General features: G+C 66.5%; 119 protein-coding genes (2 of these 119 running past the window's edge). 74 read left to right on the top strand and 45 right to left on the bottom strand.

What is annotated here, in order from left to right; all coding sequences use genetic code 11:
- Positions 1 to 122, top strand: the 3' end of a protein-coding gene (locus AB0I14_RS24020; protein WP_358026868.1) for a cation:dicarboxylase symporter family transporter. It extends 1,240 nt beyond the left edge of the window; the window shows 122 of its 1,362 coding nt (coding positions 1,241-1,362); its start codon lies beyond the left edge, outside the window; the stop codon is at positions 120 to 122.
- 129 nt (positions 123 to 251) lie between these two features.
- The gene (locus tag AB0I14_RS24015) at positions 252 to 566 is read left to right on the top strand and encodes a hypothetical protein (protein ID WP_358026866.1); all 315 of its coding nucleotides are present in this window, start codon (positions 252 to 254) and stop codon (positions 564 to 566) included.
- A gap of 3 nt (positions 567 to 569) precedes the next feature.
- Here AB0I14_RS24015 and AB0I14_RS24010 read toward each other — a convergent pair whose 3' ends face one another.
- The gene (locus AB0I14_RS24010; protein WP_358026863.1) at positions 570 to 881 is read right to left on the bottom strand and encodes a hypothetical protein; all 312 of its coding nucleotides are present in this window, start codon (positions 879 to 881) and stop codon (positions 570 to 572) included.
- A 108-nt stretch (positions 882 to 989) separates the two neighbouring features.
- Between AB0I14_RS24010 and AB0I14_RS24005 the strand changes: the two genes are divergently transcribed.
- Entirely contained in the window at positions 990 to 2,612 is a 1,623-nt protein-coding gene (locus tag AB0I14_RS24005; protein ID WP_358026860.1) for a fatty acid--CoA ligase, read from the top strand.
- A gap of 12 nt (positions 2,613 to 2,624) precedes the next feature.
- Here AB0I14_RS24005 and AB0I14_RS24000 read toward each other — a convergent pair whose 3' ends face one another.
- Positions 2,625 to 3,455, bottom strand: coding sequence for an alpha/beta hydrolase (locus tag AB0I14_RS24000; protein WP_358026857.1), 831 nt, complete (start codon positions 3,453 to 3,455; stop codon positions 2,625 to 2,627).
- A 62-nt stretch (positions 3,456 to 3,517) separates the two neighbouring features.
- Here AB0I14_RS24000 and AB0I14_RS23995 point away from each other — a divergent pair, with 62 nt between their 5' ends.
- On the top strand, positions 3,518 to 4,123 hold the full coding sequence (locus AB0I14_RS23995; RefSeq protein ID WP_358026854.1) for a TetR/AcrR family transcriptional regulator: 606 nt from the start codon (positions 3,518 to 3,520) through the stop codon (positions 4,121 to 4,123).
- A 58-nt stretch (positions 4,124 to 4,181) separates the two neighbouring features.
- Here the strand turns inward: AB0I14_RS23995 and AB0I14_RS23990 are convergent, their stop codons facing one another.
- Positions 4,182 to 5,363: a helix-turn-helix domain-containing protein gene (locus AB0I14_RS23990; RefSeq protein ID WP_358026852.1), complete on the bottom strand. Its 1,182-nt coding sequence runs from the start codon at positions 5,361 to 5,363 to the stop codon at positions 4,182 to 4,184.
- Between the two features lie 187 nt (positions 5,364 to 5,550).
- On the opposite strand from AB0I14_RS23990, the gene AB0I14_RS23985 reads away from it, so the two are divergent.
- The 5 genes from AB0I14_RS23985 to AB0I14_RS23965 are packed head-to-tail and all read left to right on the top strand — an operon-like array spanning position 5,551 to position 11,987.
- Positions 5,551 to 6,636: a phosphotransferase gene (locus AB0I14_RS23985; protein WP_358026849.1), complete on the top strand. Its 1,086-nt coding sequence runs from the start codon at positions 5,551 to 5,553 to the stop codon at positions 6,634 to 6,636.
- Positions 6,633 to 7,979: an aspartate aminotransferase family protein gene (locus AB0I14_RS23980; RefSeq protein ID WP_358026846.1), complete on the top strand. Its 1,347-nt coding sequence runs from the start codon at positions 6,633 to 6,635 to the stop codon at positions 7,977 to 7,979. Before AB0I14_RS23985 ends, AB0I14_RS23980 begins: the two co-directional genes overlap by 4 nt.
- A gap of 8 nt (positions 7,980 to 7,987) precedes the next feature.
- Positions 7,988 to 9,094, top strand: coding sequence for a Zn-dependent alcohol dehydrogenase (locus AB0I14_RS23975; protein WP_358026843.1), 1,107 nt, complete (start codon positions 7,988 to 7,990; stop codon positions 9,092 to 9,094).
- Positions 9,095 to 9,128: 34 nt separating this feature from the next.
- Complete coding sequence (locus tag AB0I14_RS23970) at positions 9,129 to 10,571, top strand: APC family permease (RefSeq protein ID WP_358026841.1); 1,443 nt, start codon at positions 9,129 to 9,131, stop codon at positions 10,569 to 10,571.
- 36 nt (positions 10,572 to 10,607) lie between these two features.
- Positions 10,608 to 11,987, top strand: coding sequence for an NAD-dependent succinate-semialdehyde dehydrogenase (locus AB0I14_RS23965; RefSeq protein WP_358026838.1), 1,380 nt, complete (start codon positions 10,608 to 10,610; stop codon positions 11,985 to 11,987).
- 123 nt (positions 11,988 to 12,110) lie between these two features.
- On the opposite strand, the gene AB0I14_RS23960 is transcribed toward AB0I14_RS23965, so the two are convergent.
- Both AB0I14_RS23960 and AB0I14_RS23955 read right to left on the bottom strand, forming a co-directional pair.
- Positions 12,111 to 13,301: a lipid-transfer protein gene (locus AB0I14_RS23960; RefSeq protein ID WP_358026836.1), complete on the bottom strand. Its 1,191-nt coding sequence runs from the start codon at positions 13,299 to 13,301 to the stop codon at positions 12,111 to 12,113.
- Between the two features lie 15 nt (positions 13,302 to 13,316).
- Positions 13,317 to 13,700 carry a hypothetical protein gene (locus AB0I14_RS23955; RefSeq protein WP_358026834.1) on the bottom strand — a complete coding sequence of 128 codons (384 nt, stop codon included), beginning with the start codon at positions 13,698 to 13,700 and terminating at the stop codon, positions 13,317 to 13,319.
- Positions 13,701 to 13,775: 75 nt separating this feature from the next.
- Between AB0I14_RS23955 and AB0I14_RS23950 the strand changes: the two genes are divergently transcribed.
- The gene (locus AB0I14_RS23950) at positions 13,776 to 13,916 is read left to right on the top strand and encodes a hypothetical protein (RefSeq protein ID WP_358026831.1); all 141 of its coding nucleotides are present in this window, start codon (positions 13,776 to 13,778) and stop codon (positions 13,914 to 13,916) included.
- A 30-nt stretch (positions 13,917 to 13,946) separates the two neighbouring features.
- On the top strand, positions 13,947 to 14,996 hold the full coding sequence (locus tag AB0I14_RS23945) for a dihydrodipicolinate reductase (protein ID WP_358026828.1): 1,050 nt from the start codon (positions 13,947 to 13,949) through the stop codon (positions 14,994 to 14,996).
- 3 nt (positions 14,997 to 14,999) lie between these two features.
- Here the strand turns inward: AB0I14_RS23945 and AB0I14_RS23940 are convergent, their stop codons facing one another.
- The gene (locus AB0I14_RS23940; RefSeq protein ID WP_358026825.1) at positions 15,000 to 16,055 is read right to left on the bottom strand and encodes a zinc-binding dehydrogenase; all 1,056 of its coding nucleotides are present in this window, start codon (positions 16,053 to 16,055) and stop codon (positions 15,000 to 15,002) included.
- Between the two features lie 64 nt (positions 16,056 to 16,119).
- Between AB0I14_RS23940 and AB0I14_RS23935 the strand changes: the two genes are divergently transcribed.
- A complete protein-coding gene (locus AB0I14_RS23935; RefSeq protein WP_358026822.1) occupies positions 16,120 to 16,974 on the top strand; it encodes a class II glutamine amidotransferase in 855 nt (284 codons plus the stop codon).
- Between the two features lie 35 nt (positions 16,975 to 17,009).
- On the top strand, positions 17,010 to 17,867 hold the full coding sequence (locus AB0I14_RS23930; protein WP_358026819.1) for a patatin-like phospholipase family protein: 858 nt from the start codon (positions 17,010 to 17,012) through the stop codon (positions 17,865 to 17,867).
- Between the two features lie 15 nt (positions 17,868 to 17,882).
- Here the strand turns inward: AB0I14_RS23930 and AB0I14_RS23925 are convergent, their stop codons facing one another.
- Complete coding sequence (locus tag AB0I14_RS23925; protein WP_358026817.1) at positions 17,883 to 18,857, bottom strand: patatin-like phospholipase family protein; 975 nt, start codon at positions 18,855 to 18,857, stop codon at positions 17,883 to 17,885.
- Between the two features lie 43 nt (positions 18,858 to 18,900).
- Positions 18,901 to 20,532 (bottom strand): SulP family inorganic anion transporter, encoded by a 1,632-nt coding sequence (locus AB0I14_RS23920; protein ID WP_358026815.1) that lies wholly within the window; start codon positions 20,530 to 20,532, stop codon positions 18,901 to 18,903.
- A gap of 29 nt (positions 20,533 to 20,561) precedes the next feature.
- On the opposite strand from AB0I14_RS23920, the gene AB0I14_RS23915 reads away from it, so the two are divergent.
- The gene (locus tag AB0I14_RS23915) at positions 20,562 to 22,268 is read left to right on the top strand and encodes a SulP family inorganic anion transporter (protein WP_358026813.1); all 1,707 of its coding nucleotides are present in this window, start codon (positions 20,562 to 20,564) and stop codon (positions 22,266 to 22,268) included.
- Positions 22,269 to 22,274: 6 nt separating this feature from the next.
- Here the strand turns inward: AB0I14_RS23915 and lpqV are convergent, their stop codons facing one another.
- The gene (gene lpqV, locus AB0I14_RS23910; RefSeq protein WP_358026811.1) at positions 22,275 to 22,733 is read right to left on the bottom strand and encodes a lipoprotein LpqV; all 459 of its coding nucleotides are present in this window, start codon (positions 22,731 to 22,733) and stop codon (positions 22,275 to 22,277) included.
- A gap of 118 nt (positions 22,734 to 22,851) precedes the next feature.
- On the opposite strand from lpqV, the gene AB0I14_RS23905 reads away from it, so the two are divergent.
- On the top strand, positions 22,852 to 23,367 hold the full coding sequence (locus AB0I14_RS23905; RefSeq protein WP_358026809.1) for a cysteine dioxygenase family protein: 516 nt from the start codon (positions 22,852 to 22,854) through the stop codon (positions 23,365 to 23,367).
- A 5-nt stretch (positions 23,368 to 23,372) separates the two neighbouring features.
- Entirely contained in the window at positions 23,373 to 23,741 is a 369-nt protein-coding gene (locus AB0I14_RS23900; RefSeq protein ID WP_358026806.1) for a rhodanese-like domain-containing protein, read from the top strand.
- Between the two features lie 9 nt (positions 23,742 to 23,750).
- Here AB0I14_RS23900 and AB0I14_RS23895 read toward each other — a convergent pair whose 3' ends face one another.
- From AB0I14_RS23895 to AB0I14_RS23885, 3 genes are all read right to left on the bottom strand, one after another.
- Entirely contained in the window at positions 23,751 to 25,385 is a 1,635-nt protein-coding gene (locus AB0I14_RS23895; RefSeq protein WP_358027293.1) for an alpha/beta-hydrolase family protein, read from the bottom strand.
- Positions 25,386 to 25,478: 93 nt separating this feature from the next.
- On the bottom strand, positions 25,479 to 26,255 hold the full coding sequence (locus tag AB0I14_RS23890) for an enoyl-CoA hydratase (RefSeq protein WP_358026804.1): 777 nt from the start codon (positions 26,253 to 26,255) through the stop codon (positions 25,479 to 25,481).
- The gene (locus AB0I14_RS23885; RefSeq protein ID WP_358026802.1) at positions 26,252 to 27,301 is read right to left on the bottom strand and encodes an enoyl-CoA hydratase/isomerase family protein; all 1,050 of its coding nucleotides are present in this window, start codon (positions 27,299 to 27,301) and stop codon (positions 26,252 to 26,254) included. Before AB0I14_RS23885 ends, AB0I14_RS23890 begins: the two co-directional genes overlap by 4 nt.
- A gap of 175 nt (positions 27,302 to 27,476) precedes the next feature.
- Between AB0I14_RS23885 and AB0I14_RS23880 the strand changes: the two genes are divergently transcribed.
- Both AB0I14_RS23880 and AB0I14_RS23875 read left to right on the top strand, forming a co-directional pair.
- The gene (locus tag AB0I14_RS23880) at positions 27,477 to 28,325 is read left to right on the top strand and encodes a Bax inhibitor-1/YccA family protein (protein ID WP_358026800.1); all 849 of its coding nucleotides are present in this window, start codon (positions 27,477 to 27,479) and stop codon (positions 28,323 to 28,325) included.
- A 201-nt stretch (positions 28,326 to 28,526) separates the two neighbouring features.
- Positions 28,527 to 29,408: a hypothetical protein gene (locus AB0I14_RS23875; protein WP_358026797.1), complete on the top strand. Its 882-nt coding sequence runs from the start codon at positions 28,527 to 28,529 to the stop codon at positions 29,406 to 29,408.
- A gap of 73 nt (positions 29,409 to 29,481) precedes the next feature.
- On the opposite strand, the gene AB0I14_RS23870 is transcribed toward AB0I14_RS23875, so the two are convergent.
- Together AB0I14_RS23870 and AB0I14_RS23865 are read right to left on the bottom strand one after the other, a co-directional pair.
- Positions 29,482 to 30,699, bottom strand: a complete 1,218-nt coding sequence (locus AB0I14_RS23870) for an acetyl-CoA C-acetyltransferase (RefSeq protein WP_358026794.1) — start codon at positions 30,697 to 30,699, stop codon at positions 29,482 to 29,484.
- Positions 30,700 to 30,743: 44 nt separating this feature from the next.
- On the bottom strand, positions 30,744 to 31,694 hold the full coding sequence (locus AB0I14_RS23865; protein ID WP_358026792.1) for an SGNH/GDSL hydrolase family protein: 951 nt from the start codon (positions 31,692 to 31,694) through the stop codon (positions 30,744 to 30,746).
- A 193-nt stretch (positions 31,695 to 31,887) separates the two neighbouring features.
- Between AB0I14_RS23865 and AB0I14_RS23860 the strand changes: the two genes are divergently transcribed.
- The 7 genes from AB0I14_RS23860 (at position 31,888) to AB0I14_RS23830 (ending at position 38,374) form a co-directional block, all read left to right on the top strand.
- Positions 31,888 to 32,925, top strand: a complete 1,038-nt coding sequence (locus tag AB0I14_RS23860) for an alpha/beta hydrolase (RefSeq protein ID WP_358026789.1) — start codon at positions 31,888 to 31,890, stop codon at positions 32,923 to 32,925.
- 29 nt (positions 32,926 to 32,954) lie between these two features.
- Positions 32,955 to 34,349: a cystathionine beta-synthase gene (locus tag AB0I14_RS23855; RefSeq protein WP_358026786.1), complete on the top strand. Its 1,395-nt coding sequence runs from the start codon at positions 32,955 to 32,957 to the stop codon at positions 34,347 to 34,349.
- Between the two features lie 80 nt (positions 34,350 to 34,429).
- The gene (locus AB0I14_RS23850; RefSeq protein ID WP_358026783.1) at positions 34,430 to 34,798 is read left to right on the top strand and encodes a CD225/dispanin family protein; all 369 of its coding nucleotides are present in this window, start codon (positions 34,430 to 34,432) and stop codon (positions 34,796 to 34,798) included.
- A gap of 9 nt (positions 34,799 to 34,807) precedes the next feature.
- Entirely contained in the window at positions 34,808 to 35,227 is a 420-nt protein-coding gene (locus AB0I14_RS23845; RefSeq protein ID WP_358026780.1) for a DUF2752 domain-containing protein, read from the top strand.
- Positions 35,228 to 35,410: 183 nt separating this feature from the next.
- On the top strand, positions 35,411 to 36,559 hold the full coding sequence (locus AB0I14_RS23840; protein ID WP_358026778.1) for a hypothetical protein: 1,149 nt from the start codon (positions 35,411 to 35,413) through the stop codon (positions 36,557 to 36,559).
- 140 nt (positions 36,560 to 36,699) lie between these two features.
- Complete coding sequence (locus AB0I14_RS23835) at positions 36,700 to 37,191, top strand: NINE protein (RefSeq protein WP_358026775.1); 492 nt, start codon at positions 36,700 to 36,702, stop codon at positions 37,189 to 37,191.
- 25 nt (positions 37,192 to 37,216) lie between these two features.
- Entirely contained in the window at positions 37,217 to 38,374 is a 1,158-nt protein-coding gene (locus AB0I14_RS23830) for a cystathionine gamma-synthase (RefSeq protein WP_358026772.1), read from the top strand.
- A 9-nt stretch (positions 38,375 to 38,383) separates the two neighbouring features.
- Here AB0I14_RS23830 and AB0I14_RS23825 read toward each other — a convergent pair whose 3' ends face one another.
- From AB0I14_RS23825 to AB0I14_RS23815, 3 genes are all read right to left on the bottom strand, one after another.
- Positions 38,384 to 39,055 carry a GPP34 family phosphoprotein gene (locus tag AB0I14_RS23825; protein WP_358026770.1) on the bottom strand — a complete coding sequence of 224 codons (672 nt, stop codon included), beginning with the start codon at positions 39,053 to 39,055 and terminating at the stop codon, positions 38,384 to 38,386.
- A 35-nt stretch (positions 39,056 to 39,090) separates the two neighbouring features.
- A complete protein-coding gene (gene greA, locus AB0I14_RS23820; RefSeq protein WP_358026767.1) occupies positions 39,091 to 39,585 on the bottom strand; it encodes a transcription elongation factor GreA in 495 nt (164 codons plus the stop codon).
- A 239-nt stretch (positions 39,586 to 39,824) separates the two neighbouring features.
- Positions 39,825 to 40,247, bottom strand: coding sequence for a DUF4307 domain-containing protein (locus AB0I14_RS23815; RefSeq protein WP_358026765.1), 423 nt, complete (start codon positions 40,245 to 40,247; stop codon positions 39,825 to 39,827).
- Positions 40,248 to 40,364: 117 nt separating this feature from the next.
- Here AB0I14_RS23815 and mca point away from each other — a divergent pair, with 117 nt between their 5' ends.
- The 4 genes from mca to AB0I14_RS23795 are packed head-to-tail and all read left to right on the top strand — an operon-like array spanning position 40,365 to position 43,911.
- Positions 40,365 to 41,231 (top strand): mycothiol conjugate amidase Mca, encoded by an 867-nt coding sequence (mca, locus tag AB0I14_RS23810; protein ID WP_358026762.1) that lies wholly within the window; start codon positions 40,365 to 40,367, stop codon positions 41,229 to 41,231.
- On the top strand, positions 41,228 to 41,536 hold the full coding sequence (locus tag AB0I14_RS23805; protein WP_358026759.1) for a hypothetical protein: 309 nt from the start codon (positions 41,228 to 41,230) through the stop codon (positions 41,534 to 41,536). Before mca ends, AB0I14_RS23805 begins: the two co-directional genes overlap by 4 nt.
- The gene (locus AB0I14_RS23800; RefSeq protein ID WP_358026757.1) at positions 41,517 to 43,526 is read left to right on the top strand and encodes a thioredoxin domain-containing protein; all 2,010 of its coding nucleotides are present in this window, start codon (positions 41,517 to 41,519) and stop codon (positions 43,524 to 43,526) included. Before AB0I14_RS23805 ends, AB0I14_RS23800 begins: the two co-directional genes overlap by 20 nt.
- A gap of 10 nt (positions 43,527 to 43,536) precedes the next feature.
- The gene (locus AB0I14_RS23795; RefSeq protein ID WP_358026754.1) at positions 43,537 to 43,911 is read left to right on the top strand and encodes a nuclear transport factor 2 family protein; all 375 of its coding nucleotides are present in this window, start codon (positions 43,537 to 43,539) and stop codon (positions 43,909 to 43,911) included.
- 113 nt (positions 43,912 to 44,024) lie between these two features.
- Here the strand turns inward: AB0I14_RS23795 and AB0I14_RS23790 are convergent, their stop codons facing one another.
- A complete protein-coding gene (locus AB0I14_RS23790) occupies positions 44,025 to 44,768 on the bottom strand; it encodes a hemolysin III family protein (protein WP_358026751.1) in 744 nt (247 codons plus the stop codon).
- A gap of 57 nt (positions 44,769 to 44,825) precedes the next feature.
- Here AB0I14_RS23790 and AB0I14_RS23785 point away from each other — a divergent pair, with 57 nt between their 5' ends.
- The 5 genes from AB0I14_RS23785 to AB0I14_RS23765 all read left to right on the top strand — a co-directional run bounded on the left by AB0I14_RS23785 (position 44,826) and on the right by AB0I14_RS23765 (position 49,778).
- Complete coding sequence (locus AB0I14_RS23785; protein ID WP_358026748.1) at positions 44,826 to 45,617, top strand: (2Z,6E)-farnesyl diphosphate synthase; 792 nt, start codon at positions 44,826 to 44,828, stop codon at positions 45,615 to 45,617.
- Positions 45,618 to 45,637: 20 nt separating this feature from the next.
- On the top strand, positions 45,638 to 47,011 hold the full coding sequence (locus AB0I14_RS23780; protein WP_358026745.1) for a hypothetical protein: 1,374 nt from the start codon (positions 45,638 to 45,640) through the stop codon (positions 47,009 to 47,011).
- 133 nt (positions 47,012 to 47,144) lie between these two features.
- Entirely contained in the window at positions 47,145 to 47,570 is a 426-nt protein-coding gene (locus tag AB0I14_RS23775; protein ID WP_358026743.1) for a hypothetical protein, read from the top strand.
- A 120-nt stretch (positions 47,571 to 47,690) separates the two neighbouring features.
- Positions 47,691 to 48,104, top strand: a complete 414-nt coding sequence (locus AB0I14_RS23770) for a hypothetical protein (protein WP_358026740.1) — start codon at positions 47,691 to 47,693, stop codon at positions 48,102 to 48,104.
- Between the two features lie 213 nt (positions 48,105 to 48,317).
- The gene (locus tag AB0I14_RS23765) at positions 48,318 to 49,778 is read left to right on the top strand and encodes a potassium transporter (protein WP_358026738.1); all 1,461 of its coding nucleotides are present in this window, start codon (positions 48,318 to 48,320) and stop codon (positions 49,776 to 49,778) included.
- On the opposite strand, the gene coaA is transcribed toward AB0I14_RS23765, so the two are convergent.
- Complete coding sequence (gene coaA, locus AB0I14_RS23760; protein WP_358026736.1) at positions 49,775 to 50,713, bottom strand: type I pantothenate kinase; 939 nt, start codon at positions 50,711 to 50,713, stop codon at positions 49,775 to 49,777. The two genes, AB0I14_RS23765 and coaA, sit on opposite strands and share 4 nt — an antisense overlap.
- A 30-nt stretch (positions 50,714 to 50,743) precedes the next feature.
- Here coaA and AB0I14_RS23755 point away from each other — a divergent pair, with 30 nt between their 5' ends.
- The 13 genes from AB0I14_RS23755 to AB0I14_RS23695 all read left to right on the top strand — a co-directional run bounded on the left by AB0I14_RS23755 (position 50,744) and on the right by AB0I14_RS23695 (position 63,237).
- Complete coding sequence (locus tag AB0I14_RS23755) at positions 50,744 to 51,988, top strand: DUF885 domain-containing protein (RefSeq protein WP_358026734.1); 1,245 nt, start codon at positions 50,744 to 50,746, stop codon at positions 51,986 to 51,988.
- Positions 51,989 to 52,211: 223 nt separating this feature from the next.
- Positions 52,212 to 52,622 (top strand): hypothetical protein, encoded by a 411-nt coding sequence (locus AB0I14_RS23750; RefSeq protein ID WP_358026732.1) that lies wholly within the window; start codon positions 52,212 to 52,214, stop codon positions 52,620 to 52,622.
- 304 nt (positions 52,623 to 52,926) lie between these two features.
- Complete coding sequence (locus AB0I14_RS23745; RefSeq protein WP_358026730.1) at positions 52,927 to 53,250, top strand: hypothetical protein; 324 nt, start codon at positions 52,927 to 52,929, stop codon at positions 53,248 to 53,250.
- Positions 53,251 to 53,316: 66 nt separating this feature from the next.
- Positions 53,317 to 53,895, top strand: coding sequence for a hypothetical protein (locus tag AB0I14_RS23740; RefSeq protein ID WP_358026727.1), 579 nt, complete (start codon positions 53,317 to 53,319; stop codon positions 53,893 to 53,895).
- Positions 53,896 to 53,919: 24 nt separating this feature from the next.
- The gene (locus AB0I14_RS23735) at positions 53,920 to 55,383 is read left to right on the top strand and encodes a glycine hydroxymethyltransferase (protein ID WP_358026725.1); all 1,464 of its coding nucleotides are present in this window, start codon (positions 53,920 to 53,922) and stop codon (positions 55,381 to 55,383) included.
- Between the two features lie 78 nt (positions 55,384 to 55,461).
- A complete protein-coding gene (locus AB0I14_RS23730) occupies positions 55,462 to 56,289 on the top strand; it encodes an acyl-ACP desaturase (protein ID WP_358026723.1) in 828 nt (275 codons plus the stop codon).
- A gap of 200 nt (positions 56,290 to 56,489) precedes the next feature.
- On the top strand, positions 56,490 to 57,803 hold the full coding sequence (locus AB0I14_RS23725; protein WP_358026721.1) for a PhoH family protein: 1,314 nt from the start codon (positions 56,490 to 56,492) through the stop codon (positions 57,801 to 57,803).
- Between the two features lie 87 nt (positions 57,804 to 57,890).
- Positions 57,891 to 58,775, top strand: coding sequence for a polysaccharide deacetylase family protein (locus AB0I14_RS23720; protein ID WP_358026718.1), 885 nt, complete (start codon positions 57,891 to 57,893; stop codon positions 58,773 to 58,775).
- Between the two features lie 77 nt (positions 58,776 to 58,852).
- Entirely contained in the window at positions 58,853 to 59,833 is a 981-nt protein-coding gene (locus AB0I14_RS23715) for an NAD(P)H nitroreductase (RefSeq protein WP_358026715.1), read from the top strand.
- A 9-nt stretch (positions 59,834 to 59,842) separates the two neighbouring features.
- Positions 59,843 to 60,289 (top strand): universal stress protein, encoded by a 447-nt coding sequence (locus AB0I14_RS23710; RefSeq protein WP_358026713.1) that lies wholly within the window; start codon positions 59,843 to 59,845, stop codon positions 60,287 to 60,289.
- A gap of 10 nt (positions 60,290 to 60,299) precedes the next feature.
- Positions 60,300 to 60,938, top strand: coding sequence for a two-component system response regulator DevR (devR, locus tag AB0I14_RS23705; RefSeq protein WP_358026710.1), 639 nt, complete (start codon positions 60,300 to 60,302; stop codon positions 60,936 to 60,938).
- Between the two features lie 114 nt (positions 60,939 to 61,052).
- Positions 61,053 to 61,529, top strand: coding sequence for a pyridoxamine 5'-phosphate oxidase family protein (locus tag AB0I14_RS23700; RefSeq protein WP_358027290.1), 477 nt, complete (start codon positions 61,053 to 61,055; stop codon positions 61,527 to 61,529).
- Entirely contained in the window at positions 61,522 to 63,237 is a 1,716-nt protein-coding gene (locus tag AB0I14_RS23695) for a GAF domain-containing protein (RefSeq protein ID WP_358026707.1), read from the top strand. The genes AB0I14_RS23700 and AB0I14_RS23695 overlap by 8 nt, the downstream gene beginning before the upstream one ends.
- 59 nt (positions 63,238 to 63,296) lie before the next feature.
- Here AB0I14_RS23695 and AB0I14_RS23690 read toward each other — a convergent pair whose 3' ends face one another.
- Both AB0I14_RS23690 and glpX read right to left on the bottom strand, forming a co-directional pair.
- Complete coding sequence (locus tag AB0I14_RS23690) at positions 63,297 to 64,718, bottom strand: class II fumarate hydratase (RefSeq protein WP_358026704.1); 1,422 nt, start codon at positions 64,716 to 64,718, stop codon at positions 63,297 to 63,299.
- A gap of 18 nt (positions 64,719 to 64,736) precedes the next feature.
- Positions 64,737 to 65,765, bottom strand: coding sequence for a class II fructose-bisphosphatase (gene glpX / locus AB0I14_RS23685; RefSeq protein WP_358026702.1), 1,029 nt, complete (start codon positions 65,763 to 65,765; stop codon positions 64,737 to 64,739).
- A gap of 55 nt (positions 65,766 to 65,820) precedes the next feature.
- On the opposite strand from glpX, the gene AB0I14_RS23680 reads away from it, so the two are divergent.
- Both AB0I14_RS23680 and AB0I14_RS23675 read left to right on the top strand, forming a co-directional pair.
- On the top strand, positions 65,821 to 66,459 hold the full coding sequence (locus tag AB0I14_RS23680) for a DUF4245 domain-containing protein (protein WP_358026700.1): 639 nt from the start codon (positions 65,821 to 65,823) through the stop codon (positions 66,457 to 66,459).
- A 23-nt stretch (positions 66,460 to 66,482) separates the two neighbouring features.
- Positions 66,483 to 67,283, top strand: coding sequence for a dienelactone hydrolase family protein (locus tag AB0I14_RS23675; RefSeq protein ID WP_358026698.1), 801 nt, complete (start codon positions 66,483 to 66,485; stop codon positions 67,281 to 67,283).
- Here AB0I14_RS23675 and AB0I14_RS23670 read toward each other — a convergent pair.
- The 4 genes from AB0I14_RS23670 to AB0I14_RS23655 all read right to left on the bottom strand — a co-directional run bounded on the left by AB0I14_RS23670 (position 67,261) and on the right by AB0I14_RS23655 (position 71,226).
- Positions 67,261 to 68,460 carry an AI-2E family transporter gene (locus tag AB0I14_RS23670; protein ID WP_358026695.1) on the bottom strand — a complete coding sequence of 400 codons (1,200 nt, stop codon included), beginning with the start codon at positions 68,458 to 68,460 and terminating at the stop codon, positions 67,261 to 67,263. The genes AB0I14_RS23675 and AB0I14_RS23670 overlap by 23 nt on opposite strands.
- Positions 68,461 to 68,525: 65 nt before the next feature.
- The gene (locus tag AB0I14_RS23665) at positions 68,526 to 69,365 is read right to left on the bottom strand and encodes an SDR family NAD(P)-dependent oxidoreductase (protein ID WP_358026693.1); all 840 of its coding nucleotides are present in this window, start codon (positions 69,363 to 69,365) and stop codon (positions 68,526 to 68,528) included.
- The gene (locus AB0I14_RS23660; protein ID WP_358026691.1) at positions 69,362 to 70,150 is read right to left on the bottom strand and encodes an SDR family NAD(P)-dependent oxidoreductase; all 789 of its coding nucleotides are present in this window, start codon (positions 70,148 to 70,150) and stop codon (positions 69,362 to 69,364) included. Before AB0I14_RS23660 ends, AB0I14_RS23665 begins: the two co-directional genes overlap by 4 nt.
- On the bottom strand, positions 70,147 to 71,226 hold the full coding sequence (locus tag AB0I14_RS23655) for an NAD(P)-dependent oxidoreductase (RefSeq protein ID WP_358026688.1): 1,080 nt from the start codon (positions 71,224 to 71,226) through the stop codon (positions 70,147 to 70,149). Before AB0I14_RS23655 ends, AB0I14_RS23660 begins: the two co-directional genes overlap by 4 nt.
- A 398-nt stretch (positions 71,227 to 71,624) precedes the next feature.
- On the opposite strand from AB0I14_RS23655, the gene AB0I14_RS23650 reads away from it, so the two are divergent.
- Positions 71,625 to 71,900 (top strand): hypothetical protein, encoded by a 276-nt coding sequence (locus AB0I14_RS23650; protein WP_358026686.1) that lies wholly within the window; start codon positions 71,625 to 71,627, stop codon positions 71,898 to 71,900.
- 12 nt (positions 71,901 to 71,912) lie between these two features.
- Here AB0I14_RS23650 and AB0I14_RS23645 read toward each other — a convergent pair whose 3' ends face one another.
- Complete coding sequence (locus AB0I14_RS23645; RefSeq protein WP_358026683.1) at positions 71,913 to 73,112, bottom strand: cytochrome P450; 1,200 nt, start codon at positions 73,110 to 73,112, stop codon at positions 71,913 to 71,915.
- A gap of 165 nt (positions 73,113 to 73,277) precedes the next feature.
- Here AB0I14_RS23645 and AB0I14_RS23640 point away from each other — a divergent pair, with 165 nt between their 5' ends.
- Positions 73,278 to 73,832: a TetR family transcriptional regulator gene (locus AB0I14_RS23640; RefSeq protein WP_358026681.1), complete on the top strand. Its 555-nt coding sequence runs from the start codon at positions 73,278 to 73,280 to the stop codon at positions 73,830 to 73,832.
- Here the strand turns inward: AB0I14_RS23640 and AB0I14_RS23635 are convergent.
- From AB0I14_RS23635 to AB0I14_RS23620, 4 genes are all read right to left on the bottom strand, one after another.
- Positions 73,829 to 74,719, bottom strand: a complete 891-nt coding sequence (locus AB0I14_RS23635; protein WP_358026678.1) for a formylglycine-generating enzyme family protein — start codon at positions 74,717 to 74,719, stop codon at positions 73,829 to 73,831. The genes AB0I14_RS23640 and AB0I14_RS23635 overlap by 4 nt on opposite strands.
- Complete coding sequence (locus AB0I14_RS23630; RefSeq protein WP_358026676.1) at positions 74,712 to 75,623, bottom strand: HAD family hydrolase; 912 nt, start codon at positions 75,621 to 75,623, stop codon at positions 74,712 to 74,714. The genes AB0I14_RS23635 and AB0I14_RS23630 overlap by 8 nt, the downstream gene beginning before the upstream one ends.
- 4 nt (positions 75,624 to 75,627) lie before the next feature.
- Complete coding sequence (locus tag AB0I14_RS23625) at positions 75,628 to 77,181, bottom strand: arylsulfatase (RefSeq protein ID WP_358026673.1); 1,554 nt, start codon at positions 77,179 to 77,181, stop codon at positions 75,628 to 75,630.
- A gap of 140 nt (positions 77,182 to 77,321) precedes the next feature.
- Positions 77,322 to 78,872, bottom strand: a complete 1,551-nt coding sequence (locus AB0I14_RS23620) for an arylsulfatase (protein ID WP_358026671.1) — start codon at positions 78,870 to 78,872, stop codon at positions 77,322 to 77,324.
- Between the two features lie 138 nt (positions 78,873 to 79,010).
- Between AB0I14_RS23620 and AB0I14_RS23615 the strand changes: the two genes are divergently transcribed.
- Together AB0I14_RS23615 and AB0I14_RS23610 are read left to right on the top strand one after the other, a co-directional pair.
- A complete protein-coding gene (locus AB0I14_RS23615; RefSeq protein WP_358026669.1) occupies positions 79,011 to 80,102 on the top strand; it encodes a tellurite resistance/C4-dicarboxylate transporter family protein in 1,092 nt (363 codons plus the stop codon).
- Position 80,103: 1 nt separating this feature from the next.
- Positions 80,104 to 80,379 carry a dsRBD fold-containing protein gene (locus tag AB0I14_RS23610; protein ID WP_358026666.1) on the top strand — a complete coding sequence of 92 codons (276 nt, stop codon included), beginning with the start codon at positions 80,104 to 80,106 and terminating at the stop codon, positions 80,377 to 80,379.
- A 1-nt stretch (position 80,380) separates the two neighbouring features.
- Here the strand turns inward: AB0I14_RS23610 and AB0I14_RS23605 are convergent, their stop codons facing one another.
- The 4 genes from AB0I14_RS23605 to AB0I14_RS23590 form a co-directional block, all read right to left on the bottom strand.
- The gene (locus AB0I14_RS23605; RefSeq protein WP_358026663.1) at positions 80,381 to 81,469 is read right to left on the bottom strand and encodes an NAD-dependent epimerase/dehydratase family protein; all 1,089 of its coding nucleotides are present in this window, start codon (positions 81,467 to 81,469) and stop codon (positions 80,381 to 80,383) included.
- Positions 81,470 to 81,532: 63 nt separating this feature from the next.
- A complete protein-coding gene (locus AB0I14_RS23600; RefSeq protein WP_358027288.1) occupies positions 81,533 to 81,751 on the bottom strand; it encodes an exodeoxyribonuclease VII small subunit in 219 nt (72 codons plus the stop codon).
- Between the two features lie 13 nt (positions 81,752 to 81,764).
- Positions 81,765 to 82,994 carry an exodeoxyribonuclease VII large subunit gene (gene xseA / locus AB0I14_RS23595; protein ID WP_358026661.1) on the bottom strand — a complete coding sequence of 410 codons (1,230 nt, stop codon included), beginning with the start codon at positions 82,992 to 82,994 and terminating at the stop codon, positions 81,765 to 81,767.
- Positions 82,991 to 83,572 (bottom strand): lipid droplet-associated protein, encoded by a 582-nt coding sequence (locus tag AB0I14_RS23590; protein WP_358026658.1) that lies wholly within the window; start codon positions 83,570 to 83,572, stop codon positions 82,991 to 82,993. Before AB0I14_RS23590 ends, xseA begins: the two co-directional genes overlap by 4 nt.
- Before the next feature lie 53 nt (positions 83,573 to 83,625).
- On the opposite strand from AB0I14_RS23590, the gene AB0I14_RS23585 reads away from it, so the two are divergent.
- On the top strand, positions 83,626 to 84,639 hold the full coding sequence (locus AB0I14_RS23585) for a 4-hydroxy-3-methylbut-2-enyl diphosphate reductase (protein WP_358026655.1): 1,014 nt from the start codon (positions 83,626 to 83,628) through the stop codon (positions 84,637 to 84,639).
- Between the two features lie 33 nt (positions 84,640 to 84,672).
- Here AB0I14_RS23585 and AB0I14_RS23580 read toward each other — a convergent pair whose 3' ends face one another.
- Complete coding sequence (locus tag AB0I14_RS23580) at positions 84,673 to 85,863, bottom strand: DUF6542 domain-containing protein (RefSeq protein WP_358026652.1); 1,191 nt, start codon at positions 85,861 to 85,863, stop codon at positions 84,673 to 84,675.
- Between the two features lie 84 nt (positions 85,864 to 85,947).
- Here AB0I14_RS23580 and ychF point away from each other — a divergent pair, with 84 nt between their 5' ends.
- Entirely contained in the window at positions 85,948 to 87,021 is a 1,074-nt protein-coding gene (ychF, locus tag AB0I14_RS23575) for a redox-regulated ATPase YchF (protein ID WP_358026649.1), read from the top strand.
- Here ychF and AB0I14_RS23570 read toward each other — a convergent pair.
- The 3 genes from AB0I14_RS23570 to arr form a co-directional block, all read right to left on the bottom strand.
- A complete protein-coding gene (locus tag AB0I14_RS23570; protein WP_358026646.1) occupies positions 87,011 to 87,394 on the bottom strand; it encodes a VOC family protein in 384 nt (127 codons plus the stop codon). The two genes, ychF and AB0I14_RS23570, sit on opposite strands and share 11 nt — an antisense overlap.
- 131 nt (positions 87,395 to 87,525) lie before the next feature.
- The gene (locus AB0I14_RS23565) at positions 87,526 to 87,906 is read right to left on the bottom strand and encodes a nuclear transport factor 2 family protein (protein WP_358026643.1); all 381 of its coding nucleotides are present in this window, start codon (positions 87,904 to 87,906) and stop codon (positions 87,526 to 87,528) included.
- A 39-nt stretch (positions 87,907 to 87,945) separates the two neighbouring features.
- Positions 87,946 to 88,356, bottom strand: a complete 411-nt coding sequence (arr, locus tag AB0I14_RS23560; RefSeq protein WP_358026640.1) for an NAD(+)--rifampin ADP-ribosyltransferase — start codon at positions 88,354 to 88,356, stop codon at positions 87,946 to 87,948.
- Between the two features lie 250 nt (positions 88,357 to 88,606).
- On the opposite strand from arr, the gene AB0I14_RS23555 reads away from it, so the two are divergent.
- The 5 genes from AB0I14_RS23555 (at position 88,607) to AB0I14_RS23535 (ending at position 91,186) form a co-directional block, all read left to right on the top strand.
- Entirely contained in the window at positions 88,607 to 88,966 is a 360-nt protein-coding gene (locus AB0I14_RS23555) for a DUF1801 domain-containing protein (protein WP_358027285.1), read from the top strand.
- Positions 88,967 to 89,013: 47 nt separating this feature from the next.
- A complete protein-coding gene (locus AB0I14_RS23550; protein ID WP_358026637.1) occupies positions 89,014 to 89,412 on the top strand; it encodes a VOC family protein in 399 nt (132 codons plus the stop codon).
- A gap of 123 nt (positions 89,413 to 89,535) precedes the next feature.
- Positions 89,536 to 89,958: a hypothetical protein gene (locus AB0I14_RS23545; RefSeq protein ID WP_358026635.1), complete on the top strand. Its 423-nt coding sequence runs from the start codon at positions 89,536 to 89,538 to the stop codon at positions 89,956 to 89,958.
- Between the two features lie 38 nt (positions 89,959 to 89,996).
- A complete protein-coding gene (locus AB0I14_RS23540) occupies positions 89,997 to 90,743 on the top strand; it encodes a class I SAM-dependent methyltransferase (protein WP_358026632.1) in 747 nt (248 codons plus the stop codon).
- Positions 90,744 to 90,784: 41 nt separating this feature from the next.
- Positions 90,785 to 91,186: a hypothetical protein gene (locus AB0I14_RS23535; protein ID WP_358026629.1), complete on the top strand. Its 402-nt coding sequence runs from the start codon at positions 90,785 to 90,787 to the stop codon at positions 91,184 to 91,186.
- A gap of 7 nt (positions 91,187 to 91,193) precedes the next feature.
- Here the strand turns inward: AB0I14_RS23535 and AB0I14_RS23530 are convergent, their stop codons facing one another.
- The gene (locus tag AB0I14_RS23530) at positions 91,194 to 91,889 is read right to left on the bottom strand and encodes a guanylate cyclase (RefSeq protein ID WP_358026627.1); all 696 of its coding nucleotides are present in this window, start codon (positions 91,887 to 91,889) and stop codon (positions 91,194 to 91,196) included.
- Positions 91,890 to 91,915: 26 nt separating this feature from the next.
- On the opposite strand from AB0I14_RS23530, the gene AB0I14_RS23525 reads away from it, so the two are divergent.
- Positions 91,916 to 92,086, top strand: a complete 171-nt coding sequence (locus AB0I14_RS23525; RefSeq protein WP_358026624.1) for a hypothetical protein — start codon at positions 91,916 to 91,918, stop codon at positions 92,084 to 92,086.
- 15 nt (positions 92,087 to 92,101) lie between these two features.
- Here the strand turns inward: AB0I14_RS23525 and AB0I14_RS23520 are convergent, their stop codons facing one another.
- The gene (locus tag AB0I14_RS23520) at positions 92,102 to 95,044 is read right to left on the bottom strand and encodes an aminotransferase (protein ID WP_358026621.1); all 2,943 of its coding nucleotides are present in this window, start codon (positions 95,042 to 95,044) and stop codon (positions 92,102 to 92,104) included.
- Positions 95,041 to 95,919, bottom strand: a complete 879-nt coding sequence (locus tag AB0I14_RS23515) for an alpha/beta hydrolase (RefSeq protein ID WP_358026618.1) — start codon at positions 95,917 to 95,919, stop codon at positions 95,041 to 95,043. The genes AB0I14_RS23520 and AB0I14_RS23515 overlap by 4 nt, the downstream gene beginning before the upstream one ends.
- A gap of 93 nt (positions 95,920 to 96,012) precedes the next feature.
- Between AB0I14_RS23515 and AB0I14_RS23510 the strand changes: the two genes are divergently transcribed.
- From AB0I14_RS23510 to AB0I14_RS23490, 5 genes are all read left to right on the top strand, one after another.
- A complete protein-coding gene (locus AB0I14_RS23510) occupies positions 96,013 to 96,660 on the top strand; it encodes a TetR/AcrR family transcriptional regulator (protein ID WP_358026615.1) in 648 nt (215 codons plus the stop codon).
- Positions 96,661 to 96,788: 128 nt separating this feature from the next.
- Complete coding sequence (locus tag AB0I14_RS23505; RefSeq protein ID WP_358026612.1) at positions 96,789 to 97,463, top strand: Mce protein; 675 nt, start codon at positions 96,789 to 96,791, stop codon at positions 97,461 to 97,463.
- Positions 97,460 to 98,233: a hypothetical protein gene (locus AB0I14_RS23500; RefSeq protein ID WP_358026609.1), complete on the top strand. Its 774-nt coding sequence runs from the start codon at positions 97,460 to 97,462 to the stop codon at positions 98,231 to 98,233. Before AB0I14_RS23505 ends, AB0I14_RS23500 begins: the two co-directional genes overlap by 4 nt.
- Entirely contained in the window at positions 98,230 to 99,135 is a 906-nt protein-coding gene (locus AB0I14_RS23495; RefSeq protein ID WP_358026607.1) for an alpha/beta fold hydrolase, read from the top strand. The genes AB0I14_RS23500 and AB0I14_RS23495 overlap by 4 nt, the downstream gene beginning before the upstream one ends.
- Before the next feature lie 34 nt (positions 99,136 to 99,169).
- Positions 99,170 to 100,381 carry a WS/DGAT domain-containing protein gene (locus AB0I14_RS23490; RefSeq protein ID WP_358026604.1) on the top strand — a complete coding sequence of 404 codons (1,212 nt, stop codon included), beginning with the start codon at positions 99,170 to 99,172 and terminating at the stop codon, positions 100,379 to 100,381.
- Positions 100,382 to 100,394: 13 nt separating this feature from the next.
- Here the strand turns inward: AB0I14_RS23490 and AB0I14_RS23485 are convergent, their stop codons facing one another.
- On the bottom strand, positions 100,395 to 100,997 hold the full coding sequence (locus AB0I14_RS23485; protein WP_358026601.1) for a TetR/AcrR family transcriptional regulator: 603 nt from the start codon (positions 100,995 to 100,997) through the stop codon (positions 100,395 to 100,397).
- A gap of 24 nt (positions 100,998 to 101,021) precedes the next feature.
- Between AB0I14_RS23485 and AB0I14_RS23480 the strand changes: the two genes are divergently transcribed.
- The 4 genes from AB0I14_RS23480 to AB0I14_RS23465 all read left to right on the top strand — a co-directional run bounded on the left by AB0I14_RS23480 (position 101,022) and on the right by AB0I14_RS23465 (position 104,487).
- Positions 101,022 to 101,786 carry a glucose 1-dehydrogenase gene (locus AB0I14_RS23480; protein WP_358026598.1) on the top strand — a complete coding sequence of 255 codons (765 nt, stop codon included), beginning with the start codon at positions 101,022 to 101,024 and terminating at the stop codon, positions 101,784 to 101,786.
- 22 nt (positions 101,787 to 101,808) lie between these two features.
- A complete protein-coding gene (locus AB0I14_RS23475; protein WP_358026595.1) occupies positions 101,809 to 102,321 on the top strand; it encodes a DoxX family protein in 513 nt (170 codons plus the stop codon).
- Between the two features lie 65 nt (positions 102,322 to 102,386).
- Complete coding sequence (locus AB0I14_RS23470) at positions 102,387 to 104,120, top strand: DUF3556 domain-containing protein (protein ID WP_358026592.1); 1,734 nt, start codon at positions 102,387 to 102,389, stop codon at positions 104,118 to 104,120.
- Positions 104,092 to 104,487: a hypothetical protein gene (locus AB0I14_RS23465; protein WP_358026589.1), complete on the top strand. Its 396-nt coding sequence runs from the start codon at positions 104,092 to 104,094 to the stop codon at positions 104,485 to 104,487. Before AB0I14_RS23470 ends, AB0I14_RS23465 begins: the two co-directional genes overlap by 29 nt.
- 154 nt (positions 104,488 to 104,641) lie before the next feature.
- On the opposite strand, the gene AB0I14_RS23460 is transcribed toward AB0I14_RS23465, so the two are convergent.
- Complete coding sequence (locus tag AB0I14_RS23460; RefSeq protein ID WP_358026587.1) at positions 104,642 to 105,433, bottom strand: FadR/GntR family transcriptional regulator; 792 nt, start codon at positions 105,431 to 105,433, stop codon at positions 104,642 to 104,644.
- Between the two features lie 201 nt (positions 105,434 to 105,634).
- Between AB0I14_RS23460 and AB0I14_RS23455 the strand changes: the two genes are divergently transcribed.
- Genes AB0I14_RS23455 through AB0I14_RS23445 form a run of 3 tightly spaced genes read left to right on the top strand, consistent with a single transcriptional unit; the run spans position 105,635 to position 108,752 of the window.
- On the top strand, positions 105,635 to 106,795 hold the full coding sequence (locus AB0I14_RS23455) for a thiolase family protein (protein WP_358026585.1): 1,161 nt from the start codon (positions 105,635 to 105,637) through the stop codon (positions 106,793 to 106,795).
- Positions 106,792 to 107,598 (top strand): enoyl-CoA hydratase-related protein, encoded by an 807-nt coding sequence (locus tag AB0I14_RS23450; RefSeq protein ID WP_358026582.1) that lies wholly within the window; start codon positions 106,792 to 106,794, stop codon positions 107,596 to 107,598. Before AB0I14_RS23455 ends, AB0I14_RS23450 begins: the two co-directional genes overlap by 4 nt.
- An 11-nt stretch (positions 107,599 to 107,609) precedes the next feature.
- Positions 107,610 to 108,752 (top strand): acyl-CoA dehydrogenase family protein, encoded by a 1,143-nt coding sequence (locus AB0I14_RS23445; protein WP_358026580.1) that lies wholly within the window; start codon positions 107,610 to 107,612, stop codon positions 108,750 to 108,752.
- Positions 108,753 to 108,838: 86 nt separating this feature from the next.
- Here AB0I14_RS23445 and AB0I14_RS23440 read toward each other — a convergent pair whose 3' ends face one another.
- Together AB0I14_RS23440 and AB0I14_RS23435 are read right to left on the bottom strand one after the other, a co-directional pair.
- A complete protein-coding gene (locus tag AB0I14_RS23440; protein ID WP_358026577.1) occupies positions 108,839 to 109,540 on the bottom strand; it encodes a fasciclin domain-containing protein in 702 nt (233 codons plus the stop codon).
- Positions 109,541 to 109,696: 156 nt separating this feature from the next.
- Complete coding sequence (locus AB0I14_RS23435; protein ID WP_358026574.1) at positions 109,697 to 111,049, bottom strand: MFS transporter; 1,353 nt, start codon at positions 111,047 to 111,049, stop codon at positions 109,697 to 109,699.
- A gap of 39 nt (positions 111,050 to 111,088) precedes the next feature.
- Here AB0I14_RS23435 and AB0I14_RS23430 point away from each other — a divergent pair, with 39 nt between their 5' ends.
- Positions 111,089 to 111,453 carry the 5' end (the start) of a helix-turn-helix domain-containing protein gene (locus AB0I14_RS23430; RefSeq protein ID WP_358026572.1) on the top strand. The gene runs 592 nt beyond the window's last position, so only the first 365 of its 957 coding nucleotides appear in the window; its start codon is at positions 111,089 to 111,091; the stop codon falls past the right edge of the window.

Here is a 111,453-nt window from a genome sequence, read left to right as displayed (position 1 = left end):
CATGGACACACACCGTGGACAAGGCGAAGGTCGATGCGGTGCTGCGCGGGGACTACCCGTTCGACGAGCTCACGATGGTCGACGACCACGCCTCGGCGGACGCCCAACCTGCGCGCGTCTAGCCTCGCGACGAAAGGCCCGGCCGGGAAATCCGGCCGGGCCTTTCGCGTTGAACCGGTGCCGAGCCTGGCACGTAACAACTGGCAGGACATCACCGAAAAGGTGTATGCGAGAAGAAAGAAGACACGACCATGCGAGCATCCATCATCATGCTCGCCGCGTCGGGGGCGGCTATAGGCATACTTCTGGCGACCGCAGGTCCGGCATATGCCGACTCCGCGATCGAAACGATCGGGCTGCTGGAGGCCCAGGGATTCCAGGTCAACATCGACCGGGTGGGCAGTGCCCCGCTGGACCAGTGCACGGTCACCAGCGTGCGCAACCCGCAGACTCAGACCAGGCTCATCCGGGTCGAACGGTTCGGCAAGAACGGTAAGTCCGAGTTCGACCTCGTACCCGTGGTGGTGCGACGAACCATCACGGTGTCGCTGGACTGTTCGAAGTGAGCCTCAGCGCTGGCAGTTGAGGGATACCGACACGGTCTGGCTGGTGACCGATGGCACGAGGATGCGATCGCCGCCGAGGCCCGGCCCGACGTAGGGCACCAACTGGCTGACCTGCCGGGGGTTGCGCACGCTGGTGACCGTGCACTGGTCCAGCGGGGCGGTGCCGATCTTGTCGATCGTGACGGTGTAGCCCTCGGACTGCAGCCGGCTGATCGTCTCCTGGGCGGTCTCCTCGGCCGAGGCAATCGCCGTCGACGCGCCCATCACGCCCAACGCAGCCAGTCCGACTGCCGCCAACAGCGACTTCGTGCGCATCGGACTAGTCCTTCCGTCGTGGTCAGTCCATCTTCCCCTACATACATCGTTCGGGGAATTCGAATCGTTCCCGCCGGCGTCGATGAAAGAGCGCATACCATCGCGCCCGTGAAGAGCACGATGCAGAACTGGCCGTTGACGATCACCGCGATCCTGCGGCATGCCTGCGGGGTCAACGGCGACCGGACCGTGACCACCGCATGCGGACAGGGCCGGTACCGAACCGTCAGCTATCGGGAACTGGGCGGGCAGGCGGCGCAGTTGGCCCATGCCCTGCGCGGGCTCGGCGTCGACGGTGACCAGCGCGTCGGCACGTTCATGTGGAACAACACGGAACACCTCGCCGCCTACCTCGCCGTGCCTGCGATGGGCGCGGTGCTGCACACCCTGAACATCCGGCTGTCCCCGGAGCAGATCGCCTACATCGCCAACGAGGCAGCCGACAGCGTGGTGATCGCCGACGTGTCCCTGGTGCCGCTGCTGGCCCCCGTGCTGCCACTGCTGGAGACCGTGCACACCGTGATCGTGGTCGGCGACGGCGATGCCAGCGCCCTGACGGGGAAGACCGTGCTGCGCTGGGACGAGCTGCTGGCCGCGCAGCCCACCGAATTCGACTGGCCCGAGATCGACGAAAACTCCGCGGCGGCAATGTGTTACACCAGCGGCACCACCGGAAACCCGAAAGGCGTGGTCTACAGCCATCGGTCGAGCTACCTGCATGCACTGAGCACCTGCACGGGCAATGCGCTCGATGTCAGCTGCAGTGACACCGTGTTGCCGATCGTGCCGATGTTCCACGCCAATGCGTGGGGGTTGCCGTACGCGGCGCTTATGGCCGGCGCCCACCTGGTGATGCCGGACCGGTTCATGGACGGCGCCTCCCTGATCGACCTGATCGAAACGCGGCGCCCCACGCTGGCCGGTGCGGTGCCGACCATCTGGAACGACGTCATGCACTGCCTGGAAAAGAAGCCGGGACATGACGTTTCGTCGCTGCGGCTGGTGGCCTGTGGTGGTTCGGCCGTGCCGCTGTCCCTGATGCAGACCTTCCAGGAGACCTACGGCGTGTACATCCAGCAGGCCTGGGGGATGACCGAGACCTCGCCGCTGGCGACGGTGGCCAAGCCACTGCCCGGAGTGTCCGAGGAACGGCAGTGGGAGATGCGGGTCAGTCAGGGCAGGTCGATGTGCGGCGTGGAGGTGCGCGTCGTCGACGACGAGGGCGCCGCGCTGCCCAGCGACGGTGCTGCGGTCGGCGAACTGGAGGTGCGCGGCCCGTGGATCACCGGGGCCTACTACCTGGGCCGCGACGCCGAGAAATTCGACACCGGGTGGCTACGCACCGGAGATGTCGGCTCGATCGATCAGCAGGGTTACGTGACGCTGACCGACCGGGCCAAGGACGTCATCAAGTCCGGCGGGGAGTGGATCTCCTCGGTGGAGTTGGAGAACCACCTCATCGCCCACCCGGCGGTGCTGGAGGCGGCCGTGGTCGGGGTGCCCGACGAGCGCTGGCAGGAACGCCCCCTGGCCGTCGTGGTGCTGCACGAGGGCGCCTCAGCGGAACCGGCTGAACTGCGGGAGTTCCTGGCGGACAAGGTGGTTCGCTGGTGGCTGCCCGAGCGGTGGACCTTCGTCGAGCAGGTACCGCGCACCAGCGTCGGCAAGTACGACAAGAAGACCATCCGGGCCCGGCACGCCGACGGCGCCTATGACGTGACCACTCTCTGAGCGCTCGCGGGCTCAGGCGCGCACGGCGATCGTCGAGAGCAGGTCGGCCAGCCGGTCCGGGCAGTCGACCATCGAGAACGTCCGGGCTCCGTCGATGACCTCAAGACGGGCCTGCGGGATGATCCGCGCCAGTCGTTCGCCGTCGCCGAGTTCGAAGAACGCGTCGTCGGCCGACCACGCGATGAGCGTCGGCTTGTCGAATTCCGGCAGCCGCGCGGCCACCCCGGTGGTGACCTCGGTGCACAGGGACAGGGTGAACTGCCGGAGATCCTCGGCGATCGCGGGATTCGACAACGCGGTACGCACCCACTCGCGGGTGAGCGTGTCGATGTCGGAGTGAGCCAGTCCGGCGTACGCCCGCTTGCGCACGGCCGGGATCCGGACCAACTGGGCGGCAGTCCGGAACACGGTCTTGGTCCGGGCGGCGGCGATCAGCGGCTTGAGGATCGGCGGCGGAAAGTGTTCGAACGCATCGCAACTCGTCAAGACCAGCGCACCGATCCGGTCTGGGTGGTGCACCGCGACAAGCTGCGTCACCACGCCGCCGGTGTCATTGCCGACCAGCACGACGTCCTGCAGGTCCAGCGCGGCCAGGGTGTCGGCGACGATCCCGGCCACCCCGCGGATGCTGCGATCGGCGCCGGGGCGCAGCGGCTCGGGATGCGCGCCGAGTGGCCAGGTCGGGACGATGCACCGCAGACCGCGCGCGGCCAGTCGGGCACTGACCTGCCGCCACAACTGACCGCCCATCATGTAGCCGTGGACGAAGACGACCGGCCTGCCGTCAGTTGGTCCGAATTCCTCGAAATGGATGGTTCCGGCGTTAATCTCAATGATCGACATGGATGACTCCCGGCTCGATACACATTTACGAACAGTCTGCCGGTAACTTACCAACAGGGTGTATGGAAAACAAGAGACGTACTCAGGAAGAGCGCTCCGCGGCGACCCGCGAGGCGCTGATCTCGGCCGCCCGGCGGCTGTGGGGTGAACGTGGCTATGCCGAGGTGGGCACGCCCGAGATCGCCACTGCGGCAGGGGTGACCCGTGGCGCGATGTATCACCAATTCGCCGACAAGGCAGCGCTTTTCCTGGCTGTGGTGGAGGTCGTGGAGCAGGACGTGATGGCCCGGCTGGCGACCGAGGTGGCGGCATCGGGGGCGGCCACGCCCGCCGACGCGATCCGGGCGGCGGTCGACGCCTGGCTGGAGGTGTCCGGTGACCCCGAGGTGCGCCAGCTGGTCCTGCTCGACGCGCCGAGCGTGCTCGGCTGGGCCGGCTTCCGCGACGTCGCCCAGCGTTACAGCCTGGGTATGACGGAGCAGCTTCTCGCGGAGGCGATCAAGGCCGGCCAGCTCGCCAAACAGCCGGTGCGGGCGTTGGCGCATGTGCTGATCGGTGCGCTCGACGAGGCCGCTATGGCCATCGCCACCGCCGAGGACCCGAAGAAGGCCCGCCGCGAGATCAGGCAGGTATTGCGCCGCCTGATCGATGCGATGTTGGAGGGCTAGCTACTCCCACAGTTCGCGGGCGAACTGTGGAAGCGCTGGGCGGTTGAGCGCTCGACGATCAGCTCGCTGCCTTCCTGTTGGCGTCGATCATGAACGCGATGGTGACAGTGGCCAGGTCATTCGTCTTCGACAGGTCGAAGCCGGTGAGCTCGGCGAAGGCACGCAATCGCGCGCGCACCGTGTTGCGGTGCCGGTAGGTCCGCTCGGCGATGTTGGCTATGGCGCCGCCGTTCGCAGCGAGGTCGCCGACCGTCTCGGTCAGGCCGTGTCGTTCGCTGGCGCTCAGCGTCGCTAACGGGCCGAAGACCGCGGAGTGGATCGCGTCGGACAGCTCCTGGTTGGCCGCGACGACGGCGTGGAGCCAGTTGTCCTGCAGGCGCGTGACTCCGCTGTCAGGCCGACCCTGGACGGACATCCGGGCCAAGCGGATGGCACGGGCCACCGAGCCGAGCCCGTCGGCGGTCGCTACTGAACAGGTCTGACCGTTCAACGCGGCCAGTTCCTCGACGATGTCGAAGGAGTCGTCCGCGGCATGGATGACCCCCCGGAGTTCCCGGGCCCACCAACCGAAGTAGAAGGACCGGCCGGATGCCTGCAGCCCGGCGCTGCACTCGGCGAGGAGCTCTGGGCGCGGGATCGGGAACGCGCCGACAAGGCAGTGGTATCTGCCCTCGGTGGGCAAGTCCAGCACGCGCGCCGCATCGTCGATCGTGCTCGGCTCCACCTCGCCGTCCGTGAGCAGCTGATCGAATGCAACCGAACGGATTTCGTCGAGGCTCTCCTGGGTGGTCTGGTACCCACGGACGACGTGCTCGGTGTTGAGCTCGACCGCCTCCCACACCATCAGTGACGAGCGTTCGAGGAAGTCGGCCCGCACGTCCGCTCCCACCGCACGGCCCTCGTCGATCAGCGCCTCCCACAACGATTTCAAGTCGATCCGGAACGCATGCAGCACACTCGACAGTGGAATTCCTTGGCGGGCACGAATTTTCCCGAGCTCAAGCGCGGCGGATTCCAGATCGGCCGGTATGTCCTCGCCGGCGAGTCGGGACAGCGCCAACCGCATCGTCCGATCCATGTGATGCCTGAGGTCGGAGCGGCTGACTGGACCGCCGGTGTAGTTGGGCTCGTTCTCGATGGTGCGGGCCACGGTCCGGTCCACGATCTGGTCGAGGTGGACGTCGAGCAGTCGGCGGGCTGTCGTCCTGATCAGCTGCGTGGTGGTGTCCGGCTGCCTCATGGGGTCATTCCCACTCTCTCGTCGGGTGTCTCGTCGCAGCGACCTGAAATGTGCATTCCGCCCAATATACGGGCGAAATGCGCGCACTTTGTGGCATTGACCGCATCGCTTTGACCTCATTGAATGTGTGCTACCCCACAATCACGTGCTGAGCCCGGGCGACACCCGGCCAGCGGAAGGACGATCGATGCCGCAATCGCGAGGTGCACTGCCCGTCACCGATGACTCCTGGGGGTCGACGCTGACAGACCTGCTCGGCGAGGAATACGGACTGTCGATCGTCGACCTGGCATTCCTGGGCGGCGAGGTCGACCGCAACTACCGGGCTACCGCCGACTCGGGCGAGTGCTTTCTGGCAAAGCTGCAGGTCCGCGGCGACAGCCATCGCGAACAGCGCTGGCAGGAAAACATTCTCGTGCACCTGGACGGCCGAGATCCCGGGGTCGCGGTGCCCACGATCGTTTCGCCGAGCTCTGGTGGCCGGCATGTACGACTCGACAACGGACACGAAGTGCTGACCGTCTTCAACTGGGTACACGGCGTCGAATGGGCCAAGGTGGATCGGCATTCGGACGGCCTACTGGCGCAGCTGGGTGCGACGGCCGCGCGTATCACAGCGGCCCTGGACGGGTTTCCGCCGGAAAGCCTTCGGGCCACCCATCACTGGGATATCACCCAGGCCCGCGCTGCGATTTCATCCTGTCTCGCCGATGCTCCGGATCTGGCCGGAATGGATTACGTGCAAACCGTTTTGCGATGGTTCGACGAGGTCGAACCGGCCTTGTCGGCACTGCCGCGGGCCGTGGTGCACAACGACCTCAACGACAACAACGTTCTGGTCGATGAGCAGGGCGACGAGATATCGGGGGTGCTGGACTTCAACGACGCGCTGTACAGCGTGCGTGTCGCCGAGCCGACGATCGCCGGTGCCTACGCGATGCTGCGTCAGGCCGACCCGCTGCGCGCTCTGGGCCGGGTGATCGGCGGATACCACGCGGTGACCTCGCTGACCGACAACGAGCTGGCTGTGGTCTATCCGCTGGCTGCGTCCAGATTGTGTGTGCAAGCCCTGACCTGGACGTCGCGGGCCAATACCAATCCCACCGCATACGGCAGCATGCGGATGCGGTTCACGTTGCCGACCCTGCACCGGGTGCTGGCCATCAGCCCAGAGGAGGCTGCGGCACATATCCGTTCAGTTGCCGAAGAGTTTGCGGCCGCGGTGCCAGGTGTCGACCTTCCCGGCAAGGCGGGGAACGGTAGCCGACCATGAATACCCACCGCACCTTCATGGCCAACGCCTACGACGGCAACGACGAGTCGCTCGAACCCGCCGCCAGAGAGCTTATTCGGCGCCGCTCTGCGGTTCTCGCCCCCAGCTATCGGCTGTTCTACCGGGCACCGGTCAGCGTCGCTCGCGCCGAGGGGGTTTGGCTCTATGACGCCGATGGCCGGCGCTACCTCGACGCCTACAACAACGTTCCGGCAGTCGGTCACAGTAACCCGCACGTACGGCGGCGCGTCGACGAACAGATGCGGGTGCTCAACACCCACACCAGATATCTGACCGAACCGCTGATCGCCTACTCCGAGCGACTGCTTGGGCTGTTCCCGCCCGAGTTGTCGAAGGTCGTCTACACGTGCACCGGCAGCGAGGCCGTCGACCTCGCCCTGCGCATGGCCCGATATCAGTCCGGTGCTCGCGGCGTGATCTGCACCAGCCACGCCTACCACGGCACCACCGCGGCCGCCGCCGAGATATCGCCCAGCCTCGGCCCGAACAACCCCATCGGCACAGACGTCGTCCTGGTCGACGTGCCCGACTCGTACCGCGACGATCCCGCCACCGCCGCGGAGGTGTTCGCCGGCCGGGTCAAAGTGGCCATCGAGACTCTCGGCCAACGGGGTGTGGGCCTGGCCGCGTTGATCGTCGACTCTGTGCTGTCCAGTGACGGAGTGCAGACCGACCCGGCCGGCTGGCTGGCCCCGGCCGCTGATCTCGTCCGCGAAGCCGGCGGAATGTGGATTGCCGACGAGGTCCAGCCAGGTTTCGGCCGGCTGGGCACCGGATGGTGGGGATTCGCCCGGCACGGGCTGACCCCCGATCTTGTGGTCCTCGGCAAACCCATGGGCAACGGCGTGCCCATCGCCGCAGTGGTCGGCACCGAGGCGGCAATGGTCAGATTCGGACGGGATATCCGCTATTTCAACACATTTGGCGGAAACCCGGTCAGTATCGCGGCGGCGAACGCGGTGCTCGACGTGATCGAGAGCGATGACCTGATCACCCGAGCGGGCGTGGTCGGCACCCGACTGCTGACCGGGTTGGAGCAGGTGGCCCAACGGCACCCCGAGATCGGGCACGTCCGCGGCTGCGGTCTCTTCGTGGCCGCGGAGTTCGTCACCGACCCGGAAAGCCGAGAGCCGGATGCCGCCACGGCCTCGTCAGTGGTCAACGAATTGCGGGACCGGGGCATCCTGATCAGCGCATCCGGAAGGTCCGAGAACGTGCTGAAGATCCGTCCCCCCTTGCCATTTGAAGCCGAACACGCCGACTACGTGGTGACGGCAATCGACGAGGTCCTGACGGCCACCGCCAAGAAGAAATCGAACTAGGAGCGAGAATGCGCGCAGTGTTGTTCTCCGGGAACGCCGGAAAAGTCGAGGTAGCCGATGTCGATCTGGCCAAGCCCGGTCCCGGTGAGGTCCGGGTCAAGATCGCCGCGACAGGCGTCTGTCATTCGGATCTGCACATCATCCGTAACGAATGGCCTCTGCCGGTGCCGATGGTGCTCGGCCACGAGGGCAGTGGCGTGGTCACCGAACTGGGTTCCGGCGTGACGGATCTGGAAGTTGGAGACCATGTCGTGCTGTCCTGGGTCGCCCCGTGCTACGAGTGCCGGTACTGCCAATCGGGCCATGAGGCCCGTTGCACCGTCGCGATGAACCTCGTCGCCCCCGGCGGCGTGCTGTACGACGGCAGTTCACGAATCAGCCGGGACGGCGAGACGATCTACCACTACCAGGGCGTCTCTTCGTTCGCCGAAGAGGCGATCGTGCCCGCCAGCGGCGCCATCCGGGTCCGCAAGGATGCCCCGCTCGACATCATCTGCCTGATCGGATGCGCGATCGCCACCGGCGTCGGTGCCGTCACCAACACCGCCAAGGTGGAAGCGGGTGCGACCGTGGCCGTGATCGGTTGTGGCGGAGTCGGTCTGTCGGTCGTGCAGGGTGCGCGCATCGCAGGTGCGGGCCGGATCGTCGCCGTCGACATCCAGCCGGAGAAGACCGCCGTTGCGCTCACCCTCGGCGCCACCGACACGATCGACGCCGCGACCACCGATCCGGTTGCCGCACTTCGCGAACTACTTCCCGACGGTGCCGACTACGTGTTCGACGCGATCGGCAAGATCGCCACCACCGAACAGGCCATCGGCATGCTGGGGCTGGGCGGAGCGGCGGTCGTGGTCGGGCTTCCCGCGGCAGGGGCCAAAGCGTCCTTCGAACCACTGGCGCTGGCCGAGGCCGATCAGCGCATCCTGGGCTCCAACTACGGAAGCGTCCGTCCCGCAATCGACATCCCCAAGCTGGTGGACCGCTACATGGACGGCGAGCTCAAGATCGACGAACTGGTGACCGCCCGTCGTCCGTTGGAGGAGGCCGCCGCGGCCCTCGACGAACTCGCCACCGGCTCCTCGCTGCGCACCCTGCTCATCCCCGGTCAACACTGATCCGCGAGATCGAACACCGAAGGACATCACAGAAATGACCACAGGCTCTCAGTCCGCGTCCGCGGACGCGACGACCGCCCGCGACGGGGCCGGGATATCGCTGCTCAGCCGTAACCTGGGCGTCGGCCCGATCGTTTTCATGGTCGTCGCCGCCGCGGCGCCTCTGGCGGTGGTGGCCGCCAACCTGCCGGTCCTGATCGCGCAGAGTGCCAATGCCGGAGCGCCGTACTACTTCCTGGTGTGCACTGCGCTGCTCGCCGTCTTTTCGGTCGGGTTCACCCTGATGAGTCGCTACGTGCCCAACGCCGGGGCGTTCTACTCCTACATCCAGGCGGGCCTGGGCCGGGTCACCGGAACCGGCGCCGCCGCGGTGGCGATCTGCGCGTACTCGATGATGCTGCTGGGGGTGACCGCGTACTTCGGGGTCGCGGCCCGCAACCTGCTGGGAACCGACATCCCCTGGTGGGTGTTCTCGCTGCTGCTGGTCGCACTGGTGGGGTTGCTCGGGTACCGCGACATCGAGCTGAGCTCGAAGATCCTGCTGATCGCCCTGGCATTGGAGACCGTCGTCGTCATCGTGATGAACATCGGTGTGATCGTGAACAATGGCGGTGCAGGCCAATCCCTTTCGGTTCCGCTGAGCACCCTGGGCGAGGGCGTGCCGGCGCTAGGCGTCATGTTCGCGTTCTACAGTTTCATCGGATTCGAGGCCACCGCGGTGTTCCGGAACGAGGCCCGCGACCCGAATCGCACGATCCCGCGGGCCACCTACATCGCCGTCTTCGTCATCGGTCTGTTCTCGGCCTTCTCGGCGTGGTGTGTGGTTGCCGGGGTCGGAGTCAACGACGTGGTGCAACGTTCGGCAGACGATCCCGAGAACGTCGTGCTCGACCTGATGCACACGGTGGCCGGGCCGATTCTGGGTGACCTGGCCCGGGTCCTGCTCGTCACAAGCTTCTTCGCTTGCGCGTTGTCCTTCCACAACATCGTCACCCGCTACGTGTTTGTGCTGGCTCAGAAGGGGGTGCTGCCGCCGCGGCTCGGCGAGGTCAGCACCAAGCACCACGCGCCGTCGCGTGCCTCTCTGGTGGTCAGCGTCGTGATCGGCGTGTTCGTGATCGCCTCGATCATCGCCCAGCTCGATCCGGTCTCGGTCGTGTTCACGCTGGCCGGTGCGGCCTCGTCCTTGGGCGTGGTGATCCTCATGACGCTGGTCAGCGTCGCAATGCTGGTGTTCTTCCGCCGGGTCGCCACGGGTAAAGGCATCTGGCACACCTTGATCGCGCCGATCATCTCCACCGTCGGGCTGGCGGTGATCCTGCTGCTGGTGGTGACCAACTTCAGTCTGCTCACCGGCACACAGGCCCAGGCCTACGGTGTGATGGGTTTCGTGGTTGCCTCCTTCGTAGTCGGGTCGGTGAGCGCTGTGGTGATCCGCAGTCGTCGTCCCGAGGTATACGCCCAGCTCGACGCCTGATCCCGCCCATCTGCTCTCGAAACCTGGAGTACCGCAATGCCAACCGCGATTCCCTTTCAAGTTGTCAACCCCGCGACCGGAGCGACCGGCGAGCGGCTGCCGTTCATCGATGATGCCGACCTGGCCGGCGTGATCGCCGATGCCCAAGCGGCGCAACGTTCTTGGCGCAGAGTTTCAGTGGCCGAACGGGTCGCCGCGATCCGGCGGGTGGCCCAGCTGCACCGTGATCAGCTCGAGGATCTGGCGCGGACCGCGGTGCGAGAAATGGGCAAGCCGATCAGCCAGGCCCGGGCCGAGGTCGAGTTCAGTGCCGACATCTATGACTACTACGCCGGCGATGCCGAGAAACTCCTCGCCGAGGATACGATCGACCTCCAGTCGGGAACCGGCAGCGCGGTGCTCCGAAAGCACCCCCTCGGCGTGATTCTCGGCATCATGCCGTGGAACTTCCCCTACTACCAGGTGGCACGGTTCGCCGCGCCGAGCCTGGCCGCCGGGAACGCGGTGCTGCTCAAACCGGCACCGCAATGTCCGGAGTCCGCGCTCAAGATCCAGCAGATCTTCGCCGAGGCCGGTTTCCCGGATGCGGTGTTCACCACCATCTTCGCCACCGAAGAGCAGATAGCGGAAGCCATCGCCGATCCGCGAGTTGCCGGGGTCAGCTTCACCGGATCCGAGCGGGCCGGCGCGGTGATCGGCCGACTGGCCGGTGGTGCGGTCAAGAAGTCGGTCCTCGAACTCGGTGGTTCTGACCCATTCCTGGTGTTGGACGTCGCGAAGCTCTCGGCAACCGTGGACGCGGCGGTCGAAGCGCGCCTCGACAACAGCGGGCAATCGTGCAACGGCGCCAAACGGATCATCGTCCTGGATCGGCATTTCGACGATTTCGTCGAGCTCTTCGTCGGCAAGCTGGCCGCGGTGGCGCCCGGCGATCCGATGAGCGAGGAGACGGTCCTGGGCCCGCTGTCCTCGGAGCGGGCGGCGAAGAACCTGGAATCCCAGGTGCGCCGGGCGCTCGACGCGGGCGCCAAGGCCCTGCTGCCGAGTTCCCGCGACGGCGCGTTCCACACCTGCGGCGTGCTGGCCGAGGTCGACGAGAACAACCCGATCCATCACGAGGAGCTGTTCGGGCCCGTCGCGATCGTGTACCGGGCGGCAGATGAGGCGGCGGCCGTGCGCATCGCCAACGACACACCGTTCGGCCTTGGTTCGTACGTGTTCACCGATGACCCGGCCCAGGCCGACCGGGTGGCCGACGCCCTGGACACCGGAATGGTCTATGTCAACGGTGTCGGCCTGGACGCGGTGGAACTGCCATTCGGCGGAACCAAACGCTCCGGTGTCGGGCGTGAGCTTGGATCCCTCGGCATCCGGGAGTTCGTGAACTACAAGCTGGTTCGCGCGGCCACCGGGTAGCGCTGGTTTGTCCGCCGCGCACTGGGTTCCCCACCGAATGTCACGCCAGAGTGACTGCCGCCTTCGACGGCCACTCTGGCGTGACAAAGCGGGCGTGACAAAAGGGGAGCTCGCGGGAAATGGTTACCGCTCGGCGCGCTGGTAGGCCGTCACGACGGCCGCGCCGCCGAGGCCGATGTTGTGCTGCAGGGCCGCGGTGACGCTGTCGACCTGCCGCTTGTCGGCGGTGCCGCGCAACTGCCAGGTCAGCTCGGAGCACTGGGCCAGGCCCGTCGCACCCAGCGGATGGCCCTTGGAGATCAGCCCACCCGACGGGTTGACCACCCAGCGGCCGCCGTAGGTGGTGTCGTTGTTGTCGATCAGCCGCGGTGCCTCGCCTTCACCGCACAGGCCCAGGGCCTCGTACAGCAGCAGCTCGTTGGCGGAGAAGCAATCGTGCAGCTCGATCACCTGGAAGTCCTCGGGCCCGAGACCGGACTGCGCGTAGACCTGTTGGGCGGCTTGCACATTCATGTCGTAGCCGATGACGTTGGCGGCGCTGCCGTCGAAGGTCGAGGCGAAGTCTGTGGTCATCGCCTGCCCGACGATCTCGACGGCCTGCGAGGCCAGCCCGTGCTTGTCGACGAACGCCTCACTGGCCACGATCGCCGCGCCCGACCCGTCGGAGGTGGGGGAGCACTGCAGCTTGGTCAGTGGATCGGAGATCATCTTGGCGGCCAGGATGTCGTCGAGGGTGTACTCGTCCTGGAACTGCGCGTACGGGTTGTTCACCGAATGCTTGTGGTTCTTGTAGCCGATCTTCGCGAAATGCTCGGCGGTGGTGCCGTACTTCTTCATGTGCTCGCGGCCGGCCGCGCCGAACATCCACGGCGCGACGGGGAAGGCGAACTCGTCGATCTCGGCAAGCGCCTTGACGTGCTTGCCCAGCGGGGACTCGCGGTCCTGTGCACCGCCGCCCAGTGAACCGGGCTGCATCTTCTCGAAGCCCAGCGCCATCGTGCAATCGGCCAGCCCACCGCGAATCGCCTGTGCGGCAAGGTATAGCGCTGTCGAACCGGTGGAACAGTTGTTGTTGACGTTGACGATCGGGATGCCCGTCATGCCCAGCTCGTACAGCGCACGCTGGCCGGAGGTGGAATCACCCGAGCAGTACCCGACGTAACCCTGCTGCACCTGGTCGTAGGAGATCCCGGCGTCCTCGAGGGCGTTGGTGCCCGACTCGCGTGCCATGTCCGGGTAGTCCCAGCCTTCGCGACGTCCCGGTTTCTCGAATTTCGTCATCCCCACACCGACGACGAACACTTTGTTAGCCATGCAACGGAACATACTTCATCGCGAAACGGGGTCAACCGTCTTCAACTGGAGTTGGCGCCCCCGCACCACCAGCGCGGCCGCGGCCAGCAGCGAGAACACCCCGAGCTGCCACCAGTCCGCCGGATTGCCGCCGTCGCGGTCGAGGAAGTGATTGACCGCGTGCAGGGTGTTGGCGACCAGGAAACCCGTCAACACCACGGCGATCACGTCGCGCCACCAGAGCGCGAACAGCATCGTCACCGCGATGCCGATCTGGAAGACGCCGGCATCGTGCAGGAAGTGCACGTGGTTGGGCCAGTTGGCCCACTGGGCGAACGACGCCGGGTCGATGCGCATCCACACCCCGGTCACCAGCATGCTCAACGCCGCCACCACCACGACGATCTGAATGAATTTCATCTGCATATCCATCAGACGGCACAGCCCGCCGGGATGTGACAGTCACGTTTGGCCGGGCTGTCTCGTCGAAGGGGCATGACCTCTCTTGCGGACCATTCCCTGCTGCTGACCGTGCCTGCGTTTCTGCCCGCGGTGCTGGTGGTGCTCGTGATCTCGTACGTCGCGCGGCGCGAACGTACTTCCGCTGACGACGACGGTGGTGTAGACCTGAAGTAGAACGTGTTCTAGTTCTGCCGAGGAGGGTCTGTGGCGTTACGCGTCGTGCAGTGGGCAACCGGTGGGGTCGGCGTGGCCGCGATCAAAGGTGTGCTCGAACATCCCGATCTCGAGCTGGTCGGCTGCTGGGTGCATTCGGACGCCAAGAACGGTAAGGACGTCGGCGAGATCATCGGCACCGAACCGCTCGGCGTCACCGCCACCAACAGCGCCGACGAGATCCTGGCGCTGGACGCCGACGCGGTGATCTACTCGCCGCTGATCCCCAACCCCGACGAGGTCGCCGCGCTGCTGCGCTCGGGCAAGAACGTGATCACCCCCGTCGGCTGGCTGTACCCCAGCGAGAAGCAGGCCGCGCCGATGCGGGCCGCCGCGCTGGAAGGCAACGCCACCCTGCACGGCACCGGCATCGCGCCCGGCGGAATCAGCGAGAAGTTCCCGCTGGTGTTCTCCGCGATGGCCACCGGAGTGAACTTCGTTCGGGCCGAGGAATTTTCCGACCTGCGCACCTATGAAGCGCCCGATGTGGTGCGCCACGTCATGGGATTCGGCGGCGCCCCCGACACCGCGCTGAGCGGGCCGATGCAGAAGATGCTCGACGGCGGCTTCATCCAGGCCGTCAAGATGGTCGTCGACCACGTCGGGTTCAAGATCGACCCACGGATCCGGGCCACGCAGGAGATCGCCGTGGCCACCGCACCCATCGACTCGCCGATCGGCGTGATCGAACCCGGCCAGGTGGCAGCTCGTAAGTTCCACTGGGAGGCCCTCGTCGACGACGAGCCGGTCGTCCGGGTCACGGTGAACTGGCTGATGGGTGAGGAAAACCTCGACCCCGCATGGACTTTCGGCCCGGCTGGGCAACGCTACGAGATGGAGGTCCGCGGTAACCCGGACTTCACCGTCATCATCAAGGGTTTCCAGTCCGAGGCAGGGGAGGACGGTCCGGAGTCCGGCGTCGTCGCGACCGCAGCGCACTGCGTCAACTCGGTGCCCGCGGTGTGCGCCGCGGCACCGGGTGTGGTGACCTACCCCGACCTGCCGCTGATCAGCGGGAAGGCCGCGCCAAAGCTGCGGTAAGGCTCAGGGCCGCACCAGGATCCGGATCGGGTTGCCCTCCTGGCGCTCGAGCTTGTCGATGCCGAGCGCCACGTCCTCCAGTGACACGATCTCGCTGATCGAGCGGGACAGGTCGAGTCGGCCCAATGAGACCAGCGTCGCCAACGTGGAGATGTCGACGTTCTGATAGCCCAGGTGACCGAGCACCTGCTTCTGCGTGAGGCCGAACATCGACGTCGGGCCGATCGTCGGCTCCTGGGCGCTCATTCCGACCGCGACCAGCCGGCCGCCGACCGTCAGCTGTCCCAGCGCCTGCTCGAACGTCGACTTGAGCCCGACGGCGTCGAACGCCACATCCAGCCCGCGGCCGCCGGTGACGTCGGCGATCTTCTCACCGAGCCGCTCGTCGCCGGCGTTGAATGCGTAGTCCGCACCGAGTTCCAGGGCGCGATCCAGCACCTCAGGTTTGATGTCGACGGCCACCACCGGCACCGCGCCCACCAGCCTGGCCAACTGCGCGATGTGGGTGCCGACACCGCCGAGACCCCACACCCCGACCGCCTCGCCGATACCGACCTTGCCGGTACGCACCACCGCGCCGTAGGGCGTCGACACCGCGTCGGCCAGGATCGCGGCCTGCTCCAGCGGCACGTTGTCCGGAACGCGCGTCAGCCCGACCGCCTGCGCCAACGTGTACTCGGCCCACGCGCCGTCATAAGCGAAGGCCATCAACCTGATTCGCATGCAATTGGCGATGTCGCCGCGCCCGCAGTTCGGGCATTCCATGCAGGGCCGGCCCGCTGCGACGATGACACGGTCGCCCTCGGCCCAGCCGGTGACGCCGGGGCCCAGGCGGGCGATGGTGCCCGAGGCTTCATGACCCTGCGTGACCACGGGGGCCTGCGCGGGGAACGTGCCGTTGATCAAGCTCAGGTCGGAATGGCAGATCCCGCAGAACGCCACCTTGACCAGAACCTCGCCCGGCCCCGGCTCGGGGATCGGAACATCCTCCACCACAACTCGTTTGGTGTCAGCGTAGAAGCGCTCGGCCCGCATGGTCGGCCCAAGATCGGATGTCATGGCGTTCCCCTCTGCTACCCGGTTACTATCCGCATCATGGCACTTGATCGGGTGGGCTGAGGCCATGTGCCGATTGTTCGGTCTGCACGCCGGCCGCCAGTTGGTGCCTGCGACCTTCTGGTTGCTGGACGCCCCGGACAACCTTGCCGAGCAGAGCCGCCACAACCCCGACGGCACCGGTCTGGGCGTATTCGGCGCCGACGGCACCGCCGTGGTGCACAAGGAGCCCGTGGCGGCGTGGCAGGATTCCGAATTCGCCACCGAGGCACACGATGTCACCGCGACGACCTTCATCGCGCACGTCCGCTATGCGTCGACCGGCTCGTTGGATCCGGTGAACACCCATCCCTTCGTCCAGGATGGCCGGATCTTCGCGCACAACGGCGTGGTCGAAGGTCTCGAAGCCCTGGACGGCCGGATACATGCGCTGGGAGTGACCGGCCTGGTCAAAGGCCAGACCGACTCCGAACGCGTCTTCGCGCTCATCACCGCGGCCGTCCGGGCGCACAACGGTGACGTCGGCGCGGGCATCGTTCACGCCATCGGCTGGTTGGCCGACAACGTGCCGATCTACGCCGTCAACATCCTGCTCAGCACGGCCACCGACATGTGGGCCTTGCGCTACCCGGGCACCCACGAGTTGTATCTGCTCGACCGCAGACACCCGGCGCAGCGGCGCCTGCGCCTGCGCAGCCGCCGGATCCGCGCCGAGTCCGAGCACCTGACCTCGCAGCCGTCGGTGGTGTTCGCCAGCGAGCCGATGGACGGTGAGAACTGGCAGCTCCTCGCCCCCGGTGAGCTCGTGCACGTCGACGCGGATCTGCGGATCGAGCGTCAGCGGGCGTTTCCGGACCCACCGCGCCACCTCCTGCACCGCGACGACCTGTCCGCGCAGGCGGCCGCGTCGCAGCACGCTTGACCCCGACCTTCGGCGCCCTGGCACACTCGACTGTCGTGACTTCCAAACGCGCACTGGTGCTCGCCGGTGGCGGTATCGCAGGCATTGCCTGGGAGACCGGCATCCTGCAGGGCATCGCCGACGAATCTCCCGAAACTGCCGACGCGCTGCTCGCGTCCGACGTGCTGGTGGGCACGTCGGCCGGGTCGACGGTGTCGGCGCAGCTCGGCAACGGGCCGACGCTGCAGGAGCTGTTCGAGCGTCAGATCGGTACCGAATCGGCCGAGCTCGATCCCGGGGTGAGCATCGATACCGTCACCGACCTGTTCGTCAAGGCCATGCTGACACCCAACACCACGAGGGCGCAGAAGCTGCAGCAGATCGGCGCCGTGGCGCTGGACACCGCGACGATCGACCCGGCGGTACGGCGCAAGGTGATCGAAGCGCGCCTGCCCTCGCACGACTGGCCCGACCGGGTGCTGCGGATCTCGGCCATCGACATCGACACCGGCGAACTGGTGACGCTGGACCGGGACTCCGGAGTGTCACTGGTCGACGCGGTCGAAGCCAGTTGCGCCGTTCCCGCCGTCTGGCCCGTCGTGACAGTCGGCGGCCGCCGGTTCATGGACGGCGGCATCGGCAGTGCGGTCAACATGGCGCTGGCCGCAGACTGCGACGCCGCGGTGGCGCTGGTGCCGCAGGGCCGCTCGACGCCGTCGCCGTTCGGTACCGGTGCGGCCGAGGAGGTCGACGGTTTCGCCGGACGGTCTTTGGGAATCTTCGCCGACGACGAGTCCCTGGCCGCCTTCGGCAAGAATCCGCTCGACCCGGACTGCCGGGTGCCCTCGGCCCACGCCGGACGGGCTCAGGGGCGGCGCGTGGCGGCCGAGGTCGCGCAGTTCCTCGCGGGCTAGCGTTTCCGGTGGACGTCAGCCGTCGAGCGCACGGGCCGTCAGTTCCTGCCCAATCGCGATCACCTCGGCGGCACGGTTGAATTCCAGGCTGCGGCACACCGTGCGCGGCACCTCGATCAGCAGGTCGGGAGGGTAGGCCGCCAGGGTGTGCCGGGCCAGCGCGGCCTGCGCGATGTCGATGGTCCGGTACATCACCTCGAAGCTGCCGAGCTTTGGCACACCGGCGGTTTCGGGAAGCTCCGGCAGACCGCCGCCCTGATCAGGGTCTTCATCGGCCTCCGGTGTCGCAGTGCCGAACCGGCTGAGCACCGCGCGGGCGGTGGGCCGATCCAACACGGAACGAACTGATGCGGTGTCCAGTACAGCCGACGTGCTGCGCATCATGCGGTTGAGCCATTCGGTGGTGGGGCGCCGTTCTGGGTCCTCGGGCGCGGCCACGGTACCCGGATCGCTTCCTGAGACGCTGACCGCGATGGTCAGATCCGCGTTGACGGCCGCGATGGGGGCCATCGGCAGTGGGTCGAGGATGCCGCCGTCGCCCAGCAGCCGGCCGTCCAGCACATGTGGCGCTATCACGCCTGGGATCGCGATCGACGCCCGGATCGCCGAGTCCAGCGGGCCGTGCTGCAGCCACACGGACTTGCCGGCGATCAGGTCGGTGGCGACGGCCGTGTAGGGGATCGGCAATTGTTCGATCGTGGCGTCGCCGATGATGTCGCGGACCGCGTCGAGGATCTTCTCTGCCCGCAGGATGCCGGCTGCGCTGATCGACGGATCCAGCAGCCGCAACACCGCGCGCTGGGTCAAAGTCCGTGCCCACTCGGCGAAATCGTCGAGCTTGCCCGCCGCGTGAAGCCCGCCGACCAGCGCACCCATCGATGACCCGGACACCCCGACGACCTCATAACCGCGGTCGCACAGCTCGTTGATCACCCCGATGTGCGCATAGCCGCGGGCGCCGCCACTGCCGAGGGCCAGAGCAACACGCATGGCTCCATTCTGCCGTGCCGCGGGGTGGCGGCGTCATCGACGATCACGACGGGCGATAGCGGCCGCCGCGTTCGACGTCCTGCCACCACGGCCATCGGCTGGCGATGGCCCGCGCGGATTCGGGCATAGCGGCGAACTCGACCCGGACACCGGCCGCGGCGAGATCGGCATCCAGATCGCGCAGGCCGTCCAGAATCGTCGAGCTGACCTCAAGTTGCCGGGACAGGTCCACTACCAACGTTTTGGGTCGCGGATCGGAGGACAGCGCAATGGCCCGCATCATGGTGGTGTTGGCCCGCAGGTTCGCGGTGTAGAGCGCGACCTGGGGTCGCAGCACCAACGGATCCGCCGGCTCGGCCAGCTCGCCCTCAGGTCCGTCGGTGCTGACGCCGTCACGGTTCACGATCTGGACCACGTGCGGCCGATTCGCGTTGTGCAGCACCGAGTACAGAGTCAGCAGCACCCCTACCGCGACTGCGGGCAACAGACCGACTGTGAGCGCGAACGTCATCACGATGACGGCCAGCGCGAACTCCCGGCGGTTGAACCTCCACAACTGCCGCAATGCACCGATCTCCACCAGGCCGAGTACCGGCACCAGCACCATCGCGCCGAGTGTGGCCTCGGGCAGTTTGGACAGCACCGGTGCCAGCAGCAGCGCCACCACGACCGCCAACGAGGCGGTGACGAGCCCTGCCACCTGGCTGCGGGCGCCCGCGCGGGTGTTCACCTGGCTCTGCGAGAAACCGCCCGACGGCGGCAGGGCGTGGAAGAACGCTCCGGCGACAGCCGCCAGGCCCAGCGCGCCGAGCTCCCGGTCCGGGTCGATCTGAGCATCCTCGCGGCGGCGGATGCCGCGAGCCGCCGACACGGTCTCCAGGAACGCCATCATCGCGATGGCCAGCGCACCGGGAAGGAGGTGGCCGGTGTGGGCGAACGTGGGCAGGTCGGGAACCGGAAGACCTTCCGGCACAGCGGGAATGAGCTTGACGCCCATATTCGTCAGGCCGCCGAACGTGCTGCCTGCGATCCCGAACGCCGCGACCACCAGTGGGCCGGGGACTTTCGGGTAGGCCCGGCCGATGAACCACAACAGCCCGATGCTCGCGAGGGAGAGCACCACGGTCATCGCGTTGATGTGGCCGAGTTGTCGCAGTGCCGACGCCAGCACGCGGAAGAAGCCCTCATGATGGGGATCGGATGCCACACCCAGCAGTTTGGGTAGCTGACCTGCCGCGATGGTCAGACCGACGCCGGCCTTGAGTCCGATCAGGGTGGCCTCGTTGATGTTCTCCACCACCGATCCGAGGCGAAGCATCCGTGCGATCAGCAGGATCGCCCCGACGAGCAAGGTCAGGGTGATCAATTCCGCAGGCGCGCCAGATGATCCGGCCAGGACCCCGGCGCCGAGCATCGTCGACGCCGTGAGCGTCGCGACTGTCGAGGTGGTGCTGATGCTGACGCTGCGTGAGCCGCCGATGAACGCATACACCACCATCGGCAGCATGCAGCTGTACAGACCGAACTGCACGGGCATGTTCGCCACGGTTGCGTACGCCATCGCCTGCGGTATGACCACCGCGCCCGCCGCCATACCCGCGAACACGTCGGCGCGTAACCACACGCGCTGATACGGAAGAATTCCCGGTGCGCGCACATTCGCAGTATCGCCCACCGCAGACTCATTCGTGGGAGGGTTGCACCGTGGGAGCGTCAACATTCGCGCGAAAGCTCGGTCGCCCCAAGCCTCGCGATGTCATCTCCGGGCTGGTCACGGGACTGTTCTCCATCCCAGAAGGCATGGCGTACGCCAGTATTGGCGGCTTCAACCCGGTCGCCGGTATCTATGCCGGCGTCGTCCCGGGGATCATCGGGTCACTGTTCGCCCGCACCGTGTTGATGGTGACGACGCTGACCAGCGCCATCGCGCTGACGTCGCGCAGTGTGCTCAAGGAGTCCGGGCTGGATCCGCAGGATCCGGCGAACGTCGCCGCGCTGGCCCTCGTGGTCGGCGTGGTGATGCTGCTGTTCGGTCTGCTGCGGTTCGGCTCGATCATGAACTTCGTCTCCAACGCCGTGATGACAGGCTTCTCCACCGGCATCGCCCTGCAGATCGTGGCCGGCGTCCTCGGCGACGCCACCGGTTACAAACCCCAGAGCGGCAACACCATTGGCAAGTTCATCGACTCGCTGGCACACCTCGGGCTGTGGCATCCCACCGCCGTGGCCGTCGCGCTCGGCACCGTTGCGGTGTGGGCGGTGTTCCACTTCATCAAACCGCTGGAATCGTTTGCCACTTTGATCGCGCTGGTAGTGGTCACCGCGGTGGTGGCCGTAGCCCACATCGACGTCGAAACCGTCGGTGACATCGCCTCGATCGCGAATGCGCTTCCGCCGGTGACGCTTCCGAACTTCGCCGCCATGCCCGAGCTGATCGTCGGCGGCGTGGCGGTCGCCCTCGTTGCGCTGGCCCAGGCCGCCGGAATCTCTGCCGCCGTGCCCAACCCGGACGGCAGCCGCACGAACATGAACGGTGATTTCCTGGCCCAGGGCGCGGCGAACGTGGCCGGCGGAATGTTCGGCGCGCTGCCCGCCGGCGGTTCGCTGTCGCGCACCGGGGTCGCGACCTCGGCGGGCGCCCAGACCCGGTGGGCGGGCATCTTCGCCGGGCTGTGGCTCGCCGCGCTGGTGCTGGTTGCCGGCTCGGCCGCGGAGATCATCCCAATGCCGGTGATCGGCGGGCTGATCCTCGTGATCGGCGCCGAGCTGGTGGTCGGCCGCCTGCCCGACATCAAGCTCGTGCTGCGGGTGGCGCCGCTGTCGGCGGTGGCGATGCTGGTGACGTTCGCGGCCACCACCCAGCTGCCGCTGCACACCGCGATCCTCATCGGCGTGATCACGTCGCTTGTGCTCTACTGCGCCAAGGCGGCCGAGGCCGCGCAACTGATGGCGCTGACCGCCGCCCCGGACGGGGGCTGGCAGCAGGCGCCCGTGCCGGAGCGCTGCGCCAGCAACGACGTCACCGTGCTGCACTACGCCGGGGTCGGGCTGTTCGCCGAAGTGGCCCGCATCGACGAAACCTGGCCGCGGGCGGATGGCACCACCAACGCCGTCGTGGTGCTCAGCCTGCGCTCGCTACCCGATGTGCCCTCATCGGTGACAATCAAGGCGTTGCGCCGGTGGGCCGGCCAGCTGACGGCCAACAACGGCAAGCTGGTCATCTCCGGGGTCAACCCCGGCACCGCGGCAGTGCTGCGGCGGGGCGGGCTCGACGACCTGCTGGGCGACGACGGCATCGTCCCGTCGTCCGACCGGATCTTCGGCGCGCTCGACACCGCGGTCGAGCGTGGTCGCGCCTGGGTGGCCGCCCAGGGCGGTCCGGGGGATTTACCGCAGCGTGATTCGAACTAGCGGCGCCTAGCTGCAGAGCTCGTCTGCCGCAGCCTGCGCCGCGACGATGACCGCGGCCTGACGGCCCGGCTCCAGCTGAGCCCATGCCACGTTGTAGGTGCCAGGCCCGGGCGCCGCCTCGGGTACCTGCAGGCTGGCCAGATACGGCTCGATCTGCGCCTTGAGATCCCCGCCCTTGCCCTCCATCCACACCTTCGCGGCGTGACAGGCCTGGAAATACTCCTCTTCGGTGGACTGGGCGTCGGCGCCGACCGCCGTCGTGACCCCGCCGGGGGACGTGGCGATCTCGCCGGGCTTGACCTTCTCGGTCGGCGATGCGGCGGTCGTGGTGGCCGGCTGGGCCGGCGCCGCGGATTCCCCGGATTGATCCTTACCTGCCTCTGTCGAACATCCGATGAGCAGGCTCAGGCCGGCAGCTGCGGCGGCTCCGGCGGTCAAACGGGTGGTCCACGTGTAACGGCGCATCCCGCCAATCTATGCAACACTGGCGGCCATGACGGAAGGGACCGGATTCCAGGAGTGTTGTCGGGCTTGCTAACGCGCCCGTCTGCCCTGTTCCGCCGTCATTCTTGGAGTTTCTCTGATGCTGTCCACGCTCGCGCCCGTTCCTGCGGTCTCGGCGCCCACCCGGCTGCGATTGCCCGACCTGCTGCACACCACCGACCGCGCTGCCGACGATGTGTTGTCCGGCCGCTACGACCGCTTGCTGCGCGGCTTGCCGAAGGACGACCGGTGGTACACCCGCTTGTCCGGTGACGACGAAGTCGACGTCTGGCTGATCAGCTGGGTGCCCGGCAAGTCGACCGAAATGCACGACCACGGCGGCTCCCTCGGTGCTTTGACCGTGGTGTCCGGTGCGCTGCGCGAAACCCGTTGGGATGGTGAGCTTCTACGGACGCGGCGACTCACCGCCGGCGATCAGGCGGCGTTCCCGCTGGGTTGGGTGCATGACGTGGTGCATGCGCCGGCGGCCGTTTCCGGTCCGACGCTGAGCGTGCACGCCTACTCGCCGCCGCTGACCGCAATGTCCTACTACGAGGTGACGCCGCAGAACACGTTGCGCCGCAACCGCACCGAACTCACCGACGCACCGGAGTGACTGCCATGAGCCGCATCGACACCGTGCTGGAGCAGGCCCGTACCCGGCTGCACCGACTGCCCGCCGAAGATCTTCCCGAGGCCCTGGACGCGGGTGCCGTCCTGGTCGACATCCGCCCGGCCGCCCAGCGTGCCGCCGAGGGTTCGGTGCCCGCAGCGCTGGTCATCGAACGCAACGTCCTGGAGTGGCGCTGCGACCCGACCAGTGACGCGCGGATACCCCAGGCGATCGACGATGACGTCTACTGGGTGATCCTGTGCTCGGAGGGTTACACGTCAAGCCTGGCCGCGGCGGCACTGGTCGACCTCGGTCTGCACCGGTCCACCGACGTCGTCGGCGGCTATCACGCACTGGTCGCCGCCGGTCAGGTGTGACGTTTCGCCTCAGGCGTTTTCGTTGTTGCTCAACATGGGGCGGAGCTTCTCGGTCATCTCCGGCGTCCAACCCGGCGGCTGCAGGATCGCCGCCCATGCGTTGGCGACGTTCTTGACGTACACGTGGCCGTGGCCGTCGGGCACGTCGACCGCCACTGCCATGTCCGCGGACACCTGCAGGAACGTCACCACCGGAATCCATTCCATCCGGGGCGATACGTCGTACCCACGTGGCTCACGCAGCCAATCCGGCTTGGCGAACAACAGATCGGGCGTCCACCATGAGATCGGGTCCGATGCGTGCTGCAGATACACCGCGCGGGGGTGGCCCCACGGCGCGTCGGGCCGGTCCAGATTCTCGGCCTTCGCGCTGAACCGCACGTTCTCGCCGTTGTCGTAGATCGGCAACCACTCCGGCGAACCGGCGTCGCGGTCGCGGGTCAGTGTCGTCCAGATCGTGTTCTTGAACGTCGGGCCCGAGAACAGCGCGCCGTCGGTGCGGGCGACGAGATTGTTCAGCGACAGGAACGGTGCCTCACCGCCGAACGATCCCAGGCTCTCCCCGAACACCACCAGTTTGGGGCGCTTGTTCTCCGGCATCGCCCGAACCAGAGTGTCGACGGCCTCGAACAACGCCTGCCCGGCCTGGCGCGCGTTCTCCTGGTCGACCAGGAACGACAACCAACTCGGCAAGAATGAGTACTGCATCGACACGATTGCGCTGTTGCCGTTGTACATGTACTCCAGGGCCGAGGCCTCGGCCTCGTTGATCCAGCCCGTGCCCGTCGTGGTCGCCACCGCGACCACGGCACGATGCAGGCCGCCGGTGCGCTGTAACTCCCTGGCCGCCAAGGCCGCGGTGGCCTTGATGCCGTCAGCGGAATGCAGACCTGCGTAGGCCCGGATCGGTTCGATCGCGGGCTTACCGCTGAACTGCGAAAGCTGTTGCACAGTAGGGCCGGCCGAGACGAACACCCGGCCCTGATGACCGAGCGACTCCCAATCGGCCAATGACTGCGGACCGCCTGAGCGCAGGATCGACTTCGGGGCGGCGAAGTCAGGATCGCTCTCGTCGTTCACGGCCGCGAACGTCCGGTTGATGGTGTCCATCGCCACCCGGACCACCACACCGTTCAGCAGCGCGATCGACAGCGCAAGCAGCAGCGCCACCGTGATGACGGCCGAAACCCGTGGCGGCAGAAAGCGATCCAGCTTGAGATCCAGGAAATGCACCAGCTTGCGGATCAGCTGACCCAGCTCGACGAACGCGAACAGAACCACGAGTGACAGCACCGCGGTCAGCGGGTGATCCCAGAACTTCAGCCGGGGCACACCCATGAAGTCGCGGACCTCGTCTTGCCAGACGTGGAAGTAGACGATCATCAGGATCTGCCCGACGATGCCGACGACGAGCAAGGCCAGCCAGGCCCACTTGGGGGCCTTCGGGCTGGTTTCCTTGGATCGCATGTAGCGGACCAGCCACACCCCGAAAACGCCGAGGCCGTAGCCGGTTGCGCCGGCGCCGCCGCTGACCAGGCCCTGGAACAGCGGCCCGCGGGGCAGCAGGGACGGTGTCAGCGAGAACCAGACGAACACCAGGCCCACCGCGGTGCCGAAGAACGTGTAGTGGCGTGACCACCACACGGGCTCGGCAACCGGTTCGGCCGCAGGCGTGGACTGAGCTTCGGCGGTATCGGTGGCGGGGGTGGGCGAGTCGGTCTCGGTCACCCGTCGACTTTAGCGATGGGTGAAGTTGGCGGCGCGTTTCTCCGAGAACGCCGCCATGCCTTCCTTCTGGTCCGCGGTGGCGAAGGCCGAGTGGAACAGCCTGCGCTCGTAGAGCAGTCCCTCGGCCAGGGTGGACTCGAAGGCACGGTTGACCGCTTCCTTGGCCATCCGCGAAGCCGACAGCGACATCCCGGCGATCGTTGCCGCCACGGCCAGGGACTCGTCGATCAGCGAATCCGCGGGCACCAGGCGCGACACCAGGCCGGCGCGCTCGGCCTCGACGGCGTCGATGGTGCGGCCGGTCAGGATCAGGTCCATCGCCTTGGCCTTGCCGATCGCCCGGGTCAGCCGCTGGCTGCCGCCCATCCCCGGTAGCACGCCCAGCTTGATCTCGGGCTGGCCGAACTTCGCCGTGTCCGCGGCGATCAGGATGTCGCACATCATCGCCAGCTCGCAGCCGCCACCGAGGGCGTATCCGGCAACCGCGGCGATCGTCGGGGTGCGGGTGGCGGCGAACTTCGACCACAGCTCGAAGAAGTCGGTCGAGTACACGTCGGCGAACGACAGTTCGGCCATCTCTTTGATGTCGGCGCCGGCCGCGAACGCCTTCTCATTGCCGGTGACGATGATCGCGCCGACGCTCGGGTCACGGTCGAGTTCGGCTGCGGCCGTGGTCACTTCGGTCATCACCTGCGTGTTGAGCGCGTTGAGCGCCTTGGGCCGGTTCAGTGTGATGGTGGCGACCCGGTCGGTGCGGGTCACCAGGATCGTCTCGAACTCACTCATTGGTTGTCCTCCTGGAAGGTCAGATCGGGGTCGGCCGGAACGAAGTACGCCTCGACGTCGGCGGGGGTGACCGCTGCGATCGAGGCAGGGGACCACTGCGGGTTGCGGTCCTTGTCGACGAGCTGAGCGCGGATGCCCTCGACGAAGTCATGCGATTTCACCGAGGCGCACGAGGTTCGGTACTCCTGGCGCAGCACGTCCTCCAGTGTCGCCAGCTCGGCCGCCCGGCGCACCGCTTCCAGCGTGACGGACAGGGCGACAGGGGAGCGGGTGGCGATCAAATCGGCCGCGTCGCGGGCAGCCTGCTCGTCACGACCGCGCAGCGCGGCGAGGATGTCGGCCACGGTGTCGCCGGCGTAGCACTCGTCGATCCAGCTGCGCTGTTCGAGTAGCGGGCTGGCGGGCGGCTCCACGGCGTAGGCAGCCAGGGCCTTCTCGACGCCGTCGTTGACGACGGCCTCGGTGAACTCGGCCAGTTGGTCGTGTGGCACATAGTGATCGGCGAAGCCCATGGCGATCGCGTCGGCCCCGGAGAACGGTGCGCCGGTGAGCGCGGCGTGCAGGCCGAGCCCGCCGGGGGCCCGCGAGAGCAGATAGGTGCCGCCGACGTCGGGGATGAAGCCGATGCCGACCTCGGGCATCGCCATCTTGGTGGTATCGGTCGCCACCCGGATGTTGCCGTGGGATGCGACGCCCACGCCACCGCCCATCACGATGCCGTCCATCACCGCCACATAGGGCTTCGGATAACGGCCGATATAGGCGTTGAGCAGGTATTCGTCGTACCAGAACCGGCGAGCGTCGGCGCCACCTGCCTTCGCGCTGTGATAGAGCGCCACCACGTCACCGCCCGCGCACAGGCCACGTTCGCCGGCGCCGGTCAGCAGCACGGTGTGGACGGCGCCGTCCTCCGCCCAGGCGTGCAGCGCCTCGGAGATGCCCGCGACCATGGCGTCATTGAGCGAGTTGATCGCCTTCGGCCGGTTCAGCGTGAGGATGCCGACGCCGTTCCGGACACTTACTAGGACGTCCTCGTTTTCTGTCACGAGTTGCAATCTAGTTCGGCCCCCCAGTTGTGGTGCGCTACGGGTAGGGTTTGCTCCAAGATCAAACCTGGACGTTTCCTGAGAGTCTTCTGGAGTCGACGGGAACCCACCCGGAACATTGATCGTTGAGCTACTAGTTCGTTCTCGAACACATCTCATCAGAGAGGACCCGACGGTGCGCGAAACCAGCAACCCGGTATTCCGCAGCCTGCCCAAGTCGCAGGGCGGATACGCACAATTCGGCACCGGAGCCAGCGGCTTCGGTGCACAGCAGGTGCATGCGCAGCCCTACGCGCAGGAGTACCTGGAGCAGCCGCAGACCGGCGTCTCCCGGCCGCTGACCATCGACGACGTCGTCACCAAGACCGGCATCACGCTGGCCGTCGTGTCGGCCGTCGCGGTCGTGTCCTACTTCCTTGTGGCCGGAAACACGGCCCTGATGATGCCGTTCACCCTCATCGGCGGCCTCGGCGGTCTGGTCATGGTGCTGATCGCCACCTTCGGTCGCAAGCAGGACAACCCGGCCATCGTGCTGACCTATGCGGCGCTGGAGGGCCTGTTCCTCGGCGCAGCGTCGTTCCTGTTCGCCAACCTGGTGTCCAACGGTGGGCCCACCATGATCTTCCAGGCCGTGGTGGCCTCGATCGGTGTGTTCATCGGCATGCTCGTGGTCTACAAGACCGGCGCCATCCGCGTGACGCCCAAGTTCACCCGGATGATCGTCGCTGCGATGTTCGGCGTGCTGGCATTGGTTCTGGTGAACTTCGTGCTCGCGATGTTCGGTGTGGGCGGCGGTGAAGGCCTGGGCCTGCGTTCGGGCGGCGGCCTGTCCATCGCGTTCTCGCTGTTCGTGATCGCCCTGGCCGCGTTCAGCTTCCTCATCGACTTCGACGCGGCCGACCAGATGATCCGCGCCGGTGCTCCGGAGAAGGCCGCATGGGGCATCGCCCTGGGCCTGACCGTCACCCTGGTCTGGCTGTACATCGAGATCCTCCGGTTGCTGTCGTACTTCAACAACGACTAGCAACCCTTCCCCGAGAAAGGCGTCCGCGATTGCGGGCGCCTTTTTCCTTTGGGTTTGGGCGCTCAGGGCGTCGAGCCTGCGCTCAGGGCGTGAAATCGCGCAAATCTGCGCTCGGAGCGCAGACTCGAAGCCCTGTACACAGAGTCGATTTCATCCACAGCAGTGGCTCACCGACGCCTTCGTAAAAGGTGGCCGTCGGAGATGCCTCGCAACGTCGACACCGTGACCATCTTCGACAGTCCGTTCATCGGCTCAGAAGCGTTGCGGGCTGGGCTGATCCGCAAGCACCAGCTGCGCGCCAACTTCCGCGCCGTCCTGCCCGATGTCTATGTGGCCCGGGGCTTCAGCCCGGGGCTGGTTGATCGGGCCAGGGCGGCATGGCTGTGGTCGCACCGCGAGGGAGTGTTGGCGGGTATCACTGCGGCGGCGTTGCACGGGGCGAAATGGGTCGATGATTCCGCACCGATCGAATTGATCTGGGCCAATGCCAGGAGCCCGCGCGGCGTACGGACATCCGCGATGTGCTTGCAGCCGACCGAGATCGGCCAGGTGCACGAGCTTCCCGTGACGACACCGGAGCGGACTGCCTTCGACATCGGCCGAACACCGGGCATCGGTCGTGCGGTGGCGCGGCTCGATTCCCTCGCCAGGGCAACGGGATTGAAGGTTCGCGATGTCGAAGAAGTGGCCGCACGGCATCGCGGAGCCCGCGGACTGCGCCAACTCGAGAGGGCGCTTCCGATGGTCGATGCAGGATCGCAATCTCCGAAGGAAACCTGGCTGCGCCTGCTCCTCATCGACGACGGTCTTCCGCGTCCGCAGACTCAGATCCCGGTGGTAGGGGCCAATGGCTATCCGCTCGCCTACCTCGATATGGGTTGGAGCGAATGGATGGTCGCGGTGGAGTACGACGGGGACCAGTATCGCAGTGATCGCGCGCAGTACGTCAAGGACATCCGCCGGATAGCCGAGCTGGAACGGATGGGCTGGATCATCGTCAGAGTGGTGGCAGAGGACCGGGCGTCCGAGATTCTGCGAAGAGTTCGCACAGCAATCGTCGGCAGGCAGACGACGCTGCGCTGAGTGCAGCGAGTCTGCGTACAGATCGCGAAATCTCGTGAAATCGCGATCTGTACGCAGACTCGGCGAAACCTGATTAGGAGAGGCGCTCCACGACCATGGCCATACCCTGGCCGCCGCCGACGCACATCGACTCGATGCCGAAGGTCTTGTCGTAGGTGGACAGGTTGTTCAGCAGTGTGGCGGTGATGCGGGCACCGGTCATGCCGAACGGGTGGCCCAGCGCGATCGCGCCGCCGGAGACGTTCAGCTTGTCCTCGTCGATGCCGAGCTCACGAGCCGAACCGATCACCTGGACGGCGAAGGCCTCGTTGATCTCGACCAGGTCGATGTCGGAGATCTTCTTGCCGGCCTTGGCGAGCGCCTTCTTGATGGCCTCGATCGGACCCAGGCCCATGATCTCGGGCGACAGCCCGGACACACCGGTGGAAACGATCCGCGCCAGCGGGGTCAGCCCCAGCTCCTTGGCCTTGGTGTCGCTCATGATGACCACTGCGGCGGCGCCGTCGTTCAGCGGACACGCGTTGCCCGCGGTGATGGTGCCGTTGGGCCGGAACACCGGCTTCAGCTGGCTGATCTTCTCGTACGAGGTGCCGGCACGCGGGCCGTCGTCGGTGGACACGACGGTGCCGTCGGGCAGGGTCACCGGGGTGATCTCGCGCTCGAAGAACCCGCTCTTGATGGCCTCCTCGGCGCGGTTCTGCGACCGCACACCCCAGTGGTCCTGGTCCTCGCGGCTGATGCCGGTGTAGGTGGCGACGTTCTCGGCGGTCTGGCCCATGGCGATGTAGACATCGGGGATGAGGCCGTCTTCGCGCGGGTCATGCCACTTGATGTCGCCCTCGGCCTGCGTGATGGTGCGGGCCTGCGCCTCTTCGAAGAGCGAGTTCTTCGAATTGGGGGCGCCGTCGGCGGCACCGACGCCGAAGCGCGAGACCGTCTCGACACCGGCGGAGATGAACACGTCACCCTCGCCGGCCTTGATCGCGTGGAAGGCCATCCGGGTGGTCTGCAGCGACGACGAGCAGTACCGGTTCACGGTGGTGCCGGGCAGGAAGTCGTAGCCGAGCTCGACGGCCACCGCGCGAGCGATGTTGTAGCCGGCCTCACCGGCGGGCTGGGCGCAGCCCATCATCAGGTCGTCGATGTCCCGGGGATCCAGCGACGGCACTTTGTCCAACACGGCCTTGACCATCTGCGCGGCGAGGTCGTCGGGGCGCATGGTGGCCAGCGACCCCTTCACGGCGCGTCCGATCGGCGAGCGGGCGGTGGCAACGATGACGGCTTCAGGCATGACGGCTCCTGCTAATCGAATGGCTTAGAAAACTCAGATTGAAACTAGCCCGCGGGCACCACGATGGGTGCGGGCACCCCGGTTGAGCGGCGCCACAGCCTGCTGACACCGCCCAGCCGGTTCAACAGGGTTCCGGTGTCTGCGGTCACGGATTCCAGTGCGTCGTCGCCGTCCCATTCGCCGAGGACGCTGCACAGCGCGGGTAACAGCTGCGTGGCCGCGAGCGCATAGCCTGCGGCCGACGGATGGAACATGTCTTCGGAGAACAGCAGGTCAGGGGCTTTGTAGAACTCCGGAGCCAACAGATCCGAGAATGGCACCGGCATGCCTCCCGCGGCGCGGACGGCAGCGGCCTGGGCGCGGGCCAGCCGCAGGCCACGCGCGCGGGTGAAGGCGCGCAACGGCTGCGGGATTGCGGTGACCACCCCGAAATCCGGGCAGGTGCCGACCACGACGACGGCTCCCGCCGCCCGCAGCCGGCGCACCGCGTCGCCGAGCCGGCGGGCCGACGGACCGATGCCGTTGGGTTTGGTGATGTCGTTGGCGCCGATCATGATCACGGCGGCATCCGGTGGCGGACCCGCCACGAACATGGCATCGATCTGGCCGGAGAGCCCCTTCGAGGTGGCGCCGACGATCGCCTTGGTGCTCAAGCGGATTCGTTTGCCGAACTGCTCGGCCACGCCGCGCGCGATCAACACCCCGGGCACCTCGTCGGGCACTCGGCAGCCGTATCCGGTGGCCGTGGAGTCGCCGAAGATCATCAGGTGCGTGTCGAACGGGACTCCGCGCTCCCACTTCTCCACCGGCCCGCCGCCGGGGAGATACACGCCGTCGGCGCGAGGAGGAATGTCCCAGGATTTGGGGATGACCTGACGGGCCTTGTCAGCCTGCCCGCTCAACAGATTGCGCGCCCCGATGTAGGCCGAAGCCGTAGATGCCAACGCCGCAGCGGCGAGGGTAATGGTCGACCGACGCGCTATGCGTGTGCCCACGAGATCAGTCTAAGTGGATGCCGCGGGTTATCCGCGTGGCGCATCGCCCGTGGCGGTCACGGTGCTGTATCAAGTCCGGTATCAAATCAGTTTATTTGACTGTTGAACTGTTTACGGATGTCAAGCTAAGTTACCCGGGTTGTCTGAGTGACGAAGCTCACCTAGCACTACAAAGACGTAGGAAGTGGTGACGATGACTGCACCGAGCAAGGTATCCAGGTCTCATCATGCTGGCATAAGCCCAGCTAGAGCCCACCGCGGGCGTAGGTTTCCGGTCAGTGACGGCGCACCCGTCGAGGTGGTCGAGGACGGCCCGAGCCTGGCAGGCCGATTGGCTTCGCTGGCGGCGATGCTGACAATCAAGCCGACCTTGGCAATTGGTAGCCATGTACCGCATCTGCCGTGGCCGTTCGGGCTGGTCAATTTCGCTGCCCGGCTGATCCGCCCGGCGCCCGGAACCATCAAGGCCACCATCGCGCTGCCCAACTGCAACGCGCAGCTGGTGCGCGCCGACGGTGTACTGCCCGCCGACGGGAAGCGCAGCGTGATCCTCTACCTGCACGGCGGCGCTTTCCTGGCCTGCGGGGCCAACACGCACTCGGGGATCGTCACGGCGCTGTCGGAGTATGCCGACAGCCCGGTGCTCGTCGTCGACTACCGGATGGTCCCCAAGCACTCGGTGGGCACCGCGATCGAGGACTGTTACGACGCCTATGAGTGGCTGCGGCTGCTTGGCTACGAGCCGGATCAGATCGTCCTGGCCGGCGACTCGGCGGGCGGCTACCTGTCGCTCGCGCTGGCCGAGCGCCTGGTCGATGAGGGCGAGATGCCTGCCGCGCTCGTGACGATGTCGCCGCTGTTCGAGATCGACAACGAGTCACGGGCCAACCACCCCAACATGCACACCGACGCGATGTTTCCGCCCAGGGCCTTCGACGCCCTCGTCGAGCTCATCGAGCGCGCCGCGGAGCGCAAGGGCGAGGACGTCTACGAGCCCCTCGACCACATCGAGTCCGGTCTGCCCCGCACGCTGATCCACGCGTCGGGCTCGGAGGTTCTGCTCAGCGATGCGCGAAAAGCCGCGCACATGCTGGCCGCTGCCGGGGTTCCCGTCGAGCTCCGGATCTGGCCCGGTCAGATGCATGTCTTCCAGCTCGCGTCGCCGCTGGTGTCCGAAGCGAAGCGCTCATTGCGCCAGATCGGCGAATACATTCGAGAGGCCACCTGGTAAGCGATTCTCGGGCCTGAGACCATTGACGTATGCGCATCGCCAGGCACATCAGTGAGCTCATCGGCAATACCCCGCTGGTACAGCTGAACTCGGTTGTACCCGAAGGCTCAGGAATGGTCTTGGCCAAGATCGAGTACCTGAACCCCGGTGGCAGCTCCAAGGACCGCATCGCCGCCAAGATGATCGACGCCGCCGAGGCCAGCGGCGAGCTCAAGCCCGGTGGCACCATCGTCGAGCCGACGTCCGGCAATACCGGCGTCGGGCTGGCGCTGGTGGCCCAGACGCGCGGCTACAAGTGCATCTTCGTCTGCCCGGACAAGGTCAGCGAGGACAAGCAGAATGTGTTGCGCGCCTATGGCGCCGAGGTCGTGGTGTGCCCGACGGCGGTGCCGCCGGATCACCCGGACAGCTACTACAGCGTCTCCAACCGCCTCGTCGAGGAGATCGACGGCGCCTGGAAGCCCGACCAGTACTCCAACCCGATGGGGCCGGAGAGTCACTACGAGACGACGGGTCCGGAGATCTGGGCCGACACCGACGGCACCGTCACGCACTTCGTGGCGGGCGTCGGCACCGGCGGCACCATCACGGGCACCGGGCGGTACCTGAAAGAGGTGTCCGACGGCAAGGTCCAGGTGATCGGTGCCGATCCGGAGGGCTCGGTGTACTCCGGTGGAACCGGGCGGCCGTACCTGGTGGAAGGCGTCGGCGAGGACTTCTGGCCGTCGGCGTACGACCCCTCGGTTCCCGACGGGATCATCGCCGTCTCCGACGCCGATTCGTTCGACATGACCCGGCGGCTGGCACGCGAAGAGGCGCTGCTGGTCGGTGGATCCTGCGGCATGGCGGTGGTGGCCGCACTCGAGGTGGCCCGCACGGCCGGCCCCGATTCGGTCGTCGTGGTGTTGCTGCCCGACGGCGGACGCGGTTATCTCTCAAAGATTTTCAACGACGCGTGGATGTCGTCGTACGGATTCCTGCGCAACCGGCTCGACGGTTCGATCGAGCAGTCGACTGTCGGCGATGTCCTGCGCGGCAAATCCGGGGCGCTGCCCGACCTGGTGCACACCCACCCGTCGGAGACGGTGCGCGACGCGATCGGCATCCTGCGCGAGTACGGCGTCTCGCAGATGCCGGTGGTCGGCGCCGAACCTCCGGTGATGGCGGGCGAGGTGGCCGGCAGTGTGTCCGAACGGGAACTGCTGTCCGCGGTATTCGAGGGACGGGCGAAGTTGGCCGACGCGGTGGCCGACCACATGAGCCCGCCGTTGCCACTGATCGGTGCGGGGGAGTTGGTCTCCACGGCAGCCAAGACATTGCGTGAGTGCGACGCGGTGATGGTCGTCGAGGAGGGCAAGCCCGTCGGCGTACTCACTCGCCACGATCTGCTCGGGTTCCTGTCCGAGGCCGGTGGGCGACACTAGCGCGCGATCCAGCGTATTCAGCGAATTGCCAGGGTAAGGTTGCCTCGCTTTGTCTAGCAACCTCTTCCAGGAAGGCGTCAATGACTGAATACCCGCCCCCACCTCCCGGTGGCTACCCGCCCCCGCCTCCCGGTGGCTACCCGCCGCCGCCCCAGGGTGGATTTCCCCCACCTGGAGGGCCCCAAGGCGTTCCGCCAGACAACAATCTGGTGTGGGCGATACTTTCGACTGTCTTTTGCTGCCTGCCGCTGGGCATCTACGCCATCGTGAAATCGGTGTCGGTGTCGGGACTCTGGGCGCAGGGCCAGTATCAAGCCGCGCAGCAGGCCGCCGATGACGCCAAGAAGTTCGCCATGTGGGGCGCCATTGCCGGCGTCGTCTTCAGCGTGGTCTGGATCATCTTCCTGGTAGCGACAGGTGCGTTCTCGGCCTCAGTGTCGTCGTACTGATCTCGATCTGTGTCTCAACCCCTCGTTGCACCTCGCCTCGGTGCGCCACTCGCTGTGGCCGCCGTGGCGGGGTGCGCGTGTCTGGCCGTGTGGGTGGGCGATCCAACGACACCCGGTGGATTGCTACCGGCATGTCCCACAAAGCTATTGCTGGGCATCGACTGCCCCGGCTGCGGCAGCCTCAGGATGATCTATTCCGTGCTTCATGGGGATCTTCTTGCAGCGCTGCGGTTTAACGCTGTCGGATTGGTCGCGCTCGGGTTGATGGCGTGGGCCTATCTGGCGTGGACATATGGCCGCATCCGCGGACGGCGGATTACCAGTTGGCAACATCACCGGTGGGCGGCGATGGTGACGCTGGTCGTGACCGTGGTGTGGTTCATCATCCGCAATTTGCCAGTCGAACCGTTCACCGCATTGCGGGTCTGAGTCTTCCGGTTCACCGCCCGCGGTAACGACCTGCCCACTGTGCCCGGCGAATACGCTCGTGTTGCCCTGTCAATGGGGGTTGACGATGCGTAATCTTCCTGTGGAGCAGTCTGTCCATCTAGGTGCTGGCAGAAAGTAGCGTCCGCCTGCGGAGCGCTATCCGAGATGAGGAGAGCTTTCGACGTGACCGATCAACCGCCCCCGCCCGGGAACTACCCGCCGCCGCCGGAGGGTGGCTACCCGCCTCCGCCTCCGCCCCAGCACGGCGGCTTCACACCGCCGCCCCCGCCGCCCGGTGGCAGCTACCCGCCGCCTCCCCCCGGCGGCTATCCACCCCCGCCCCAGCAGGGTGGCTTTCCTCCGCCGCAGCCGCCGCAGGGTGGCGGCTACCCGCCACCTCCCGGTGGCGCCGGTGGCTACCCACCCCCGGGTGGGTATCCGCCTCCCGGTGGCTACCCGGCTCCCGGCGGTTACCCGGCTCCCGGCGGTTACCCGCCGCCCGGTGGCTATCCGCCGCCCGGCTACGGTGCCCCCGGCTACCCGCCTGCGGGCGGAGCCGGATACGGCGACGCACCGTACAGCGTCGGCGACGCCTTCTCGTGGGCCTGGAACAAGTTCCTCAAGCATCCGGCTGAACTGATCGTGCCGGGACTCGTTTTCGGAGCCGCGACCGCTGCCGTCTACGTGATCTTCACGCTGATTGCGTCCGCGGTGGCGCCCGAAACCACCAGCAGCTACCAGTCCTATGACGAGGACTTCAGCTTCACGGCGTCGAGCAACCTCGGGTTTGCCGGCAGCGCAGTGATGCTCGTCGGGGCAATAGTGCTGTTGATCATGGGCGGTTGGATCGCGGCGGCTTACACCGCGGGCCTGCTCGACATCGCCAACGGACAGCCGGTGACGATCGGATCGTTCTTCAAGCCGCGCAACGTCGGCAACGTGATCCTTGCGACCGTGCTCGTCGCCCTGATCGTCTTTGCGGTCGTCCTGGTGCTGTCCCTGCCCATGATGCTGATGCCGGGGCTCGTGTTCTTGAGCTTGCCGTTGGCGTGGATCGCCGAAGTACTTCTCGGCGTGCTGTTCCTGTTCACGACGGTCGCAGCCGTGGATCGCAATCTCAAGGCTGTCGACGCGGTCAAGACGAGCTTCAATCTGGTCAAGCCCAAGTTCGGCACGGTGCTGCTCACGGTGCTCGTGATGCTCGCCATCGGAATCGTCGGGTCGATCCCGTGCGGGCTCGGCCTGATCGTGGCATTCCCGTTGATCCTGCTCATCCAGGTGTACGCCTGGCGGCGGCTCAGCGGTGGTCCGGTTGCACCGCTGACCCCTTAGTAGAACCGACCTCAGCGCCCACGGCGCGTACGGCAGAAATGCCTGCGCCGTGGGCGCTGTGTTCCGTGACATCATTTCAGCTAGCCTGCCGATGCCGAATCCATATCGGAGTCGGTGCATTCGAGAAAGTCGGGGCCGCAATGTCGACACCAAATCAGCCCGGAGACATGTACGGAGTGCCGCCGCAGGCCGTGCCTCCGCAATTCCCGCCTCCGCCGGGAGCCCCGCAGTTCGGCGGTTATCCGCCTCAGGGTCCGCCCGCAGGCTATGCGCCGCAGGGCTTCCCGGCCGGGTACCCGGGGCAGCCGCAGCCTTACGGCGCATATCCTGCCGACCCGTCGGCGCCGTTCGGTCGCGACCCGCAGACCGGGGAGCCGCTGTCTGACAAATCGGCTGTCACCGCCGGTCTGTTGCAGCTGTTTTTCGGCGGCTTCGGTGTCGGACGTTTCTACATCGGCTCCACCAATATCGGCGCGATCCAGCTGGGGCTGACGATCCTCGGCATCCTCACGTCGATTCTGATCGTCGGGATCTTCATCATCATCGGCGTCGGGATCTGGGCGCTGGTGGATGCGGTCATGATGTTCAACCGGTCGGTTCCCGATCAGTACGGACGAAAGCTGCGAAACTGAACGGCCGCGATAGGCTCGTCACGTTATGAGTGAACAGCGCAGGTGGCACGGTCTGGCCACAAAAGCCATCCACGCCGGTTACCGACCCGATCAGGGCACCGGAGCCGTCAACACCCCGATCTACGCAAGTTCGACCTTCGCCCAGGACGGCGTCGGCGGATTACGCGGCGGATTCGAGTACGCCCGTACCGGAAATCCCACTCGGCAGGCTCTGGAATCGGCGCTTGCCGCGGTCGAGGAAGCCGCCTATGGGCGTGCCTTCAGCTCGGGCATGGCCGCCACCGACTGCGCGCTGCGCGCGGTGTTGCGACCCGGCGACCACGTGGTGATTCCCGATGACGCCTACGGCGGTACGTTCCGGCTCATCGACAAGGTGTTCTCGCAGTGGGGGGTCACCCACACCCCGGTCCCGTTGAGTGACCTGGATGCGGTGCGCTCGGCGCTCACCCCGCGGACCCGGCTGATCTGGGTGGAAACGCCCACCAACCCGCTGCTGAGCGTGGCCGACATCCCCGGGATCGTCCAGATCGCGTCGTCCTCGGGCGTCAAGGTGTTGGTGGACAACACGTTTGCCTCGCCGGCGCTGCAGCAGCCGCTGTTGCTGGGTGCCGACATCGTGCTGCACTCGACCACCAAGTACATCGGTGGGCACTCGGATGTGGTGGGCGGCGCGCTGCTGACCAACGACGAGGAACTCGACGCGGCATTCGCATTCCTGCAGAACGGCGCCGGAGCGGTGCCGGGACCCTTCGACGCGTACCTGACCATGCGTGGGCTCAAGACGCTGGTGCTGCGGATGCGTCAGCACAGCGAAAACGCCGCGCTGATAGCCGAATTCCTCGACGGGCACCCCGCTGTCGAGACCGTGCTCTATCCCGGTCTGGTCAGTCATCCCAACCACGATGTGGCGGCGCGGCAGATGTCGGGCTTCGGTGGCATGGTAAGCCTGCAACTACGTGGTGGGCCCCGGGCGGCACGTGAGTTGTGCTCGCGCACTGAGCTTTTCATTCTCGCCGAGTCGCTCGGTGGGGTGGAGTCGTTGATCGAGTACCCAGGGGCCATGACACATGCGTCGACCGCGGGCTCGCAGCTGGAGGTGCCCGACAACCTGGTGCGGCTGTCGGTAGGTATCGAACATGCTGCCGACCTGCTGGCCGACCTGGAGCAGGCGCTCGGGAAGTAGCGCCGGGCGCTAGGCCATCAGGGCCGGACGTAACGCCGACGTCGTCACTGCCAGATTCATCTCGGGCATGGCCGACGCGGCCTCGTCCACCCAGATGCCCGTGGCGATTTCGGTGGACCGCGCATGCACCCAGCGCCAGCCGCGGTTATTGAGGCTCAGTATCGCGCCGAAGCCGTCGACCGCATGCAGTAGGCAGATGATCGCGGCGATCGCGGGCACCGGGTTGTGGCCGTCGAACAGTGCGGCCAACAGCGCCGCTCGCGCCTGGCTGACCCGTTCCCGGTTGGCCAGCGGCCAGCAGTAGACCGTCTTGCCCGGAAAACCCTTGCCGGGCATGCGGACCCGGCGGATCTGCCCGATGCGTTCGAGATGCTGTTCCAGGATGGGCTGGGTGTGCCTGCTCAGCTTGGCCAGCGCGGACTCCGCCGAAAGCGGCCGGCGTTGCAGTAGTTCGAACGCCGGGTCACCGACCGGATCGGCGGGCCACTCGCCGGCCAGCGCGACCAACCGGCCGGCCTCGATGGGTTCGTCCGCCATGGCAGGACGGATCCGGCAGGCGTAGGCCAGGTCCAGTAGTACTGCGGCGCTGAGTACTTTCTCCCTGCGATGGCGGTCAAGCGCGGGCTGCGCGGCTGCGTTGTCCAGCAACAGCAAAAACAGGTCTTCGGCGATTTGCGCCATTTCCCCGACTGTAGTGCTTCCCCCGCGTCGACCCGTCAGGCGTGATAGGGCTCGGCGCTGACCAGGGTGACCTTGACGGTGTTGCCGTTCGGCACGGTATAGGTGCGTGTCTCGCCGACCTTGGCGTCGATCAGTGCACTGCCCAGCGGTGAGTTGGGGGAGTACACCTCGAGCTTGCCGACGCTGATGCCCTCCTGGCGGGTGGCGATCAGGAACGTCTCGGTGTCCTTCTTGTCGTCGTCGTAGTACACCTTGACGACCGAACCGGGCAGCGCGACACCGGACTGCTTGGGTGCCTCACCGACCTTGGCGTTGTTGAGCAGCTCCTGCAGCTGGCGGATGCGGGCCTCCTGCTGGCCCTGCTCCTCGCGGGCGGCATGGTAGCCACCGTTCTCGCGCAGATCGCCCTCTTCGCGGCGGTCGTTGATCTCGGCGGCGATCACCGGCCGGTTGGCGATCAGCTGATCCAGCTCCGCCTTCAACCGGTCGAATGCATCCTGAGTGAGCCAGGTGACCTGTGTGTCGGTCATGTTCTCGTGCTCCTGTCTATCTTGCTCTTGTGGCGCTCGTGCGCCTTCCTCGCGTACGAAGTCCGTCGTTTCCGGGCCGGGGGCATGCGCGTGTATTGCCGCGGGCGTCAGCACCCAACTGAGTGCTAATGCAGCAATACACGGCCCCAGCGAGGAACCGTGTATCGCACAATCGTACCACCGAGCGGCCAACGAATCTTCATGTAATGGCTGTTCGACGTTTGTTGCCAGCCTGAAAATCAGGGCGCTACCAGGTAGGACGGTACGTCCGTCCCGCAACCGTAGACATCGCCCATCACGGGGGGTCGGCTGGATTTCACTTCGCCCGTCACCTGCACCACCCGCTGATCCGAGGGGCCGACCAGGATTTCGCGTCGCCCGGTTTCGCTCCCGTCCATCGAGCGGGCCCGAACGATGCACACCACCGGCTTGGAAGGGTCGGGCCGGGTCACCCCGATCGTCACCGACACGGTCTGGTTGTCGACCAGTTCGTAGGCCGAGAGCTCGCCTTTCACCTCGCCGGTGCCCAACCGCTGGAAGGCCACGATCGCCAGGATCACACCCGCCGCCACGACCAGGCCGACCAGGGCAAACGTGATCCTTCGCCGGGTCCGTCGGGACATTTGGCGGGATCCATATCGGGCGACAGGGCGTTCGATCATCAGAACTGGAACTATAGGGCGAGACAGGTTGGCCACCGACGCCCAGGGAGCGGGTCGGGTGGTTGAGGCTAGGTATCGGGCATAGGTAAGAGGGCGCCGTAGTTAGATGAAAGCGAAATGAGTGAACTGCGGTTGATGGCGGTGCATGCCCACCCGGACGACGAGTCCAGCAAGGGTGCGGCAACCACCGCGCGCTACGCGGCCGAAGGTGTGCGTGTCATGGTCGTGACGCTCACCGGCGGCGAGCGCGGAGACATACTTAATCCGGCGATGGACCTCCCCGAGGTGCACGGCCGGATCACTGAGGTGCGCCGTGACGAGATGGCCAAGGCTGCCGAGATCCTCGGCGTCGAGCATCACTGGCTCGGATTCGTCGACTCGGGCCTACCCGAAGGCGATCCGGTGCCCCCGCTCCCGGACGGCTGTTTCGCGTGTGTGCCGCTCGCCGAGCCGGTCAGCCGCCTGGTCCGGGTGATCCGGGAGTTCCAGCCGCACGTGCTGACCACCTACGACGAGAACGGTGGCTACCCCCACCCCGACCACATCCGCTGCCACGAGGTCTCGGTGGCGGCCTACGAGGCGGCCGCTGACCACCGGCTGTACCCCGAGGCCGGGGCCCCGTGGAACGTCTCGAAGCTGTACTACAACCACGGCTTCGTGCGTCAGCGCATGCAACTGCTGCAGGACGAGTTCGCCAAGAACGGTCGGCAGGGACCCTTCGCCAAATGGCTCGAGCACTGGGACCCGGACCACGACCCGTTCGCCAACCGGGTCACCACCCGTGTTGAATGCTCGGAGTACTTCAGTCAGCGCGACGATGCGCTGCGCGCGCACGCGACCCAGATCGACCCGAAAGGCGATTTCTTCCATGCGCCGATCGAGTGGCAGCAGCGGCTCTGGCCGACTGAGGAGTTCGAGTTGGCGCGGTCGCGTGTCCCGGTGAATCTGCCGGAAGACGACCTCTTCACCGGGATTGAGAAATGATCGACACTTTGACCGCAGTGATCACACTGCTCGCCGACGAGCCGCGAAATACCGGGCCGGAGTTCGGTAAGGCGACCCCGCTCGGCCTGCTGGTCACGGTAGCGCTGCTGATCGGCACCTTCGCGCTGGTGTGGTCGATGAACCGTCACCTGCGCAAGCTGCCCGAATCCTTCGACCGGGAACACCCCGAGCCCGACCAGGCTGCCGACGAGGGCACGGTGGAGAACACCGACACCGAGGACGGCGCGGTGAACAGCGCACCCGATGACCATCAAGGTCCGTCCCGTGAGCCCGGTAGCGGGTAACGCGCTCGGCGGGTCCACCAGCCCGTACCTGCGCCAGCACGCCGACAACCCGGTGCACTGGCGTGAATGGACGCCCGAGGCGCTCGCTGAAGCCGCCTCCCGGGACGTCCCCATCCTGCTGTCCATCGGATATGCGGCCTGCCACTGGTGCCACGTGATGGCGCACGAATCGTTCGAAGATGCCGACGTGGCCGCGGTGCTCAACGACGGATTCGTCTGCATCAAGGTCGACCGCGAGGAGCGTCCGGATCTGGACGCGGTCTACATGAACGCCACCGTCGCGCTCACCGGGCAGGGCGGCTGGCCCATGACCTGCTTCCTGACCCCGGCTGGCCGGCCGTTCTTCTGCGGGACCTACTACCCGAAGCTCGGGTTCCTGCAACTGTTGGATGCCGTCGCCGAAACCTGGCGGGACCGGCGCGACGAGGTCGAGCGCGCCTCCGATCAGATCGCCGACGAACTGCGCTCGATGTCGGCCGGGCTGCCCGGCGGCGGGGCGCCGGTGGGGCCCGAGTTGTGCAATCACGCAGTGGCCGCCGTGCTCAACGACGAAGACGTGTCGCACGGTGGCTTTGGCGGTGCGCCCAAGTTCCCGCCTTCGGCGTTGTTGGAGGGGCTGCTGCGCCACCACGAACGCACGGGTTCGATTGCGGCGTTGGGGGCCGTCGAGCGTACGTGTGCCGCGATGGCCCTTGGCGGCATCTACGACCAGTTGGCCGGGGGATTCGCCCGGTACAGCGTCGACCCGCACTGGGTGGTGCCGCACTTCGAGAAGATGCTCTACGACAACGCGCAACTGTTGCGGGCCTATGCCCACCTGGCGCGGCGTACCGGGGATCCGTTGGCGCGCAGGGTGACTGCGGAGACAGCCGCGTTCATCATGTCGGATCTGGGTACGGGCGCCATGTTCACCTCCTCGTTGGACGCCGATGCCGGTGGGCATGAAGGGCTGACCTACGTGTGGACGCCGGCTGAGCTGCGTTCGGTTCTGGGTGCGGACGACGGGGCTTGGGCGGCTTCACTTTTCGGGGTGACCGAGCGCGGCACGTTCGAGCACGGCGCCTCGGTGCTGCAACTGCACCGTGACCCCGACGACGATGCGCGCTTCGAGTCGGTGCGCTCGGGACTTTTGGCGGCACGCGCCCTGCGGCCCCAGCCGGCCCGCGACGACAAGGTGGTGACCGCCTGGAACGGCCTGGCCATCACCGCGCTGGCCGATGCCTCCGTGGCACTCGATCGACCCGAATTACTTTCTGCGGCAGTCGAATGCGCGCGCCATCTGTTGGACCTGCACATGGTGGACGGCCGGCTGCGCCGGGCCAGCCTGGGTGGCAGGGTCGGGGACAGCGCGGCGATTCTGGAGGATCACGCGGCGTTGGCCACCGCATTGCTGACGCTGTATCAGCTCACCGGGTTCGGGCTGGACGAGGCGGTTGGCCTGTTGGATATCGCGCTCGAACATTTTGCCGATCCCGATCAGCCGGGCCGTTGGTTCGACACCGCCGACGATGCCGAGCAGCTGATGGTGCGTCCCTCCGACGCGATCGACGGTGCGACGCCGGCGGGCGCCTCGCTGATCGCCGAGGCCCTGCAGGCGGCGGGTTACCTGACCGGCTCGCAGCGCTATGTGGATGCGGCACAGGCGACTTTGTCTTCTGCCACACCGATCCTGGCCCGGGCGGCCCGCTCCGGCGGGCACTGGCTGGCCGTGGCCGAGGCGCAGGTGCGGGGGCCGATCCAGATCGCGGTGGCCGGCGACCCGTCGTCGCCGTTGTTGGGCGCCGCGCGCCGGTTGGCACCCGGTGGGGCGCTGGTGGTCGGCGGCGCTGTCGACTCCTCGGAACTACTCAAGGGACGCGACCGGGTGGATGGCGCCGACGCCGCCTACGTGTGCCGCGGGACGGTGTGTGATCTGCCGGTCACGACGGTCGGGGATCTCGCAGTCTCGCTGGGTGGCCAACCGCCAGACGGCGGTACTGGCGCCGTGTAGCCTCGCGGCCATGCCCAACGCCGAGCACATCACCCAGACCGTCAATCGCTACCTCGAGCTGGTCGCCAACGGAAGCGCTGATGAGATCGCCGAGTTGTACGCCGACGACGCGACCGTCGAGGATCCGGTGGGCGGTGGCGAGGTTCACATCGGACGGGCCGCCATCCGCGGCTTCTACGCCAACGTCGAGAACATCAAGGGCAAGGCCGAGTTGGTGACGCTCCGGGTGGCGGGCCACGAGGCCGCATTCCACTTCCGGCTCACGATGGACTTCGGCAACAGCAGCATGCAGATCGAGCCCATCGACGTGATGGTGTTCGACGGCGACGGCAAGATCAGCGCGATGAAGGCCTACTGGTCGCAGGCCGACGCCGTCACGCGCTAGTCGTTGTCTTCGGCCCCGCATCGCTTCGGTGGTGCGGGGCTTTTTTGTGTCTTCGGACACGTGTGTGTCACTGGCGCGCACGCTCGCGGTGCAAGGGAATCAGTGCAGAAGAATCAGAAGACGGCGAACCACATGGCGATGTAGTGACAGATCGCCGCGACCGCCGTGCAGGCGTGGAAGAACTCGTGATGGCCGAACGTGGTCGGCCACGGGTTGGGCCATTTGAGCGCGTAGAGCACGCCGCCGATGCTGTAGAGCGCGCCGCCGACGATCAACAGCACCACCGCGGCCACTCCGGCCCCGTGCATGATCGGCCCGATGAACCAGGCTGCCACCCAGCCCAGCAGGATATAGAGCGGGACGCCGAGCCAGCGTGGTGCCGACGGCCAGAACATTTTGAGCAGCACACCTGCGATCGCCCCACCCCAGACGATCCAGAACAGCACCATGCCTTTGGATTCGGGCAGGGCCAGCAATGCGAACGGGGTGTAGCTGCCGGCGATGAATATGAAGATCATCGAGTGATCGAGGCGCTTCATCCACTTGCGGGCGTTCGGAGACTTCCACGTCACCCGGTGGTACGTGCCGCTCACGGCGAACATCGCCACGATCGTGAACGTGTAGAGCAGCGTGGCCAGGCCCGCGCGGGTGGACTCCAGCGACCACGACACCGACACCAGGGCGGCGCCGGCGATGAACGCGATCACCGCCGAGTACACGTGGATCCAGCCACGCGCGCGAGGCCTACCGAGGAATTGGGCGACGCCTTCGGCGACCGCTTCGGGCAGATCTTCTGCGGGCCGGCTCAGCGCGGCCGCTGAGCGATAGGGCTTGGTGCTACCGGTCGGCGCGGTCATGTCACCTCCATTGAGAATTCATGGTGTACCCCGAGGCTCACAGTAGTCTGGACTCTCGTGGACATCATTCCCCCGCGGCTCAAGGAACCGGCCTACCGGATCTACGAGATGCGGTTGCGTCAGGAACTGACGCGGTCCAAAGCCGAACTGCCTCGGCATATCGCGGTGCTGTGTGACGGAAATCGCCGGTGGGCACGTGACGCAGGTTACGACGATGTCAGCATCGGCTACCGGATGGGCGCGGCCAAGATCGCCGAGATGCTGCGTTGGTGCCAAGCCGCAGGCATCGAGATGACGACGGTCTATCTGCTCTCGACCGAGAACCTGCAACGCGATCCCGAAGAGCTGTCCGCACTGCTCGAGATCATCACCGACGTGGTCGAGGAGATCTGCGCCCCGTCGAACACCTGGACTGTGCGCACCGTCGGTGACCTGGAGTTGTTGGGGGAGGAGCCGGCCCGGCGGCTGCGGGAGGCCGTCGAATCGACCAACGGCCGGGGCGGGAAGTTCCATGTGAATGTGGCGGTCGCCTATGGCGGACGTCAGGAGATCGTCGACGCCGTGCGCTCGCTGTTGTCGAAGGAACTGGCCAACGGCGCGACGGCCGAACAACTCGTCGAAGCTGTCACCGTCGAGGGGATCTCGGAGAACCTCTACACCTCAGGCCAACCCGACCCGGACCTCGTCATCCGCACCTCGGGTGAGCAACGCCTGTCCGGATTCCTGTTGTGGCAGAGCGCATATTCGGAGATGTGGTTCACCGAGGCGTACTGGCCCGCCTTCCGCCGCGTCGACTTCCTGCGCGCACTGCGCGATTACACGGCCCGGCATCGTCGCTACGGGAAGTAGGCGCGTGCCAAACTGATGCTATGGCTGCGCTGTCGGCAGTGGTCTTCGCACTCAGCTGGTGGCTGGGTCTCTACCTGCTCGCCCGCGACCCGCGTAAGCCCGTCCTGGCCCTCGCGGCACTCGGGCTGACCAGCTTCGCGGTCGTGGTCGCGCTCGACGCCGTTCGACTGGTCACCGGCTCAGAGATGCTCAGCCGCATCGAGATCTACCTGGTGGCCCTCCCAGGCATCGCCTGGTTCGCGGTGATGGTCGAACTCGCCCGGCCGGCCGACACCTTCCGGTCCCGCGTGGGTGAGATCGCGGCGATCTTCGCGGTGGCGGTCCTGGCCTTCGCCGGGGCGGCGCTGGCGGGAAGCGTCGACGGACCGTTGCGGACCGGGCACTGGGTGATGTTCGCAGTGATCTCGCTGTCCTCACTGGGCGCAATGGTCAAGGCGGTGCTCGGCGGCGCGAAACCGGGATCCGTGGTGGGCTTCATCATCGTCGCGACGCTGTTCTTCGCACTGGGCAACGCGATCCTGGTGATCCCGCTCGGGCTGGTGCCCAGCTGGCTGGCCCTGGCCTCCACCGGATTCGACGTCGCGCTGCTCGGTGTGGCGGTCGCGATCTGGGATGCCTTCGACGAAGGGCAGGCGCTACGGGCGGACATGCGCCGTTCGATCATCGGGACTTTGGTGATCGCGGTTCCGTTCGCCGCCCAGGCCCTGATCGGCATGGCCGTGCTCGATGCCGGGGCCGGCCGCACCGTCATGACGATCCTGCTGTTCACCAGCCTGGCCGTCGCGGTCGCGGTGGAAGTGCTGGCCGATCCGCTGGCCGGCCTGTTCGACCGGCTGGCGTTCTTCCGGTCTCCGGACCTGCGTGCCGATCGCGAAGTGTTGCGCCAGACCGAGGCCGCCCTGCCGCTGCGATCGGGTCACCCGTTGGGCGGTATCGATGACGACGCCTTCACCCGGCTCACCCGGCGCGCCCTCGGCCACTACGGCGACCTGTCCAAGCTGGTCGCCAGTCCGCTGACCTCGTTGCCCGCCATCGACGCCCGGCTCGCCCAGCGCGGCGTGCCCGATCAGCCACTGGAACGCGCGAACGAACTCAAGGCGTTACTGGCCGACCGCATTGCCGCGCTCAAGCCCCGCGACAGCGGCGACTTCGGCACCACCGAGCAGTGGCGCCACTACAACTCGCTGTACTTCCCGTACGTCGTCGGGGTCCGCGCCTACGCGCAGAACGCCACCGCCGCAGGGCTCGACCCGGTGGCGCGGCAGGCCTGGCAGTGGTTCGTCACCGAGGTGCCGCAGCGGTCACTGCACAACTGGCAGAACGCCGCGGCGCGCGTGATCGCCGCAGACCTGCGCGGTGATCTGGCGCCGGCAGTCGGCTCCGCCGGCCGATAGGGAGTTCACTCCAGAAACCGCGCTGACCTGGGCTTGGCAGCGCTTGGCAGTGTTTGGCGTCGATCTGGCAGCGCCCGCTGGGCAGGGTCGGAGCTGTCCCACCAATCGACACCCTCGTCCCGAGGAGCCCGACATGACCGCCACCCTGCACCAACCATTGGCCGACTCCACCACCGGCGCGGCCTCGGAAGATTCCCTGCTGCGATTCGCCTTGCGCGCTGATGCCACCGTGTGCGCCGGCGTCGGCCTGCTGGTGTCCATGGTCGCCGATCAGCTGGCCCGCATCGCGGGTCTGTCGCCCACCGCCGGGTGGGTCGTCGGCGCCGCCCTCGTCGCCTACGGCGCCCTGCTGTACGGACTGGCCGCGGTGTCGCGGGTCCGGCGCGTGGGCATCGGCGTCCTCGCCGGCAACGTGGCTTTCGCGATCACCGCGGTCGTCGCGATCGTGACCGGCTGGTTGGCGTTGACCGGGACCGGAACCGAGTTGGTACTCGGATTCGTCAGTGCCACCGCAGTACTGGCCTGGCTGCAATACCGCGGAGTGCGCCGTCTGGCGTGACTCCGTCGGCGAGCCGGTGCGGGGTGCCGCCGGAAGAGGTTACGGCGCGTATCCCCGCACCGTGCTCCACCGCTCGAAGTGAATGCACGACAAGGAAATCATCACCAGAGAAGGAGAATCATGTCCGCCATCACCTCCGCCGGATACGCAGGCACCACGAAGGGAACCGACTCGCTGCTGCGCCTGGCCATGCGGCTGGACGCAGTCCTCGTCGGCATCAGCGGGATCGCATTGCTGGCCGCAGCCGGGTGGTTCGCCGATCTCACCGGGCTACCGAAATCCGTCGAATACGGCGTCGGCGTCTTCTCGGTCGTCTACGGCATCGCAGTGTTCGCTCTCGCCGGCATCGAGCGGGTGCGTCCCGCCGGCATCGGCACCGTGATCGCCAACGCGGCGTGCACGGTGATCGCCCTGATCGCCGTCTTCACGATGGCACTCACCACCGCGGGCGTGGTGTTCGTCATCGGCGCCGGCATCTACACGCTGGCGATGGCCGAGCTGCAGTACGTCGGGGTCCGGCGGATCCCGGCCTGATCTTTCGCCGGCGCAGCGCCCAGAGCCCAGGCTCTGGGCGCTGTGGGTGACTTTCGCGATTCCCGACGGGCAACGGTTCGTCGGCAACGACTGGGGTGGCCGGGAACGCGGCTGAGCGATCCGGCTGTCGAAACTCGGGTACCGCACTACTCATGGCGCGGCGACCTGTCGGACGCACACTGAGCTCACGCGGCGATACCCGGGAGAATTGCGATGCCTACAGAAGATTGCGACGTTTGCATTGTCGGTGCCGGCCTGTGCGGCATGAACGCGTTGTTCGTGGCCGGCACATACCTCAGACCCGATCAGAAGATCATCCTGATCGAGCGTCGTCCTCGGGTCGGTGGCATGTGGGTGGACACATATCCGTATGTGCGGCTACACCAGCCCCACCCCATGTTCACCGCCGGCAACATCAAGTGGACCCTCGGGCGTGAACCTTCCTATCTGGCCACCAAACCCGAGGTGCTCGACCATTTCAGCTACTGCCTGCAGCAGATCAAACAACGGGTGCGGGTCGAGGAACGCTACGGCTGGGACTTCCAGTCCGCGGATGCGAACGGTGGTGCCGTGCAAATCATCTGCCGCGACGGGGGCGGGCAACCGCACACCATCCGGGCCGGCCGATTGATCAAGGCTTACGGGGTGCGGGTGACGCCCAACGACGCACTGGAGCTGTCCAGCGACCGGGTGCGGTCAGTGTCCCCGGATTCGTGTGATGTCCGCTCCGGGGAGATACACGACAGTGACACCCCGGTGTGGGTGATCGGCAGCGGCAAGACCGCGATGGATACCGCGCACGCGCTGATCACGTCGAGTCCGGCGCGCGAGGTGAACCTGGTGGCGGGCTCGGGCACCTTCTTCTCCAGCCGCGATCGGTTCTTCCCCACCGGTGCCCGGCGTTGGTCGGGCGGGGTCTCGCTGACCAAGATGTCCATCGACATGACCCGGCTCTTCGATGGCACCAACGAGGACGAAGTTGCGCGATGGTACCGGTCGTCCTACGGCACCTCGCCGACACCGCGGGCCACCCATTTCATGGCCGGCGTCCTGTCGGAGGCGGAGAACGCCGACATTGTCGCGGGCCTGAACGATGTGGTGATGGACCACCTGGTCGACGTCGTGGACAGCAACGGTTCCGCCGATCTGCTGTTGCGTAGCGGGGCCAGGAAATCCGTCTCGCCGGGCAGCTGGATCGTGAACTGTACCGGGTACCTCATCAAGGGTGAGCATCCCTATGAGCCGTATCTGTCCGGCGACGGCTCCATCTTGTCGATTCAAATGCGTTCCGCCACTATGCATCTGACGTCATTCGCAGCCTATTTCGCGACACACCTGATGTTCCTGGGCAAGTTGAACACGGTGCCGCTCTACGAACTCGACCTACAGGACTTGGCGCAGAAGTCCAAAAAGGCGATGCTGTATGCGATGTTCACCCTGGCGCAATACAACCTGAGCCTCATCTCGGATGCGGTGCCGGTCAAGGTGTTCCGTGACTGCGGCCTGGACTTCAACCGCTGGTATCCGATGCCGCGCCAGCTGTCGGCCACCGCCCGGTTCATGGCGACCCATCACCGAGACCGCGAGCACCTGCGTCGCACCCTGGACACCGTGCGGGAGCGCTTCGACGTGCGTTGCGGTCCGCTGGTCACAGCGCCGGCCGGGGCGGGCTAGAGCTTCCGCAGTCGCAGCCGGTTGATCGAATGGTCGGAGTCCTTGCGCAGCACCAGGGTGGCGCGCGGCCGGGTCGGCAGGATGTTCTCGATCAGGTTCGGCCGGTTGATCGAATGCCAGATGTCACGGGCCGCGAACACGGCCTGCTCGTCGGTCAGGGTCGAGTAGTGATGGAAGTGCGACGCCGGATCGGCGAATGCCGTCGAGCGCATCGTCAGGAACCGCGAGATGTACCACTGTTCGATGTCCTCGATACGTGCGTCGACGTACACCGAGAAGTCGAACAGGTCCGAGACCATCAGTGCCGGCCCGGTCTGCAGGACGTTGAGGCCCTCCAGGATCAGGATGTCCGGATGCCGCACCACCTGCATCTCGCCCGGCACGATGTCGTAGAGCAGGTGTGAGTACACCGGCGCACAGACCTCGTCAGCGCCGGATTTCACCGCGGTGACGAATCGCATCAAGCCGCGCCGGTCGTAGCTTTCCGGGAAACCCTTGCGGTGCATGAGGTTCCGGCGGTTGAGTTCCTTGTTGGGGTAGAGGAACCCGTCGGTGGTCACCAGATCCACCCGGGGATGGTGCCCCCAGCGGGCCAGCAGGGCCTGCAGAACACGGGCGGTGGTCGATTTCCCGACTGCCACGCTGCCCGCGACGCCGATGACGAACGGCACCGGCCGGTCCGGATTCTGCTGCGGCTCACCGAGGAACTCCGAAGTTACGGCGAACAAACGCTGCCGGGCGGCCACCTGAAGGTGGATCAACCGGGCCAGGGGCAGATAGACCTCTTCCACCTCGAGGATGTCGAGTTTCTCGCCCATACCCCGCAGGCGCAGCAGTTCATCCTCGGTGAGTTTCAGCGGTGTCGACATGCGCAGTGCACGCCATTGACTTCGGTCGAACTCCACATAGGGGCTCGGCTCGCTCGGCCGCGGCATCCGATCAGTCTTACATCTACGGTTGAGGGCATGGCTAACGGGATCGAGAAAAAGACGGGCTCCGGAACCGGCGCAGTGACCGACTCGGCCACTCTCATTCGCGAATACCTGCTCCTCGGCCTGCGCTTCGACCGCGTCGAGGACGGTTACGTCGACTCCTTCACCGGTGACCCGCAGCTACGCCGTGCGGTCGAGAACGAGCCCGCGCCCGACCCGGCCGAGCTGGCCCGTCAGGCCGACCGGTTACTGGCCCAGATCCCAGACGACCTGGACCGCGACCGCGCCGAATACATTGCCGCGCATCTGAGGGCGCTCAACTGCGCGGGCCGCAAGTTCGCCGGTGAGCAGGTCGGATTCGTCGACGAGGTGCAGGCCTATTTCGATGTCCGGATCAGCAAGGGCGATCCGGAGAAATACCGGCAGGCCCACGCCAAACTCGACGACGCACTCGGTGGCACCGGCCCACTGACCGAGCGCATTCAGGCGCACCGCACCGGAGACGAGATCCCGCCGGCCCGGCTGGAGGAGTCCATCCACGCGTTCTCCTCGGCACTGCGCGACAAGGTGCGCGCCGCCTACCCGCTGCCGGAGACCGAGACCATCACCTATGAAGTCGTCACCGACAAACCATGGTCGGGGTTCAACTACTACCTGGGTGACTACAAGTCCACCGTCGCGGTCAACGCCGACCTCAAACAACAGATGGCCAACCTGCCCCGGCTGGTGGCCCACGAGTCCTACCCCGGTCATCACACCGAGCACTGCCGCAAGGAGGCCGGCCTGGTGGCGCGAGATGGCGAACTCGAACAGACGATCTTCCTCGTCAACACCCCGCAATGCCTGATGGCGGAGGGCCTGGCCGACCTGGCGTTGCATGCCATCGTCGGGCCGGGTTGGGGCACGTGGGCGGCCGACATCTATGCCGACCTGGGACTTCGGTTCGACGGGGAGCGTGCCGAGGTGATCTCGGAGGCGGTGGCCGGGCTGGCCGACGTGCGCCAGGACGCCGCGCTGATGCTGCACGACGAGCATCGCGACGTCGACGAGGTGGTTGAGTTCCTCAAGCGGTGGCTTCTGGTCGACGACGATCGGGCCAGGCAGATGTTGCGGTTCCTGTCCTCGCCGTTGTGGCGTGCCTATACGAGCACCTATATCGAGGGGTACCGGTTGCTGCGGGGGTGGCTGGACGACCGACCCGATGGCGTCACGTTGACCCAGCGCTTCGGTCGGCTGCTCGACGAGCCGCTGATCCCGTCCACGCTGCGAGGTTCCTGAGCCGGCCGAAAGACCGGCGCTTCCGAGCCGGGCGGCAGATTTCACAACCCGATTTCGACGTCGCTGGGAAGGCGCGCGATTTGTTTTCCCGTTGGCCATCGAACGGGTGCCTCACCTGCGGTATGACCTCTGTCTCAAGTGCTTGATTAGCCTAGTTACTGGTCGGTAACATTGTCGCTGTAAGGCCCGGTGAACGGAGCCGGGTCAGGCAAAGGAAATGACCATGGCAGCGACAAGGGAAAGACTCGACAACATCAAACGCATGGCCGGCGTAGTCGTGGCCGCGGGTGCGATGGCGCTCGCCGGAATCCTCGGCTCTGGCGCGGTGGCCAATGCCGGACCCGTCACGAAGGTCGGCAGCGATCCGGTGGCGCCGGTCAATCCCGGGGGCAACAAAGCGCCCTTCACCAAGGTCGGCAGCGATCCGGTGACATCCGTCATCTCTGGCATCGCTGACGCCGCCACCTCTGGCGCCTCTGGCGTCGAGGTTCCCCCCATCGTCAGCCCGTGGCCCGGCGGTGCGTGGGCCGGCCACGACTGGAGCAAGGGATACCCCGGCGGCGGTCTCGCCAACGGCAAGGGCGGCGGCGCTGCCATCCACGGCAAGGCCGGCGGCGCGTGGAACCACCGCTGACAAACGCGAAACCAGGCGGACCAATGGGTCCGCCTGGTTTTTTGTGAGGTGCCAGTCATCGGCGGCATGGTCCGGGCTTTGCTGAACGCGGCCTCTGGCGTTTCGTGTCCGCGCCCGCTGGGCCGATCGCACCTGCGATGGTCCCTTCCTGGAAAGCGCTCTTGAAAAGACAAGTACTGACCTTGATCGACTGCTGCGACGGGCCACGTCTCCCGTCGCCCGATAGCTTGATCGGACTCGCGGGCCGAGCGTAAAATATTTGCTGAGCATCGTGTGACATACCGGGCTGCAGCAAGGGGTCGACATGACTACAGCGAGCACGAAATCGAACCGGGTCAAGCGCATGGCCGGTGTGGTCGTGGCGGCGGGCTCGATGGGGCTGGCCGGGCTCGTCGGACCCGCGATGGTGGCCAATGCCGATCCCGTCGTGGTCTTGAACGGCGAGACGGTGGCCCCGCCGAAGCCTCCTCCCCTCGTGAGCCCGTGGCCCGGCGGGGCGTGGGCAGGCTGGGACTGGAGCAAGGGGTGGCCTGGTGGCGCCTGGGCCGGGCACGACTGGAGCAAGGGTTGGCCGGGCGGCGGTTTTGCCAACGGCAAGGCCGGCGGCGCATGGAACCACACCAAGTGATCTGACCGCCAACGCTTCCCCGATGAGCTGCTCATTCCGTCGACATTGCGGGCTTAGGCTCGGAGGGTGTCTGAGCTTCGGCCGTATATCCCCGCGTTGGCCATGCCGCTCAACATGCTCTTGTTGATCTGGATGGTGATCGGTCGGGGACTGTTTGCACAGCTCGGGTGGATGGTCGTGTTCGGCGTCCTCGCCGCACCGTGGCTGGCACTTTGCCTGGTGGCGACGAGCAGGATGATGCGTAAGCAGCCGGGCGGGGAACTCACCTCCGGGCAGGCCTGGGCCCAGGTCATCCTGTGGGCGTCGATGTTCGTGTTCGGGCTCGCCTGTGTCGACGGCGGAGACAGCCCCGGCGCCTTCCCGTCGGTCCTGATGAAGCTGATCGGCGAGGGGCCGCGCATGGAAACCGTCAGCAACCTCCTGTGGGCCGGATCGGTGATCGTCGGGATTGCCGCCTGGTTCGTGTTGCTCACCAAGCTCACCAGGGGCCTCGCTGTCCCGCCGACGGCCCAACAGCCCTATCCGTACCCCGGTTACCCGCCGGCCCAACAGCCCTATCCGTACCCCGGTTACCCGCCGGCCCAACAGCCCTATCCGTACCCCGGTTACCCGCCGGGCCAACCCGGCCCGGGACCGTCGACCTGACCCGCTCCGACTAGGCTGAATGCCATGGCAGCAGACCCGTCCTCCACCTTGCCCGCGGCTTCCGGCGCTGATTACGCCGACACCACAAGTGCCGCCTACCAGGCTGCGTTGCAGGTCATCGAATCCGTCGAGCCACGAATCGCGGCAGCCACCCGCAAAGAGCTTGCCGATCAACGTGATTCGCTCAAGCTGATCGCCAGTGAGAATTACGCCTCCCCGGCCGTGCTGCTCACCATGGGCACCTGGTTCTCCGACAAGTACGCCGAGGGCACCGTGGGGCACCGCTTCTACGCGGGCTGCCAGAACGTGGACACCGTCGAGGCCCTGGCCGCCGAGCACGCCCGCGAACTGTTCGGCGCTCCCTACGCCTACGTCCAGCCGCACTCCGGCATCGACGCCAATCTCGTTGCGTTCTGGGCGATTCTGGTCACCAAGGTCGAAGCGCCCGAGCTGGCCAACCTCGGCGCCAAGCATGTCAACGACCTCTCCGAGGCGGACTGGGAGACCCTGCGCAACAAGTTGGGCAACCAGCGTCTGCTCGGCATGTCCCTGGACGCCGGCGGGCACCTGACGCACGGCTTCCGGCCCAATATCTCCGGCAAGATGTTCCACCAGCACAGCTACGGGACCAACCCGGAGACCGGATTCCTGGACTACGACGCGGTCGCCGCCGCGGCCCGCGAATTCAAGCCGCTGATCCTGGTCGCCGGCTACTCGGCCTACCCGCGCCGGGTGAACTTCGCCAAGATGCGTGAGATCGCCGACGAGGTCGGCGCCACCCTGATGGTCGATATGGCGCACTTCGCCGGCCTGGTGGCGGGCAAGGTGTTCACCGGCGACGAGGATCCGGTGCCGCATGCCCACGTCACCACCACCACGACGCACAAGTCGCTGCGCGGTCCGCGCGGCGGCATGGTGCTGGCCACCGAGGAATTCGCCCCGGCCGTGGACAAGGGCTGCCCGATGGTGCTCGGCGGGCCGCTGAGCCACGTCATGGCCGCCAAGGCCGTCGCGCTGGCCGAGGCCCGTCAGCCCGCATTCCAGACCTACGCTCAGGCGGTCGCCGACAATGCCCAGGCACTGGCCGACGGCTTCGTCAAGCGCGACGCGGGCCTGGTCACCGGCGGCACCGACAACCACATCGTGCTGCTCGACGTGCGTTCGTTCGGGCTGACCGGCCGCCAGGCCGAGTCCGCCCTGCTGGATGCGGGCGTCGTCACCAACCGCAACTCGGTGCCCGCGGATCCGAACGGCGCCTGGTACACCAGCGGTGTCCGGCTGGGTACGCCCGCGCTCACGAGCCGCGGATTCGGCGCCGACGACTTCGACCGGGTGGCCGAGTTGATCGTCGACGTGCTGTCGAACACGCAGCCCGAGGGAACATCCAAGGCCAAGTACAAGCTCGCCGACGGCACCGCCGAGCGCGTGCACGCGGCCTCGGCCGAGCTGCTCGACGCCAACCCGCTGTACCCGGGCCTCACCCTCTGAGCCGGGCTGAGCTCGGGCCGCTCTACATCACAGTGGCCTGAGTTTTAGAAACCTGTGAACCCGGGTTACAGTTACCTCATGGCACAGAAACCTGTAGCTAATGCGCTGACTCTGGAGCTTGAGCCCGTTGTCGAGGCCGAGCTGCGTCGCCACCTGGATACCGAGGATCTCTGGTACGCGCACGATTACGTGCCGTTCGACCAGGGCGAGAACTTCGCCTTCCTCGGTGGCCAGGACTGGGATCCCTCTCAGGTGACGCTGCCCAAGAACGTCACCGACGCCCTCGAGATCCTGCTGATCACCAAGGACAATCTGTCCGGGTATCACCGCGAGCTCGTCGAGCATTTCATCCTCGAGGACAAGTGGGGCCGGTTCCTGGGCCGCTGGACCGCCGAGGAGCACCTGCACGCCGTCGCGCTGCGCAACTACCTCGTCGTCACCCGTGAGATCGACCCGACGGCCAACGAGGACGTCCGCGTCGAGCACGTGATGAAGGGCTACCGCGCCGACAGCTACAGCCAGATCGAGACGCTGGTGTTCATGGCGTTCTTCGAGCGCGCCCACGCGGTGTTCACCCGCAACCTGCGGGCCCAGATCACCGAGCCGGTACTGGGCTCGATGGTCGACCGCATCGTCGTCGACGAGGAGCGCCACGAGCTGTTCTTCGCCAACCTCGTGTCGCACCTGCTCGGCACCCACCGCGCCGAGACCGTGGCGGCCATCGCTGCCCGGGCGAAAGAGTTCGATGTGATCGGCGCGGACATCGATGCCTACCAGGACAAGGTCGCGCTGGTGGCCGAGGCCGGCATCTTCGACAAGGCCGCGGTGGCGAAGGTCATCTCCGACCGGATCACCGCCTGGGGCCTGGCCGATGAAGCCGCGCTCCAGGAGTTCATCAACACGTAACGCGCCGGGCATCGTTCCCGCGGCGCGCCAGCCAGCAACCTCGCCGACGCGGGAGTAGCGTCGAATCCGATGGCTAGCGACATGCTCTGCTGTCCGGACGGTACCGATCGGTTAGTTCACGAGAGGACCGGCTCCGGTCCTGGTGCCGCAGTGTCCACCGAGCAACTCGTGTGGGGCCGCGCGGGTTCTAGGAGCGCCACGTGACTGATAAGGCTGTCCGTACCTACGTGCTCGACACCTCCGTGTTGCTGTCCGATCCTTGGGCATGCAGCCGGTTCGCCGAGCATGAAGTGGTGGTCCCGCTGGTCGTGATCAGCGAGCTCGAGGCCAAACGGCATCACCACGAGCTGGGCTGGTTCGCCCGGCAGGCGTTGCGGATGTTCGATGATCTGCGGCTTGAGCATGGACGGCTGGATCAGCCGATTCCTGTTGGGGCAGAAGGCGGAACACTGCAGGTCGAGTTGAATCACATCGACCCCTCGGTGCTGCCCACAGGTTTTCGCACTGAAACCAACGACACCCGGATCCTGGCATGTGCAGCCAACCTCGCCGCCGAGGGCAAGCGAGTTACGTTGGTGAGCAAGGATATTCCGCTGCGGGTCAAAGCCGGTGCGGTCGGCCTGGCGGCCGATGAATACCACGCACAGGATGTCGTGGTGTCCGGCTGGACGGGCATGGCCGAGTTGGACGTGGCGGCCGAGGAGATCGACACGCTGTTTGCCGACGGCGAGATCGATGTCGAAGCTGCTCGGGATCTGCCCTGCCACACCGGAATTCGGATGCTGGGCGGTAGCTCGTCGGCGCTCGGGCGAGTCAACGCCGAGAAGCGGGTGCAGTTGGTGCGTGGTGATCGCGAAGTGTTCGGCCTCCGGGGAAGGTCAGCCGAACAGCGCGTCGCCCTCGATCTGCTGCTCGACGAATCCGTCGGCATCGTCTCGCTGGGCGGCAAGGCAGGCACCGGCAAATCCGCGCTGGCCCTGTGCGCGGGCCTGGAAGCCGTGCTGGAACGCCGAACCCAGCGCAAGGTCGTGGTGTTCCGTCCGCTCTATGCCGTCGGTGGACAGGATCTCGGCTACCTGCCCGGCAGTGAGAGCGAGAAGATGGGGCCCTGGGCACAGGCTGTCTTCGACACCCTCGAAGGGCTGGCCAGCCCGGCGGTACTCGAAGAGGTGCTGTCCCGCGGAATGCTGGAAGTGCTTCCGCTGACCCACATTCGGGGCCGTTCGCTGCACGACTCGTTCGTCATCGTCGACGAGGCGCAGTCACTGGAGCGCAATGTGCTGCTGACCGTGCTGTCGCGGCTGGGTGCGGGCTCGCGGGTGGTGCTGACCCACGATGTGGCCCAGCGGGACAACCTGCGGGTGGGCCGCCATGACGGCGTCGCGGCGGTGATCGAGAAGCTCAAGGGGCATCCGCTGTTCGCCCACATCACGTTGCAGCGCAGCGAACGCTCGCCGATCGCCGCGCTGGTCACCGAGATGCTGGAGGAGTTCAGCCCCGGCGCCCTGCCCTGAGTGCCCTGAGCCGGAGTGATTTGGGTGCGTTTACCGGCGCTCACCGCCGGTAAACGCACCCAAATCGCCAGCCGGTAGGCTGCCGGGGTGGTGAGGCTCCCCAACAGTCAAGCGTGGCGGTGGACCGTAGTCGGCGTGGCCGCCGCCATCGTGGTCCTGGTGGTCGGGGTATTCACCGGGCACATCCGTCGTGACGATCCCGACGATGTGGACTGTGCGACGGAGAGATGCATCGCGCTGACCTTCGACGACGGGCCCGGCCCCTACACCGACAGGCTGCTGAAGATCCTCGAGGACAACGACGCCAAGGCGACGTTCTTCGAGATCGGCAACAAGGTCGCCGCCAACCCCGAGGGTGCCAAGCGGGTGGTCGACGCCGGGATGGAACTTGGCAGCCACACCTGGGAACACCCCAACATGACGACCATCCCGCCCGAGGAGATCCCGGCGCAGTTCAGCAGGGCCAGTGACGCCATCGAGGCCGCGACGGGCCAGCGGCCGAAGCTGCTCCGCACGGCGGGCGGGTTGGTCAACGACCAGGTGCTCGCCGAGGCCCGCAAGCAGGGGTTGGCCGATATCAACTGGGACGTCATCCCGTTCGACTGGGCCAACGACGCCAACATCGCCGCGACCCGCTACATGCTGATGACGCAGATACGGCCCAACAATGTCGTACTTTTTCATGACACCTACTCGTCCACCGTGGATCTGGTGGAGCAGTTCATCCCGGTCCTCAAGGCCAATGGCTACCACCTGGTGACCGTCAGCCACATGCTCGGTCAGCGTGAGCCGGGCACCAGTTACGGCAGTCGGGAGAACGGCCCGCCCGTGCCGCCGGCAGAGGCGCTCAAGGACATCCCGCCGGAGCAGATCCCCTCCCTGCCTGCGACACCGTCGCCCGCGCCGATGCCGAACTTCCCGATCACCGACATCCCCGGAGCGAATTCGGGTGGCCCCAACAACGGCGCCTGACAACTGAGACACACATCGCGTCGAGTTGAGGACCAAAGACCCTAACCGACGGGCCCGGGCACGACGAGGCTTGAAGCATGCCCGAGACGATGTTCGATTCTGCGACCCTCACCAGTGCGGTGCAGTTGGCATCACGTGCACCTTCGCTGCACAACACCCAACCGTGGCGGCTGGTGGTCGACGGCAGCGGAGTGCACCTGCACCTGGACCCCCATCGCGTGGTGACCGCGACCGATCGGTCGTCGCGCGAGGCGATCATCAGCTGCGGAGTGCTGCTGGACCATCTGCGGGTCGCGATGGCCGCGGCCGGGTGGGCCACCAGCGTCGACCGCTTCCCGAATCCGAATGACCTCGATCATCTGGCGACGCTGCAGTTCTCGCCGATGGACTTCGTCACCGATGCGCACCGCCGGCGGGCCGACGCGATTCTGGCCCGGCGTACCGACCGGTTGCCGATGGAAGGCTACGCGGACTGGGATTCCTTCGAGGCAGTGCTGCGGGCGCGGTTGCCCGACGGCCCGGTGCACCTGGATGTGCTGGCCGAGGACATGCGCGCCGACGTGGCCGAGGCCGCGGCGCTGACCGAGACACTGCGTCTGTACGATTCCGCCTACCATTCCGAACTTGCCTGGTGGACAACACCGTTCGCGACCGAGGACGGCATTCCGCAGAGTGCCCTGGTCTCGGCCGCGGAAAGTGAGCGGGTCGCGGTGGCGCGGACCTTCCCGGTCACCGCGCACAGCGATCGACGCCCCGCCGTCCGCGACGATTCGGCGACCCTGGTGGTGCTGTCCACCGACGGATACAGCAGGGCAGATGCCCTCGAAGCGGGCGAGGCGCTCTCGGCCCTCCTGCTGGAATGCACGATGTCGGGTCTGAGCACCTGCCCGGTCAGCCACGTGACCGAGTTGCACGCCAGCCGCGACATCATCGGCTCCCTGATCGGCCGTGATGCCTGCCCGCAGTTGTTGGTCCGGATCGGCATCGCCCCGACGCTCACCGACGCACCACCGCCGACGCCGCGCCGCACCGTCGACACCTTCCTGACCTTCGAATAGGAGCTGACCATGACCGACACCCTGATCGCCCCCGCCGCCGCAGCTACTGCCGCTGGTGCGGCCGTCGTGGTCGAAGCCGACGGCCGCACCGCCAGCAACGACGCGCTGCACGCCGCGATCGAGGAGGCCCTGCGGCGCGGCGCGCCGCTGCGGGTGCTGACCACCTGGGGAGCCCGGCATCGCGAGATGTACGACGCGACCGCTGTCGCCGAGCGTGACCGGTTGTCGGCGGCGCAGCTGGAGCGCAGGCTGGCGCGTGCGCTGAAACGATCCCCGGACCTCGATGTGCAGAGCATCGACGGCTACGGCAGCGCCGCGGAATACCTGACGGCACACCCGGAGTCGGCCCAGATGCTCGTGCTCGGTGCCGATCACCCCGATTCGCCCGGGTTGCAGACCGCGTTGGCTTCCTCGGGCTGCGCGGTGCTCACTTGCGATCGGCGCCACCGGTTGTGAGACTCAGGGAATGATCAGAGTCTTTCTGGTCGATGACCATGAGGTGGTTCGCCGTGGGCTGATCGACCTGCTCGGCGCCGACCCGGAGCTGGACGTGATCGGCGAGGCCGATTCGGTGGCCCAGGCGCTGGCCCGGGTGCCGGCGCTGAAGCCCGACGTCGCGGTCCTCGACGTCCGGCTGCCAGACGGCAACGGCATCGAACTCTGCCGGGAACTGTTGTCGCGCATGCCCGATCTGCGCTGCCTGATGCTGACGTCGTTCACCTCCGACGAGGCCATGCTGGATGCCATCCTGGCCGGCGCCAGCGGCTACGTGGTCAAGGACATCAAGGGAATGGAACTCGCCCAGGCGATCAAGGACGTCGGGGCCGGGAAGTCGCTACTGGACAATCGTGCCGCGACGGCGCTGATGGCGAAACTGCGCGGCGATGCCGAGCGGTCCGACCCGTTGGCCGGGCTGACCCAGCAGGAGCGGGTGCTGCTCGATCTGCTGGGCGAGGGGCTGACCAACCGGCAGATCGCGGCCCGGATGTTCCTCGCCGAGAAGACCGTCAAGAACTACGTGTCGCGGTTGTTGGCCAAGCTGGGCATGGAACGCCGCACGCAGGCCGCGGTCTTCGCCTCCACACTGGACCGTCACCGTCAGTAGATGCCAGAGTCTTTGGTCCTCAACTGACAGGGCTTTCGCCCATGTCGCCGCGAACTCGTCGGCAATAACCTCACGGATATGAGCCATGATGTCGATACCCGTTCGGGAATCGGAATGTCAACGCGCGGTGAGCCGGTCGCGGTTCTGTCCGAGTCCGAGTGCTGGAGACTGCTGGGAAGTATGACGCTGGGCCGAATCGTCACCACCGTGGACGACGAGGCGAACATCTTTCCGGTCAACTTCGCGGTGCAGAACCGCAGCATCCTCTTCCGAACCGCGGAGGGAACGAAGCTGATCAGCGCGGCCATCAACAACCACGTGTTGTTCGAAGCCGACGATCACGACGTGGTCGACGGCTGGAGCGTGATCGTGCGAGGCGTCGCACGCACCTTGCGCACCGACGAGGAACTGGACGAAGCAGAGCGGGCGCAGTTACTCCCGTGGACGGCTACGGCGAAGCCGCACTGGGTGCGGGTGTCCCCGGTTCGCGTCACGGGTCGCAGATTCCGATTCGGTCCTGAGCCGGCCGGGGAAGATCCGGACAAGCTTGGTGCGGTACCGCCGATGATGCCAGCATGGGGACGTGACTAAGCAGGGCGCGCAACCCGACGACGAGTCGCGCAACTCGCCGTTGCGGGACACTCTCTCGCAGCTGCGGTTGCGCGAATTGCTCACCGAGGTCCAGGACCGCGTCGAGGAGATCATCACCGGGCGCGACCGCATCGACGGCCTGGTCGAGGCCATGCTCGCAGTCACCTCGGGTCTGGACCTCGAGGTCACGCTGAGCACCATCGTGCGGACCGCGATCGAACTGGTCGACGCCCGCTACGGTGCGCTGGGTGTCCGCGGCGACGATCATGAGCTGACCGAGTTCGTCTATCAGGGCATCGACGACGAAACCCGGGCCATCATCGGACATCTGCCCGAGGGCCGTGGTGTGCTCGGGGTACTGATCGACGATCCGAAACCGATCCGGCTCGACGACATCCATCAACATCCCGCTTCGGTCGGGTTTCCGGCCAACCATCCGCCGATGCGAACCTTTCTCGGTGTCCCGGTGCGAATCCGCGGCGAGGTGTTCGGCAACCTCTACCTGACCGACAAGACCAACGGGCAGCCGTTCAGCGAGGACGATGAGGTGCTGGTGGAGGCCCTGGCCGCGGCCGCGGGCGTAGCTGTGGAGAACGCCCGGCTCTACCAACTGTCCCGCGACCGTCAGGCCTGGATCACGGCCACCCGCGATATCGGCACCGAACTGCTCGGCGGTACCGATCCGGCCACGGTGTTCCGGATGGTGGCCGACGAGGCGCTCAAATTGACCGGTGCCGACCGCATCGTGGTCGCGGTGCCCGGCAGCGAGGCCCCGGCCGGTGAGGACGACCACCTCGTGGTGGCCGCCACGGCAGGCGGCCCGACCACCGTCGACTCGATTCCGGTGGGCGTGCACGCGGCGGAGGACGCGGTGGGTGCGGCGTTCCGTGACGGCACGCCGCACCGGCTGGACCGCCTCGAGCTGGACGGTTCGGGTGGCCCGGCGCTGGTGCTGCCGCTGCGTACCGTCGACACCGTCGCCGGTGTGCTGGTGGCCGTGCGTGCCGACGGCGCCCGGAGCTTCACCGCTGAACAGCTCGACATGGCCGCGGCGTTCGCCGACCAGGCCACGGTGGCCTGGCAGCTGGCCAGCTCGCAGCGCAGCGTGCGCGAGCTGGAAATCCTTGCCGACCGCGACCGGATCGCCCGGGACCTGCACGATCATGTGATCCAGCGGTTGTTCGCGGTGGGCCTGTCATTGCAGGGCACGATCCCGCGGGCAGAATCCCCCGAGGTACAGCAGCGGCTCACCGGCACCGTCGACGATCTGCAGGCGGTCATCCAGGAGATCCGGACCGCGATCTTCGATCTGCACGGCGCCCAGGCCGGCACGACGCGGCTACGGCAGCGCCTCGATGAGGTGATCGCCCAGTTCGCGGACGCGCCGATACACACCAGCACGCGGTTCGTCGGCCCGCTGTCGGTGGTCGATGCGACCCTGGCCGACCATGCCGAGGCGGTGCTGCGCGAGGCGATCAGCAACGCGGTACGACATTCTGGGGCAACTGAACTCACCGTCGTCGTGGAGGTTGCCGACGACCTGTCCATCGAAGTGGCCGACAACGGCTGCGGGATCGCCGCCGAGATCACCGAGAGTGGGCTGGGTAATCTGCGGGCCCGGGCGTTGAGTGCGGGCGGCCGGTTCACCATCACGGACCGGCCCGGTGGCGGGACCGTGTTGCGCTGGGCGGCACCGCTTCCCGATTAGTGCAATACAAAAGCGCCCCGAAACCGGGTGGTTTCGGGGCGCTTTTGGCGTTGAAGGGGTTACTCGCCGTCCTTCACCTTGGCCATGGCCAGCACATCGAGGCGCTTGTCCAGCTCGGCCTCCGACAGCTTGTCGCCGATCAGGCCGCGGTCGATCACCGTCTGGCGGATGGTCTTCTTCTCCTTGAGGGCCTGCTTGGCGACCTTGGCGGCCTCCTCGTAGCCGATCGCCGAGTTCAGCGGCGTCACGATCGACGGGGAGGACTCGGCCAGGGTGCGCAGGTGGTCTTCGTTGGCGACCAGGCCGTCAATGCACTTGGTGGCGAACAGCTTCGACACGTTGGACAGCAGGGTGAACGACTCGAGCAGGTTGCGCGCCATCATCGGGATGTACACGTTGAGTTCAAAGGCGCCCGACAGGCCACCGACCGTGACCGCGGCGTCGTTGCCGATGACCTGCGCGGCCACCTGGGTAACCGCCTCGGGCAGAACCGGATTGACCTTGCCCGGCATGATCGAGCTGCCCGGCTGGAGGTCCGGCAGCTGGATCTCGCCCAGGCCGGTCAGCGGGCCCGAACCCATCCAGCGCACGTCGTTGGCGATCTTGGTCAGCGAGGCCGCGATGGTCTTCAGTGCGCCCGATGCCTCGACCAGCCCGTCGCGGGCCGCCTGGGCCTCGAACGAGTCTGCTGCGGTACGCAATTCGGCCAGGCCGGTCTGGTTGACCAGCACCTCGACCACCTTGGGGCCGAAGCCGTCGGGGGCGTTGAGGCCGGTGCCCACGGCGGTGCCGCCGATGGCGAGCTCTCCCAGGCGGGGGAGCGTGGCCTTCACGCGTTCGATGCCGGCCTCGATCTGACGGGCGTAGCCGCCGAACTCCTGGCCCAGCGTCACCGGCACCGCGTCCATCAGGTGGGTGCGGCCGGACTTGACCACGGTCTTCCACTGCTTGGCCTTGGCGGCCAGCGACTCGTGCAGCACCTCGAGCGCCGGAATCAGGTGGCGCACAGCGGCTTCGGTGGCCGCGATGTGGGTGGCCGTCGGGAACGTGTCATTGGAGCTCTGCGACATGTTCACGTCGTCGTTGGGGTGGACGGTCACGCCGTTGCGGGCGGCGATCGAGGCGATCACCTCGTTGGCGTTCATGTTCGAGCTGGTGCCCGAGCCGGTCTGGAACACGTCGATCGGGAACTGGTCGTCGTGCAGCCCGTCGGCGATCTCGCCGGCCGCGGCGATGATGGCGTCGGCCTTCTCGGCGGCCAGCAGGCCCAGGTCCTTGTTGACCTGCGCGCAGGCCGCCTTCAGCAGGCCCAGCGCGCGGATCTGGGTGCGCTCCAGCCCGCGGAAGGAGATCGGGAAGTTCTCCACGGCACGCTGGGTCTGCGCCCGCCACATGGCGTTGACCGGCACCCGGACCTCGCCCATGGTGTCGTGCTCGATGCGGTACTCGACAGCGTTGTCGGTTTCGGCGTCGGTGCTCATGCTTGCCTTTCTAGCGAGTTAGGGGAGCGGGTAGGCGGCAGTCTTGTCGCCGGTGAAGTCGATGGCGGAGTACTCGTTGAGTTTCGTCAGCCGGTGGTAGGCCTCGATCATCCGGACGGTGCCGGACTTGGACCGCATCACGATGGACTGGGTAGTGCAGCCGCCCGGGTAGTACTGCACGCCCTTGAGCAGATCACCGTCGGTGACGCCGGTCGCGCAGAAGAAGACGTTCTCACCCGAGACCAGGTCGTCGGTCGACAGCACCTGGTCCAGGTCGTAGCCGGCGTCGATGGCCTTCTGGCGTTCGGCGTCGTCGGTGGGGGCCAGCTGCGCCTGGATCGCGCCGCCCATACAGCGGATCGCGGCCGCGGCGATGATGCCCTCTGGCGTCCCGCCGATTCCGGCCAGGATGTCGGTGCCCGAGTTGGGGCGGCAGGCCGAGATGGCGCCGGCGACATCGCCGTCGGTGATCAGCCGGATGCGGGCACCGGCGGCGCGGGCATCCTCGATCAGCTGGGAGTGGCGCGGCCGGTCCAGGATGCACACGGTCAGATCGCTCACCGAGGCACCGCGCACCTTGGCCACCCGCCGGATGTTCTCCCCGATCGGAGCGGTGATGTCGATGGCGTCGGCGCACTCGGGGCCGACGGCGATCTTGTTCATGTAGAACACCGCCGACGGGTCGAACATCGCGCCCCGCTCGGCGACGGCGAGCACCGAGATGGCGTTCGGCATGCCCTTGCTCATCAGCGTGGTGCCATCCACCGGGTCCACAGCGAAATCGCACTCCGGCCCGTCGCCGTTGCCGACCTCTTCACCGTTGAAGAGCATCGGCGCTTCGTCCTTCTCGCCCTCACCGATCACCACGACGCCGCGCATCGACACCGAGTTGACCAGCTCACGCATGGCGTCGACAGCGGCCCCGTCGCCGCCCTCTTTGTCGCCGCGGCCGACCCAGCGGCCTGCGGCCATGGCGCCGGCCTCGGTCACCCGGACGAGTTCGAGGGCAAGGTTGCGGTCCGGGGCTTCTCCCCGCGTGGGACTCATGGCCCAGATTGTCCCAGAACCGGCTGCGGGTTTGAGAGCTGGGATACTGGCGAGCATGTCCACTGAGCCGACGTCTGAGCCAACCCCGGCTCCGAGACCCGAAAAATCCCGGTTACTGCAGGACGGCCGGGACATGTTCTGGTCGATGGCGCCGCTGGTGGTGGCCTGCATCGTGCTGGCCGGGATGCTTGGTATGTGCTCGTTTCAGGCGGGTGGACCAGGGCCCGGCCCGGCCCCCGAATTCGATGCGCCGGCCGCCCTGCAGGCCGACGCCGACGCGCTGAAGATCCCCATCCGGATGCCCCAGCTGCCCGAGGGTTGGCAGCCGAACTCCGGCAGTCGCCACGGCATCGACGGTGGCCTGACGTTGCCCAACGGTCAGCACGGCCGCGCAGTGGCCTCACGCATCGGTTATCTGGCGCCTGACGGCCAGTACCTGAGCCTGACCCAGAGCAATGCCGACGAGGCCGCGCTGGTGGCCTCGATCAAGCCGGATTCGTATGCGTCGGGCACCCAGGACGTCGACGGGGTGACCTGGGTGGTCTACGACAGCAGCGACCCGGAACCGGTGTGGACGACGAAGCTGAGCGGACCGGCTCAGGTTGCGATCACCGGCGCCGGTGGTACTGATGGGTACCGTACGCTGGCGAGTGCGACGCAGAAGCAGTCGCCGCTGCCGCTCAAGAGGCCGTGACGCACTAACGGATGGAGCCCGTGTTGTCGTCGCCAGTTGCAGATCTCACCGGGTGGACCGCCACCCCGTTCACCGCCGCCGATCAGACCTACGACGTGTACCGCAAGGGCGCAGGCCCCGGGGTGGTCCTGATCCCCGAGATCCCCGGCCTGCATCCCGGTGTGCTCGCGCTGGGCAACCATCTGGTGGACAACGGCTTCACAGTGGCCGCGCCGTCGCTGTTCGGCACCCCGGGTGCGGCCGCGGTACGCCCAGGCGCCATCGGAGTCATGGTGAAAGCTTGCGTGACACGGGAGTTTTCGGCATTCGCCACCAATGCGGACCGGCCCGTCGCGCACTACCTGCGGGCCCTGGCCCGCGACCTCAACGCCAGCACCCCCGGGAAGGGTGTCGGCGTGATCGGGCAGTGCTTCACCGGCGGGTTCGCGCTCGCCGCCGCGGTGGACGACAGCGTGCTGGCCCCGGTGCTGAGCCAGCCGTCGGTGCCGGTGGCCCTGACCGCGGCGCAGAAACGCGACCCGGGCATGTCGGAGGCCGAGCTCAAGATCATCGAACAGCGTGCCGCCAACGACGGGCTGTGCGCGCTGGCCCTTCGGTTCAGCCAGGACAAATTGGCGCCGGGGGAGCGGTTCGCCACCCTCAAGGCCCGCCTCGGTGACGCGTTCGAGGTCATCGAGATCAACTCGAAGAAGGGCAACCCCGACGGTCTGTCTCCGGCGGCGCACTCGGTGCTGACCGATCAGGTCCGCGAAGTCGACGGGCATCCCGCCTATGAGGCGCGTAAGCGGGTGGTGGCGTTCCTTACGGAGCGTCTCGCTTCGTAGCGGGCTCCGACTCGGCCTCGGGTTCGGCCTCCGGTTCTGGATCAGGTTCGGTGGCCGCGGCCTTCTTGCGCCGCGGCCACAGCTTCTTGCGGGGCGCGTCGGGCTCGTCGGTCTCGAGCGCGACGCCCTTGTAGACCGCCAGGTACACGCTGACCGTGGTGACGATGATGATCATCAGTACCGGCCCGATCACCAGACCGAAGAAGCCGAACATCGAGATCCCGGCGAATACCGCGAGCAACATCAGCGCGGGGTCCAGTCGGGCTGCCTTGGGCACCAGCCACGGCCGCAGCACATTGTCGATGTTGGTGACCACCAGCAGGTGGAACGCCACCACGAAGGCACCGCCGAAGATGTTGCCGAAGAACATCATTCCGATGCCGAACGGGATGGTGACGATTCCGCCGCCGAGCGGGATCACCGACAGCGCGGTCAGCAGGATCGCGAAGACGAAGAACCCGCTGTGGAAGCCCGCGATGTAGATCGAGATAGCCCCGGCCACGCCCTGGCAGAACGCGATCACGAACTGGCCCTTGACCGTTCCCTTCACCATGGCGCCGGTCTTGGCGAGGTACAGGTCGGTGATCTCCTCGCCGAGCGGGTTCAGCCGGCGGATCAGGGTGGCCATCTCGTCCTTGTTGACCAGCATCGAGATGAACACGTACAGGAAGATGATCGACGAGGTGATCGCGCCGACCATGCCGCCGACCGCGCCCTGCAAGATGCCCAGCAGCCATTCGCCGAGGTGCTGAGAAAGCTTGACCACGGTGTCGCGCAACGAATCCGCAGTGAGGTGGATGTCCAGGAAGGGAACCCGCTGCAGCAGCGAATTGACCAGTTGCAGGGCCCGGTCACCGAGCGTGCTGACGTCGGTGTCGGCGATCCAGGTACTGACCGTGTTGACGAGCTGGGTGACCTGCACGATGGCCATGAAGACCACCAGGGACACCGGGATGATCACCATGAGGATGGCGACCAGCAGCGTCAGTGTGGCCGAGAGGCCCGTGCCGAACCGGCGCTGAAACCGCTGGTAGAGCGGGGTGAACAGGTAGGCGCCGACGGCGGCCATCACGATCAGGACGAAGAAGTTGCGCAGGAAGTACGCCCCGAGCAGTAAGGCCAGCACGGTGAAGATTGCCAGCGCCCGCTTCTGGGTGAGGGTGAACTGGTCTTTCATCCGGCCCCTTCCCGCTTTTGGGCTGACCTTATCGTCACGCGGGCATGACGGCCGGCATTGAACGTCTACTCCAGCGTGACGCTCGCGCCGGCGTGCGCGGCCTGGCCGGCCCGCTGCGAGGCGACGAAGCGCATCGAGAGGCGCTGCATCAGGCCCGGTGCCAGCCGGGCGAACACCCAGGAGGCCTGGGCGCGACGGGGTTTGACCAGGATGGCCTTGTTGCGCGCGATGGCACGCAGCGTGTCGGCGGCCAATCGGTCGGCGTCGTAGGCGGTCTTGACCCCCTGGCCCTGCAGGAAGTAGTCGCGGCCGACGAAACCGCCGACCGCGCCCTTGTCCAGGATCGGCGTCTCGACCGCGGCCGGGCACACCGCCAGCACGCCCACGCCATGGGCGGCCGCTTCCGAACGCAGGGCCAGCGACAGCCCGACGACGGCGTGCTTGGTCATCACGTAGCTCGTGAGCTGGCCCGCGGCGGCCAGGCCCGCCATCGAGGCGGTGTTGATGATGTGGCCGTGGCCCTGCCGGATCATCTGGGGATACGCGGCGGCGACACCGTGGACGACACCGCGCACGTTGATGTCGATGATCGCGTTCCACTGGTCCAGCGTCAGCAGTTCGGTGTCCCCACCCCAGACGATGCCCGCGTTGTTGAACATCAGGTCGAGCCGCCCCGTCCGCGCGACGACATCGTCGACAGCCGCCTGCACGGCGGCCGCATCGGTGACGTCCAGACGCGCTGACCGTGCCCCGAGCGGTGCCGCAGTGCGGGCTGCGGCGTCCTCGTCGATATCGGTGCAGAGCACCTCGGCACCGGCGGCCGCCAGCGCCCGGCACAGTGCCGCGCCGATGCCGGATCCGGCACCGGTGACGATCGCCTGCTTGCCGGACACGGACTGGGTCACGCCTGGGCCAGCTTCATGACGTGGCCGAGGATGTCCGGGTAGCGCTTGAGGTGCGCGCCGCCGTTGAGATCGAGCACCTCGCCGGTCAGCCATGACGCCTGCGGTGAACACAGGAACACCACGGCAGCGGCGATGTCCTCGGGGGTTCCGCCGCGGCCCAGCGCGGTGTTCTCGATGTAGTCCTCGACCACACCGGGGATCATCGCCGCGGGATCGGTCAGCGGGGTCTTCACAAATCCCGGCGCGATCGCGTTGACCCGGATGCCGCGCGGCCCCATTTCCAGCGCGGCCACCTGCGTCAGCATCGACAACCCGGCCTTGGCCGCGCAGTAGGCGCTCATGCCGGCCGCGGGCTGGCGCCCGTTCAGCGACGAAATCGACACCAGGACACCGCCTTCGGGCAGGTTGCGGCCGGCGTGTTTGGCGACGATGAACCCGCCGTTGAGGCAGACGTCGACGACCGACCGGAAATCCTCGACCGCCAGGTCGGTGATCAGGCCGACATTGCTGAACCCGGCGCAGTTGAGCACGATGTCGACCGCCCCGGTCGTCTCGAACAACTTCTGCACCGTGTCCTCGTCTGTGACGTCGACGTAGCAGCTGGTGTGTGGCGCACCCAACTCCGGGTCTGCTGCCTCGTTCAACTCGGAAGCCCGGGCGGCCGCACCCTCGGCGTGACGGTCGGCCACCACGATGCGGCAGCCGTCGGCGGCCAGGGCCTGGGCGCTGGCCCACCCGATCCCCGAGGCCCCTCCGATGACGACCGCTACCCGCTGGGTGCTCATGTGTTACTCCCGTCCGGGCGGTGGTCGCCCCACTTCTTGTCGATCGCGTTCCACACGTCGGCCTGCTGGCCTGGATAGTCCTTGTAGGCGGACTTCGACCGCAGGAATGCGCGAATGAGGGGAGCGGCCAGGCCGATCGGAAAGCGCTTCCATCCGGCATTCGCCCTGGTGTCGGCCAGCAGCACGGGCCAGCTGTGATGCTGGTACCCGAGGACTTCCTGTGCCCGGGTGGTGTCCATCCAGTCGGTGGCGAACCAGGCGGCGTCATCCTCGGGGTTGCCGGGCCGCCCGATCGGCAGGCCGCCCTTGATTCCCATGGCGGCCGCTGCCTGCGAGCCGACCGCGGACTGCGTGTGCCGGTGGGTTTCGGCTTCGCCGCCGATCAGCAGCACCTCGTGGTTGGCGGTGTCGGTCGGGACCGTGGTGGCCGCGACGAAGGCGGCCGCGACATCGCGCACATCGACGGTCTGCAGCCGGCCGTCGGCGGGCAGCACACTCTCGAACGAAATGAGGTCGACGTCCATGTCGAGGCTGAATTCCGAGCTCATCACCCCGCCGAGGCGCAGGATCAGCCAGTCCAGCTTCGAGGCCCGAACCAGGGCTTCGGCCTCGACCTTGTGCGCGCCGTAGATGTCGGACGCGTTGGTCGGGGTGTCGGGGGTCAGCACGTCGTCGATGTGGTGGGGATTGCGGGCGCCGTACACCGCGATGCTGGAGGCCTGCACGAATCGGGGCGGAGTCGGCCGGGCTTCGGCGGCGCGCACCAGTGATGCGGTGGCCTCGACGTTGACCTTGCGGGCCAGCCCGCGGCGCATGTAGCAGAACGGCGGGATGATCGCGGCGAGGTGGATGATCGCGGCCGGTGCGGCCGAGGCAACCAGTGCGTCGACGGCGGCGGAATCGGTCAGATCTGCCCAGCGCACCTGTACGGAAACGGGGAGCGCGGCGGCGGCCTTGCGGTTCGCGGGCACGTCGAGATCGGTCGCGACCACCGTGCGTCCACCGGCGGCCAGCGCCTTCACCACGGCGGAGCCCACCAAACCGAACGCGCCAGTAACCAAAACGGCGTCGGACATAGGCCTCCTCGCTAGAACGTGTTGCAACACTAGCGAACGCGGATGTGGTGTGTGTCACCGCGATCTGGACGGGGTTCGAGTATCCGCGGGAGACCGTTCGCCCGGGGTTGCTCAGCAACCGGTACATAGGCGTCGTACTGGGGGAGCGCCGGAGGAGGCGAATGTTGCTGCAGTTGCCTCAAAAGCATTGACCAATGGCACTGTCGGCAGATGAGCGTGACCGGCATCACGCTGCACACCCGAGTGTGATGCATTTGCCGGAACGCTCGTCGTTACCCGATTTGGAAATTTGCCCGAGACGTATGCAAGGTGTGGCTGTAGGTATCGACGAAAGTGAGCCAATCGCAGGCGTTTGTGATGTACTCGGTTGCACGCGTCAGTAATTGGGGAGGTGTGGGATGTCCGAAGATGTCGTGACGGGGGTTAACGACAGCGACTCTGGCGAAATTGCCGAAGAGGTTGCTGTGGGTTCCTCGGTGGTTGTTTATCCGGGAACTGACGACGAATTGCACGGCACTGTCGTCGAAGATTTCGCCGACTTGGCCGGGACTGCGGTCGAGGTCGCTGGGGAGCGAATTGTCGAACCGGCGCGCCGGTGGGCAGTCAACCTCGACGACGGCGGGCTGGTGTTCGTCGACGACGACAGCATCGCGCTCGCTACGCAAGCCGCCTGAGTTCCGGGTAGTTCACCGCAGGCTCAGCGGAAGCTGACGTAACCGGCGCACCAACAGGCTGGGTTGCCATTCGGCATCCCCAGCCGGCCGAATGGTGTTTCCGGTGGTCAGTAGTGACGACATCACGATGCGGGCTTCGAGCCGGGCCAGTGCGGCCCCGAGGCAGAAGTGCCCGCCCTTGCCGAATGCCAAGTGATTCTTGATATTCGGCCGATCCAGCCGCAACTCGTTCGGATCCTCGAACACTGCCTCATCCCGGTTGGCCGCGCCCCACAGCAGCAGTAGGTGGCTGTCTGCGGGCAGCGCGACGCCTGCCAGTTCGGCATCGGACAGCACATGCCGATAGTGGCCCCGGAACGGGGACTCGAACCGCAACACCTCCTCCAGGAACGGCGCGATCAATGCGGGATCCCGGCGCAGCCGTTCGGCGAGGTCGGGACGTCGGCTCAGAATCCACACGGCGCTGCCGATCAACGACGCGGTCGATTCGCCTCCCGCGCCCACCAGCTGGATCAGCATGAACACTGCCGAGTCGGAGGACACGCGTTCGGCCGCGCAGTAGGTCGCCAGGTCTCCCAGCAGGTTTTCTCCCGGGTTTGCCGACGCTTCGGTGAACCGTTCGGTCAGGTAGCCGCCGAGCTCGACGGCCGCGATCCCCGACGCCGTCAGCTGTTCGGCATCGACCAGCCCGTCCAGGAGCTGGGTGCTGGCATAGGCCCATGTCACCAGACGGTCCACGTCCTCGGCCGGCAAGCCCAGCAGCTGCGCGACCACCAACATGGGCAGTCGATCGGCCAAGGCGGACATCCACTCGAATTCTCCGCCCGCTCCGGCGAGCAAGTCGGCAGTGATGGCCGCGATGAAGGGTTCCAGTTCGGCTATCCGCTTGACCGCCATCCGGGGCAGCACCATCTTGCGGTGGGCGGCATGGGCCGGATCGTCGGCGGTGGCCAGCACGTGGATGGGGCCACCCGGCTCGCCCATGCCGAACGCGGCGACGGTGCCGTCGGGCTGGGACCACATGGTCGCGGTGAGATTCGATGAGAAGTCCTGGGAACGTGCCGTGGCTTCGACGACGGCGTCGAATGACGTCACCACGAAGAACGGTGAGTCGCCGACCTGCGCCACTGGTGCGTGGGCCCGCAACCGGTCGTAGAGCGGATACGGATCTTGCAGGCATTCGGGTTCGAACAGTTCGTGTGCCAGGAGCATTTGGCCAGGTTGGCTGGCGATTCTGGGCTAGTCAACGATGTTCGGGCATGTTGATATTGGCCTCTGGGGCTCGCGGTGCGGGGGTGTCTCAATACAGGGCGGTGACCTGCGAATCGGCTGAGAATTACTCGGAGTTCTGTCTCAATATGCGATAAGTTCGCATCCATGTCTCCTGGGCGCGCTGACTGGTTGGTCGGGGGTGATCGACGGGTCGAGGCCGCCGAGCGCATCTACGCCGCGGCGGCCGAGATGGCGGCCCGCGACGGGCTCGACGCACTCGACATCGATGCGCTGGCCGCGCGGGTGCACTGCTCGCGCGCGACGGTCTATCGGCATGCGGGCGGCAAGGCGCAGATCCGCGACGCCGTGCTGGCCCGGTTGGCCGCTTCGATCGTTGGCGAGGTTCGTCGCGCCGTCGACGGACTGACCGGAGCGCAGCGGATGCTGACCGCAATTACCGTTGCACTGCAACGGATTCGGGCAGATCCGATGTTCGATCTGCTACTCGGTTCACTGCGCAGTGGGGGCGGGATGGCCGATCTGGGTCAGTCGCCGGTTCCCGCCGCGTTCGCCACGGAACTCACGGGACTGGCCGAGGACGACCCGGCGGCTGCGGCCTGGATCGTGCGGCTGGTGCTGTCGCTGTTGGTGTGGCCGGGTGCCGACGAGGCGGTCGAGCAGGAGATACTGAGGCGCTTCGTCGCCCCGGCGTTCGGCTAAGGCCGCTTGACGCATCGAAAACCGATGTGGCTCATGCCGGTATCCACCATCTGCGGTCGCCGGGCGGCCGGGCGGTACCTCATGCAGTAGCTGTCGGCACACAGGAACGAGCCGCCCTTGATCACCCGGCGCCCGATCTGGAACTGCGGCTGGTTGGGGTCGTAGGTATCTGCGGCGCAGCACGGCGTGGTGGCCCGGTCCTCGCCGTACCAGTCCGTTGTCCACTCCCAGACGTTGCCCGCCATGTCGAACAGGCCGTAGCCGTTGGGCTCGAAGCTGCCGGCCGGTTTCGTTGTGCCATAACCAGTGTCGGGCAGGTAGGGGAATTCGCCGTGCCAGTAGTTCGCCAGGTGCTGTCCGGGCTGCTCGGGCTCGTCGCCCCAGGTGTATGCGGCACCGGAGATCCCACCGCGGGCCGCGGTCTCCCACTCGGCCTCGGTGGGTAGTTCCAGATCGGCCCAGTCCGCATAAGCCGCTGCGTCGTCAAAGGCGATGTGCACCACGGGATGCTGCTCACGACCCTTCAGCGACGAGCGTGGTCCGCGCGGGTGGTTCCAGCACGCGCCGGGCGTCCATGCCCACCACTGGTTGATATGCCGCAGGTCCACCGGACCCGCGGTGCGCTGGAACACCATCGAGCCGGGAACCAGATTCTCGGGTGGGGCGCCCGGGAAGTCGTCCGGGTTCACCGGACGTTCGGCGACCGTGAGATAGCCGGTGGTGTCGACGAATTCGGTGTACTCGGTGTTGGTCACCTGGTGGCGTTGGATCCAGAACCCCGCCGTGGCAACCTCGCGCGCCGGAGCCTCCTCGGGGTAGTGCGCATCCGAGCCGAGGATCGTCGTCTGCGCCGGAATCCAGATCAGATCGGTGTCACTCTCAGTCAAAGACCGTCGTCCAATCGTCCCGCATACTCGCCACCGTCCAGTCGCGATCGAAAGCGAGCCCCAGTGCCTTCTCTGCGCCTGCGGTGTAATCGAATTCGCGATCGGCGTCATCGTGGCGCACCAGCATGCTCAATGACGGGCCGGGCCCGCCGGCGGTGTACTCCAGCATCTGGATATCGCCGTTGGAATTGCCCACGGCGAAGATCGGCCGACGCCCGATGCGGCCCCAGATTCGCACGGCCTTGACCGGACCGTCGTTCAGGAACTCCGGTGTGGCTGTGGTTTTGAGTTGACCGTCGACGAAATCCAGCCCCACCGAACTGCCGATCACCCGCTCCGGCGGAACGCCGTACATCGACACCGTCACCGGACGCATGAAATCGCGGCCGCCACCGGACACGATGTAGTTCGCGAAGCCGTTGGCCTCCAGATAACGCAGCAACTCGACCATGGGCAGATAGCCGCACGCGGTGTACGGACGCCCCAGCGTCGGATGCTTCGCCTCGGCGAAGAACGCCTTGATCCGGTCGGCGTGGTCCTCGACAGACAGTCCGGCGTAGGCCGAAAGTATCCCGCCGGCAAGGATTTTGAGGGCGGAATCATCACCGTTGTAGTGCTTGGTGACAGCATCTCCGAACCAGGCCAGATCGTCGGCGGCCGCCGCGGTGTAGGGCTGTGTGGCTGCCAGCGCCGGGTCGGCCGCCGCCTGCTCGGCCAGGCGGCGCACCAGGAAGTCCAGCTGAATGTAGGCCGGCTTTTCACACCACAGGGTGCCGTCGTTGTCGAACACCGCGACACGGGCTTCCGGCGCGACGAAATCCGGACCGTCGGCGGTGACGCGGCCCACGAAGTCGACGATCGCCGACTTCGTGGGGCCGTCGTTCCAGGAGATCAATTCCGTCAACGTTCTAGCCGCCGCCGGTGGCCAGAAACTTCTTGAGTTCGTCCACGGCGTGATTGATCGTGAACGAAGCCGGCTCCTGGCGCGGGGGGAACTCCTTGAAGGTTTCCAGGAACTCCGTCACGATCGCCGAGCCGTAGAACATGAGGAACAGGCGGTCGATCATCCAGTCCCAGTATGTGTTTGATGTGATATCCGCGTGCTCGAACGGGTCGGTGCGCAAGTTGAACAGCTTGGGCGCCCGCAATTTGGTGAACGGCTCGAACCATACCTGCAGAGTGCCCTGGCAACGCTGCTCCATGAACACGATCTTCCAGTTGTCGGCCCGGATGCCCAGCACGTCGCCGTCGTCGGAGAAGTAGATCATTCCACGCCGCGGACTCTTGTCCACCTCGCCGGTGAGGTAGGGCAGCAGGTTGTAGCCGTCGATATGCACCTTGTAGTTGGTTTCTCCATCGGCCCCCGCTGTGTGACCTCCCTTCAGCTTCTCGACGATATCCGGATCGCCTGCCGCAGCCAAGAAGGTAGGCAGCCAGTCGTGGTGCTGCACAATCTCATTGGAGATCGCCCCCGGCTTGATCTTCCCGGGCCAACGGATCATTTCCGGAATGCGGAATGCGCCTTCCCAGTTCGTGGCCTTCTCGCTGCGGAACGGGGTGGTCGCACCGTCTGGCCAGGAGTTCGCATGTGGGCCGTTGTCCGTCGAATAGATGACGATGGTGTCCTCGGCGATACCCAATTCGTCGACCAGGTCGAGAAGGGTGCCGACATTGCGGTCGTGATCGATCATCGTGTCGTGGTACGGAGACTGCCAGCGGCCGGCCTGTCCCCGGCTCTCCGGCTTGGTGTGAGTCCGGAAGTGCATGTGGGTCAAGTTCATCCACACGAAGAACGGGGTATCGGCTTCATGCTGGCGTTTGATGAAATCAGCACACGCCGAGGTCGTTTCGTCATCGATGGTCTCCATCCGCTTCTTTGTCAGCGGTCCGGTGTCCTCGATGCGCTGCTTGCCGACCGGCCCGTAGCGATCGTCCGCCTCGCCGGAGTCCTCGTCAGTGGCCCAGGAGTGGATGACGCCGCGGGGCAGTAACGCGGCTCGCATCTTCGGAGCTTCCTCGGCGGTGGGGTAGTCCTCGTGCTCAGGCTCCTCTTCGGCGTTGAGGTGGTAGAGGTTACCGAAGAACTCATCAAACCCGTGCGCGGTGGGGAGAAACTTGTTCAGGTCGCCGAGGTGGTTCTTTCCGAACTGGCCGGTGGCGTAACCCAGCGGCTTCAGCAGTTCGGCGATCGTCGGGTCCTCCTTCTGAAGTCCCACGTCGACGCCGGGCATGCCCACCTTGCTCATTCCGGTGCGGTAGACGCTCTGGCCGGTGATGAACGAGGCGCGGCCGGCGGTACAGCTCTGTTCGCCGTAGGAATCGGTGAAAAGCATTCCCTCGTTGGCGATCCGGTCGATATTGGGAGTGGAGTAGCCCATCATGCCGCGGCTGTAGCAACTGAGATTCCAGATCCCGATGTCGTCGCCCCAGATGACCAGGATGTTGGGTTGGTTGTTCGGCATGTGCCAAGCCTCGCTTTCGTGTCGGATTTGTTTGTCGCGTGTGCCGTCGGTACCCCCGGGACTAACCCGACGTCATGCGCCCACTGCGGAGCCGAGGACGGACTTGCGCGCCTCTCAGGCAATACTCATTTCGAACCGGGTCAGTCCTTGGCCAGGAACTCATGCAGCTTTTCCACCGCCTGGTCGATGCTGAAGCTGGCCGGCGGATGGCGCGGCGGGAATTCCTGAAACGTATCAAGGAATTTCGTCGACATCGCGATGGCGTACATGATGAAAAAGTCATGGTGGATCAGCCACTCGTAGTACGAGTTCGACGTGATGTCGGCGTACTCGTACGGGTCGGTGCGGAGATTGAACAACTTCGGCAGGCGCAGATGGGTGAATGGCTCCGCCCACACGCGCATGGTGCCCTGGCACCGTTGTTCCATGAAGACGACTTTCCAGTTCTCGAACCGTAGGGCAACGAGATCACCGTCGTCGGAGAAGTAGAAGAAGCCGCGGCGCGGGCTGTGCTCGACCTCGCCGGTGAGGTAGGGCAGCAGGTTGAACCCGTCGATGTGCACCTTGTACTCGGTTTCCCCGTCGGCTCCCGCCTGGTGTCCCTTCTTCAGCTTCTCGCTGATGTCGGGATCACCGGCGGCGGCGAGAAGCGTGGGCAACCAGTCGTGATGCTGGATGATCTCGTTGGACACGGTGCCAGCCGTGATCTTTCCGGGCCAGCGGATCATTTCCGGCACCCGGAAGGCGCCTTCCCAGTTGGTGTCCTTTTCGCTGCGGAACGGCGTGGTGCCCGCGTCGGGCCAGGTATTGCGGTGCGGGCCGTTGTCGGTCGAGTAGATGACGATGGTGTCCTCGGCGATGCCCAGTTGGTCGAGCACGTCGAGGACGGTGCCGACATTGCGGTCGTGGTCGATCATCGTGTCGTGGTAGGGCGACTGCCAGAGCCCGGCCTGCCCGCGGCTCTCCGGTTTGGTGTGGGTGTAGAGGTGCATGTGGGTGAAGTTGCACCACACGAAGAACGGGTTGCCCGCCGCGTGCTGACGCTTGATGTAGTCGACGGTGCGGTCTGCGATGTCCTCGTCGATGGTCTCCATCCGCTTGGTGTTCAGCGGGCCGGTGTCTTCGATGGTCTGCTTGCCGACCGGACCGAATTTCGGGTCGTCGGGTTCGGTGGACACGGTGGCAGCGGCCTTGCAGTCGAGCACGCCGCGGGGCTTGGCCAGTTGGTGTAGGACCGGGAACTGGTCGGCATGCGGGTAGTCGAACTGCTCGGGTTCTTCCTCGGCGTTGAGGTGGTAGAGGTTTCCGTAGAACTCGTCGAACCCGTGCACCGTCGGCAAGTATTTGTTGAGGTCCCCGAAGTGGTTCTTGCCGAACTGGCCGGTCGCGTAACCGAGCGGTTTGAGGAGTTCGGCGATCGTGGGATCCTCAGCGGCCCAGCCGATGTCGAACCCCGGCGCCCCCACTTTGCTCATTCCGGTGCGGTACACGCTCTGCCCACTGATGAAGGCTGCCCGCCCTGCGGTACAGCTTTGCTCGCCGTAGGAATCCGTGAATCGCATGCCCTCGCTGGCGATGCGATCGATGTTGGGTGTCCGGTAGCCCATCAAGCCGTCGCTGTAGCAACTCAGGTTGCTGATACCGATGTCGTCGCCCCAGATCACCAGGATGTTCGGTTTGCCGTTCGGCATGTTGAGCTCCTCACCCGTGGATGTACCCCGGCCCCGGTTCCGACCCTAGGCTCATGGCCGCCGGCTCGACACCGCTTCGCCCGCCTGTCGCCGGAAATTTACGCATCGGTCGGACGGTGCAGTGGTATGACCAGAGCCATGAGTGAGCCGACTGGACGCGAGGCGGTGCGTACCCTGCATCCCGGTTACTTCGCACTCGTGATGGCCACCGGGATCATGTCCATAGCGATGACTTATCACCGGGTACATGCGCTTTCGGTGGCGTTGTTGTGGGTGGCGGGGATCGCGTATGTGGTTCTGGTGGTTCTCACCGTGATCCGCACCGTCTCCTACCGGCGAGAATTCATGGCTGACCTGACCGATCCGAGCCGCGGTTTTGCCATGTTCACGTTCGTGGCTGCGACCTGCGTGGTGGGCACACGGCTGGCCACCGACGGCCACTACGGGCTGGCGTTCGCATTGCTGGCGGTCGGCTGGGTGGCCTGGATGATCTTGGGCTATGTGGTGCCGTGGACGGCGGTTCTCGGTCAGGCCGTCCGGCCGGTACTGCACAGTGCCAACGGAACGTGGTTCATCTGGGTTGTTGCGAGCCAGTCCGTTGCGGTGCTGGCCGCGGCGTTGCAGCCCGAAATCACCGAGGGCCGTTCAGAATTGGCGCTGTTGGCGGTGTTTTCGTGGTCGGTCGGGATTTTTCTCTATGGGGCGGCGGGGATCTTCGTGGCGGTTCGCATGCTCCTGTATCCGTTGCGGCCCACCGATCTCACGCCGCCCTACTGGGTAGCGATGGGCGCAACCGCCATCACCGTGGTGGCCGGGGCCCGGATCGTGGAGATGGCGGACGCGCCCATGGTCGCGGCGACTCGGGGCCTGATCGCGGGAACGTCGGTGTTCTTCTGGGCGTTTGGTACCTGGCTGATCCCACCGCTGGTCGCGGCCGGGATCTGGCGGCACTGGGTTCATCGCGTTCCCTTGCGCTATGACGCCACCCTGTGGAGTGTGGTCTTCCCGCTCGGCATGTACGGGGTCGGTGGCCACTACCTCGGTCAGGCCGACCAGTTGCCGATCGTGGAACGCATCGGATACGTCGAGAGCTGGGTCGCACTGGCGGTGTGGGCGCTGGTCTTCGTCGCGATGCTGCGCCACCTCGTCCTGACGCTGTGGCTCGATCGCGACGCCACCCCTGGCGTGGAGGCCGTATCCGGCGCACCCTTAGAGGTGGAGGGTGATTGACATGTACGACAAGGATCTGACCAACAAATGGCTCGTCGAGATCGAGTTCTCCGAGGACGAGATCCACACCCACGCCACGGCCCGGGCGCAGGTGCGCGATGACACGATGTCCACCACCGGAGATGCCTACCGCAACCCGAAAGACGCCGGAGCGCCGATGATCGGCGAGGAGATCGCCGCGGCCCGTGCCCTCATCGCGCTGGGTAGCGATCTACTGCATGCCGCATCGGCACGCATCGAACAGTCAACGCACCATCCGGTGCATCTGTACCGCTGAGCTACACGCCGGCGGGTTGCTTGGCCGACTTGGTATCCATCTGGTTGAACAGGTCGACGTAGTACGGCATGCACTCGGCCATCGCCCGCTCGGTGGTGAACAACGGCTCGTAGCCCAGATCGCGCTTGGCCTTGGCGATCGAGAAGTAGTTGTTGAGGTAAAGCCGTTCCACCGCAAGGGGTTCGATCAACGGCTCGGGAAGGCCGAACTTGAAGTGCAGCCACTGCCAGGCCATCATCACCTTGTGCACCAGACGCCCTGATACCCGGAAGTTGGGCAGCGGACGCCCGCACGCCGCGAGCACCGGCCGGGCGAACTCGAACATGTTGATGGGCTCGCCATCGTTGATGAAGTAGGCCTGACCGGGTGCGGTGCCACCGGGGACCAGATGCTGGCCGGCCAGGATGAACCCGTGGATCAGGTTGTGCACGTAGGAGTTGTCCAGCTTGATGTTCTTGTTGCCGACCAGCACCTTGACGTGCCCGGCGAGCACGTTCTCGAACACCTTGCGGAACATGGTCTGATCGCCGCGGCCCCAGATGCCGCTGGGGCGGATCGCGCAGGTGAGCAGGCTGTGCTCGCCGTTCTGGGCCAGCACGAACTTCTCGGCGACCACCTTGGTCTCGGTGTACAGGTCGTTGAACCGAGCGGTGTACGGCATGGTCTCATCGCCGTTGACGATGTCCTGCCCGCCCATCACCACGCTGTTGGATGCGGTGTAGACGAAGCGCTTGACGCCCGCTTCCTGTGCCGCGTGCACGAGGTTCTTGGTGCCCTCGACGTTGACGGCGAAGCTGCGCTGCCGGTACTCGTCGGTGACCGAGGCGCCGCCCATCAGGTCGATGATCGCCGCGGTGTGGATGATCGTGTCGATGTCCTTGACGGCCGCGGCCACGGTCTGCTTGTCGCAGATGTCGCCCTCGATGACCTCAAGGCCGGCGTGATCGCCCAGCGGTGACGGCGCGCGGTCGAAAGAGCGCACCGCGTATCCGCGGTCGAGCAGTTCGGTCACCAGATTGGCACCGACGAAGCCGGAGCCGCCGGTAACCAGGACGCGGCCGAGTTCAGTGGTCAGAGATGCGTCACCCATGACGGGCAGCTTAACTGAAACAGGTTCCAGTTTCGAGCGCGATTGGCAAAAATGGTTGCTGGATCAATCTTCTTCGGACTCGCGCGCGGTCAGTGCCTGCTCGACGCGCTGTCGCGCTCCGGCTAAGTGCTCTTCACAGCGTTGTGCCAGCTTCTCGCCTCGTTCCCAGAGGTTTAGCGAAGCATCGAGGTCGAGCCCTCCCTGCTCCAACTGCTGCACGACGGCGATCAGCTCATCGCGGGCCTCTTCATAGCCCAGTTCACTAATAGGCTTAGTACTCACGATGCTCACACCCTCACTCGCTACCGTCGCTGACCGCTGAGATGACGCCGTCCGACACCCGCACCCGCAGGCGGGTGCCGCTCGGCGCGTCGGACACCGAACGTAGAACCGATGGCGATCCGGACGCCGGGACCGCTTGGACCACCGCATACCCGCGGGCCAGGGTGGCCGCCGGGCCGAGCGCGGTCAGCCGCGCAGACAGGTGGCCGATGGTATCGGTCTCCGCGGCGATGAGCCGCGTGATGTCACGTTGGGCGGTGGTCCTGGCGCGCGCGATCTCGTCGGCGCGTGCGGTGAGCGCCGCCAAGGGTTGCGCGAGTACCGGGCGGCTGCGCAGCTGCTCCAGGTGATGCTGCTCGCGGTGCACCCAGTTGCGTAGCGCGCGGGCGCTGCGCCGGTGCAGATCGGTGATCAATGACTGTTCGGCGGCCGCGTCGGGAACGATCCGCTTGGCCGCGTCGGTCGGGGTGGCGGCGCGCAGGTCGGCGACGAGATCGGACAGGGGAGTGTCGGGTTCGTGGCCGATCGCACTGACCACCGGCGTGCGGCAGGCGACGATGGCCCGGCACAGCGTCTCGTCGGAGAACGGCAGCAGGTCCTCGACGCTGCCGCCGCCGCGGGCCAGGACGATGACGTCGACGTCGGGATCGGCGTCCAACGCCGCGAGCGCCTCCACGATCTGGGGAACGGCATTGGGCCCCTGGACGATCGTGTTGCGGATCGCGAAGCGCACCGCGGGCCAGCGGGTGGTGGCGACCGTCGTCACGTCCCGCTCGGCGGCTGAGGCGCGTCCGGTGATCAGGCCGATGGTGTTGGGCAGGAACGGGATCGGCCGTTTGAGGCGCGGGTCGAACAGTCCTTCGGCCTCCAGCAGCCGACGCAGCCGCTCGATCCGGGCCAGCAGCTCACCGATGCCGACCGCGCGAATCTCACTGACCCGCAACGAGAATGTGCCGCGACCCGTGTAGAAATTGGGCTTGCCGCAGATGATCACCTGGGTGCCCTCGGACAGCTTGACCGGGGCGTTGCGCACGAGATCGCGCGGGCAGGTCAGCGTCAGGGACATGTCGGCCGCCGGATCACGCAGCACCATGAAGACGGTTTTGGAATCCGGGCGGATCTTGAGCTCGGTCAGCTGGCCCTCGACCCACACCGTGCCGAGCCGGTCGATCCACTTGGCGACGCGGGTCGCCACGGCGCGGACCGGCCAGGGGTTCTCCGGCGACTGGCCCGGTTCGGTCACTTCGCGGTCGCGCGGGTGATCCTGTTGGCGAGCAACGTGACGAACGGTGCGCGGGCTCGACCGGCCTCCTCATAGGCCAGCAGCGCCTCGAGGTCGGCCACGCGCAGCGAGGTCAACCTGGCGCGAAGCTGCGCCAGCGTCAGCGCGTCGTACCCGAGTTCGCCCGCGATGTCCGGCTCCGTTCCCGAGCCGGAGGTGCGTGCGGCCTTGCCGTTCGTCGCAGCTGCGGACCCGGGCTCGCCGGTGCTGTACAGCGCGAACCGTCCCTCGGTACGCCGCTCGCCGTCGGTGGACTGAGTGTCGTCGGCAGCGTCGTCGTCGAGCCCGGACTCAAGATCCTCGTCGAAGGTGGCCCACTCGGGCTGCTCGTCCTTGGGCGGAAACAGCTGTTCGAGCGTTTCGTCGCCCTTGACCACCAGCTCGGCAAGGTTCTGCTGGACGTGCATGACGAGGTTGGCTGCCTGACTGGCCATCGTCATGGGATAGGTCAGGATGGTTTGGGGCAGCTTGCGAGTTTCCTCGATCGCGGTCGCCGCCGCGCCTACCAGCAGCCGGACCCCGTACGGTGCAGTTCCCATGGCCCACAGCCTACGGCTGGCTCGGTGCTGCGGTGGCCCCGTACCCTGGAGACATGCCGCCGACAATCAACATGGGTATCCCGGGTGCCACGAGCTCGGTGAGGTCACGCGGCGGTTCGCAACCCTCCGGCAAGCGAGTCCTGCTGGCCGAACCGCGCGGATACTGCGCAGGCGTCGACCGCGCCGTCGAGACCGTCGAGCGCGCTCTGGAGAAGCACGGCGCCCCGGTCTACGTACGCCACGAGATCGTGCACAACCGTTATGTCGTCGACACCCTGGCCAAGGCCGGCGCGGTGTTTGTCGAGCAGACCGATGAGGTGCCCGAAGGCGCCATCGTGGTGTTCTCAGCCCACGGCGTCGCGCCTACGGTCCACGAAGAGGCCGCCGCCCGGAATCTACGGACCATCGACGCCACCTGCCCGCTGGTGACGAAGGTGCACAACGAGGCCAAGCGCTTCGCTCGCGACGACTACGACATCCTGCTCGTCGGCCATACCGGGCATGAAGAGGTCGTCGGCACTGCGGGCGAGGCGCCCGACCACGTGCAGGTCGTCGACAATCCGGACGCGGTGGACAAGGTCACGGTGCGTGACCCGAACAAGGTCATCTGGCTGTCGCAGACCACGCTGAGCGTCGACGAGACCATGGAGACGGTGCGCCGGCTGCGCGAGAAGTTCCCGACGCTGCAGGATCCGCCGAGCGACGACATCTGCTACGCCACCCAGAACCGCCAGGTTGCGGTCAAGGCGATGGCGCCCGAATGCGAGCTGGTGATCGTGGTCGGCTCGAAGAACTCATCCAACTCGGTTCGGCTGGTCGAGGTGGCTCTCGGCGCAGGATCCGACGCCGCCCATTTGGTCGACTACGCCGAAGACATCGACCCGGCCTGGCTGGAGGGCGTCACCACGGTGGGCGTCACCTCCGGCGCGTCGGTGCCCGAGGTGCTGGTGCGTGGTGTCCTCGAGCGGCTCGCCGAATACGGCTACGGGACTGTGCAGCCAGTGACCACCGCCAACGAGACGTTGGTGTTCGCGCTGCCGCGTGAGATCCGTCCGCCGCGCGCCTGACCCCGCGTTGACCGGGCCGGGCTGTGACCCGGCTTAGTCGTCGTACTCCTTGGAGTGCCGTCCCCGGGCCGCTGCGCCTTTTGATGAGCGAGGCCGCGTCCGGTGCTCCACCCGGTGGTCCTCGTCGTCGGAACCGCGGTACCGCACCCGCGACACCGGATGGTGCGTCGAGCGGCCCGAACCGGTGGGCGGATCGAATGATTCCTCGAACGGCTGATAGTCGTCGAATCGGCGGCGCTGCCGCTGCGGGCGCTCATGTGGGGTTTCGAACGCGCCGGCCTCACGTCGCTCGGGCGGTGGTTGCTTGCGCGGCTCACGCGGCTGGGTGCGCACCCGCCGGCGCGGCTCGCCGGCCCCGGGCTCGGCAGAGCGCGGGGGCCTGGGCCGCCGTGGCCGCTCGGGAATCGCGCCGTCGAGTTCGCTGCCGAGTTCGCCGGTGGCCGCACGGCTGGGGCGGGGTCGAGGCGGTGCGGTGCGTTTGGTCGGCCTGCGCTCGCCCCTGGGCCGCCCGGCGCCTGCTCCGGCCGCCGCTGCTGCGCCTGTGCCGGGTTCTGCGCCGGCCGGACGTCGCCGTGGCGGCCGTTCGGAGGGACGGCGGCGCGGCGGGGCTTCCGCGGCGGGATCGTGCTCGGCCGTCCGGTCGCGGCGCATCGACGCCGTAGCGGGTTTGCGGAGCACCAGCCCGGAAAGTTTCGTTGTGACAGATGACACAATTCCGGCGACGGGCGTCGCCGTGGCCGTTTTGGCCTCGGCGGCCGTCCCGGACGCGTCGTCTGCCTCTCCCGCGCGCGTTGTCAGGCCGATGTACCAGCGGCCCAGGCCGATCAGCAGCACCGTGGCAGAGAGGAACAGCATCAGCGGGAAGCGTTCGATCAGGGGATATCCGCAGTTGATGGCAAGGTCTTTGACGCCCTGCAGCTCGCCCCCGTGGAACAGGAAATAGGACCCGGGTACCGCGACGAACAGGATCAGCGGGGGCTGGATCACCGCGGTGAACAGCCCGGCCTGCTGAACGGCCAGAACAGCCAGGATGCAACCGAGGGAATAGCAGATCGCGAACACCGAACTGAGCTCTCGATCACCCGAACCGGCGTCGAAAGCAAAGCCGATCGCGGTAGCCGTGATCGCCAAAAGGACAGCTCCCCACCACGGCACACCGGCGAATCGCGGGTGTACAGAGCGGTGGTCAGCCGGCACTGCCGACTGTGCGCGCTGTCCTGACACACGTTGACCGTACCGGCTCTGTCTGGCCCCGTGCTGCCAGCTCGCGCTGGCGTGCCGGTCACACGGGCCTAGACTCTCTTCTCTGTGAGCCTGAACCTGGGAATCGTCGGTTTGCCGAACGTCGGAAAGTCGACTCTGTTCAATGCCCTGACGCGTAACGACGTGTTGGCGGCCAACTACCCGTTTGCGACCATCGAGCCCAATGAGGGCGTGGTGCCGTTGCCCGATCCCCGGCTGGACAAGCTCGCCGAGATCTTCGGCTCGGAGAAGACCGTGCCGGCCCCGGTGACGTTCGTCGACATCGCCGGGATCGTCAAAGGCGCGTCCGAAGGCGCCGGCCTCGGCAACAAGTTCCTCGCCAACATCCGTGAATGCGACGCCATCTGTCAGGTGGTGCGCGTGTTCGCCGACGATGACGTGATCCACGTCGACGGACGGGTGGACCCGCGCTCGGACATCGAGGTGATCGAGACCGAGCTGATCCTGGCCGACATGCAGACGCTGGAGAAGGCCGTGCCACGGCTGGAGAAGGAAGCCCGCAACAACAAGGAGCGCAAGCCGGTCCTGGATGCCGCGGTCGCCGCCCAGACGGTGTTCGACGACGGAAAGACGCTCTTCTCGACCGGCAAGGACTGGTCGGTGCTGCGTGAGCTCAACCTGATGACCACCAAGCCGTTCCTGTACGTCTTCAACGCCGACGAATCGGTACTGACCGACGAGGCCAAGCAGGCCGAGCTGCGGGAGCTGGTGGCCCCGGCGGACGCGGTGTTCCTGGACGCCAAGATCGAATCAGAGCTGATCGAGCTCGACGACGAGTCGGCCAACGAACTGCTGGAGTCGATCGGACAGACCGAGCGTGGCCTGGATGCGTTGGCGCGAGCCGGGTTCCACACCCTGCGACTACAGACCTATCTGACGGCCGGGCCGAAGGAATCGCGCGCCTGGACCATCCACCAGGGCGACACCGCTCCCAAGGCGGCCGGCGTGATCCACACCGACTTCGAGAAGGGCTTCATCAAGGCCGAGGTGGTCTCGTTCGACGATCTCGTCGAAGCCGGTTCGATGGCCGCCGCCAAGGCCGCGGGCAAGGTCCGGATGGAAGGCAAGGAATACGTGATGGCCGACGGAGACGTGGTGGAGTTCCGCTTCAACGTTTAGGAGCGGGGCTGTCGAAGTGCTGGACGAGGCAGAACTCATTGCCCTCAGCATCGAGCATGTTCAATACGACGCCCTCGTCGTATTGATGCCGAGAGCCCGAGAAGCGTCCGCCTAGTTCCTCGACCTGCTGACGTCCGATGTCGATGTCTTCGACCTCTACATCCAGGTGAATGCGTACCTTTCCGGCCTTCGGTTCAGGTACGCGCTGGAAGGTAAGGCGGGGAAACTGTCCTGCGCGTGAGCCCACGGTCGCCCAGTTCGGATCATCCCCATGCTCGCTTGAAGCTGGGATACCGAGCAGCGCGGCCCAGAAGGCCGACATCCGAACGGGATCGGCGCAATCGATCGTCACTCCAGACCAGCGGTTGGCCATCGTTTCTCTCCGCCCGGGACTTTGGGACACTCCAGCAGATCCTTCCACCGCACCGACGGGGATGGGATCCCGCGGTTTGACTGGCAGCGATGGCTGACGGTGATCGGCCACGAAATGTGGCGCTCACCCGGTCAGTCCGTGAGTTCGACCCACTCGGCGCGGGATGGCCCGGGGCTGAACGGATCACCGAAATATTGTGTCTCGCGGGCTACTTCGCCGTCCACGAATTCCATGATGCTCACCACATGGGACGGTTGTCCGTCGTAGGTCAGGACGAGTTCGCTGATCCACAGATCGCCGCTGCCGAGGATGCGGCGAACGGTGAAGCGTTTGGCGTTCGGCTGAGCTTCGCGCGACGCCTGAATGCCGTCGCGGCCACGGATCCGCTCACCCGACTGGGGGTATTCGAGAACCGCGTCGGCCCGATAGATCCGATGTTCTGCGCCGAAATCGTTCACGTCGGATGACGCCCAATGCGCTTCAAGTGCGGTCCGTACATCGTCGTCGGCCATGGGCAAGACGCTATCGGGCGCGCCGCTTCAACGTGAGCCCTAGTTGATGATTTCGCCGCGGTCGTCCGCATGGATTGCGGCCAGCCGGTCTCGCCACATCTGGAGAGCTTCGGGTGTCAAGCGCGTCCAGTCGGTGACCTCACCGACGACGCGGAGCGGCTCCGTGCTGCGATAGGACCGGGTGGGATTGCCCGGGAACTTCTTGTCGGTGACGTTGGGGTCGTTCTCGAACTCCCCGGTCGGTTCCACGGCATAGACCCGCGGGATCCCGTCGCCGGCGGCGAGTTCGGCGGCAAGTCCTGCGCCGTCGCGCAACGCGGTGAAGTAGATGTGGTTCATCACGATTTCGGGCCGATAGTTGGAACGGAACCCGGCGGTGAGGAGATCTCCCTCCCGCAGTTCAGCCTTGGTGCCGTGAAAGTAAGGCCCGTCGTCCAATGCGCCGCCCATCTCGACAGGTTACAAACTGTCGTGACGGTCATCGGTGGCGGAATGCAAGGAGCTCCGCGTGAGCCTGTGGCCCGCGTGTTAGCGTGCGTGGTGTGGCGACGACTGCCGCATTCTGCGCTTCCAGGTGAACGATCACCTGAATCATTGCGGAGAGGCCTGAGCTGATCAGGACATGTCCGAATGGGGTGCTGCGCCTTCTGGCGCACCAATTCCATTGTGCCGGTTGACCGATACCGGCAGACGAAAGGACATGACAGTGGCTGCGAAGGACGACAAGAATCTCAAGCAGGTCCTCGACAAGATCGCGGGAATGGATGAGCCTGCGCGGGGCGTGATGCGGCGCATGCACGACGTGATTGTCGCTGCTGCGCCCGAACTCAAGCCGCGCATTTGGTACGGCATGCCGGGCTACGCCAAGTCTGGGAGCAGTCCCGTCCTCGTATTCTTCCGGAACGACGAGCTGATGAGTCTAGGGGTGAGCGAGAAGGCCACCCTCAAGCCCGCCGGAGGCAAGCAGGGACTGTTGATTCCTGCGGCGTGGTACTTCGACGGCCTGGACGACGTCACCGAGCAGCGTGTTGCCGAGATCGTCCGCGCCGCGATCGAGTAACCGGTCACGGCGGTGGGTTGTCGGTGCCCGGGTCTAGCGTGCGCGGCATGCAATTCGTTTCGACCCGCATCATCACCGCCGACGTGAAGCGTCTTGTCGCCTTCTACGAGATGGTGACCGGCGTGACTGCCGTCTGGGGTAATGAACTCTTCGCCGAGATTCCGACACCGGTCGGCACGCTGGCCATCGGGAGCGACAAAACCGTGCCGTTATTTGGAACGGGGTCCGCGGAGCCGGCGGCCAACCGCACGGCGATTCTCGAGTTCATCGTGGATGACGTGGACGCCGAGTACGAGCGGCTTCGTGAGCACGTCTCAGCGGTGGTCACCGAGCCGACGACGATGCCATGGGGAAACCGGGCGCTGTTGTTCAGGGACCCCGACGGAAACCTCATCAACCTGTTCACTCCGGTCACCGAGGTAGCTCGCGCCAAGTTCGGGGTATAGGTTGCCCATTCGATCCGGGATGGTTGTCGGAACGTCATCGAGTGCATGACGTTGACGGGTGACGTGATTCGTTGGATTTCCGCTTCAATGTGTAGGTCGAGAACGTGGAGGCCGAGTCGTGAGGTGCGCAGCGAGATCATGTACATCCCGAACGAATTGCTGTCCCGGCTCGTCGGAGCGCGACTGTATTCGGTCGAGATGGTCCTCAACGAGTACCTGCACCTGATGTTCGACGGGGCGGCCGGTGGGGGAGAACCGGCTGTTCTCGCCTGCTATGTCTGGCCGGTGGTCGAAAGCTCCGGCCGCGTATGGCACGAGTCCGATCTCGGATACGCAGATAGCCTGCGCAAGTTGACTCCCGGCGCCGTGACCTCGACTGTCGAGCAGACGGGTATCGGAATTCGCATCGAACTCGACACGGGCACACTCGTGATCCATCCGAAGTTGGATGAGGTCTACGTCGAGATTGCGATGCTCACGGGATTCACCGATGGCGCGTGGATGGTGTGGCGTCCTGGAGAGGACAGCTTCGAGGATCTGGCGTGAACGGGGACGTGACGAGACCCGCGACGTAGCATTCCTTGGTGGGTTTTCTCGTCCCGCCGGACGCCTATACGCGATTCATGGGTCGGTACGCCGAGCCTCTCGCGGAGGTCTTTGCGGCGTTTTCCGGGGTGGGCGCCGGTGGCAAAGTGCTCGACGTGGGATGTGGGCCCGGTGCGCTGACGGCGCAGTTGCTGGCGGTGGGAGCCGAGGTCGCAGCGATCGATCCGTCGCCACCGTTCATCGATGCGATCCACGCACGCTTCCCCGGTGTCGATGTGCGGGTGGGCGCCGCCGAGGAATTGCCTTATGACACTGATGCTTTCGACGGTGCTCTGGCGCAACTGGTCGTGCACTTCATGGCGGATCCGGTTGCCGGCATCAGGCAGATGGCACGGGTGACCCGCAGTGGCGGTGTCGTCGCGGCATGTGTGTGGGACGGACCGACCGGAGCGCTGGCGCCGTTCTGGAATGCCGTTCACCTGATCGATCCCGAGGCTGAGGATGAAGCGCGACTTTCCGGGGCGCATCGGGGACACCTGACCGAGATATTCGAAGCGGCCGGCTTGGGTGATGTGGAAGAGCGTCCGATCGCTGTCGACGTTGTGCACCCCACCTTCGAGGAGTGGTGGGAGCCGTACACATTCGGTGTCGGCCCAGCCGGTGACTATGTTCACGGCCTCGACGCTGACGGTCGTGCGCATCTCGAATCAGTGGCCCGCGAACATCTGGGGGGTGGCCCCTTTACGGTTACCGCCACCGCCTGGGCCGCCCGCGGGATGGCCTGACGCCGGGCGGTGGGGCCTCGACCTCGCTACACTCTGCGCTCGTGGCCTCGAATACTCGTCGGGCGGCTGGAACACAGACATTCACCGACGTCTTGAAGATCTGGTTCGGCGGCAAGCGGCCGAACCGGACCGCCGACCTCGCCGACTTTCAGTCCGGGGTGACGTTGGAAGTCAGTTGTTTCCTTCGTCCCCAGGGTGATTCGGCATCCCGGCCCAAGCTGGGAATGCTCGTTCTCACCGGCGGCGAGCCCGTGCGCTGGCGAGGCCGGGACAAGAACGTCGTCATCCTGAACCCGCCGGTGACGCTGGCAGGATCAGGCGGAAAGGCCATTGGGCCGAAGTTCACCGCATTCGATCTCGCCTGCGCCGCTGGGTCATTCAGCGTGCAGATCCCGACACTGGATGTCGAGTTGGTCAAGGACGTTCTGGGCGCCTCCGCCTGATCAGGTCTCAGTCGATGAGCACGGAGATCTCGTCACCCAACCCGTAGCTGGCGGCCATCGGCAACTCGTCACCGCTCCAGAACGAGCCGGGATCGAACCAGTTGTAGTGCTTCTCCGTGGTCAGCAGGCCCATCTCCTCGTAGGTGATGGCCACGGTTTCGGCGCAGTAGGCGGTCTCCAGCCCGACCTGGCGGGTGCGTGCCTTCTTGCGTTCGGCTGACTCGCGAACCTTCTTGTGTACCAGGGGGATTCCTCGGGTGAAATCGCTGATGACGGGCACCCGTCCGCGCAGCCAGCGCCCGGTCAACCGGGCCGTGGTCGGAAAGGCCGTGCCATTCATCCGGGCGATCACCTTGAGAAGTTTGTCTTCCTGTTCGCGCGAGGCAAACGGGGTGAGCTGACGCAACCAACAACGCTGCCCGTAGCTCTCCGCCCACCGTTCGACGACCTGGCGGGCGTCGTTGAGTTGCACGCCGCGGTGGTTGGTGCCGGTCCACATGTCGAGCAGCTTGTCGCCGAGCTCGGCGTGCCAGATCAGCGGTGGCAGGTCGTCGATCGCCACGGTCATCCCGACATGGTTGACCGGGCTGTTGGTCAGGGTCTGGATGGCCCGGTCGGGCCCGGAGCCGCCGCGGAACAGCCAGATGTCACCGGTGCGGGTCTCCTCCAGCGCCTTGGTCAAAGACACCGTGTTCGCTTTCACAAGCGAAGCTTATGCACACTTAGAGCATGCGCAGCATCTGGAAGTGGATCGGACTGGCCGGTGTCGCCGGCGTCGTCGCAGGTGGCGTCATGGTGGCGCGGGATCAGCGTCGCCGCAACGCCTACACCCCGCAGGACATCCGGGAGCGCCTCCACCAGCGGCTGGCCGAGGCGGAGCAGGCTGAACCGACGCGATAATGCGCGCGGCGGTGCTCACCAGCCTTCGGTAAGCACCCGGTCCAGGGCGTCGGCGTAGAAATCGGCTGCTTCGACGTCGATGCACAACGGCGGCTTGGTTTTCAGGATGTTCTGGTGGTCGCCGGTCGGCTGGATGATCACCCCGAGTTCGAGCATCCGATCGCAGATCAGGGCCGTCTCCTCGGTGGCCGGCTCCAGGGTCCGCGGGTCACGGATCATCTCGACACCCAGATACAGGCCGACGCCGTGGACGGTACCGATGATCGGATGTCGCGTAGCCAGTTCCTCCAGCCGCGACTTCAGATGTGCGCCCACGCGGGCCGCGTTGGCTTGCAGCCCTTCGTCATCCAGCACATCGAGCACCGTCATACCGATCGCGCACGACAACGGACTACCGCCGGTGGAGGAGAAGAAGTAGCCCTGGCTGCGGAACGCCTCGGCGATTTCGCGGCTCGTCACCACCGCACCCAGCGGGTAGCCGTTGCCGACCGACTTCGCCATCGACACGATGTCAGGGACGATGCCCTGCTGCTCGAAGCCCCAAAACCACTCGCCCAGACGGCCGTATCCGACCTGTACCTCGTCGGCCACGGCGAATCCACCGGCCCCGCGCACGGCGGCATAGATCTGCTGCAGGTATCCGTCAGGCAGGGCCATGCCGCCGGCATTGCCGTAGACCGTTTCGCAGATGAACGCAGCAGGGGCGCGCCCGCCCGCGATCAACCCCTCGATCTGGGCCACCGCATCGGCGGCGTAGCGGCCCACCTCGCTGCCGCGGTACTTCCCGCGGAAGCTGTTGGGCGATTCGACGGTGTGCACCCAATCCGGCCGGGTGGTGAGCGCATTGGGGTTGTCGGCGGTGGAGGTCGACACTGCGTCGGTGCCGTACGTCCAGCCGTGATAAGCCTCGCGCATTGCCACCACATCGGGACGGCCGGCTGCCGCGATCGCCAACCGCAGGGCCAGGTCGCTGGCCTCGGACCCGGAGTTGACCAGAAACACCGTGTCCAACGGATCGGGTAGTAGCCCGGCAAGTCGTTCACTGAACTCGACGACGGAGGCGTAGTTGAACCGTGAGTTGGTGTTGAGCTTGCGTAGCTGCCTGGCCGCGGCCGCCGCAACCCGAGGATGCGCGTGACCCAGCACCGTGACGTTGTTGACCATGTCCAGGTAACAGCGCCCGCTGGTGGACATCAGGTAGTGCCGCCAGCCCCGTTCGATGCGCGGCGGCCGACGGTAATAGTGCTCCTGCACGGGTGCGAACGCCCGGTCGCGTCGCGCCATCAGGTCGGCATCTGCCGGCTCTGCATCGACCGGCGTCAGCCCGAGCAGCGGGCGCGGATCCCGCACGCACGCCAGCCAACCCGGTGCCAGCCCGGGTGTGGTCAGCGCAGGCGCACGGGGTGCGCCGAGGGGACGAAGCGCCACATGCGTCCAACGTCCTGGTTCGGCCGTGCCAAGGACACCGCCCGAACCGCCGTCGGACGGGGTGATCCCGGTGAGCGTCAGCTCGTACTCGGCGCCCCGCAGTGTCAACGAATCCGCGGTCCGTTCGACCACTTCACCCTCGAACGGCGCGGTCAGCTCCAGCTGATACGCCGGCCACATGCCGACCCCGGTCGCGACCACGGGGGGCTCCTCCTGGCTCAGTGCCGGAGCCTGGGAGATCCGCGGTTGCCCGAATGGTGTCACCACCAGCGCAGCGCCGCGATCGACTGCGGCCCTGGCCAATTCATCCTCGACATCGGGCTTCACCCAGCCGCCGGCAATGAACGCGTCGTCCAGATCATCAGACGTCGCGCACAGATCCAGTGTCACCACCGATTCCGGTACCGCGATCATCGGGGACGAAAACCGCACGGGCGCGGGCGGTCCCACCAGACCGAGGTCCTCTTTGATCAGCGCCGTCATCACGTCGATCGGCACCGAGGTGGCGCGCTCGAACATCCGCCACTCACCGTCGGCCTGCTCGGTGAGGTAGTCGTTGTCCGGATCGAATCCGGCCTGATGTGCGCCGCTGACGATCAGCACCGTGGTGCGCAGAACCAGCAACGGCCACAACGCTTCTGCCTCGGCGACGCTCAACGGCCGGATGGCGTGGAAGGCCCGGATCCCGGGCAGCACGGACCTTGGGTCGGCCCCAGGGTGTTGCAGCACCGAGGACAGCGTGATGGCCAATTCGCCCACGGCCCAACTGTCGGCCAGATCGCCGAGATCGATGATCCCGTCGGGATGGGCGACACCGCCGACGTCATGGGAGACCACCACATTGGCATCGGTGAGGTCCATGTGCACGGCCTGCCGGGGCAGTGTGTCGGCCAGCGGTTCGATCCGTGCCCACGCCTGATCGGCCGCGGCCTGCAGCCGGGAACGTGCGGCGTCGTCGTCGACGTGGGAGACCAGGCGGGCCACCACCTCGGCTCCGTAGCGCAGATCCCACTGCAGGACACGGTCCAGGCCGGGGTGACGGAAACCGGCCAATGCGCGGCTGACCCGCCCGGCCAGCACGCCCAGTTCGGCGACCGTGGCCGGTGGCAGGTAGCCGGATTCGATGAGGGTTCCGCCGGGCAGGTGTCGCAGCAACCGCACGTAGGCTGTGTCAGTCCGGTTCAAGCCCAGACCGGTTACCGCAGTGAGCTTCTCGTCGCGCTGATTGGGCAACGACTGGGCCACCCGCAAATCCGGTTCGGCGACCGCGATCAGGTCCGCGGCCAATTCCTGAGCGGTCAGCTCGATCTCGTTGAACGCCGGATTGGCGATCTTCAGCACGCCCGCGACGGTGTCGCCGTGGGTGACCAGGAAATTCTTATCCTGCTGGCTGCCGAGCGATTTCACGCTCGCCCGCAGGCCGAAGTGGGTTTCCAGGATGTCGAGGGCGGGGGATTCACCGACCTGAGGTGCAGGCAGCTCCGGTTCGCGCAGAAAGTTGAAGCCGACGGTGTCGCGGTCGGCGCTCACCGCCCGACGAACTCCACGACGACCTCGGAGAACGCGTCGTTGTCATCCCCGGCCGCGGTGTGCCCCGCATCGGACAACTCGACGAACTCGGCGGCGGGCACCTTCTCCAGAAAGTCCTGCACGCCCTCGGGGCTGACCACGTCGGAGAGCTTGCCGCGGATCAGCAGGATCGGGATGGACAGGTTCATCGCGGCCGTTTCCAGCTTGTCGACCCGGGCGAACGGATCGTCCTCGGGCTTGGTGAGGAAGGCCGGATCCCAGTGCCAGTACCAGCGCCCGTCGCGCAGGCGCAGATTCTTCTTCAGGCCCTCCGGGCTGCGCGGCTTGGTGCGGTAGGGCAGGTAGGCCGCGACGGCCTCGGCCGCCTCCTCCAGGGAGTCGAAGCCGTCCACGTTGGTGAACATGAAGTCGCGGATACGCGCGCTCCCGCTCTTCTCGAACCGGGGCACCACATCGACCAGCAGAAGCTTGGTGACCAACTCCGGGCCCGCCTCATGAGCGGCCAGGATGCTGGTCAGCCCACCCATACTGGCCCCGATCAGCACCACCGGGCGGCCGACTTGATACAGCACGTGCTGCACATCGGCGCTCAGCGCCTCCACCGAATAGTTCGCGCTGGGCGAGCGGTCGCTGTCGCCGTGACCACGCGCGTCGAGCGCGATCACGTGCAAGCCGTCGTCGGCCAGGATCTGGCCGGTGTTCTTCCAGGAGTACCGGTTCTGCCCGCCGCCGTGCAGCAGCAGGACAGTTGGTCGGTCAGCAGCGGATGCAGCGTCCCGGTTCCATTCGTCGCCGACCAGGTTCAGGCCATCGACGCCCCGGAACGTGACGATGCGTGATTCGCTGTGCTCGGTTTTCCCGGTGCTCACGGACATTCCTCTCGCCAGGCCCCGGAAGTCACGTTACCCAGGCGGGTTTTCGCCGCATCTGCGACCCGCACAAGCGCGCCGTTCCTAGAATCGTCAATCGTGCAGAGGCAGCCAGGTACCGAGCCGGACGATGGGGCGGGTGAAGCGGCGATCGATGAGCGCCGCGCGATCATCAGGGCAGCCTTCACCTGCCTGGCCGAGCCCCACACCGGTGCGGTGCCGATCGCTGTGGTGCTGGCCCGGGCCGGGCTGTCCACCCGGGCGTTCTACCGGCATTTCGAATCCAAGGACGCGTTGTTCCTGGCCATGCAGGAGAGTTCGGGCAAGTCGCTGGGCGGCCGGCTCGACCAGATCGCCGGCGACACCGACGGTGCCCCCGCGCACCAGCTGGCGCACTGGATCAGGGTGTCGTTCGACGTGATACACGATGCGCGGTTGCGCGGGCTCGCGGTCGTCCTGGATTTGGAGGAGGTCCGCTCGGCCAAGGGTTACCAGTCCGTGCAAGAGCAGTGGCGCCTCGACCGCGAACGTTCGCTGGCGGCTCTCCTGCGCCGCGGCCGGGACGACGGGTCGTTTCCGCTGACCAGGCCGGATCGGGACGCCGCGGCCATCCGAGCCGTGGTCAGCCATGAGTTGTCCCGGCTCAGTGCCGACGGGGATTGGGAGTGCGCGTGTGCCGCGGCGGTGGACTTTGCCCTGCGTGCGGTCGGGGCGCACGTCACGCGCAGGGAGCCCGGCACCACGTAGGGGTAGTCGCCTTCGCGGCCTATCCGGGACTGCCGGTACCGCTGATGACGATGTGACCGGTGCCACGTACGTTGGACCGCACGCGTGCCAACACACGCGCCAGTGCAGTGCCACCGAGGAGCAGATGAATGGCAGACGACAGCGCCGACGTCGAGCCGGTCGAGCCGACCGAGATCGAGGAGTCGAGCCAGTCCGCCCCTGAAGCCGAGGCCCTGAAATCCGAGGCTGAAGAAGAGCCGGCAGAGGCCCCGAAACCCGAGGTCACTGAACCCGAGGCTGTAGAACCAGTCGAGGCGGCGGCTGCGGCGGCGCCGCGCGGCTTCCTGCGTGCGCCGTCGGTGGGGCTTGTCGGAGTGGCGATCGTCGTCGCGCTGGCGGCGCTGACCGGTTGGCTGGGCTACGGCTTCTACCAGGTCCACCAGGAGCAGCAGCGGCGTGACATGTTCGTGGAAACCGCGCGGCAGGGTGCGACGAATCTGACCAGCATCGACTGGGAGCATGCCGAAGACGACATCCAGCGAGTCCTCGACTCATCGACCGGACGGTTCTACGACGACTTCGAGAAACGTTCGAAGTCGTTCCTCGACGTGGTCAAGCAGATCAAGTCGAAGTCGGTGGGCACTGTTACCGCATCGGGTTTGGAGTCTTTCTCGGATGACAAGGCGGACGTGCTCATGTCCGTGACCGTTCGGTCCACGAATGCGGGCGTACCGGAGCAGGCTCCCCAGGTGTGGCGAATGGTGTTGACGGTGCAGGATATTGATGGCAAATCGAAGGTTTCCAACGTGGAGTTCATCCAGTGAGCGGCCGGCACAAAATGCCGCCGTCGGGGCGTCGTAAGGCCGCAGCGGATCCTGCAGAGAACACTGAAGAAAGCACTGAACAGGCAAGCGCTGAACAGGTAAGCCCTGAGCCCGACACCGTCGAGGACAGGGCGCCCGAGGAGGCGGCAGTCGAGGAAACGGTCGCCGACGACGCCGACGAGGCCGCCGACGCCGCCGACGACGAGGCGGACGAAGCGGACGAGCCCGCTGCGGAAGCGGACGAAGCCGAAGGCGTGGACGAGCCCGCGGAACCCAAGCCGTCCCGCGACCGCTCGCGGGTCAGCCTGCCAGTCGTACTGGCGGCCATCGCGTTGCTGTTGGCAGTGGCCTCCGGGGTACTGCGGTGGCTGACCGTGTCCCAGCACGAAAGCGACACGGCCCGAGTCGAATCGGTTCAGGCAGCCAAAGAGATCACCGTCGAGATGTTGTCGTATGAGACCGAAACTGTCGATCAGCAGCTCACTGCGGCCCGGGACCGGATGACCGGGGAGTTCCTCGGTACCTATACCGCGATGATCAACGAGGTGATCCCAGCGGCGCACGCTCAGCGGATCGCTGCCGTCGCCGACGTGCTGCAGATCGGGACGGTCACCGCGAAGCCGGACAGCGTCGAGGTGGTGATGTTCGTCAACCAGAGCGTCCAGGTCGGAGACCATATGCCGGAGAAGACTCCGTCGGTGGCACGGGCCACGATGGTCAAAGACGGTGACCGCTGGCTGATGTCCAAGTACGAGCCGGTGCCGCTGTGACCGAGCCGCGCTGGATCGATGTAGCCACTCCCGCGGTGCAACTGCGGGCGCTGGTGTGGGGGCCCGATGACGGCCCGGTTGCGTTGTGCCTGCACGGTTTTCCTGACACCGCCTACGGCTGGCGCAAGGTGGCGCCGGTTCTGGCGGAGGCCGGCTGGAAAGTGGTCGCGCCGTTCATGCGCGGCTACGTGCCCTCGTCGATTCCCACCGATGGCAGCTATCACGTCGGTGCACTGATGGACGACGCCGTACGCCTGCTGCAGGCGGTCGGACCGACCGGACGCGATGTGATCATCGGCCACGACTGGGGTGCCATGGCGGCATCGGGTGTGGCGGCGCTGCCGGACAACCCGTTCACAAAGGCCGTGATCATGTCGGTGCCGCCGTTGGCATCGTTCCAGCCGTTGGGTCGGGTGCCTGATGCCGGCAAGCTGTTGGCCCAGTTACCGCGTCAGGCGTTGCGCAGCTGGTACATGATGTACTTCCAATTACCTTGGCTTCCTGAGCGTTCCGCGTCGTGGGTGGTGCCACGGTTGTGGAAGACGTGGTCGCCGGGTTACGACGCGGCCGAGGACCTGCGCCACGTCGACGCCGCGATCGGTGCGCCGGACCGGTGGCGCGCCGCGCTGGGCTACTACCGGGCAACGATCCGCATGAGCAAACCGCCGCCCCAGTACGCCGAGCTGCACAAGCACTGGCTGCTGCCACCGGTATTGCCGTCGCTGTACCTGCACGGCACCGATGATGGCTGTGCCGCACCGGATTACATCCGGTGGGTGCGCGAGGTGCTGCCCGCGGGCAGCGATGCCCATGTCGTCGAATCCGGCGGCCACTTCCTGCAGCTCGATCAGCCGGACGTCACCGCCGCCCGCATCCTGGACTTCGTCGGACGTGCCGGCTAACCGACTCACTGCGGTCGATGCGCAGATGTTCTGGATGTCGTCCAGAATGCCCAACGACACCTTTCTGCTGTACGGATTCGACGGCGTGCCCGCCGATCTGCCGGGTGCGATCGGCGAGCTGGTTGCCAATTCCCGCATCAGTCCGGACCTCTCGCAACGGATCGATGACAGCTCACGGCTGCACTACCCCGCCTGGGTGCCGGTCCAGGTCGACGAATCCCGTTTCGTGGTGCACGATCTCGACCAGCCGACCTGGCTGGGTTGTCTGGCCGCCGTGAGTGAGCTGGTGGATGCTCAACTCGATGCTCAGCTGGCGCCGTGGCGGCTGCATGTCTTCCCCGGAGTCGAGGGGATGCCCGGCGTGGCCGGCACCGGCACCGTTGCGGTCCTGCAGATCACGCATGCCCTCGGCGGCGGTGGGCGCACCTGCGGTCCGGCGGCGGTGATGTTCGGCCGCCCTGGGGAGGTCGCGCCGGTGACACCGGTCTACGGACATCCCGCGATGCTGCCGTGGCGAAGCGTCGAAGCGGCCCGTGCACACCGGCAGTTGGTGGCCGACACCGAGGCCGGGCGGGTGCCGCCGGCCGCGACGCCGCGCCCGCTCCTCCGGACCAACGATCGTCCGACGGGTGCACGCAGCATGCGCACGATTGTCCGCGACCGTGCGCAGCTTTCGGGTGCCACCGTGACGGTGTGTGCCCTGGCCGGGATCTCCGAGGCGCTGGCCGGTCAGCTACGTGCGCTCGGGACGGATCCGGCAGATCTCGGTGCGGAAGTGACCATGGCGAAATCCGGTCCACGCCAGGCGTACAACCATTTCGGCACGGTGGGCGTGGGCCTGCATCCGTCGCTACCGGTGACACAGCGGCGGGACGCGATTGCCGCTGAGCTGGCGGCACGGCGGGAGCGGGCCGCCCACCCCGCGATGCGGGCCTCGGAACGCGCGTTCGCCGCCACCCCGGCTCCGCTGTTGCGGTGGGGGATAAGCCAGTTCAATCCCGATACCCGGTCGGCGACGGTCACCGGGAACACCGTGGTGTCCAGTGTGAATTGCGGTGCCGCGGATTTCAGTTTCGGCGGTATGCCGGTGCGGATGGCGGCGGCGTATCCCGGGTTGTCGCCGATGGTGGGGCTCACCCACTGCGTGACGGGCGTGGGGGACAGCATCTCGATCAGCGTGTTCGCGGCAGAGTCGGCGATCGGGGATGTCGACGCATACCTAGACCGGCTCGAGGCTGCGTTGTGAACGGCCTGCCGGGTTAGCCGCGACGCAGCATCGCGATGCCGACATCCAGCGCGGACTCCAGATAACTGAGGTCGCCGGAGGCCAACATCACGCTGACACCACCCTGGATCCCGGCCAGCAGGGCGGCGCCCACGTGGTCGGCGTCCAGATCGGCGGCCATCTTCCCCTGCGACTGCATGTGCCGGATACCAGCGGCGATTTCGTCATGCCATTGTCGCAGCAGGGCTTTGGTGACCGCCTGGGCGCCGGGGGTGGTACGGCCGATCTCCGACATCAGCAGGCTCAGCGGGCAGCTCTGGCCTTGGCGGCGGTAGCGCTCGACGACGGCGTCGCGCCAGCGCTGCCAGGCGGCCCATGAGGTCAGCTCGCCGAGGTAGGGCTGCTGATCCTCCAGGACCATCTTCGCTTCACGTTCGGCGACCGCAAGCAACAGCTGGTCCTTGCCGTCGGGGAAGTAGTGGAACAGCTGACTCTTCGAGGTCTGGGTCTGGGCGCGGATATCGTCGAGCGTGGTGGCGGCCACGCCGTGGCTGCGGATCACCGCGGCGGCGCCCTCGATGATGCGGCGGCGGGTGGCCTCACCCTTGGCCGTCAGTTTCTGGACTTGCAGGTCCATTTCTAGCGGCCTATACCTGGACTCATGAGTCCAAACACTACGCGCCTGCAAGGTCGCACAGCACTCGTCACGGGATCCACCGGCGGCCTCGGCGTCGCCATCGCCAAGGCCCTTGCCGGGCAGGGCGCCCTCGTCATCGTCAGCGGCCGCAACAAGGAGCGCGGTGATGCCGTCGTCGCCGAGATCCGTGCTGCCGGAGGGCAGGCCGAGTTCGTCGCCGCCGACCTCGGGGCCGGGGCAGGCGAGGTGCAGCGCCTCGCGCAACAGGCCGCCGAGACTGCCGGCGGTCAGATCGACATCCTGGTCAACAACGCCGGGGTGTGGGGGCTGCCGGAACCCACCGGCGAGGTCTCCGAACGGGCACTGCTGGAGTCGTATCAGACCAACGTCATCGCGCCCTTCCTGCTGACCGGCGCCCTGGTGCCGGCGATGGCCGAGCGTGGCCACGGCGCGGTGGTCAACGTCGGGTCGATCACCGGATTGATCGGCGGAGACCGGTCGGCGCTGTACTCGTCGAGCAAGGCGGCGGTGCACTCGCTGACCAAGTCATGGGCGGTCGAGTACGGCCCGTTCGGGGTGCGGGTGAACGCGGTGGCTCCCGGGCCGATCGCCACCGAGCGTGCGGCCGACGTGGCCGAAGAAATCGCACCGGTGCTGGCACGAATCCCGTCCCGGCGCATGAGCACCCCCGACGAGGTCGCGGCGGCAGTGGCTTTCCTGGCCGGTGACGACGCCGGAAACATCCACGGGGTCATCCTCAGTGTGGATGGGGGCTGGGCGGCGGCTTAACAGATGCCCTACATTCTGTTACATGGCTGCTGATGCTGCGATCCTGATTCTGCGTGTGGTGCTAGGCCTGACCATGGCTGCCCACGGTTACAACAAGTTCTTCGGTGGCGGGCGAATCCCCGGCACCGCGGGATGGTTCGACAGCATCGGCATGAAGCCGGGCATGTTCCATGCCCGGGTCGCGGCCGGCACCGAGATCGCCGCCGGTCTCGGCCTGGCGCTCGGCCTGCTGACTCCGGTGCCCGCGGCCGGGTTCGTGGCGCTGATGCTGGTGGCGGCCTGGACCGTGCACCGGCACAACGGCTTCTTCATCGTCAAGGAGGGCTGGGAGTACAACCTGATCCTCGCGGTGGCCGCGGTGGCAATCGCCGGTACCGGCGCCGGTCGCTACAGCCTCGATCACCTGCTGTTCTCCAACTGCAGCTTCTACCACTTGCTGCACGGCTGGTGCGGTATGGCGATCGCCGCCGGCCTCGGCCTGGTTGGTGGCATCGGACAGCTGGTGATCTTCTTCCGTCCGCCGGTCAAGTCCTAGCTGCGATTCCGCCGACTGGGCAGAACGACTACCCCAGGACTAGAACACGTTCTAATCTGTCCGGCATGGGCTTTCTCAAACAGGAATCTCCCGAGATCGACTTCGAACAGTGGAGCAAGGGCACTCGTGCGGAGAAGATCCAGCCGATGGCTCGGCACTGGGCCGAGGTCGGCTTCGGGACTCCGGTTGCGCTGCACCTGTTTTATGTTGTGAAGATCCTGGCGTACATCCTCGGAGCCTGGCTGATCGCGCTCACCACCACCGGGATCGATGGGTTCACCAACGTCGCCTCCTGGTACGCCGAGCCGATCGTCTATCAGAAGGTCGTGTTCTACACGATGCTGTTCGAGGTCATCGGCCTCGGCTGCGGCTTCGGCCCACTCAACAACCGGTTCTTCCCGCCCATGGGGTCGATCCTGTACTGGTTGCGTCCCAAGACGATTCGGCTGCCACCATGGCCGAACCGGGTGCCGCTGACCAAGGGGGACAGCCGCACCGCCGTCGACATCGTGCTGTACGGAGCGCTGCTGCTGGTGTTGGTGGTGGCTCTGTTCTCGCAGGGCACCGGTCCCATCCCGGATCTCGGTAGTCAGATCGGCGTGCTGCCGGTGTGGCAGACCGCGGCGATCGTCGGCCTGCTGGCCCTGGCCGGCGTGCGCGACAAGGTGATCTTCCTGGCTGCCCGCGGCGAGGTGTACGGCTCGCTGGCGATGTGCTTCCTGCTCAGCGGCGCCGACATCGTCATCGCGGCCAAGCTGGTGTGCATGGTGATCTGGCTGGGCGCGGCGACATCCAAGCTCAACAAGCACTTCCCGTTCGTCATCTCGACGATGATGAGCAATAACCCGGTGTTTCGGCCGCGCTGGATCAAACGGCAGTTCTTCGAGCACTTCCCGGATGACCTCCGCCCGGGCCGGCCGTCGCGGTTCCTGGCGCACTTCTCCACCGCCATCGAGGGTTTGGTGCCGTTGGTGCTGTTCTTCTCCCACGGGGGCTGGCCGACGGCGATCGCCGCATTCGTCATGGTGTGCTTCCACTTCGGCATCCTGAGCTCCATCCCGATGGGCGTGCCGCTGGAATGGAACGTCTTCATGATGTTCTCGGTGCTGGCGCTGTTCGTCGGGCACGCCGGGGTGGGCCTTGGCGACCTGGGCAGCCCGTGGCCGATCGTGTTGTTCGCGGTTGTGGCGGGGGTCGTGGTGTTGGGAAATCTGTTCCCGCGCAAGATCTCCTTCCTGCCAGGTATGCGGTACTACGCGGGCAACTGGGACACCTCGCTGTGGTGCGTCAAGCCCTCGGCCGCGGAGAAGATCGAGAAGAACATCGTCGCGATCGCCAGCATGCCGGCCGCTCAGATGGAGCGGTACTACGGCAGCCCAGAGACCGCCCAGATGTATCTGTATATGGGATATGCGTTCCGCGGCTTCAACTCTCACGGCCGGGCCCTGTTCACCCTGGCGCACCGGGCGATGGCCGGGTGCAACGAGGACGACTACACGCTCACCGACGGGGAGCGCATCGTCTCCACGGCCATCGGCTGGAACTTCGGCGATGGGCACATGAGCAACGAGCAACTCGTGGCGGCCCTGCAGAAGCGGTGCCGTTTCGAGCCGGGGGAGGTGCGCATCGTCATGCTCGACGCTCAGCCGATTCAGCATCAGACGCAGCAGTACCGGCTCGTCGACGCGGCCACCGGAGAATTCGAGCGGGGATACGTCAAGGTTGCCGACATGGTGACCAGACAGCCCTGGGACGACGAACTGCCGGTCCATGTCCAGCGAGATGACACCGCCACCTGAACCGGTCGCGGTGTGGGTCGACGAGTCCGGGCGGCTGATGAGCGACCTGGGCAGTGTCGACACGCAATGTCACGCCACCGTCCGGGCCGGCCATTGCCCGCAGCGGTCACAGTGCGTGCTGCTGCATCGCGCGCCGGGGCCACGGCTGCTGTTCGGGGAGTTGATGTCCGAGCTCGACGACGAGGCGGGCATCTACCTGGAGACTCACGCCAAAAGGCTTGACGCGGATCTGATTTCGATCACGGTTGATCATGTGGGGCCGGGCGGTCCAGCCGGCAGCTGGCGTTACCGGCTGCTGCCGATGCGATGGAAGACCGCCGATGGCTGGCGGGATACCGATGCGCGGCTTGCGGTGTGGCCGGACTAGACGTGCTCTCGAAACTGCGTACCGAACCTCGAGACTGCGCACAGTGCTTCGAGACTGCGCACAGATCGCAATTCTGCCTTGAAATGCGATCTGGACGCAGGCTCGATGGTCAGCCCGCAGACTCGATGGCCAGCGCAGACTGAGCGGACAACTACTAGCGCATGACGTCGCGCACCTTGACGCTCTCGATGTCCCGCAGCATGAGGATGCGCGCGGTGTCGAGGTGCTTGCGCCAGTGCGCCTCGGCGGCGTCGCCGTCACCGGAACGGATGATCTGGATCAGCTTGCGGTAGGACCGCATGAGCTTGTCGTAGTCGGCCTTCGACACCGGCCGGCGCTCCTTGAACAGGAAGGCGTGGTGGCGCACGGTGATCTCGTGCAACATGCCGGCGATGATGCCCAGCGTGGCATTGCCCGACAGTTCGACCACCCGGCGGTGAAAATCGCCGGTGGTCGCCGCCAGTTGGTCTGACTGATGGTCCTTCGGGATGTGCTCGTCGAGCATCTGTTCCAGCTCCGCGAACGCCGCCTGATCGCCCTTCTCGGCCAGCAAGCGTGCGGCCATCGGCTCGATCGCCGCACGCCCCACCAGGAGGTCGGCGATGTCGGCGCCGGAGAGCTCGAGCAGTAGTCCGGCCGGGCGGGCGACGATCTCGGGTCCGGGAACCCGGACCCGCGCTCCGGTGCGTGAGCCGCGCCGGACCTCGACCAGACGCTCGGATTCCAACACGCGCACGGCCTCGCGCAGCGTCGGCCTGCTGACCCCGAAATGCTCCATGAGCTCGGCCTCGTTGGGCAGGAAGTCGCCCTCTTTGAGCTGGCCGTCGACGACCATGCGCCGTAATGTGCCTGCGACGAGCTCGGCCGTCTTCGGGGAACGGACCGGTGCCTGCGGTGCGATCGCGTCAGGGCCGATCATCGGCGCCAGCGGTGTGGTTCGAGCCACCAGACACTCCCAGGTGAGACAACTTTATGCTGGCCGGATGGTCAGCTGTACAACTCAGTAAACCATCTGTTCACCGCGGAAACGGCATGTCAGGCCCTACCAACCAGTAGGTTGACCTAGTAAACCTACTGGGTTATTTTCACCTCGAGTGCCCCATCGGGTCCAACCGGGGTAGCGCCCCCACCCTTCAAAGGAGAAGTCATGGCTGAAGCCGTCATCGTCGAGGCCGTCCGGTCACCTGTCGGGAAGCGCAACGGCGCCCTGTCTGGTGTGCATCCGTCGGAGCTGTCGGCTCAGGTGCTCAACGGTCTGGTGCAGCGCACCGGCATCGACCCCGCCCTCGTCGACGACGTCATCTGGGGCTGCGTCATGCAGGCCGGTGAGCAGGCCCTCGACATCGCCCGCACCGCCCTGCTGACCGCCGGGTGGCCCGAGACCGTTCCCGGCGTGACCGTCGACCGCCAGTGCGGTTCCAGCCAGCAGTCCCTGCACTTCGCCGTCGCCGGTGTGGTGGCCGGTCACTACGACGTCGTCGTCGCCGGTGGCGTCGAGTCGATGTCGCGCACCCCCATGGGCTCCTCGCTGGCCAGCGGCGGGCACCCCTACCCGGAGGCGTTCCGGGAGCGCTACAACGGCCAGACCCCGAACCAGGGCGTCGGTGCCGAGATGATCGCCGAGCAGTGGGGCCTGTCTCGCACCCAGCTCGACGAGTTCTCGCTTCGGTCGCACGAGAAGGCCGCTGCCGCACAGGATGCCGGTGCCTTCAAGGACCAGATTGTCGGGATCAATGTGACGGACGCCGACGGCAACAAGAGCACAGTACTCGAGGACGGCGGCATCCGCCGCGGCGGCACGGTCGAGTCCATGGGCGCCATCAAGCCGGCCTTCAAGGAGGACGGCGTGATCCACGCCGGTAACTCCAGCCAGATCTCCGACGGGTCGGCCGCGTTGCTGGTCATGTCGGCCGAGAAGGCAAAAGACCTGGGGCTCAAGCCGCTTGCCAAGGTGCACACTGCGGTACTCGCCGGTGCCGACCCGGTCATCATGCTGACCGCGCCGATCCCGGCCACCCAGAAGGCGCTGGCCAAGTCCGGCCTGACCGTCGACCAGATCGGCGCGTTCGAGGTCAACGAGGCGTTCGCCCCGGTTCCGATGGCCTGGCTCAAGGACATCGGCGCCGACGAGAGCCGCCTCAACCCCAACGGCGGCGCGATCGCCCTGGGCCACCCGCTCGGCGGCTCCGGCGCCCGTATCCTGACCACCCTGCTGTATCACATGCGGGACAACAACATTCAGTACGGCCTGCAGACCATGTGCGAGGGTGGCGGCCAGGCCAACGCGACCATCCTGGAGCTCCTGTGACCGACACCGACACCGATACCCAGCCCGGCGCTCTCACCGAGCGCATCGGCAATGTCCTGCTCATCACCATCAACCGGCCCGAGGCGCGCAACGCGGTGAACCAGGCGGTCAGTGTCGGTGTCGGCGACGCGCTGGCGCTGGCCCAGAACGATCCGGAGATCCGGGCCGTGGTCATCACGGGTTCGGGCGACAAGTCGTTCTGTGCCGGTGCTGATCTCAAGGCGATCTCCAGGGGCGAGAACCTCTTTCATCCCGAGCATCCCGAATACGGATTCGCCGGCTACGTCAGCCATTTCATCGACAAGCCGACGATCGCCGCGGTCAACGGCACTGCCTTGGGTGGGGGCACCGAGCTGGCCCTGGCCAGTGACCTGATCGTCGCTGAGGAAGGCGCGAAGTTCGGTCTGCCCGAGGTGAAGCGGGGCTTGATCGCCGGTGCGGGTGGCGTGTTCCGCATCGCCGAGCAGCTGCCCCGCAAGGTGGCGAACGAGCTGCTGTTCACCGGTGAGCCGATGTCGTCGGCCGATGCGCTGCGCTGGGGCCTGATCAACCAGGTCGTACCCGACGGCACCGTCGTCGACGCCGCACTCAAACTGGCCGAGCGGATCACGGGCAACGCGCCGCTGGCCGTCCAAGCCAGCAAGCGGGTCGCCTACGGCGCCGACGATGGCGTCATCACCGGCGACAAGGACGGCTGGAAGCGCACCAACCGCGAGTTCAGCACCCTGTTGCAGACCGAGGACGCCAAGGAAGGGCCGATGGCCTTCGCGCAGAAGCGCCAGCCGGTCTGGAAAGCCAAGTAGGAGAAGGCGATATGAAGCGACAGATCTACACCGCGGAGCACGAGGCGTTCCGCGGGACGGTCAAGGAGTACATCGAGCGTGAGCTCGTCCCGCACTCCGAGAAATGGGAGACCGAGCGCATCGTCGACCGGTCGGCGTACACCGCCGCCGGCAAGTACGGCGTGATCGGGTTCAACATGCCGGAGGAGTTCGGCGGCGGTGGTTCGGATGACTTCCGGTTCAACGCCATCATCGACGAGGAGATCGCCAAGGCCGGCGTGCACGGCCCGGCGCTGAGCCTGCACAACGACGTCGTCGGCCCGTACTTCAAGGACCTCACCAACGACGAGCAGAAGCAGCGCTGGCTGCCCGGCATTGCCAGCGGCGAGACCATCATCGCGGTCGCGATGACCGAACCGGGCGCAGGCAGCGACCTCGCGGGCATCCGCACCTCGGCGGTGCGCGACGGGGACGACTGGATCATCAACGGCTCCAAGACGTTCATCTCCTCGGGCATCAACTGCGACCTGTGTGTCGTGGTGGCCCGCACCGATCCCGAGGCCGGCCACAAGGGCTTCACGCTGTTCGTGGTGGAGCGCGGCATGGAGGGCTTCACCCGCGGCCGCAAGCTCGACAAGATGGGCCTGCACAGCCAGGACACCTCAGAGCTGCACTTCGAGAACGTGCGGGTGCCGAACGCCAACCTGCTCGGCAAGGAAGGTCGCGGGTTCTATCACCTGATGACCAATCTGCCCTCGGAGCGGCTCTCGATCGCCATCTCGGCGATCTACGGTGCCCGTGCGGTCTTCCAGGAGACGCTGCAGTACGCCAAGGACCGCAAGGCCTTCGGCCAGCCGATCGGCAGCTTCCAGCACAACCGATTCCTGCTCGCCGAGATGGACACCGAGCTCGAGGTCACCGAGACCTACATCGACCGGTGTCTGCAGGGTGTCGTCGACGGTGAGCTGACCGCGGTCGAGGCGGCCAAGGCGAAGTGGTGGGCCACCGAGGTCGCCAAGAAGGTCATCGACAATTGCGTGCAGCTGCACGGCGGCTACGGCTACATGATGGAGTACCGCGTCGCACGCGCCTACGTGGACGGACGTATCCAGACGATCTTCGGTGGCACCACCGAGATCATGAAGGAGATCATCGGCCGCGAGTTGGGCGTGTAATACCGCGACGAGATGCAAAACTGCCCCTTTTCTTGTGAAAAGGGGCAGTTTTGTGTCTGCTCACGCTGAGTCGGCGCGGGCTGAGGTCAGCCGATCGGCGCGTCAGCGGCCGGGGTGGCTTCCGGGGCCTTGGACGTGGTGCTGGTGCCCGTGATCGACGGCACCAGGCTCTCCGGCGGGGCGTTGGGATCCAGCACGGTGTCGATCAGGTAGATCCGGGCGTTCTGCGCCTGGATGGGACCGCAGACCAGCTTGGCGGTGTCGTTGACCTTGATGTCGCCACCCTTGCCGGTCACCTTGACCTCGGCGCCCTGCTGGGTGGGCCGCTGGCCCTTGACGTCATCGGGGCCGAGCAGGCCCAGGAACGCGTGGTAGTAGTCCAGGCTGGTGAGCGCGGCCGGATCGGCCTTGAGCGCATCGAGCTTGCCGGGCTCCAGGGCGGCGAACGCATCGTTCGTCGGCGCGAAGATGACGTACGGGCCGTTGTCGATTACCGGCACGACGTTGACGGCCGGGTTCAACCCGCCGGACAGTGCCGCGTTGAACGTGCTGATGTCCGGGATGGCGGCCAGAACCTTGCCTGCCGGCAGATCGGCGAGGCTCTTCCAATCCGGCATGGCCTTCTTGAAGTTGTCGCAGCCCGAGCCCTGTGGGTCGGGGATCTCGACCACCGGGGCGGCGGTCGTTGTCGGTGCCGGGTCGGCGTATGCGGTGAACGACAGCGGCAGCGACGCCGTGATCGCGGCGACGGCCGCAGCAACGCCCAGTGTCTTGGTGCGAGTCTTCATTTGGTGGGTTTTCCTCCCGCTCATGCCTAGCCTGTATTCGTCGGCTGCCGGTGACGCGTTACACGGATCTCCGCGCGACTATGGCGAGCGACCGCGAGCACCACCGGCTCAGCGTTCCCCGCGGCGCCGCATCGGATGTTAAGGGCTACGAAGTGGTTACGGCAAAGCCGAGCTGTCCACTCTGACCGCCCCAGTGTCTGTGACCTGGGCTTTTCTGATACTGAGGCAAAGTGCCGCGGCGACGAAGCACAGCCCGGCGGCCAGTCGGAAGGCCAGGTCGTAGTCGCCGTTCAGATCCCGCAGCCACCCTGCACCCGCGGCGGCGATGGCCGCGCCCACCTGGTGGGACGCGAACACCCAGCCGAACACCACTGGCGAACGATCCCCGAAGTAGTCCCGGCACAGCACGATGGTCGGCGGCACGGTGGCCACCCAGTCCAGGCCGTAGAAGATGACGAACACCCAGGTGCTCGGTTCGGCATGCGGGGACAGCAGCGACGGCAACAGCAGCAGTGACAGGCCGCGGCCCGCGTAGTAGACGAGCAGCAGCAGGCGCGGGTCCACGCGGTCGGTGAGCCAGCCGGAGAACACCGTGCCCGCGACGTCGAGAATTCCGATGGTGGCGAGCAGGCCTGCGGCGACCGTGGTGGGCATCCCGTGGTCGTTGGCGGCCGGGATGAAATGCGTGCCGATCAGACCGTTGGTGGTCATGCCGCAGATCGCGAAGCTCCCGGCCAGCAGCCAGAACACGCGTGTCCGTGCGCCGATGCGCAGGCCGTCGATGGCTGCGCTGAAGCCGCCCGCCGGGGCCGGGGCGGGCGAGGCTGCCTCGGTTGCCCCGTATGGCGCCAGGCCGACATCGGCGGGGCGGTTGCGCATGAACAGGGCGGCGAGCGGCACGACGGCCAGCGAGGCGGCCGCGACGATCAGAGATGCCCAGCGCCAGCCGTGTTGCGTGGTGACGGCCGCGACGACAGGCAGGAACAGCAGTTGTCCGGTGGCGCTGGCGGCGGTGAGCACACCGGTGACCAGCCCGCGGCGCTGTTCGAACCAGCGGGTGGCGATGGTCGCCACGAATCCCATCGAGATCGAGCCTGTGCCGATGCCGACCAGTACGCCCCACAGCAGCACCAGCTGCCAGCTGGCCGTCATCGCGATGCTGCATGCCGAGCCGGTCGCGATCAGCAGCAGCGACACGGTCAGCACCGGCCGGACCCCGAAGCGGTCCATGAGCGCAGCGGCGAACGGCGCGGTGAGTCCGTACAACATCATGTTGACCGACATCGCCAGCCCGACCGTGCCGTGCGACCAGCCGAACTCGTGATGCAGCGGAATCATCATCACGCCCGGAATGGACCGGAACCCGGCCGCGCCCAGGATCGCCACGAAGCTCACCGCGGCGACCACCCAGGCCCAGTGGATGCGGACGCGCGCGGGGACCGCCGCCCGGTCGAGGTTTCGAGTCACCCGACCACTGTTGCCGAGGACGGCCGCCTGGACCAGTGGCATAAACGACAGCAATCATCAAAAACGTGCCACACTGGCGTCGTGCACCGCGTAGCCGTCCTGCTGCTGGCTCCGGTGGTCGGTTTCGACGCGACCATCGCGCCGCTGCTGTTCTCCAACGCCACCGACAGCGAGGGGAATCCCCTCTACGACGTGGTGACGTGCGGACTCACCACTGATCCGGTGCCGTCGACGACCGGGTTCGCGATGGTGCCCATCGCGGGAGCTGAGGCGTTGGACTCGGCCGACACCGTGGTGATCCCGGGAACCCGCTATCCGCCGGCGCGGATCGACGGTGTGCTGGACGGGGAGGTGTCCGCCGCGCTGGCCCGAATCCGCCCCGGAACGCGCCTGGTGTCGATTTGCACCGGAGCATTCGTGCTTGCTGCTGCGGGGCTGCTGGACGG

Origin of the sequence: Mycobacterium sp. NPDC050441 (genome assembly GCF_040655355.1) — a bacterium.
GTDB lineage: Bacteria > Actinomycetota > Actinomycetes > Mycobacteriales > Mycobacteriaceae > Mycobacterium.
The sequence above is the reverse complement of the archived record's forward strand: the minus strand, read 5'-3'. Positions and strand labels throughout refer to the sequence as shown.

Coding starts and splice junctions, on each gene's coding strand:
- AB0I14_RS24015 (WP_358026866.1), top strand. CDS start 252: ATGCGAGCATCCATCATCATGCTCGCCGCGTCGGGGGCGGCTATAGGC.
- AB0I14_RS24010 (WP_358026863.1), bottom strand. CDS start 881: ATGCGCACGAAGTCGCTGTTGGCGGCAGTCGGACTGGCTGCGTTGGGC.
- AB0I14_RS24000 (WP_358026857.1), bottom strand. CDS start 3,455: ATGTCGATCATTGAGATTAACGCCGGAACCATCCATTTCGAGGAATTC.
- AB0I14_RS23995 (WP_358026854.1), top strand. CDS start 3,518: ATGGAAAACAAGAGACGTACTCAGGAAGAGCGCTCCGCGGCGACCCGC.
- AB0I14_RS23990 (WP_358026852.1), bottom strand. CDS start 5,363: ATGAGGCAGCCGGACACCACCACGCAGCTGATCAGGACGACAGCCCGC.
- AB0I14_RS23985 (WP_358026849.1), top strand. CDS start 5,551: ATGCCGCAATCGCGAGGTGCACTGCCCGTCACCGATGACTCCTGGGGG.
- AB0I14_RS23980 (WP_358026846.1), top strand. CDS start 6,633: ATGAATACCCACCGCACCTTCATGGCCAACGCCTACGACGGCAACGAC.
- AB0I14_RS23975 (WP_358026843.1), top strand. CDS start 7,988: ATGCGCGCAGTGTTGTTCTCCGGGAACGCCGGAAAAGTCGAGGTAGCC.
- AB0I14_RS23970 (WP_358026841.1), top strand. CDS start 9,129: ATGACCACAGGCTCTCAGTCCGCGTCCGCGGACGCGACGACCGCCCGC.
- AB0I14_RS23965 (WP_358026838.1), top strand. CDS start 10,608: ATGCCAACCGCGATTCCCTTTCAAGTTGTCAACCCCGCGACCGGAGCG.
- AB0I14_RS23960 (WP_358026836.1), bottom strand. CDS start 13,301: ATGGCTAACAAAGTGTTCGTCGTCGGTGTGGGGATGACGAAATTCGAG.
- AB0I14_RS23955 (WP_358026834.1), bottom strand. CDS start 13,700: ATGAAATTCATTCAGATCGTCGTGGTGGTGGCGGCGTTGAGCATGCTG.
- AB0I14_RS23950 (WP_358026831.1), top strand. CDS start 13,776: ATGACCTCTCTTGCGGACCATTCCCTGCTGCTGACCGTGCCTGCGTTT.
- AB0I14_RS23940 (WP_358026825.1), bottom strand. CDS start 16,055: ATGACATCCGATCTTGGGCCGACCATGCGGGCCGAGCGCTTCTACGCT.
- AB0I14_RS23935 (WP_358026822.1), top strand. CDS start 16,120: ATGTGCCGATTGTTCGGTCTGCACGCCGGCCGCCAGTTGGTGCCTGCG.
- AB0I14_RS23925 (WP_358026817.1), bottom strand. CDS start 18,857: ATGCGTGTTGCTCTGGCCCTCGGCAGTGGCGGCGCCCGCGGCTATGCG.
- lpqV (WP_358026811.1), bottom strand. CDS start 22,733: ATGCGCCGTTACACGTGGACCACCCGTTTGACCGCCGGAGCCGCCGCA.
- AB0I14_RS23905 (WP_358026809.1), top strand. CDS start 22,852: ATGCTGTCCACGCTCGCGCCCGTTCCTGCGGTCTCGGCGCCCACCCGG.
- AB0I14_RS23900 (WP_358026806.1), top strand. CDS start 23,373: ATGAGCCGCATCGACACCGTGCTGGAGCAGGCCCGTACCCGGCTGCAC.
- AB0I14_RS23890 (WP_358026804.1), bottom strand. CDS start 26,255: ATGAGTGAGTTCGAGACGATCCTGGTGACCCGCACCGACCGGGTCGCC.
- AB0I14_RS23875 (WP_358026797.1), top strand. CDS start 28,527: ATGCCTCGCAACGTCGACACCGTGACCATCTTCGACAGTCCGTTCATC.
- AB0I14_RS23870 (WP_358026794.1), bottom strand. CDS start 30,699: ATGCCTGAAGCCGTCATCGTTGCCACCGCCCGCTCGCCGATCGGACGC.
- AB0I14_RS23860 (WP_358026789.1), top strand. CDS start 31,888: ATGACTGCACCGAGCAAGGTATCCAGGTCTCATCATGCTGGCATAAGC.
- AB0I14_RS23855 (WP_358026786.1), top strand. CDS start 32,955: ATGCGCATCGCCAGGCACATCAGTGAGCTCATCGGCAATACCCCGCTG.
- AB0I14_RS23850 (WP_358026783.1), top strand. CDS start 34,430: ATGACTGAATACCCGCCCCCACCTCCCGGTGGCTACCCGCCCCCGCCT.
- AB0I14_RS23835 (WP_358026775.1), top strand. CDS start 36,700: ATGTCGACACCAAATCAGCCCGGAGACATGTACGGAGTGCCGCCGCAG.
- AB0I14_RS23830 (WP_358026772.1), top strand. CDS start 37,217: ATGAGTGAACAGCGCAGGTGGCACGGTCTGGCCACAAAAGCCATCCAC.
- AB0I14_RS23825 (WP_358026770.1), bottom strand. CDS start 39,055: ATGGCGCAAATCGCCGAAGACCTGTTTTTGCTGTTGCTGGACAACGCA.
- greA (WP_358026767.1), bottom strand. CDS start 39,585: ATGACCGACACACAGGTCACCTGGCTCACTCAGGATGCATTCGACCGG.
- AB0I14_RS23815 (WP_358026765.1), bottom strand. CDS start 40,247: ATGATCGAACGCCCTGTCGCCCGATATGGATCCCGCCAAATGTCCCGA.
- mca (WP_358026762.1), top strand. CDS start 40,365: ATGAGTGAACTGCGGTTGATGGCGGTGCATGCCCACCCGGACGACGAG.
- AB0I14_RS23805 (WP_358026759.1), top strand. CDS start 41,228: ATGATCGACACTTTGACCGCAGTGATCACACTGCTCGCCGACGAGCCG.
- AB0I14_RS23795 (WP_358026754.1), top strand. CDS start 43,537: ATGCCCAACGCCGAGCACATCACCCAGACCGTCAATCGCTACCTCGAG.
- AB0I14_RS23790 (WP_358026751.1), bottom strand. CDS start 44,768: ATGACCGCGCCGACCGGTAGCACCAAGCCCTATCGCTCAGCGGCCGCG.
- AB0I14_RS23780 (WP_358026745.1), top strand. CDS start 45,638: ATGGCTGCGCTGTCGGCAGTGGTCTTCGCACTCAGCTGGTGGCTGGGT.
- AB0I14_RS23775 (WP_358026743.1), top strand. CDS start 47,145: ATGACCGCCACCCTGCACCAACCATTGGCCGACTCCACCACCGGCGCG.
- AB0I14_RS23770 (WP_358026740.1), top strand. CDS start 47,691: ATGTCCGCCATCACCTCCGCCGGATACGCAGGCACCACGAAGGGAACC.
- AB0I14_RS23765 (WP_358026738.1), top strand. CDS start 48,318: ATGCCTACAGAAGATTGCGACGTTTGCATTGTCGGTGCCGGCCTGTGC.
- coaA (WP_358026736.1), bottom strand. CDS start 50,713: ATGCCGCGGCCGAGCGAGCCGAGCCCCTATGTGGAGTTCGACCGAAGT.
- AB0I14_RS23755 (WP_358026734.1), top strand. CDS start 50,744: ATGGCTAACGGGATCGAGAAAAAGACGGGCTCCGGAACCGGCGCAGTG.
- AB0I14_RS23750 (WP_358026732.1), top strand. CDS start 52,212: ATGGCAGCGACAAGGGAAAGACTCGACAACATCAAACGCATGGCCGGC.
- AB0I14_RS23745 (WP_358026730.1), top strand. CDS start 52,927: ATGACTACAGCGAGCACGAAATCGAACCGGGTCAAGCGCATGGCCGGT.
- AB0I14_RS23735 (WP_358026725.1), top strand. CDS start 53,920: ATGGCAGCAGACCCGTCCTCCACCTTGCCCGCGGCTTCCGGCGCTGAT.
- AB0I14_RS23730 (WP_358026723.1), top strand. CDS start 55,462: ATGGCACAGAAACCTGTAGCTAATGCGCTGACTCTGGAGCTTGAGCCC.
- AB0I14_RS23715 (WP_358026715.1), top strand. CDS start 58,853: ATGCCCGAGACGATGTTCGATTCTGCGACCCTCACCAGTGCGGTGCAG.
- AB0I14_RS23710 (WP_358026713.1), top strand. CDS start 59,843: ATGACCGACACCCTGATCGCCCCCGCCGCCGCAGCTACTGCCGCTGGT.
- devR (WP_358026710.1), top strand. CDS start 60,300: ATGATCAGAGTCTTTCTGGTCGATGACCATGAGGTGGTTCGCCGTGGG.
- AB0I14_RS23700 (WP_358027290.1), top strand. CDS start 61,053: ATGTCAACGCGCGGTGAGCCGGTCGCGGTTCTGTCCGAGTCCGAGTGC.
- AB0I14_RS23690 (WP_358026704.1), bottom strand. CDS start 64,718: ATGAGCACCGACGCCGAAACCGACAACGCTGTCGAGTACCGCATCGAG.
- glpX (WP_358026702.1), bottom strand. CDS start 65,765: ATGAGTCCCACGCGGGGAGAAGCCCCGGACCGCAACCTTGCCCTCGAA.
- AB0I14_RS23680 (WP_358026700.1), top strand. CDS start 65,821: ATGTCCACTGAGCCGACGTCTGAGCCAACCCCGGCTCCGAGACCCGAA.
- AB0I14_RS23670 (WP_358026695.1), bottom strand. CDS start 68,460: ATGAAAGACCAGTTCACCCTCACCCAGAAGCGGGCGCTGGCAATCTTC.
- AB0I14_RS23660 (WP_358026691.1), bottom strand. CDS start 70,150: ATGAGCACCCAGCGGGTAGCGGTCGTCATCGGAGGGGCCTCGGGGATC.
- AB0I14_RS23655 (WP_358026688.1), bottom strand. CDS start 71,226: ATGTCCGACGCCGTTTTGGTTACTGGCGCGTTCGGTTTGGTGGGCTCC.
- AB0I14_RS23650 (WP_358026686.1), top strand. CDS start 71,625: ATGTCCGAAGATGTCGTGACGGGGGTTAACGACAGCGACTCTGGCGAA.
- AB0I14_RS23645 (WP_358026683.1), bottom strand. CDS start 73,112: ATGCTCCTGGCACACGAACTGTTCGAACCCGAATGCCTGCAAGATCCG.
- AB0I14_RS23640 (WP_358026681.1), top strand. CDS start 73,278: ATGTCTCCTGGGCGCGCTGACTGGTTGGTCGGGGGTGATCGACGGGTC.
- AB0I14_RS23625 (WP_358026673.1), bottom strand. CDS start 77,181: ATGCCGAACAACCAACCCAACATCCTGGTCATCTGGGGCGACGACATC.
- AB0I14_RS23620 (WP_358026671.1), bottom strand. CDS start 78,872: ATGCCGAACGGCAAACCGAACATCCTGGTGATCTGGGGCGACGACATC.
- AB0I14_RS23615 (WP_358026669.1), top strand. CDS start 79,011: ATGAGTGAGCCGACTGGACGCGAGGCGGTGCGTACCCTGCATCCCGGT.
- AB0I14_RS23610 (WP_358026666.1), top strand. CDS start 80,104: ATGTACGACAAGGATCTGACCAACAAATGGCTCGTCGAGATCGAGTTC.
- AB0I14_RS23605 (WP_358026663.1), bottom strand. CDS start 81,469: ATGGGTGACGCATCTCTGACCACTGAACTCGGCCGCGTCCTGGTTACC.
- AB0I14_RS23590 (WP_358026658.1), bottom strand. CDS start 83,572: ATGGGAACTGCACCGTACGGGGTCCGGCTGCTGGTAGGCGCGGCGGCG.
- AB0I14_RS23585 (WP_358026655.1), top strand. CDS start 83,626: ATGCCGCCGACAATCAACATGGGTATCCCGGGTGCCACGAGCTCGGTG.
- AB0I14_RS23570 (WP_358026646.1), bottom strand. CDS start 87,394: ATGGCCAACCGCTGGTCTGGAGTGACGATCGATTGCGCCGATCCCGTT.
- AB0I14_RS23565 (WP_358026643.1), bottom strand. CDS start 87,906: ATGGCCGACGACGATGTACGGACCGCACTTGAAGCGCATTGGGCGTCA.
- arr (WP_358026640.1), bottom strand. CDS start 88,356: ATGGGCGGCGCATTGGACGACGGGCCTTACTTTCACGGCACCAAGGCT.
- AB0I14_RS23555 (WP_358027285.1), top strand. CDS start 88,607: ATGACAGTGGCTGCGAAGGACGACAAGAATCTCAAGCAGGTCCTCGAC.
- AB0I14_RS23550 (WP_358026637.1), top strand. CDS start 89,014: ATGCAATTCGTTTCGACCCGCATCATCACCGCCGACGTGAAGCGTCTT.
- AB0I14_RS23525 (WP_358026624.1), top strand. CDS start 91,916: ATGCGCAGCATCTGGAAGTGGATCGGACTGGCCGGTGTCGCCGGCGTC.
- AB0I14_RS23515 (WP_358026618.1), bottom strand. CDS start 95,919: ATGTCCGTGAGCACCGGGAAAACCGAGCACAGCGAATCACGCATCGTC.
- AB0I14_RS23505 (WP_358026612.1), top strand. CDS start 96,789: ATGGCAGACGACAGCGCCGACGTCGAGCCGGTCGAGCCGACCGAGATC.
- AB0I14_RS23490 (WP_358026604.1), top strand. CDS start 99,170: ATGTCGTCCAGAATGCCCAACGACACCTTTCTGCTGTACGGATTCGAC.
- AB0I14_RS23485 (WP_358026601.1), bottom strand. CDS start 100,997: ATGGACCTGCAAGTCCAGAAACTGACGGCCAAGGGTGAGGCCACCCGC.
- AB0I14_RS23480 (WP_358026598.1), top strand. CDS start 101,022: ATGAGTCCAAACACTACGCGCCTGCAAGGTCGCACAGCACTCGTCACG.
- AB0I14_RS23475 (WP_358026595.1), top strand. CDS start 101,809: ATGGCTGCTGATGCTGCGATCCTGATTCTGCGTGTGGTGCTAGGCCTG.
- AB0I14_RS23470 (WP_358026592.1), top strand. CDS start 102,387: ATGGGCTTTCTCAAACAGGAATCTCCCGAGATCGACTTCGAACAGTGG.
- AB0I14_RS23465 (WP_358026589.1), top strand. CDS start 104,092: ATGTCCAGCGAGATGACACCGCCACCTGAACCGGTCGCGGTGTGGGTC.
- AB0I14_RS23455 (WP_358026585.1), top strand. CDS start 105,635: ATGGCTGAAGCCGTCATCGTCGAGGCCGTCCGGTCACCTGTCGGGAAG.
- AB0I14_RS23445 (WP_358026580.1), top strand. CDS start 107,610: ATGAAGCGACAGATCTACACCGCGGAGCACGAGGCGTTCCGCGGGACG.
- AB0I14_RS23440 (WP_358026577.1), bottom strand. CDS start 109,540: ATGAAGACTCGCACCAAGACACTGGGCGTTGCTGCGGCCGTCGCCGCG.
- AB0I14_RS23435 (WP_358026574.1), bottom strand. CDS start 111,049: ATGCCACTGGTCCAGGCGGCCGTCCTCGGCAACAGTGGTCGGGTGACT.